This window comes from Halorubrum sp. SS7 (assembly GCF_005435055.1).
In the GTDB taxonomy this organism is placed as follows: domain Archaea; phylum Halobacteriota; class Halobacteria; order Halobacteriales; family Haloferacaceae; genus Halorubrum; species Halorubrum salinarum.
The window spans coordinates 1-108,202 of record NZ_SGXV01000006.1 but is presented as its reverse complement, the minus strand read 5'-3'; the positions used below and the strand labels follow the sequence as shown (position 1 = coordinate 108,202).

The window sequence follows — 108,202 nt, the reverse complement described above, 5'->3', positions numbered from 1 at the left end:
TCTGCGAGGGCGCGCTTGCGGTGCGACGGGTCGCGGGCGACGAGGTCGACCCGGGAGCGGGCCGGTCGTGAACCACGACCGCGTCCACGCGAGGGAGCCGTCGCACCACGTCGACCGGTGGTCCGTCGGCGTCGTCGAGTCGGTCGGGGAGCGCGACGGCCACTGCGTCGTGACGGTGCGACCGGTCGGGGAAGCCGAATCGGAGGGCGAGGCGGACGGCGACGACGGGCCGGTCGAGCTGGTGATCACGTTCGCCGTCAGGGACCTGTTCGTGAACCGGCTACCGACCGCGGAGGGGGAGTCGCCGGTCGGCGAGCGCGTCTGGTACCGGAAGCGGGGCGGGTGATCCGGAGCCTTCGACACCGCTACTCCAACTGGTGGTAGTCCAGCTCGTGCCCCTCGTCGAGCGCGGCCCGGACCGCCTCGCTCGGCTCGTCGACCGGCTCGCTCCTGAGCGCCATGCCGCCGACGTCGGGGGCGTCGAAGTAGAGGTTACGCCGCCAGTCGGGGTCGCGGTCGGGGAAGTCGGTCCGGTAGTGAGCGCCGCGGGACTCCTCGCGTTCGAGCGCGCCACGGAGCACCGCCTCGGCGGCGACGAGCATGAATCCGAGGTCGACCGCGAGCTCGAACGACTCGCTCGTCACCGGGCCGACGCGGAGGTCGGCCGCGCGGTCGCGGACGTCGGCGAGGCGGTCGAGTCCCTCGCGGAGCGACGACTCGTCGCGGAGGATCCCGGCGTGGTCCCACATCAGCTCGCGGAGGTCGGCGAGCACCGCGTCAACCTCGTTCTCGCCGTCGCTGTCGGCCATCGCCCGCAGGTCGGCGAGGTGCGGATCGACGAGCGTCTCGCGCAGGTCGGTCGGGACCTCGCCCGGTCCGTCGGCGCGGTCGGCGATCCGCTCGCCCGCGACCACGCCGTACGCGACGGTCTCGGCCAGCGAATTCCCGCCAAGGCGGTTGGCGCCGTGGACCCCCGCCATCGTCTCGCCGATGGCGAACAGCCCGTCCACGTCGGTCTCGCCGTCGTCGTCGACCGCGACGCCGCCCATCCCGTAGTGGGAGGTCGGCGCCACCTCGACCGGTTCCTCCGCCATGTCGACCCCGAGGTCGTCGAACCGCTCGTACATCCGCGGGAGGCGCTCGCGGACGAAGTCGGCGTCGCGGTGGGAGATGTCGAGGTAGACGCCGCCGTTCTCCGTGCCGCGCCCCTCGGCGATCTCCCGCGCGATCGCCCTGGCGACCACGTCGCGGGCGTCGAGTTCCATCTGGTCCGGCGAGTAGCGCTCCATGAAGCGTTCGCCCTCGGCGTTGAACAGGCGGCCCCCCTCGCCGCGGACGGCTTCGGTGACGAGCCGACCGCTCCACGGCGCCCACTCCGGGTCGGTCTCGTCGACCGCCATCCCGGTGGGATGGAACTGCATGAACTCCATGTCCATGAGCGACGCGCCGGCGTCGTACGCCAGCGCCGCGCCGTCGCCGTTGTTCTCGTCGTCGCGCGACGTGTGGCGGTCGTATATCGCCGCGTGGCCGCCGGCCGCGAGGACGACGATACCGGCGTTAAACAGGAGGAACTCGCCCGTGTCCATGTCGAAGCCGACGGCGCCGTGGACCGCGTCGCCGTCGGAGACGAGCTTCGTTATCATCACGTTCTCGCGGTACGGCACCGACAGCTCCTGTGCGCGTTCGACGAGCGTGTCCAACAGCGACTCGCCGGTGTGGTCGCCCGCGAAGGCGGTCCGGCGGAACGACTGCGCGCCGAAGAAGCGCTGGTCGATCTCGCCGCCGTCCGTGCGGGAGTACGCCATCCCCCACTCGTCGAGCTCGCGGAGGCGCTCTGGCATCTGTTCGGTTACCGTCTCCACCTTCGCCGGGTCGTTGACGAAGTGGCCCTCGTTGAGCGTGTCGGCGGCGTGGATCGCCGGCGAGTCCTCGGGGTCGTGGGTGCCGAGGGCGCCGTTGATCCCGCCCCGCGCCCAGGTGGTGTGCGCGTCGCCGTGTCCGCGCTTGCCGAGCACGAGCACGTCCTCGACCCCGCGTTCGGCCAGCTCGATGGCGGTGCGCGCGCCGGCCGCGCCGGCGCCGACGACGAGGACGGACACGTCCTCGCGCGCGTACTCGACCGGCTCGTCAGTCGATGTCAGTTCGGCCATGTGCGAAGGGAGGGGCCGCACACTGGTAAGCCTCACGCGCGTGTGCGCACGCGCAAACGAGGGTCCGGGCTCCGCCTACCGCTCGGCGTCCCATCCCGGGGTTCCGGGCGCGCCCGCGTCGTCCTCGACCTCGCGGACGAGCCGGTCGCGGGCGTCGCGGCCGAGGCCGACGCGCTCGCCGTCGCCGCCGGCGCGCTCGGTCCACGAGCGGATCGCCGCGCCGACCCACGAGTCGGCGTCGCGGGCGGCCTCCCGCGCGTCGCTCATGCGGTCGCGCGTCACCGACAGCGATCCCGGGCGAGAGCCGACGGCGGCGCCGACGAAGCGCGCGCGGTCGTCGGCGGTCGCCTCGCCGTCGCGGAGTCGGGCGACGACGCCGTCGAGGTCCGCGGGATCGGGGTACGCGAACACGGTCGCGCCGAGCGCCTGCGGGCCGAACGCGGGCGCCGGGAGGTCCTCGGGCGGCGCGTCGTCGAGGAGGCGCTCGCCGCCGCCGGCGGCCGCGACGCGCTCGCACTCCGTCTCGGCGCCGAGTTCGAGGTTGTGGCCCGGGTACGTCGAGCAGGTGCGCGGGTAGCGGTCGGCCCCGTGGATCCGGCACTGGAGCGTCGTCGGGTCGAGGAAGGCGCAGGCCCCGAGCCAGCGCGGCTCGTCCGTGCCGATCGGCGCGACCGGCTTCGGGGGCTTCCGGAGGCCGAGGACGAAGACCGGACGCCCGTCGACCGCGGCGAGGTCGGTCCCGTCGACGGTTACGGTCTCGTCCCGCTCGGCCGGCTCGAAGAGTCGGGGGGCCAGGGCGTCGCCGAGGCCGTCGTCGACGAACCGCGCGACCTCGTCGCGGGTGAGCGGCGCGAGGGCGTACACGTCGTCGAGCGGGGGGCGCGGGCCGGTGCGGTCGGAGCCCGCAGCGGCCGGGTCGAGCGGGCGCCAGTCGACGCAGCAGCCGGCGCACCCCTCGCAGTCGAGTTCCATGTGTCCGTGGTAACGGTTCGCGCGGTGATAAGCGATCGGCGGCCGGGAGGGGCGCGTCGAGGGGGGCCGGTCGCGGCGGCGGCCTACAGTTCGCCCTTCGTGCTCGGCGTGTCGCTGCGGCGCTCGTCGAGGCGGGTCGCGTCGTCGAGCGCGCGCGCCAGCGCCTTGAACAGCGCCTCGACCTCGTGGTGGGCGTTGTCGCCCTTCTCGACGGTCGCGTGGAGCGTTAGCCCGGCGTTGTGGGCCAACGACAGCGCGAAGTGGTCGGCCATGACGCTCGTGAACTCCCCGACCGACTCCTGTGAGAACTCGCCGTCGAACTCGTAGTACGGGCGCCCGGCCACGTCGACGACGACGCTCGCGACCGCCTCGTCGAGCGGGACGCGGCGGTCGGCGTAGCGCCGAATTCCCCGCTTGTCGCCGAGCGCCTCGTCGAACGCCTCGCCGAGGCAGATCGCCACGTCCTCGACGGTGTGGTGGTCGTCGATCTCTAAGTCGCCGTCACAGCGGACCGTGAGGTCGAAGAGGCCGTGCTTGGCGAACGACGCCAGCATGTGGTCGTAGAAGCCGATCCCCGTCGAGACCTCGCTGTCGCCGTCGCCGTCGATCGCGAGGGTGAGTTCGATCGTCGTCTCCGAGGTCTCGCGGGTGACGGCCGCGGTCCGGTCGTGCTCGCTCATACCGGCCCGTCGCGGGGGATTCGTAAGTCGGTTGCGGGTGAAATCGCGCCTCGCGGTGGCGCGTGCCTGCGAGCGGCCGAAGCGAAGCGGAGGCCGCGAGGAGCACGCGCGAGGGAGTCGGGCGCCGAGCGAAGCGACGGCGGCCGACGAGGCTGGGGAGGCGTGAGGCTGCGGTGCTGTCCGGTCGGGCGGGACTCAAAGGGGGCAGCCGGGAGGCGGGCGCAGGCGACGCAAGCACCGCAACGAGGGAGCGGTAGCGACCGAGTGAGGCGCGCAGCGAGCGTGCGCCCGCCTCTCGGCTGGGGCTTTGGTACCGTTCGCCGGCGATCCGCAAGGATGGGTGTGACAGAATGATCCCCAAGAGTTTGATCTTATTTGAGATACAACGAAACGGCCGACAGAGTGGACCTGTGCTTCGTTCTATAAGTGGATCCACTTCGGCGAAATACTATTGGATTTTATTAGATCTGAACGACCTTTTTCTGGTATTATCGACTACGAGACAGTATGCCAGAAGAGACAAAACAAACAGAACATACTACCTCAGAGGAGCAGTCTGAGAACGATCTCCGTGAAGAACTCTACGACCAATTTGGAATTTCTATGAAAGGTCGAGTCGGAATTAGATGGATCATTCCACACCTTGATCAAGGTGTACAAACAGAATCCCGTTACGACATCGACAAGCGCTCAAAAATTCTCGCTGAAATAGCTCTATTCCAAGCTTATGAACAGGAGCCAAAATTCAAGATATTTGTTTGGGCGGCTATGCTTGTAGGCGCGTTCGATCTTCTACATCAACTTGATCCTGGAGTTTACAGCATCCTATTCATCGCTCTTGCGACAATCAACGGCTTTGTGTCGTCACTACGGTCTCCGGCGATGATGGCTGCCGAATTGGAAGGAACACCCGATGAAAACGGAATGCCAGCTGACTACCGTGCTAAGGCACTCTCAAGTGTAAATACAAACATTACGCTAGTACTATTCGTGATTGCTGTGGGAGTTCAGTTGTTTGTGACAAGCGGGTACGCGCAACAGGAAATTATCTCGAGAAATCTGGCAACTGGTGTGGTAAACCCTGGTATTTCTGTGGCTGTACTACTAGCAATCCCGCTACTAGTTTCCCGAATACTAGGGGAGAGTGACGCCAACAAATAACTGCTAGCCAGACGAGTGAACTAGTGAATACACGCAGAAATTAGCGTATATTTGAATTGTTCCAGAACGGTCCAGTCCGCAGTAGATCAGCTATAAGTTGTCGACGACGAACCCGCGCTCCGATTCTTATATCTCGTCGGCCGCGTCCTGCGCCTCTCGGAGCGTGAACTCGCCCTCGTACAGCGCGGTACCGACGACGACCGCGGCCGCGCCCGCGTCCTTCAGCGCGACCACGTCGTCGACCGTCGCCACCCCGCCGGACGCGATCACCGGGATGTCGACGGCCTCGACGACGCTTTCGACCGCCTCGCGGTCGATCCCCCCCAGTTGGCCCTCCACGTCGACGTTGGTGAATAAGATCGCGCCGGCGCCCAGTTCCTCGTAGCGCGCCGCGGCCTCTGCGGGGTCTAACCCAGTCCCCTCGGTCCACCCCGACACCACGACCTCGCCGTCCTTCGCGTCGAGGCTGACGACGACGCTCCCCGGATGGGTCTCGTCGATCTCGGCGACGATCTCGGGCGTCTCGACCGCCGCGGTGCCGAGGATGACGCGATCGAGGCCCAGGTCAAGGAGGTCGCGCGCCCCCTCCGCGGTCCGGATGCCGCCGCCGAGTTGGAGGCCCACGTCGTCCGGGACGCTCTCGACGACCGCCTCGATCGCGGCGGCGTTGACGCGCTCGCCCTCGAAGGCGCCGTCGAGGTCGACGAGGTGGAGCGTCTCGGCGCCCGCCTCGATCCAGCGCTCGGCGGCCTCGACCGGGTCGCCGTAGCGCTTGCCCGTCCCGCGCTCGCCGCCGACCAGCTGGACGACCTCGCCGTCCTGGACGTCGACGGCGGGGATCACCTCGAACTCCGAGAAGTCGGTCATACCGGACGGAAGCCGGCGACGGCGATTAAACGGGTCGGTTCGAGACGAAACGAAGGGTTACGCGGTGAACGTCTCGGAAGTCACGGCTGCTTGTTAGGAGCGTCTGATTGTGGATCCACGATGGACACCGCCAAAGCCCCAAGCGCTCGCCGATACGTGAGTGACCGCGGAACGACCGACAACACCGCCAAAGCCCCAGGCGCGAGGGCTCGGTGCGCTCGCTGCGGTCCTCGTCACTCGCTTCGCTCGTTCCTGCGGTCCTTCCGTCGCGCGCCTTCGCCCTCGCGACTGCCCCTTTGAGTCCCGCCCCCGACCGCGACCGCAGCCTCACGCCTCCCCAGCCTCGCCGCTCGCTCGGGGCTCCCTGCGGTCGCCCACGTCGCTCGCGGCGTCCCTCGCGCGTGCTGTCTCGCGGCCTCCGCTTCGCTCCGGCCGCTCGCAGGCACGCGCCACCGCGTCTCTATTCATAAACAATAGCGCTTCAACGGAGCCGAAGATCCGCGCCTCTGCCGCTCACGCCACCGAGATGAGTAGCTGCGAGACCTCAACGTCGAACTCCTCGGGGTCGGTCGCGAGCGCTTCGGCGGTCTCCGCGCCCGCGATCCCCCGGATGGCGGTCTCGGCGTCCACGAAGTCGGGGAGCGCCGCGTCGAGGATCTCGATCAGCGACTCGGTCGGGTACGCGCCGCCGGCGACGAGCACGTCGGTCCCGTCGTGCCAGACGCCGAGCCGGGCCCCGATTTCCAGTCGCCGGTCTATCTCCGCCGTCGTGCCGTTCGGGAGGGGAATCGCGCCGTCGATCGCGTACGCGCCCGTCAGCCGCCACGCCGTCGCGGTGTGGCCGGACCGGACGGTGGTGATCCCCTCGTCGACGACCTGAACGTCCTCGATGCCGGCGTTCCGGAGCTGCGCGCGGAAGGCGTCGACGGCCGCCGTCTCGACCTCGCTCATCACCCGGTCGCGGCCGATCCCGGCCGGCAGCCCGTCGATCGCGGGCCGGAGGTCGATCCGCGTCGCGAAGAAGACGACGGGCGACCCCGACACGTCGACCGTCTCGGCGAGCGCGTCCGCGACGGGCGCGTACTCGAAGATCCGCGTGCGTTCGAGCGCCCGGACGGTGACCGGGCCGTACGACTGCTCGAAGGCCGTGCTCTCGGACTCGTCTATCTGCCGCCAGTCCTCGATGCGGTCGCTCGTCACCTCGGGGGCCGGGACCGGGCCGTCGCGGCCGCCGAGACAGCCGGCGAGGCCGGCGACGCCGACAGCCGCCCCGCCGGCGAGCAGCCGTCGGCGCGTGGTCGGCCCGAACCGCGCCGGGGCCTCTCCGGAGCCGTTCCTCGGTGCCTCATCCATACGAATTCGACGGGCGCGACGGGGAAATTCGTGTCGCCGCCGACACGGATCCCTTATGTAACCACCGAGTACAACAACCGAGTGATGACTACCGACGAGAGCGAGACGCGGCGGCGATCGGCCCGGTCACGCACCCGACGACGCTTCCTGACCGCGGCGGGGGCGGCGGGGGCCACCGCGCTCGCCGGCTGTACCGCCGAGCGCGTCGACGACGGCGGCGGCGACGGGTCCGGCGGCGACGGCGGCGGGAACGGGACGGACGAGGACGGTAGCGACGGCAGCGACGGCGGCGAGGAGGAGACGCCGACGCTGACGGTCGCCACGTACACGAACTTCATCGACGCGCCCTCGGTGAGCCCGGGCGAGTGGCTCAAAGAGGAGTTCGAGAGCCGGTACGACGCCGAGCTGGAGTGGGCGACACCCGACAACGAGGTGAACTACTACATCGAGCGCGCCGCGTCGGGCGCGGGGATCGACGCCGACCTCTACGTCGGCCTCACCACCGAGGACCTCGTGCGCGTCGACGGCGAGCTGGACGAGGACCTCTTCGCCGAGGCCGGCGACGTCGAGGGCCGCGACGCGGTCAAGGAGGGCCTCCGGTTCGACCCGTTCGACCGGGCGGTCCCGTTCGACACCGGGTACGTCAGCCTCGTGTACGACGGCACCGCGACCGAGGCCCCCGAGACGTTCGAGGGGCTGCTCGACGACGAGCACGCGGGCGCGCTCATCGCGCAGAACCCCGGCGGCTCCTCGACCGGGCGCGCGTTCCTCCTCCACACGATCAACCGCTTCGGCGACGGCGGCGTCGCGAGCGACGGCGACGGGGAGGCGATCGAGGGCGGCGACGGCGACCCCGACTACGACTACCTCGACTACTGGGCGGAGCTCCAGGCCAACGACGTGCGCGTGCTGGGAAGCTGGGACGACGCGTACTCGGCCTGGAGCGAGGGCGAGGCGCCGATCGTCGTCTCCTACTCCACCGACCAGGTGTTCGCCGACATGGAGGGCGCGGACCTCGAGGAACACCAGATCCGCTTCCTGAACGACCAGGCGTACGCGAACCCCGAGGGGATGGCCCTGTTCGCCGACGCCGACGAGCCCGACCTCGCGCGGCAGTTCATGTCGTTCATGCTGGAGCCCGAGGTCCAAGGGGAGATCGCGCAGCGCAACGTCGCGTTCCCCGCGACGGACGGCGCCGAGCTGCCGAGCGACTACGCCGAGCTGGCCAAGGAGCCGAGCGACCCGGTGACGTTCACCTACGACGAGCTCCAGGGCTCCGTCGACGCGTGGGTCGAGGCCTGGGAGCGGCAGTTCGCCGGGAACTAAGCGCGTGGCCGACGTGGGGCCGAGCGCGTGACGGGAGCTGACGGCGGCCGCGCGGGGCGGCTGACCCGCCTGCGCGAGGGCGTCGAGGCGAACGCGCTGACCGCGCTCGCGGTCCTCACCAGCGCCGCGCTCGTCGTCGCCTTCTACTACCCGGCCGCGACGGTCCTGATCGAGGCGGTCGTCGTCGACGGCGCCGTCACCCTCCGCGTCTTCGCTGACGTGCTCACCGACCCGTTCTACTTCGGCGAGCTGGCGCGGCTGCTGTCCGGCGAGTCGCCGGCCGCCGTCGCCCGGTCGCTGCTCTCGCCCGACCGCCGGCTCGGGGTCGTCGGCTTCACCGCGTACCAGGCGGTCCTCTCGACGCTCGCGAGCGTCGCCCTCGGGCTCCCGGCCGCGTACCTGCTCGCGTGCTACGAGTTCCCCGGCCGGCGGACGCTGCGCTCGCTCACCATCGTCCCGTTCGTCCTGCCGTCGATCATGGTCGCGGTCGGGTTCGTGGCGACGTTCGGCGAGAACGGCACGCTGAACGCCGCCCTGACCGCGCTCGGGCTCCCGCGGGTCGAGCTCATGTTCACCCTCGAAGCGGTGGTGATCGCGCACGCATTCTACAACGCCCCGCTCGTGGCGCGCGTGACGACCGCGGCGTGGGAGTCGGTCGACGCAAGCGCGGTCGAGACCGCCCGCAGCCTCGGGGCGGGACCGGTCCGGGCGTTCTACGACGTGGTCGCGCCGCAGGTGTACCCCGCGGTCCTCACGGGCGCGGCGCTGACGTTCGTGTTCACCTTCGGCACCTTCCCCATCGTCTTGGCGCTCGGCGGGTTCGAGCTCGTGACCGTCGAGGTCCTCGTCTACCGGCTGGTGCGCGACCTGAGCTACGCCGAGGCCGCGGTGCTCGCGATCGTCGAGCTCGCGGTGTCGCTCGCCGTCCTGCTGGCGTACCTCCGGTACGAGGCCCGGAACGCGACGAACGCGCGCGGCGCACGCCCGCTGCCCCGGCGCTCGCTGTTGCCGCCCGCGCCCACGCTCCGAGAACTGCTGCCGCGGGCGGGGCTGGCCGTCTACGCCGTCGTCGCCGGGGTCGTCTTCGTCGCGCCGATCGCGTCGATGGTCCTCGCGTCGCTGACGGGCGGCGACGGCGCGCTCACGCTGGAGCACTACCGGTTCCTGGTCGAGCGCCAGCGGACGGGGGCGGCGTTCCAGGTGCGGCCGCTGCCCGCGATCCGCAACTCGCTCGCGTTCGCGACGGCGGCGACCCTGCTCGCGCTCCCGATGGGCGTCGTCGTCGCGGTGCTGACGACGCGGCGCTACCGCGGGCGGACGCTGGTCGACGCGGCCGCGATGGCGCCGCTCGCGGTGTCGGGGATCATCGTCGGCCTCGGGCTCCTGCGGGGGCTCGTCTTCGGCGTCGAGGTCGCCGGGTGGCGGATCGCCGCCGGCGGCGCGGTCGCCATCGTGGTCGCGCACGCGGTCTCGGGGTACCCGTTCGTCGTGCGCACCGTCTCGCCCGGGCTCGCTGGGCTGGACCGCTCGCTCGTCGAGTCCGCGCGGGCGCTCGGCGCCTCGCGGGCGCGGGTGATCCGCGACGTCGAGATCCCCCTGGTCTGGCCGGCGGTCGTCGCGGGCGCGGCGTTCGCGTTCGCCATCTCGATCGGCGAGTTCACCTCGACGGTCGTGCTCTCGACCGGCGCCGACGCGTACACGATGCCCGTCGCGATCGAACGGTTCATCGGGCGGCGGCTCGGACCGGCGACCGCCATGGGCGTCGTCCTGCTGGTCGTCACCGGCCTCAGCTTCGTCGTCATCGAGCGGCTCGGGGGTGACCACCGTGGGCTCTGAGCCGTCGGCGGAGTCGGCGGGCGACGGCCGGACCGACGCGGTCGGCGACGGCGACGCGGCCGACCCGCCCGTCGCGGTCGAGCTCGACGGCGTGACGAAGCGCTACGGCGAGACGGCCGCCGTCGACGACGTGACGCTCCGGGTGCGCGAGGGGGAGTTCTTCACGCTCGTCGGGCCCTCCGGCTGCGGGAAGACGACCACGCTCCGCCTGATCGCGGGGTTCGAGGAGCCGACCTCGGGGACGGTTCGCTTCGCCGGCGCGTCGGTCGCGGGCGTGCCCCCCGAGGACCGCGACGTGGGCGTCGTCTTCCAGAGCTACGCGCTGTTCCCGCACATGACCGTCGGCGAGAACGTCGCGTACGGGCTCAACTTCGCCGAGCCGCCCGCGGGCGTCACGCGCGACGAGCGCGTCGCCGAGCTCCTCGACCTGGTCGACCTGCCCGACGCCGCCGACCGCGACCCCGAGAGCCTCTCGGGCGGGCAACAGCAGCGGGTCGCGATGGCGCGGGCGCTCGCGCCCGGCCCCGACGTGCTCCTGCTCGACGAGCCGATGAGCGCGCTCGACGCCCGCCTCCGCGAGCGGCTCCGCGCCCAAGTCAAGCGCATCCAGTCCGAGCTGGGGATCACCACGATATACGTCACCCACGACCAGGAGGAGGCGCTGGCGATCTCCGACCGCGTGGCGGTGATGAACGGCGGCGCCCCCGAGCAGGTGGCCGCGCCCCGCACGGTCTACCGCGAGCCCGCGACGCGGTTCGTCGCCGAGTTCGTCGGCGACAACAACGTGTTCGCCGGGACGGTGGTCGACGCGTCCGCCGGAGGCGAACTCGCGGTCGACGTCGACGGCGGCGACGAGACACTCCGCGTGCGGACCGGCGCCGACTCCGACGCAGCCCCGTCGGTCGGCGACCGGATCGCCTTCTGCGTCCGTCCGGAGAACCTCCGCGTCGCGGGCGCGGACAGAGATTCCGGAGACGACGCGGCCTCCGCGGGCGAGAACGCGCTGCGCGCGACCGTCGCCAGCGCGGAGTTCCTCGGCGAGACGACGCGCGTCACGCTCGACTGGGGCGACCGCGAGCTCGTCGTCCGCGTCGTGGACCCCATCGACGGCGCGGTCGCGGTCGGGTTCGACCCCGGAGACGCGCACGTGATCGACGTGGAGCAACGCTGATCCCGCGGTGGCGCGTGCCTGCGAGCGGCCGGAGCGAAGCGGAGGCCGCGAGTGAGCACGCGCGAGGGAGTCGGCCGGTCGGAGCGAAGCGGAGACCGGCCGACGAGGCTGGGGAGGTGTGAGGCGCTGTGCGGTTGCGGTCGGGCGGGACTCAAAGGGGGAGCCGGCGAGGCGGGCGCAGGCGTTCACGAGAGCAAAGCTCTCGTGAGCCAATCAGAACGCGGAGCGTTCTGATGACGACGCAAGCACTGGAAGGAGCGAACGGAGTGAGCGACTGAAGCGCGCAGCGAGCGTGCGCCCGCCTCGCTGGCTGGGGCTTTGGAGGTATTCGCTGTAGGCTTGGTCGCAGCCGTTTATAAGCAAACGACTAGATTTTAAAAAGCGCTCACCGATTAACTCACGACGACGAGCTATCTGACCACTCCGCTGAACTCGTCGACGACGTACACGTATTGAGGCGACACGCCTTACCCGGCGGCCCGCATAAGGCGAACATATGGCCTCCGAGGCGTGCGACGTCTGCGAGCGGTCCGTCCGGATCGCCGGCGGGATCGGCGACCTGTGGAACTTCGCGTTCGAGTCGACGCAGGGACTGACGCTCGAACTCACCGACGGCTCGGAGTTCTTCCTCTGTTTCGACTGCATGGAGCGGCTGCCGGACGACCACGAGCCGACCGCCGAGGACGTGGCCGCCCTCCGGGAGCGCACCGAGCCGGTCGAAGACGACGACAACCACTTCTGGCACTGGGGGTGACGCCGGCGCCCGGCGTTCGGCCGAGCGAGAGAGGAACCGCGGTCAGTCCGCGTTCGACTCCTCGCCCGCGCCCTCGTCGATCTCGGGCGTCGACGGCTCCGGTTCGACGCCGGTGTCCGCCGGCGGCTCCTGGACGTCTGCGACGTCCGGCGACCCCGTTCCGCTCCCGAACAGCCGGTCGAGGATGCCGCGGTCGCTGCGCTTCTCCGCGAGCAGCACGGAGCACTCCACCTCGTTGAGCACGTCTAACACCAGCGAGCCGCGGACCAGCCGCGAGAGCAGCCCCTTCTGCGTCGCGCCGATGATGAGCATCGTCGCGTCGCGGGCGGCCCGCTCGATGCTGTCCTCCACGTCGCCGGTCTCGATCCGCAGCGTGGCGTCCGAGAGGTCGTGCGCGTCGGCCCACTCGGCGAGGAACGCGCGGCCCTCCTCCTCCTCGCCGTCCTCGGCGACGTGGAGCAGGGTGACCTCGCCGTCGAACTCCGCCTGGAGCATCTTCGCGACCGCGCCGGAGAGGTCCGAGGCCGGGCCCCCCGCGGTCGGCACGAGGATGCGCGAGGCGTCGAACCCGCGGTCGCGGAACACGAGGAAGTCCGAGGGGAGCGAGTACGCCAGCTCGTCGACGGCGGACTCGGCGCGACCCGGCGCCCCGTGGGAGTCCTTCCCCCAGCCCATCACTGTCATGTCGGCGCCGTAGGTGCGCGCGGCGTCGAACACCTCCTCGAACACGCGGTGCGATAAGACGACGTGGGTCTCCACGTCGACGCCGAACGTCTCGGCGTCCTCGCGGGCCTGGTCGAGGAGGCCGTGGGCCGCCTCGTGGGCGCCGCGCTCGCGGGCCGCCTCCAGGGAGGTCTGGTCGGGGACGTTCGCGATGTTGACCGCGACGACGGTCCCGTTCCGCTGCTTGGCGATGGCCGAGGCAAGCGTGATCAGGTGCTCCTCGGTCGCGGGGTTCGCGAGCGGGACCATCACGCGGTAGTCGTCGCCGCTCGGCTGAACGGCGGTCGCCGCCGAGACGGCCGGCTCGGGCAGGTCCTCGGAGCGGTCGAGGATCCACGTCCCGAGCACGCCGCGCGACTCCACCTTCCCGCGGGCGTACAGTAGGTACCAGAGCAGCGCGAAGACGACGAGGCCGGCGGACAGCAGGATGATCGTCGGGTCGATGTAGTAGATCAGCGCGAACGACGACACGGCCCCGATGATCGGGACGACGGGGTAGAAGGGGACCTCGAAGTCGGGGTCGTAGCCCTCGACCTCCGACTCGCGCATCACGATGAGCGCGAGGTTGAGCAGGCCGTACACCACGAGGTGGAGCACGGAGCCCATCGTCGACAGCGACTCGACGCTCCCGGCGACGAGGAAGAGGACGATGAGCGCGCCGGTGAGCGCGATCGACTTGTACGGGGTCCCGAACCGCTCGTGGATCTGGTTGAGCTTCGGGGTGACGATCTTCTCGCGGCCCATCGCGAAGTTGATCCGGGACGACGAGAGGATCGACGCGTTCGCGGAGGAGGCGGTCGCGAGCAGCCCGCCGATCAGGAGCATCGCTGCGCCGACGGCGCCGAGCGAGAAGCCGAACAGCGAGTACTCGCCGAACAGCAGGCGTGCGGCGTCGACGACCGCGGTCTCGTTGTTCGCGACCAATTCGTTCGGCACCGCGGCGAGCAGCACGAGGAGGAACAGCGCGTAGACGACCGTGACGATGATCACCGAACCGAGGACCGCGAGCGGGAGATTCCGTCCGGGGTTTTTGATCTCCTCGGCGACCGAGGTGATCTGGACGAAGCCCAGGTACGAGACGAAGATGATCCCGGTGACCGGGAGCACCTCGCTCGTCGTGCCCGGCGGGGCGAGCGGGCGCAGCGACGACATCTCGGCGTTCAGCAGGCCGACGACGGTGAAGACGGCGAGGATGCCCAGAAGCGACATCACGATGACGATCTGGAGCCCGCCGGTCTCCTTCGCGCCGAAGTAGTTGACGGCGATGAAGAGCAGCGCGCCCGCGAGGCCGATCACCTGCGCCGCCTCCAGCGTCACCGGGCCGAGCCCGATCGGCCCGAGGCCGACCAAGGCGTTGACGTACTCGCCGAAGCCGTACATGTAGAACGCCGACGCGAACGCGAGCCCGAGCCAGTTCGCCCAGCCCGCGACGGAGCCGAACATGGGGCCGAGCGCGCGGTTGACGTAGAAGTACGCCCCGCCGGACTTCGGCATCGCGGTCCCGAGCTCGGAGGCGGACAGCGCGGTGAACAAGGCGATCACGCCGCCGAGGACGAAGGTGAACGCCGCGAGCGGGCCGGCGCGGGCGACCGCGGTGCCGGGCAGCACGAAGATCCCGGCGCCGATCATCGTCCCGATCCCGATGGTGAGCGCCGCGAGCGGGCCGAGGTCCTTCGCGAGCTCCTCGTCGCCGCTCACGGCGGCCCACCTCCGGCGGTTGCGACTCTCGGTGCGTGTATCATACCACATTTCTGTCGTCCGGTCGTATAAACCCGGTTGATCCGGGCGACGGCGCCGTTTCCGTGAGGCGACGGCGACCGCGCGTCGCGCCTTTTGAACGGAACACAAGGACCATACCCTCACGCGTCCCCGTACGATCTAACAGGTGGATCCCGTGACGAAGAAACGCGAATACCGCGACGACTACGACGACAAGACGCTGTTCATCCCCGGCCCGACGGAGGTCCGCGACGACGTCATCGAGGCGATGGCCGAGCCGATGTTCGGCCACCGGATGGACCGGATGACCGACCTCTACACCACCATCGTCGAGGACACGAAGGAATTCCTCGGCACCGACAACGAGGTCGTAATCCTCACCGGCTCCGGCACGGAGTTCTGGGAGGCGACGACGCTCAACCTCGTCGACGAGCACGTCCTCGTGCCGACCTGCGGTGCGTTCAGCGAGCGCTACGCCAACGTCGCCGAGCGCCTCGGGAAGACCGTCCACCGCCTGGAGTACGAGTGGGGCGAGGCGGTCAAGCCCGAGGACGTGCGCGACGCGATCGAGTCCGCAGACGTCCACTACGACATGGTCGCGGGCGTGATGAACGAGTCCTCCACGGGCGTCCGGAACCCGATCGAGGAGATCGGTGAGGTCCTCAAGGAGTACCCGGACACCTACTTCGCCGTCGACGCCGTCTCCTCGCTCGGCGGCGACTACGTCGACATCGACGAACACGGGATCGACGTGATCTTCGCGTCCACCCAGAAGGCGTTCGCGATGCCCCCGGGGCTCGCCGTCTGCGTCGTGAGCGACGCCGCCTACGACCGCGAGGTCGAGAAGGGCGACTCCTCGTGGTACGGCGGCTTCCGCCGCACCATCGACTACTACGACCGCAAGGGACAGACCCACTCGACGCCCGCGATCCCGATCATGTTGGCGTACCGCACGCAGATGAAGCGCATGCTCGACGAGGGGCACCGCGCCCGCGACGAGCGCCACCGCGAGATGATGGAGTACGTCCACGACTGGGCCGACGAGCACTTCGCGATGTTCCCCGAGGCGGGCTACGAGTCGCAGACGGTCGCGTGTATCGAGAACACGCGGGGGATCGACGTGGCCGCGACCATCGAGGAGGTGAACGAGGAGTACGACATGGCCTTCTCGAACGGCTACGGCGACCTCGGCGAGGAGACGTTCCGGATCGGGCACATGGGCGAGCACACGGTCGAGAGCGTGAAAGCGCTCACCGACGCCATCGAGGACGTGGCGGACCTGTAATCCGGCGCCCGCACCGACCGAAGTCGAGCCGCGTCAGTCCCCGTCGCGGTCGGCGACGAGCTCGATCCGGTAGATCCGGCCGCCCGCCGCCGTCCGCTCGGTGCCGACGACGACGAAGGCGTGGTCGCCGACGTCGACGATGTCGCCCGTGTCGAGCGGCTCCGTCGGCTCGTCGTCCGTTTCCTCCCCCGCCCCGCTCTCGACGGCGTCCGCGCCGACGCCGAGCGCCGCCGCTCCCCGGTCGATCGCGCGTCGCCAGAAGGCGTCCGAGGGCGGCCGCGGCCCCACCCGCGACGCCAGTTCGCTCCGCGTGAGTCGTCTCATCGGATCCGCCTCGTCGCGCGCGCCCTTAGCCGGTTCGGATCCCGGCGAGACGGCGCGGGGGCGGCCGTTACAGCCAGAGCAACTGCGCGTGCCGCGTCCCGTCGAACTCCAAGACGGTCTCCTCGTCGACGAGGCCGGCCTCGACGGCGACCTCGACCGCCTCGGTGCCGACGATGTTCGCGACCTGCGCGCGCCGGAGGCCCTCGACCACCTCGTCGGCGGTCGCCTCGACGGCGTCGTCGCCGCCGTAGAACTCCTCGCTCACGGTGAGCGTCGCGCGCCCGTTGTCGTACGTCTCGCCGAGGCAGTCCGGGTCGCAGACGGAGACGAGCCGTCCCTCGGCGGTCTCGCGCTCGCGGAGCAGCATTCAGAAGCCCTCGGGCCCCTCGCCCTGAAGCTCGCGCTCCGGGCCCTCGTCGCCGCCGCGACCGCCGGCACCGGGCTCGCCGCCCGGTCCGCCGCGACCGCCCCGCGGAGGCTGGCCGCCCGGCCCGGGCGCCTGCCCGGTCTGTTCCTCGACCATCTGCTCTTCCGCCTCGCGGCGGAGCTCCTCGGCGCGGTCCGCGACCTCCTCGGCCTGCTCGTGGTCGCCGGCCTCCTCGAGGGCGCGGGCCTTCTCCTCTAAGACGCCCGCGTCGCGGTAGCCGAGACGGATCGCGTTGTCGAAGCACTTGACGGCGTCCTCGGCGAGGCCGCGCTCGACCAGGAGGAACCCCCGGTTGTACCACGCCTCGGCGAAGCGGGGGTCGGTCTCGACGGCGCGCTCGGCGTGTTCGAGCGCCTGCTCGCCCCGGCCGGACTCCCAGAGCGCGTACGCGAGGTTGGTCTCGGCGGTCGCGGCGTGCTCGGACTCCTCGTCGATGCGCAGCGCCTCCTGGTAGGCGCCGATGGCCTGGTCGAACTCCTCCAACTGGGCGTGGGCGGCGCCCTTGTTCACCCAGGCCTCCTGGGCCTCCAGCGAGTCCTCCTCGGCGAAGTTGGCGGCGCGCTCGAACGTCTCCGTCGCCTCCTCGAAGCGGTTGATCCCCATGTAGGAGAGCCCCACGTCGATCAGCTGCTCGACGTCGACGTCCTCGCTGCCGATGTTCCGGCGGTCCAGTTCCTCCGTCAACACCCGGGAGTCGACGGGGTCGACGCGGCTCGGGTCCTCGCCCAGCTCGGGCGGGTCGAGCGTGAACGCGTCGTAGTCGGCGTCGACGCCCTGCCCCGAGGAGAACTCGTGGCCGTCGTCGTCGCGTTCGTCGGTCATACGCCCGGATTGGCGGTCGCGACGCGTAAGGGTTGCGTCGTGCCGGGCCCGCGGGGGCGACTCTCACGGGTGAAGCTTTTCATCGGTGGGGCCCGTCTCTCCGCGCGTATGCCCTCCGACTCCCGACTCTCCACGCGGCTCCGGTTCGGCGTCGCTGGCCTCCTCGTCGCGGTCGGCGCCGCCGCCAGCCTCGCGGTCGCACCGGACCTCCCCGAACAGATGGTGACGCAGTGGAACGGCGCCGGCGAGCCGACCGGAACCCTCCCGCGAACGCTCGGGATGTGGTTCGTGCCGGGGCTCGCGGCCGGACTGATCGGCCTGTTCGCGCTGCTCCCGCGGATCGACCCCCTCGGGGAGAACATCGCCGCGTTCCGCGTCCACTACGACCGGTTCGTCGTCGTGTTCACCGCGTTCCTCGTCGCCGTCCACCTCGCCGTGCTCGCCGTCAACCTCGGTTACGCGGTCGACGTGACGACGCTCGCCGTGGCCGGCGCGGCCGCGCTGTTCTACTACCTCGGGACGCTGCTCCCGCACGTCGAGCCGAACTGGTTCGTCGGGATCCGGACGCCGTGGACGCTCAGCGACGACGCGGTGTGGGACCGGACCCACGCGCTCGGCGCGCGGCTGTTCAAGCTCTCCGCCGCGATAGCGGTCGTCGGCCTCTTCGCCGGCGAGTACGCGGTGTACTTCCTCGTCGGGCCGGCGCTCGCGACCGCCGCGGTCACCGTCGCGTACTCGTACGTCCTGTACGCGAGAGGGCCGAACGAGGGTGACGACGGCGACGCCGCGGCCCGAACGGCGAAGTAGGGCCCGCGCCGAGGGGCGTCCCGCGTTCGGGCGAGTTCCGCCCCGGTGCCCGGCGTTTATACCTGCGGCCCCGAAGGGACGTGTATGACCGAGGAGTCACGCGCTGACCGACGGTCGCCCGTCGGCGAACCGGTGGTCCGGTCGGACCCGGCGGTGACGGGCGACCGGGCCGCGGACGCGGTGGGGTTCGACCCGAACGACCCCGACAGCGTCGCGGAGGCCGCGGAGACGGTGGCCCGCTTCGCGGCCGGCGACGTGAGCGACGACGACAACGTCCTGATGCTGCGCGGCGCCGCCGCCTGCGCGGCGCTCGTCCGCGGCGTGGGGTCGTACAAGGAGGCGGCCGAGCGCGCGGGCGAGGGCGTCTCCGTCGCGTTCATCCGCAAGTGGGCGCGGGTCCACGACCTCCCGCAGGCGATCCGGCGGCAGGTCGCCAACGGGCGGATCGCGCCAAGCGCCGCGAAACACGTCGCGCGGCTCGGCGGGCGGGACCGCTACCTGCTCGCGTGGGCGGCGATAGACGGGGACCTCACGGTCCGCGAGGTGCGCGCCGTCGCGTCGGCGGTCAGCGACGGGGCGGACGTCGAGGCCGCGGTCCGCGACGCCGGCGTCGAACTCGGCCGGCTTCAGCTCCGGCTCCCGGCGGACACCTACGTCGAACTGCGCCGCCGGGCCTCGATGGAGAACGTCGAGCCGGGCGCCATCGTCGCGTACGCGCTCGACGAGTACCTCGGTGACGACCGGTAAAACGACCCGACGACGACCGAGGGGACCGCGCGTCGCCGGCTACGCGGCGTAGTCGTTCGCGAACCGCTCGGCGGCGGCGGCGACGGCGTCCCGCGCCGCGACGACCTCCTCCCACGCGATCGTCTCGTCCGGGTAGTGCGCCTCGTCGATGGTGCCGGGACCGAACAGCACCGCCGGGATCCCGGCGGCGACGAAGTGCCGCGAGTCCGCGCCGTACGTCGCGCCCCGCGGCTCGACGTCCGGGAGGCCGGTCGCGGCGAGGCCGGCGCGAACCGCCTCCACGACCGGCTCGTCGACGGCGATCTCGGCCGGCTCGAACTGGACCGAGAACCGCTCGAACCGAGGCGGGTGCTCGCGCAGCCAGGGGTCGTCGGCCGCGACCCGGTCCAGCCGCTCGCGGAACGCCGCCTCCACCTCGGCGACGGTCTCGCCGGGCGCGACGCCGATCCGGAACTCCGCGTCGAGCGTCGCCGGGACCGTCGAGGCCCACGAGCCGGCCTCGACGCGGCCGCAGACGACCGGCCACGGGACCGGGAACGACTCGTACAGCGGGTGCGACACCGACTCGGCGCGCTCGGCCTCCAGCTCGGCGAACGCCTCCCGCACGGCCTCGAACCGCGGGAGCACGTCCTCGCCGCGCCACCGGGTGGCCGCGTGCGCGCTCCGCCCGTCGATCTCCAGCCGGGCCATGAGCGACCCCTCGCAGGCGACGACGGGGCGCAGCTCGGTCGGCTCCGCGACGATCGCCGCGTCGCGCTCGAAGGGGTACGGGCTCGCGAGCGCGGCGGTCGCGGCGCCGTAGCCGCCGTCCTCCTCGCCCGCGACGGCCTCGACGACGAGCCGGAGCCCGGACGGCGGCAGGTCGACCGAGCCGTCCGCGACCCCCTCGCGGACGGCCACCGCGGCGCCGACGCAGGCGGCCAGCCCCGACTTCATGTCGGCCGCGCCGCGGGCGGTGAGCGTCTCGCCGTCCGCGTCGCGACCGGGTGGCGCGTCTCGGGCCGCGGCGTCGCCCCAGACCGGCTCGAACGGGTCGCTCGACCACTCGGTCGGCTCGGCGGGGACGACGTCGAGGTGGCCGTTCAAGACGAGGGTGGGGACCAGGTCGTCGCCCGCGTCGCTCGCGCCGCCGAGTTCGAGGACGCCCGCGACGCTGCGCCGCCCCTCGACGGCCGCCGCGTCGAGGTCGTCGGGGAAGGAGGGGTGGTCCGCGAGGACGGCGGGGTCGGCGTCCCAGGCGTACGTCTCGAAGCCGAGGTCGGCGAGTCGCTCCGCGACGAACGCGGCCGCGGCCGCCTCCTCGCCGGCGGTCGAGCGGTGCCGACAGAGGTCGGCGGCGAACGCGCGCATGTCGAAGTCCATGGTCGCGGCGACGGCGGGGGCCGGGAAACCGTTTCGGGTGGCGACGCCGACCCCTACCGCGGTTCTAAACGTTTATCCGTCGGCTGACCCTACGGCAGTTCGTCTGGGCCGGTAGCTCAGTTAGGGAGAGCGTCCGGCTTTTAACCGGACGGTCGGGGGTTCGAATCCCTCCCGGCCCGTACAGCGAGACGGTGAGCAGCGCGAACCGTCGAGCGAACCGGTCGGGAGGGATTCGAAGAGACCGGTCGCGCGCAGCGAACGGAGTGAGCGAGCACGTCCGGGCGTAGTTCGAATCCCTCCCGGCCCGCTGTACCGCCGCGAGCGAAATCGCGAGCGGCGGTGCTGTGCTGAGGGGGGATTCGAATCAAGGAGCGGGAGGTGAGCGAGCGTAGCGAGCGAACGGGAGTGATCGTGGTTCGAATCCCTCCCGGCCCGTACAGCGAGACGGTGAGCAATTCTGCGAGTCGTGAGGCCGTCGAAAGGGGGAAGAAAGCGCGTGGAGCGTCGGCGCGGGCTCAGTACCCGAGCTGCTCGCGCACGAGGACGACCGTCGTGCGGCCCTCCTCGGCCTCGCGGCGGTAGATCAGCTGCTTCGCGATGGCGGACTCGACGCCGTACGCCTCCTGCGCGCGCTCGTTCTCCAGCGGGTACGCGACCGACTCGAGCCGGTCGAGGGCGTCGTCGAGCGTCGGAACGATCTTGTTGATCCCGGTGACGATGACGACGTTGCCCGCCGCGAACGGGTACGCGCCGATCCGGCTGCCGGAGAGGTCGGCGGCGACGAGCTCGCCCGTCTGCGCGACCGCGTTGATGCCGCCGAGGAAGTAGTCCGCGGTCTGCGACTCGCGCCGCGCGGCCTGTCGCTCCGCGTCGTCGTCGATGCCCCAGATCTGGTCGGGGAGGCTCTCCCACTCGTGGTCGCCCTCGCTCAGGAACTCGTCGAACCCGATCTCTTCGAGCGTCGTCGAGTGCCCGTTCATCACGGAGACTCCGGCGGGGATCCGCGACGTCACGGTCTCCAGCGCCTCGTCGGCGTCGTCGACGACGACCACGTCGAAGCCGCGCTCCTCTAAGTTCGCGACCGTCTCCTCGACCGTCTCGTCGTCGGGGAGTTCGTCCAGTTCCGCGTCGATATCGGCGTCGTCTGCGTAATCGGCCTTCTGCTGTGGCATGGTGAACGTGAAAACCTCGTCGGGCGAACGGAGGGCCGGGAGTCACTTAACCGCTCGCGGACACCGCCGTCCGGTGGTTACGCGGGTGTTACCCTCGTGTCGCGCAAGCCGAATGTGGGGGTCGGTAGCGCGGGACTCGGTTGGGAGAAGTAGGATCCGGACCGAGGAACGAGCGCGTCGCTACGCGGGTCCGGTCGTCGATAAAAGTCGCGTGTCGTCGGGCCCGAAGGGGCGCGCGACGGTCGGTCTGCGGACGGTTCGGCGAAGCGGCTACGGTCAGGCTGGGGGTGTGAAGGCGTTAACCGAACTTCACATCGCGCCGCCCATACCGCCCATGCCGCCCATGCCGCCGCCCATGCCGCCGGGCGCGCCGCCGGGGCCGCCGTCGTCGCCGCCGTCGTCGGTGCTGCCGCCCTTGAGGTCGCCCGCGGCGATGACGTCGTCGATGCGGAGGATCATGACGGCCGCCTCGGTGGCGGACTCGATGGCCTGGGTCTTGACGCGGAGCGGCTCCACGACGCCCTCGGCCTCCATGTCGATCACGTCGCCCGTGTAGGCGTCGAGACCGGCGCCGAACTCGCCGCCGTCGTGGCGGGAGCGGAGGTCGACCAGCGAGTCGATGGGGTCGAGGCCCGCGTTCTCGGCGAGGGTGCGCGGGACGACTTCTAAGGCGTCGGCGAACGCCTCGACGGCGAGCTGCTCGCGGCCGCCGACGGAGTCGGCGAAGTCGCGGAGCTGCAGCGCCAGCTCGGCCTCGGGGGCGCCGCCGCCGGGCAGCACCTTCCCGTCGAGCAGCGTCGTGCGGACGACGCCGAGCGAGTCGTCGATGGCGCGCTCGACCTCGTCGACGACGTGCTCGGTGCCGCCGCGGAGGATGAGGGTGACGGACTTCGCCTCCTCGACGTCCTCGACGAAGATGCGCTCGTCGCCGCCGATGTCCTTCTGGGCGACGGAGCCGGCGAAGCCGAGGTCGTCCGTCTCGATGTCGTCGAGGTTGGAGACGACGCGGCCGCCGGTCGCGCGGGCGAGGCGCTTGAGGTCGTCGGACTTCGCGCGGCGGACGGCGAGGATGCCCTCCTGCGCGAGGTAGTGCTGCGCCATGTCGTCGATGCCGTCACCGACGAAGACGACGTCGGCGCCGATCTCGGTCAGGTGGTCGACCATCTCGCGGAGCTGCTCCTCCTCCTGGTCGAGGAACTGCTGGAGCTGGTCGGGGTCCGTGACGTTGACCTCGGCGTCGATCTCCGTCTCCTTCACTTCGATGGCGCCGTCGAACAGCGCGACGTCGGCGTCCTCGACCGCGAAGGGCATGTTCTCGTCGACGCGCTCCTTGTCGACGATGACGCCCTCGACGAGCTCGGACTCGTCGATGGAGCTGCCGACGACCTTCTCGACGGAGACGTTCTCCGTGTCGATGCCGTCGTCGTCCTGGACCGCGAGGACGGCGTCGACGACGAGCTCGGCGAGGAGGTCCTTGGAGTTCTCCGCGCCCTTGCCCGTCATCGCCGTCTCGGCGATCTGGACGAGGGTGTCGCGGTCGTCGGCGGAGACGTCGATGGCCTCCTCGTCGAGGATCTCCTTGGCCTTCTCGGCGGCCTGACGGTACCCCTGCGCGAGGGTCGTCGCGTGGATGTCCTGGTCGAGGAGCTCCTCGGCCTGGTCGAGGAGCTCACCGGCGACCACGACCGCGGAGGTGGTGCCGTCGCCGACCTCCTCCTCCTGCGTCTCGGAGACCTCGACGATCATGTTGGCCGCCGGGTGGTCGATGTCCATCTCTTTCAGGATGGTGACGCCGTCGTTCGTGACGACGACGGACCCGCCGGAGTCGACGAGCATCTTGTCCATCCCTTTCGGGCCGAGTGTCGTGCGGACGGACTCCGCGACAGCCTTCCCGGCCGTGATGTTCATGTTCTGCGCGTCCTTGCCGGACGTGCGCTGCGACTCCTCGGAAAGTACGATCATGGGCTGGTTGCCCATCCGCTGTCGCTGAGACATAATCAACCTTTGATTGTTTGTGATTCTATATAAACCCTTCGCTCGTATCGTGCGAAACCGCAACACGGAGGGGGCGTATAGCCCGGTATGAGGTGCGTTCACACGCCCCTTTATATAGAACTCCAGATCGACTGCTGTCCGGTGGTCGTTTATAAACGAACGGCGGTGGCGCGTGCCGGTGAGCGGCCGGCAGGCCGCGAACCGCACGCGCGAGGGAGTCGCTGGCTCCGGAGCGAAGCGGAGGGTGCCAGCGACGAGGCTGGGGAGGCGTGAGGTGAGGTTGCGGTGGCGGTCGGATGGGACTCAAAGGGGCAGTCGCGAGGCCGGAGTAGGCGACGTAAGCACCGCAGCGAGCGAAGCGAGCGAGGAGCGCAACGAGCGTACTCCGGCCTCGCGACTGGGGCATTGGCGGTGATCGCCGCGTTGTCAGTAACGACGGTTTATAAACGAACAGCGACGGCGAAACCGACCGCAACGCCGGGAAGTCCGTTCGCTTACTGCGGCGCGTTGAAACTCACGTCGTCGTCGAGCTCGTTCGACATGCGCTCCAAGTACGAGTACACCGCGCCGTGCGGAGCGCCGTCGAGCAGCATCCCGACCGCCCGCCGGACCACTTCCAGTTCCTCGGGCTGGCCCACGGCGCCAACCGTCGAGCCGTAGACGACGACGTTCGCGCCCGACAGCTCCTCGATCAGTTCGCGCGTGCGACCGTTCTCGCCGATGATCCGGCCCTTCTTGCGCTGGAGATCGTTGTCGTTTCGGGTGTGTTCCGACAGGTCGATGAGATCGAGTGTCCGGAGGTCGTGGTCGAGGATCGACAGCGCCGTCTCCGGCTTGAAGCCGCGGCCGATCGCCTTGATCACGTCGGGGGCCACCATCGCCGCGACCGGGTCGTCGCGCTCCTCGATGGCGACGCTCCCGGACTCCGAGTCGATGTCGAGCCGCACGTTCGCCCGCTCTTCGATCTCCCGCATCGTCTCGCCGCCGGCGCCGATGACGACGCCGATACGGTCCTGCGGAACCGTCACGTGTTGCATGCCACGGGATACCCGGCGGAGCCTTTTAAGCGTGTTCCGCCGCGGCCGGTGTGTGGCCGCGTGACGGTGGTCTTCGGCCGCTTGCGGCGGAGCCGGCGTCGGTCTACTCGGTCGCCCCTTCGCCCGACTCCGGTTCGCCGTCCGACTCCGGTTCGCCGTCCGTTCCCGGATCACCCGTCGGGTCCGGCTCGGGCTCCGTCACGTACGCGCGGAGGTCGTCGGGGTCGACGTCGATCCCCTGTCGCGTGAAAAAGGTCGCCACGTTCTCGCAGTCCCGCGTCAGGAACTCGCCGGCGTTGGGGTGGTGGACCGTCACCGCCTGCCCGAGGTCGATGATCACCAGCTCGCCCTCGTGGATGATCATGTTGTACTCCGAGAGGTCGCCGTGGATCAGCCCGGCGCCGTACAGGCGGCGCATGTACTCGCGGACGACCTCGTAGGCGGTCTCGGGGTTCTCCACGTCGACCTCGCTCAGCCGCCGGGCGCGGTCCTCGGCGTGGCCGACCAGCTCCATCACGAGGACGTTCCGCTGGACCGCGATCGGTTCGGGGACCCGGACGCCCGCCTTGCGCGCGCGTTCGAGGTTCGCGAACTCCTTGCGGGTCCACGCGAGCACGACCGCCTTCTTGTCGCTCGCGATCCCCTCGAAGCGCGGGTCGCCCTCCAGGTACTCGCGCATCTGCCGGAAGTTCGAGGAGTTGATCCGGTACACCTTCACCGCGACCTCGCGCTCGGGCGTGACGCCCTCGGGGCCGCCGCCGGCCGCCTCGGACCCCGGCTCCGGTCGCTCACCGGCCTGCCCGCCGAGCGCCTCGAAGACGCTCGCCTCCTTCCCCGTAGACACCGGCCCGCCGAACGCGTCGACGTAGCCGTCCTGGACCAGCTTGTACACCGCCGCCAGCGTGGCGTCGTCGAACACCGACTCCTGGAGCTTGAACTGTTCGGTGTCTTTGATCCGCTTGCGGAACTCGTCGAACTCGCGGTCCTGCCGCCGGGCGATCCGGTCGGCCTCGGTGTCGGAGACGTCGAGCTGCTCCCACTCGTCGCCGGGCTGGTCCGCCGGTTCGAGCAGGCCGAAGTCCTCGCTCATTCGTCCCGGAGTTCGACGCGGCGAGGGATAAGCGAGGGGGTCGCGGGGCGCGGGAGGTCCGCCGCGCTACAGCACGTCGAGCGCGTCCTCGACCGGCATGTGGCCGTCGCGGACGGCCTCTAAGATCGTCCGCCGCTCCTCGGTCTCGGGATCGACCTCGTCCGCGTCGCCGTCGGCGTCCCCGCCGACCTCGCCGAGCGTCACCTTCTCGGTCTCGCCGACGAACTCGGGGAAGTCGGTGCCGTCGGCCAGGGCTTTCTCCTTCTTCACCCGGTAGGACCCGGCGTCGGTGGTGTAGAGGTCGCCCGGGTGGAAGAAGTACCAGTCCTCGCGGTCGAACCGGACCGCGATCCGGGCCTTCGCGCCGAAGTTCCGCGCGAAGAAGAGGAGCGCCTCCACCTCCTCGCCGGTGAGGTAGATGGGGTCGCCCGCGCTCGACTTCGCCTCGATGGCGTAGAACGTCTCGCCGTCGCCCGCGAGCACGTCGGGCAGTTCGCGCTCCGTGGCGGAGCCGCTGGCCGGCGCGCGCATCACGGCGAACCCCGCCTCGTCCAAGGCGTTCACCAGCTCGCGCTCGCGGCGGTCCCCCTTCCGGTTAGCGGACACGGTCGTCGTCACCCGGTTCGGTCATGGGCGCCGTAGGCGCGAGGCGGGCAAAAGGGCGGCGGGTTCCGGCGCCCGGGCGCCGCGACCGCGCGCCGTCACCCTCGCAGCCACCACCACAGCGACCGGAGCCTGTAGCCGAGCGACCCGCGCTGGTACCCGTTCCAGCCGCTCATGCCGCCGGCGAGCGTCGACGCCTCGTAGCCCGCCTCGTCGAGCACGCGAGTCGCGCGCTTGGCGACGATCCCCATCTTACAGACCGTGACGACCTCGCGGTCGTCGGGGACCTCGTCGAGCCGGCCGCGGAGCGCGTCGTCGTCGCCGCGCCGGAGGTCGTCGTACACGGGCACGTTCAGGCTCCCGTCGATCGCGCGGCGCCCGTAGTCCGACTCGGGTCGAATGTCCAGCAGGAACGGCTCGTCGTCGGTCCCGAGGCGTTCGGCCAGTTCGTCCGGGCGGATGCGGCTCATGGGCGGACGGTCGGCCCCGCGGGGGAAACGCCTGCCGACCGCGGCCGGCGCTCGGCGGCCGGCGCCGCTCTCACTCCCGCATGCGCTCGGCGTGTTCGACGACCACCCGCCCCAGCCGCTCGGTGCGGCGCCGGAGGTCCTCGTCGGTGATCCGCGGTCCGCGGTCGGGGGCGGCCGCCGCCGTCTCGACCTTCGAGGAGGCGCCCTGGATCCCGACCTCGTGGGGGACGGTCCACGCGTGGACGTTCCGGAACGTCGACCGGAGGTGTTCCAAGGTCCCGCCGTAGGAGCCGCCGCCGGCGGTCGCGAGCAGCCCCACGGCCGTGTCCGCGTACTCGTCGGAGCCGCAGAAGTCGTGGAAGTTCTTGAACGTCGACGAGTAGGAGCCGCGGTAGACGGGCGTGCCGGCGAGGACGCCGTCGGCCTCGCGGACGCGGCGCTTCAGGGCCTCGCTGTCGCCCTGCGCGCCCTCGTCGGGGTGGTACAGCGGGAGGTCGACGGCCGCGAGGTCGATCAGGTCGGTGTCCGCGCCGGCGTCGGCCGCGGCGTCGAGCGCGACGCGGAGCGCGGCCCGGGTGGTGCTGTCCGCGCTCCGGCTGCCGGAGACGGCGGCGATTCGGGTCATACAGCGGGTTCGAGGTCCGGCCACAAAAACGCGGTCGATCGACGGAGCCGCCGGGGCCTCACCGCGCTCCGCCGCTCGCCGGGCCCGTCGCAAGCCTCGCGACCGGCACGGGGCATTATTGCCCTCGCCGCCGACGTGGCCGGTATGGACGAGATTGCCTTCGGCACGGACGGCTGGCGCGCGACGCTCGACACCTTCACCGACGAGCGCGTGCGGATCGTCGGGCAGGCGGTCGCCGACCACCTCGAGGCCGCCGGTCACGACGAACCGGTCGCCGTGGGGTACGACGCCCGCGAGACCTCCGAGGGGTTCGCCGAGAGCCTCGCCGAGGTGCTCGCCGGCAACGGCTTCGACGTAATCCTACCCGAGCGCGACGCGCCGACGCCGGTCATCGCCCACGCCATCGTCTCCCGCGGGCTCGCCGGGGCGTGTATGGTCACCGCCTCGCACAACCCGCCCGAGTACAACGGCGTGAAGTTCATCCCGCACGACGGCGCGCCCGCGCTCCCCGACGTGACCGAGGACGTCGTCGACCGGCTCGCGGAGCCGGACCTGCTGCCCGAGTCCGAGCGCGGCGACGTCGAGCGCGTCGACCTCGTGAGCGACCACGCCGACGCGGCCCGCGAGGTGGTGGGCAACCTCGCCGGGGCGGGAGGCGGCGTCGACCTCTCCGGGCTCACGGTCGCGTACGACGCGATGCACGGGAGCGGGCGCGGCGTCACCGACGCGCTGCTCGAATCCGCGGGCGCGGAGGTCGTGCGCCTGCGCTGCGAGCGCGACGTGACGTTCGGCGGCGACTCCCCCGAGCCCTCGGCCGAGCACCTCGGGGCGCTGGCCGACCGCGTCACCGACCCCGACAGCGACGTGGACCTCGGGGTCGCCAACGACGGCGACGCCGACCGGATCGCGGTCGTCACGCCCGACCGCGGCGTCCTCGACGCGAACCTCTTCTACGCCGCCTGCTACGACCGCCTGCTGGAGGCCGACTCCGGGCCAGCGGTCCGCACCGTCTCGACGACGTTCCTCATCGACCGCATCGCGGAGGCGCACGGCGAGGAAGTGTACGAGACGCCGGTCGGCTTCAAGTGGGTCGCCGAGGCGATGGGCGAGCACGACGCGCTGTTCGGCGGCGAGGAGTCGGGCGGGTTCACCCTCCGCGGCCACGTCCGCGAGAAGGACGGCGTGCTGATGGCGCTGCTCGCGGCCGCAACCCACGCCGCAGAGCCGTTCGACGCGCGCGTCGACCGCCTGCTCGACGAGCACGGCCACATCGCGGCCGGCAAGGTGTCCCTCGACTGCCCGGACGACCGGAAGGAAGGCGTCCTCGACGAGCTGGAGGACCACATCCCGGAGTCCGTCTGCGGCTCGCCCGTCGCGAAGGTCGTCACCCTCGACGGGTTCAAGCTCCTCTTGGAGAGCGGCTCGTGGCTGCTCGTCCGCCCATCGGGCACGGAGCCGAAGCTGCGCGTGTACGCCGAGGCGGACTCCGAGGCCGCCGTCGACGAGCTCCTCGACGAGGGGCGGGACCTCGTCGAGCCGCTGGTCTGAGAACGGGGCGGGCCGACCGATCGGAGCCCCGGCCGCCCGGACGAGTTTTAGTTCCGCCTTGCGTTCGGCTCGTTTATTTATAAATTAACCCCGTATCGTCGCGTACGGCCCGACGCGGCCGAGAGACACCATGCCCGACGAGCCGCTGCCGGCGACCGAACGCACCGACGCCGAACCGAGCCCGACCGAGCGCGGCGAGCCGCCGAAGCGCGACTCGACCGATCGGAGCGCCCGAGCCGAGCCGGACCGAGCGACCGATCCGCCGCCCGACGACCCCGGCGGGGACGCCGGGCCCGAGTGCGACCGCGAAGCGGGCGGCGGGAGCGACGAGTCGGACGAGAGCGAACGGTACGAATACCGGCTCGAACGGCTCCGACTGTGGCGGACCGTCGTCACGCTCGCGGTCGTCGTCGCCCGCCTCATCAGGTCGCTCTGAGCCGGCGGTCGCCGCTCCGATCGGGTGCCTTTTTAGGTGATACCGCCCAAGCTGAACGTATATGTTCAAGGCCATCGTGGGCGCGTCGACGTTTCAGGACGCGCTCGATTCGGTGAGCGTGTTGGTCGACGAGTGTAAGATCCGCCTGAACGAGGAGGAGCTCTCCATCCGGGCCGTCGACCCCGCCAACGTCGGCATGGTCGACCTCACGCTGGAGGCGGCCGCGTTCGAGTCGTACGACGCGGACGGCGGCGTCATCGGCGTCAACCTCGCCCGCTTGGAAGACATCGCCGGCATGGCCAACTCCGGCGACTTGATCCACCTCGAACTCGACGAGGAGACCCGCAAGCTCCACATCGAGATCGACGGCCTCTCGTACACCCTCGCGCTCATCGACCCCGACTCGATCCGCCAGGAGCCGGACATCCCGGACCTCGATCTCGCCTCCGAGATCGTCGTCGAGGGCGCCCAGCTCGACCGCGGGATCAAGGCCGCCGACATGGTCTCCGACCACATCCGCCTCCGCGTCGACGAGACCGACGAGGCGTTCTTCATCGAGGCCGAGGGCGACACCGACGACGTGAACCTCGAGCTCGACCGCGAGGACCTCATCGCGCTCACCGCCGGCCCCGCCGACTCGCTGTTCAGCCTCGATTACCTCAAGGACATGAACAAGGCGATCCCCTCCGACGCCGAGGTCACCGTCGAGCTCGGCGAGGAGTTCCCCGTCAAGCTCCACTACGGCTTCGCGGAGGGGCTCGGGAACGTTACTTTCATGCTAGCGCCGAGGATTCAGAGCGACTAACGCGCCTGAAATCGGCCGTTTCTAGCAGATCAACCGCCTCGTTTTCCGTCCGGCTCACTCGCCGTCCACGACCGGGATCGACACCGTCACCCGCGTCCCCCGCGGCTCCCGCTCGGCGTACTCCACCTCGGCGCCGACCGCGGCGGCGCCCCACGCGACGACCCACAGCCCCAGCCCGGAGCCGTGTTCGAGGGCGGTCTCCCGCCCGGACTCGACCGCCTCGACCTCGTGGTCCGGGATGCCGGGCCCGTCGTCCGCGACGGTGAGGACGAAGCGGGGGTCGTCGCCCCCGGACTCGCCCGTCGCGCCGCCCGCTCGGCGGAGCGAGACGCGCACCCAGGCCCCGCCGTCCTCGCGCTCGGTCCCCTCGCCGTCGTGGTGGGCGAGGGCGTTCTCCACGGTGTTCTCGACGACCGCGCGGAGCGCGTCGGGCCGGACGTGCGTCGTCCACTCGTCGGCGTCGACGGAGTCGGCCTCCGGGTCGGGCTCGCCGTCGACGGCGAGTTCGACGACGGCGTTCGGGTCGCGCTCGCGGGCGTCGGCGACGGCCGCGCCGACGAGGTCGCGGACGTCCGTCGCCGCGGCGTCGCTGTCGGCGAGGAGCCGCTCGACGGTGCCCGCCTTCTCGCCGAGGGCGGCCAGCGCGCCGGCGCGGCGCTCGACGGCGTCCGCCATCCGGACCAGCTCCGGGTCGTCGAGGCTGTCGCGGAGGATCTCGCCGTAGCCGTGGACGACGCCGGCGTCGTTGCGGAGGTTGTGGCGGAGGATCCGGTTCAGCACCTCCAGCTGCTGCCGCCGGCGCTCGCGTTCGGTCACGTCCGAGAGGACGACCGTGTACCCGACGTGCGTCCCGTTCGGGTCCGTCAGCCGGGAGACCGACACCGCGTACGTGCGGCGGCCGGCGGCGCCGTCCGGGTCGACCTCGACGGTCTCGCGGGAGCCGTCGTCCGCCTCGGCGCCGTCCGCCCCGTCGCCGACCCCGACGGGCAGGTCGAGGAAGTCGGCGAGGGGGCGGTCTCGGGCGGTCTCGGCGTCGACGCCCAGCACCGCCTCGGCGGCGGGGTTGAGCCGGACGACGCGGCGGTCGAGCGCGAGCGCGACGATCGGGTCCCGGAGGTCGTCGATCGCCGTGCGCTCGGCGGCGCGGCTCGTCGTCGGGTTCCGGTCGAACATCTCCGCGCGGTCGAACGCGTACGCGTCGAGGACCATGTGCGGGACGAACATCACCGGCGCGAGCTGGAGCTGCGGGACCGGGCCGAGCTGGAGCGTCCACGCGACCAGCGCGAACCCGGGCGGCAGCGAGCTCAGGGCGACCGCGGCGCTCTCGCGGCGGTACAGCGGTCCGTAGCTGAGCAGCGTGTCGACGAGGAGGAAGACCGCGCTGGCGACGAGGACGGTCTCGACGGCGACGGTGAGGTACGCCCACGGACCGAACGCGTACGAGACGGTCTCGACGCCGAAGACGGGGGCGCGCGAGAGGTCGGTCCAGAAGGCGCCGTGGAGGGGGTTCGTGGCGACGAGCGCGGACGAGAGGAGGCCGAAGCCGGCGATCGCGCCGAACAGGCGGCTCCGGACCACGTCGCTCCGGCCGGTGTACTCCAGGGCGAAGCCGAGGAAGGCGATCCCGGTCCAGATCACGCCCAGCCACATCGTCGCCTCCAGCGCGGCGCGGACGGCCGGGTCGGCGACCAGCAGCCCGACGCCGTAGGAGACGCACCACGTCGCCTGCGCGGCGAAGACGCCGAGGAACCAGTCGACACCGGGGCGGCCGCGGTGTTCGCGGATCGCCCACGCGAGCGCGACCGCCCCCGCCCCGCCCGCGAGGGATCCGACGGCGGGCCAGGCGGGGACGAGGTCGAGGGCCATGTGCGAGGTACGACGGCGACGGTGGGCGTAAAACTGTCGTGCGGAGGCGGGACGGCCGCTCGCACCCGCCTCGACGGGCCCTCACCCGGTCCGTCGCCCGAACGCGACCGCCACGGGCGCGAGGAGCAGCGCGCCGATCAGGAACGGCGACGCGACGGCGACCGTGTACAGCACCGCCATCAGCGGCGGGCCGACGGTCCGCCCGAGGCTCGACGCGCCCTGCGTCACCCCGAAGGCGGCCCCCTGGTCGGCGTCGTCGGCCGACGCGGAGACGAGCGTCGCCAGCGAGACGTTCACGAGGGCGTTGCCGAGCGAGAGCGCCGCGAGCGCGGCGAGCAGCGCGAGCAGGGGGAGCGTGAGCCACCCCGGCCCGCCGAGGGCGACCCCGCCCGCGACCCGGTCGACGAGCCCGGTCGCGGGGATCGCGGCGAGCGCGCCGGCGAGGACGACGGACCCGGCGGCGACGAGCGTCCGCGAGGAGACGACCCGCGAGAGCCGACCGACGACGACGCCCTGGTTCACCGCGCCGAGGACGCCGACGTAGGTGAGCAGGAACGCCGCGGCCGTCGCGTCGTAGCCGAACGCGTCCGCGACGTACGGGATGAACATCACCTGGACGCCCGCGAACGCGACGGCGACGACGAAGTACGCGACCGTCAGCGGCCGGAGCGACGCGGACGCGAGCGCGTCGCGGAACTGGCCGACCGCGGTGGTGCGGGCGCTCGCCGCGTCACCCGCGGGTCGCGTCCGCGCCGGCTCTTCGAGGAGGAGGAACCCGACGGCGACCGCGAGGAGGCTCATCCCCGCCGCCGCGAAGCTCGGCAGGGAGTACGGCGTCGCCGGGACGAACGCGGGGAAGAGCGCGTCGGCGCGGGCCACCACGGCGTCGGCGGCGAGCAGGCCGCCGATCGCCGGCCCGAAGACGAACCCGAGCGCGAACGACGCGCCGACGAGGCCGAGCGCGCCCGCCCGCCGGTCGCGGGGCGTGATGTCGGCGACGTACGCCTGCGCGGCGGCGATGTTGCCGCCCATCGCGCCGGCGAGCGTGCGGGAGGCGAACAGCACCGCCAGCGCGGCGACGGGGCCGAAGCGCGCGCCCGCCGAGCCGGCGTAGCCGAACGTCACCCACGCGACGGCGGCGGCCGCGAGCGACGCGAGGAGGACGGGGCGGCGCCCGATCCGGTCGGAGAGCCGGCCGAGCGTGGGCGCCGCGACGAACTGCGCGAGGGAGTAGGAGGCCGCGAGCAGCCCGATGAAGGCGTCGCTGACGCCGAACGACCGGACGTAGAAGGGGAGGATGGGGATCACGATCCCGAAGCCGACGAGGTCGATGAACACGACGCCGATCACGACGGCGAGCGCGCGGCGGGGATTGGCGACGGCCGGGGGGCGGTCGGCGCCGTCGTCGACCTCCGGGTCGGCGGCGTCGGCGTCACTGACGGCGGCCGCGTCGGGGTCCGCGGTCGGCGCGGCGCCGGCTTCCGGGTGTGTCACGGTGGCGAGAGGTCGCGGGGCGACTTAAATCGGCGCTACAGGTGCCGCTCGATGACGCGCTTCGCGGCCTGGCCCTTCTCCTTCCAGCCGTACCCCTCGTCGTACACGTGGCGCTTGGCGTCGACGAGCTCCCCCGGCGTCGACTCCTCGAAGCCGCCGCGGTCCCACGCGCCCGACTCGCGGAGCCACTCGATCACGTTCTCGCGGGTCTCGGGCCACGAGAGGCCGACCATCTCGTACCACGCCACCATCGCGAAGACGGCGTTGTCGTGGCAGCCCGGCACGGAGCCGTGCTCGTAGACGGTGCGCATCGGCTCGCGGGTGGGCTCGGAGACGCGCTCCTTGAACTCCGCGGCCGTGAGCAGGCGGAGCCGGTCGCCGTCCTCGACGACGCGCTGGTCGCGGCGGAGCGCGCCGAGCGCGGCCTTGTGGAGCCCGCCCCAGTCGGCGGGGACCGCGTCCCGCAGCGCCGCCTCCGAGAGGCCGTCGGGCTCCGCGGACAGCACCGAGAGGAGGTCCGTGTAGGCCTTCTCGACGGTCGGCCAGCTCACGCCCTCGAACTCGCAGTCGGCGTCGTGGAGGCTGTTCGTCGTCCGACAGCCCGGACACGGGTAGCGGAACGTCGGCACGAGGCGACGGTTCGACGCCGCGGGAGTTAGGGGTTTCGCGACGGCGCTCGCGGACGTTGGGGGGTTCCGAAACGTTTACTCGCCGCCCGGTCGCGGATCAAGACGGTATGACAAAGGTCAGCGTTATCGGTGCGGCGGGGACCGTCGGAGCCGCGGCGGGCTACAACCTCGCGTTACGCGACGTGGTCGACGAGCTCGTCTTCGTCGACATTCCGGACCAGCGCGAGACGACGATCGGACAGGCCGCCGACGCGAACCACGGCGTCGCCTACGACTCGAACACGACCGTCCGGCAGGGGGAGTACGAGGACACCGCCGGCTCGGACGTCGTCGTCATCACGGCCGGCATCCCGCGGAAGGAGGGGCAGACCCGCATCGACCTGGCCGGCGACAACGCGCCGATCATGGAGGACATCGGGTCGTCGATCGCCGAGCACAACGACGACTTCGTCACCGTCACCACCTCAAACCCCGTCGACCTGCTCAACCGCCACCTCTACGAGGCGGGCGACCGCGACCGCCACAAGGTGGTCGGCTTCGGCGGCCGGCTCGACTCCGCGCGGTTCCGCTACGTCCTCTCCGAGCGCTTCGACGCGCCCGTCAAGAACGTCGAAGCGACGATCCTCGGCGAGCACGGCGACGCGCAGGCGCCGGTCTTCTCGAAGGTGCGCGTCGACGGCCGCGACCCGTCGTTCGACGCCGACGAGAAGGAGGAGATCCTCGCGGACCTCCAGGAGTCCGCGATGGACGTGATCAGCCGGAAGGGCGCCACGCAGTGGGGGCCCGCCACCGGCGTCGCCCACACGGTCGAGGCCATCCTCAACGACACCGGCGAGGTGCTCCCGTGCTCGGTCGTCCTCGACGGCGAGTACGGCTACGACGACACCGCGCTCGGCGTGCCCGCGAAGCTGGGCTCGAACGGCGTCGAGGAGGTCGTCGAGTGGGACCTCGACGAGTACGAGGCCGAGCTGCTCGACGAGGCCGCCGAGAAGCTCTCCGAGCAGTACGAGAAGATCGCGTAGGGCCGTTCGCGGCGATCGGCCGCCGACACCCACCGGATTTTTACCGCTGCCGCGTCGCTTCGGAGCATGAACCGCGCCGAGATCGACACCGACGACCTGCTGAAGGTCGTGTTACTGCTCGTCGTCGTGTGGCTTCTCCTGGAGATCGTCGGGACCGTCCTGGAGGTCGCCTTCTGGTTGCTCGACGCGCTCCCGCCGCTGATCGGGATCGCGCTCGTCGTCGTGATCGCCTTACACCTCACCGATCGGATCTGAGGCGCCCGCCGACGTGTTCAGCCTCAACGTCCCGCTGCCGCCCGGCGTCGACCGCCTCGCGGCCGATCTCCACCCGAAACTGAAGGGCTTCGACACGGTCCGGGAGCGCCGCACCCTCGTCTGTAAGCGGTTCGGCGTCGCGGACGTGCGGGACGGAGAACGCGACGGGGACCAAGAGGGTGGAGGAGAGCCCGCGCCGCCCCGCGAGGAGGCCCTCGACCGCCTGCGCGAGCGGCTTCGCCGGCCGCTCGCCGGCGTCGACCCCTTCGAGGTCGCCGCGACCGGGATCGACGTCTTCGACGCCCCGCGGTCGGGGTCGCGGCCGGTCGTCTACCTGACCGTCGAGAGCGACGGGCTGGATCGGCTCCACCGGCGGCTCTGCGCGGCGTTCGGGGCGGTGGAGGGAATCGAGGGCGACGACTACGTGCCGCACGTCACGCTGGCGCGGGGCGGGAACCCGGAGCCGGGCGCCGTCGCCGACCTCGTCGACGCCGCGTTCGACCCGGTCCGGTGGCGGGTCCACGCGCTCGACGTGTGGGACCCGGAGTTCCGGGAGGTCGCGGCGAGCGTGGAGCTGTAGCGTTACGCGGTCACGCGCGGTCGGTCGGCGTTACGTCGGCCTCGACCGTTCCGTCGTCGTTCGGCTCCTCGACCGCGTGGTGCGGTCCCACCGGACCGTGGGTGGGACAGACGCCGGCGATGGGGGTCGCGTTGAGACAGCAGGCGCGCCGTCCGCTCGCGACGAGGCCGCGCGAGAGCGGATCGCCGCAACGGGCGCAGTAGGCCTCGGGCTCGGGGGTCGCCTCGCCGTCGGGGGTCGCCTCGTCGGCGCCGGCCATCCCTCAGCGCTCGCGGATCCGCATCGGCACCGGGTGGTTCGGGTGCATCGTCAGCGACCCGCGTAAGGAGAGGTCCGGCCCCTCGTAGTCGAGGTCGAACCGCGAGCAGACCGTCGCGAGGATGATCTTCGCCTCCAGCAGCGAGAACGCCTTCCCGATACAGTGGCGGGGCCCGCCGCCGAACGGGAAGAAGGCGAACCGGGGGCGCTCGCTCCGGCGCTCCGGGGTCCAGCGGTCCGGGTCGAACGCCTCGGGGTCGTCGTACCAGCGCCCGGACCGGTGGATCGCCCACTGGGACACCATCAGCGCCGACCCCTCGGGGATGCGGTACCCCCCGAGCTTCACGTCGAGCTTCGGCTCGCGGAACAGCGTGTACACCGGCGGGTAGAGCCGCATCGACTCGTTGAGGGCGCGCTCGGTGTAGTCCATGTCGCGAACGGCGGCCGCGGTCAGGGGGCCGTCGGCCGTCGCCTCCCGGGCCTCGCTCGCGACGCGGTCGCGGGCCTCGGGGTGGTTCGAGAGGAGGTAGAACGCGTACGTCAACGCGAGCGCGGTGGTGTCGTGGCCGGCGAGCAGCATCGTCACCAGCTCGTCGCGGAGGTTCTCGTCGGTCTGCTCGCCGCGGTCGCGGGCGCGGAGCAGGACGGAGAGCAGGTCCATCGGGAGGTCGGCGTCGGGGTCGCCGGGCGGCCCGCGGACGCCGGTGCCGTCGGGGCCGGCGGGGTCGACGCTCGGGTCGCGCTCCGTGCCGCGGCGGCGGGCGACGATGTCGTCGATCACCGATTCGAGCGTGTCGATGGCGGCGTCGAACTCGCGGTTCTCCCGAGTCGGCAGCCAGTCCGGGATCAGGAACCGGCGGGGGTCCGGCTCGAACCGGGCGCCGAGCGGTTCGAGGTTCTCCTGAACCGTCTTCACCTCCTCGTCGGAGATGTCCGCGCCGAACATCGCCGTGACGATGATCTTCACGGTGAGCCGCGCCAGCTCCAGCTGGATGTCGACGACGTCGCCGTCCTCCCAGTCGGCGACGTGCGACGCGGCGTGGTCGGCCATCACGCCGGCGAGCGCGCCGATCCGGCGGTTGTGGAAGGCGGGGTTCGCGAGCTGACGCTGGCGCTTCCACGTGTCGCCCTCGCTCAGCAGGAGCCCGTCGCCGAGGAGCGTGTCCATCGCGTCGTCGAACTGCGGCTTGCGGTAGCGCTCGGCGTCCGCGACGAGCACGCGCTCGACGTCGGCGGGGTTCGTGAGCAGGTACGTCTCTCGCGGGCCGAGGTCGAGCCGCACCACGTCGCCGTAGCTGTCGGCGCAGGCGCGCAGGAAGCCGAACGGGTCGTCAGCGAACTGGCGACCGTTCCCGAAGAGGGGGTCACCGAGCGGTCCGGGCGGCGTAACGGACATACGATTTCTGGGGGTTGAGCGGGGTTAAACGTTCGGCGGCGGGGAGGGAACGCGGGAGAGAACGAGACGCGAAGAGAGCGGGCGGGGCGCGGCGTCGACGGGACGTTACCGCGCGTCGAGGCGCTCGACGCGGGCGATCAGCTCGTCGACGGCCGCCTCCTGCTCGTCGGTGGCGTCGACGATGCGGTCGGTCGCGTCCTCGGTGCGGTCGGAGCGCTCGCGGACCGCCTCCAGCGAGGAGGTGAGCTCCTCGACGGTCGCGGCCTGGTCGTCGGTGGTCCGCGCGACCTCCGCGACGCCCGCGGCCGCCTCGTCGACGGCGTCGGCGATCTCTTCGAGGGAGTCGAGCACCGTCTCGATCTCGGTGCCCGCGTCCTCGATGCGCTCGTGGGAGCGCTCGACGGCGGTCGTCGTCTCCGCGGACTGCGCCTGGAGCTTGTCGAGGCTCTCCGTGATCTCCTCGGTGTAGCCGCGGGTCTCGTCGGCGAGCTTCTTCACCTCCTCGGCGACGACCGCGAAGCCGTCGCCGCCCTCGCCGGCGCGGGCGGCCTCGATGTTGGCGTTCAGCGCGAGCAGGTTCGTCTGCTCGGCCACGTCGGAGATGACCTCGATGACCTCCTCGATGTCGTCCATGCGCTCGGAGAGCGCGCCGACGCTCTCGACCAACTCGTCGCCGATCTCGACGACGTCCTCGGTCGCCTCGCGGGCGTCCTCGCTGGCGTCGAGCCCCTCGTCGGCCGCCTCGCTCGCGGCGACGGCCGCGGAGTCGACCTGGTCGGCGGTGGCGGCGACCTCCTCCATCCCGGCGGAGAAGGACTGCATCTCCGAGACGCTCTCCTCTAGGAGCTCGTTCTGCTCGTCGACGTTCTCCGCGATGTCGGCGGCCGCGGCGCTCGCCTCCTCGACGGTCGCGTCGAGGTCGCGGGCCTGCTCGTGGACGCTGGAGGAGAGCTCGTCGAGGTTGTCGGCCATCCGGTTGACGACGTCGACGACGCGGACCAGGTCGTCGTCGAGGTGATCGAAGGAGTCGCGGTGGCCCGCGCGGGCGTCGAGGTTCCCCTCGCCGATCGCCTCGGCGGTCTCCCTGACCTCCGAGACCAGTTCGCTCGTCGCGTCGCGCTCGTTCACCGTCTCCGTCCGGTCGATGACGACCTCGGTCACGCCGACGAGCTCGCCGTCGTCGTACAGCGCGGTCGCCGTGAACTCGATGTGGCGCTCCTCGCCGTGCCGGTCGACCATCGTGCTGGTGTCGCGGTAGCGGTCGCGCGCGGAGTCACAGGGTTCGACGCCGTACACCTCGTCGGCGTTCGCCGGCGCGTCGAGGACCTTGTCCGCGAGCGTGTCGGCGCGGCGGCCGTCGGGGTAGAAGAGCTCGGAGACGTGGCCGTGCCCGACCGCCTTCTCGCGGTCGACGCCGGTGAGCGTCGCGATCGACTCGTTCCACTCGGCGACGTTCCCGTCGACGTCGAGGATGAACGTCGGGATGCTGGTGGCGTTGAACACCTGCTCGAAGCCGGCGCCGGCGAGCGTCGCCGCGCGGTCCACGCCGTCCTCGTCGGTGACCGAGTGGTCGGCGTCGCCCCCGTCGTCGGCGCTGATCTGACTCCCGTCGGCCCCCGTCTCGTCGGTCGGTCCGGCGGATTCGGGCTCGCCCTCGACGACGACCCCTCCGTCGGGAACCGACCGGGAATCGCTCCTCCACCCGAGTGCGGCCCGCAGGCGCTCGCGAAGTCTACTCATGTCTACGTCACCATCTCCCAAGCGCCATTATAAAGCGTCCGTCTCGATATTCGATTCTGATAACATCGGGCGACCGGCGGCGCGGCGGCGAGGACCGCGCCCCGCAGCGTTCAATGGCGTCGGGCGGCTACGTCGGTCCGAGACCGATGGACGCCGACGCGGTGCGCGAGCGGGCCCGAGACCTCCCGACGGAGCCGGGGGTCTACCAGTTCCGGGCGGGCGAGGCGACGCTGTACGTCGGGAAGGCGCTCGACCTCCGCGACCGGGTGCGGTCGTACGCGGACCCGCGCTCGGGGCGGATCCGCGGGATGGTCGAGCGCGCCGACCGGATCGAGTTCGCCGTCACCGACACCGAGACGCAGGCGCTGCTCTTGGAGGCGAACCTGATCAAGCGGCTCCGGCCGCGCTACAACGTCCGGCTGAAGGACGACAAGTCGTACCCCTTGGTCGCCTTCTCGGACCACGAGGTGCCCCGCATCGAGGTGACCCGCGACCCCGAGGCGGGCGCGGTCGCGTACGGCCCCTTCACCGACGTGGGGCGCGTCGAGACCGTCGTGAAGGCGGTCCGCGACGAGTACCGGCTGCGCGGCTGCTCGGACCACAAGTACGAGGGCCGCGACCGGCCCTGCCTCGACTACGAGATGGGCATCTGCTCGGCGCCGTGTACGGGCGAGATCGATCCCGAGGACTACGCCGAGGACGTGGCCGCCGCACGGCGCTTCTTCGAGGGCGAGACCGGCGTCCTCGCCGACCCCCTCCGCCGCCGGATGGAGGCGGCCGCCGAGGCGAACGAGTTCGAGCGCGCCGCGAACCTCCGCGACCGCCTCGAAGCGGTCGAGGCGTTCCACGGTGAGGGCGGCGAGGCCGTCAGCGACCGCAGCGACGACCGCACCGTCGACGTGCTGGCGGCCGCCGTCGAGGGCGACACGGCCCGGGTGGCCCGGCTCCACAGCGAGCGGGGCCAGCTCGTCGACCGGAGCCGCCACCGGCTGGACGCCGCGGCGGTCGAGGACGCGGACGGCGGCCCTTCGTCCGCTGACGCCAACACGCCGGCCGCCGTCCTCGCGGCGTTCCTCGCGCAGTACTACGCCGAGCGGGAGTTCCCGGACGCGGTCCTCCTCGCCGAGCGGCCCGCCGACCCGGACGTGGTCGACTGGCTGGAGGGCGAGGGGGTCGCGGTCCGCGTGCCGGGCGCCGGCCGCGAGGCGAAGCTGGTCGAGCTCGCGCTGAAGAACGCCCGGAAGCGCGGCGGCCGCGACGACCCCGTGGGCGCGCTCGGCGAGCGGCTCGGGATCGCCCGCCCCGAGCGGATCGAGGGCTTCGACGTGAGCCACGCGCAGGGGACCGCGGTGGTCGGCTCCGACGTGTGCTTCGTCGACGGGAGCGCGGAGACGGCCGACTACCGCCGGAAGAAGCTGACCGAGCGCAACGACGACTACGCGAACATGCGCGAGCTGGTCCGGTGGCGCGCCGAGCGCGCGCTCGACGGCTCGGACGACCGCCCCGACCCGGACCTGCTCCTCATCGACGGCGGCGACGGACAGCTGGGCGCCGCCCGCGACGCGCTCGCGGAGACGGGGTGGGACGTGCCCGTCGTCGCCCTCGCGAAGGCGGAGGAGCTGGTCGTCACCCCGACCGGCACCCGCCGCTGGGACGACGACGCCCCCGAGCTCCACCTGCTCCAGCGCGTGCGCGACGAGGCCCACCGCTTCGCCGTCTCCTACCACCAGACCGTCCGCGACGAGGTGGCCACCGTCCTCGACGACGTGCCCGGCGTCGGCCCCGAGACCCGCCGCCGGCTGCTCCGGCGGTTCGGGTCGGTTGAGAACGTCCGGGAGGCCTCCCGCGAGGACCTCACGGACGTCGACGGCGTCGGCGACGCGACCGCGGACACGCTCCGCGAGCGGCTGTAAACGCGGGTCTCTCCCTCGCGGCGGACCCGGTCACTCCGACGCGACGGCGCGCTCGACGACCGCCGCCTCCGCCTTGCGGAGCAGTTCCCCGGCCGTGCTCGTCGCGCAGTCGAGCGCGGCCGCGACGTCCGCGACGGTCCCCTCGCGGGGCACCTCGTAGTAGCCCGCCGAGACCGCCGCCTCCAGCGCCGCGCGCTGCCGGTCGGTCAGCCGGGAGGGGGTCCGCCGGCGTTCGAACTCCTGGACCCGCTCGATGGTGAGGTCGGCGAGGTCGGCGAGGTCGTCGTGGAAGCCGCTGAGCGCTTCGGTCGCGCCCGCCGCCTCGAACCGCACGTCGCCGTCCTCGCGGAAGACGACCGGCGGGAGGAAGATCACCCGGGACGACGCGACGGTGTCAAGGAGCGCCGCCGGGAACTCGTAGTCGTCCTGTCGGAGGAAGGCGTAGGTCCCGCCCGCGCCGCGCACGAGGCTGCGCGCGACCAGCGAGTCGAGCGCCTCGACGGCGGCGGTCGTCGCGTCGCGGTCGCCGTCGAACCAGAGCAGCGTCGTCGCGTCCGCCGTCGGACTCCACATCAGCAGCTCGGCGCGAGCGATCGGTGACTCGCCGACGATCGATCGGTGGAGGGGGTGGCGGAGCCGCTCCGGGTAGGCGGCCGAGAACCGGATCCGTTTCATTCGGCGATCGCTCGCCGTTCGGCGCTCCCACACATCAATCCGCATGGTTCGGGACGGGTTCTGGACGGGTTCGAGAGGCGGGGCCGGCCGAAGCGATCAGCGGGAACGCGGAGCGGACGAAAGCGATCAGCGGGAACACGGGACGGGTGGGAGGGGTCAGCGGGAACCTGGAGGGGCCGAAGCGGTCAGCGGGCGTTCGGAGGGATCGAAGCGGTCAGCGGGGACGCGCCAGCGCCTCGGGGGCGGCCCGGAGGAGCGTCCCGAGGTGGTCCGCGCCGTCGAGGGTGCGGAGGTCGGCGGTCGGGAGCGCCTCGGCCAGTCGCCGGGCTCCGGCTATCGGAACGTTGGCGTCGGCCGTCCCGTGCCACAGGCGCACCGGGACGTCGACCGCGCCGAGGTCGATCCCCCAGTCGTCCCCCGCGTCGCGGAACTCGGTGACCGCGCCGCTCCGGTGACGCTCGAACGCCGCAAGGAAGTCGGCCTTTACCGTCGCCGCGGCGTCGGCGGGGACGGCGTCCGCGTCCGCGGCGTACTGCCCGACCACGAACGACGGGTCGGCCCGGTCCGCGACCCACGCCTGTCCGCGGAACAGCGCCCGGAGGACCGAGGGCGTCGCGGACGCGAGACCGGTCAGCAACCGCTGTACCGCCGGCGCGTCGTCGGTGAGGGAGGGCGGCGTCGCCCCGGCGACGAGGTCGACGGCGGTGACCCGCTCACCCAGCGTCGCCGCCGTCGAGAGGGCGTATGGAGCCCCGCCGGAGAACGCGGCGAGGGGCGCGCGCTCGACGCCCGCGTCGTCCAGGACGGGCCGCACGGACGCCGCGGCGTCGGCGATCGTCCGGTCCGGCTTCGGCGATGACCGACCGTATCCGGGCCTGTCGGGCGCGATGACGCGGACGTCGTTCGCCCGCGCCGACGGTTCGAGGAGCGCCCCCAGTCGGCGTGACCCGGGCGTCCCGTGGAGGAAGACGAGCGGGTCGCCGGTCGGAGGGCCGTACGTCGCGTACGCGATCCGGCGGCCGTCGTCGGTCCGGACGACGCTCGGTGCCTGACGTTCCGGGACCCGCGGCTCCGGGGTCGATTCCGGCCGCGCGGAGTCGGTGGTGGCCATCGGTGTCGACTACGACCGCGCCGCTGGTGGGACTGGTGCCGGACTGATACGGGAGTATTTACGTGTCGCTCGACGGCCCGGCCCCAAGCCGTATCCGTCCCTCGGTCGATCCCTCGACCGAGATGCGCGCGTTCTTCGCCGTCGACCTCCCGGACGCCCTCGCGCCCGCCGTCGGGGACGCGCAGGCCCCGTTCGCCGACGCGCCCGGCGTCAACCCGGTCGACCCCGAGCAGGCGCACGTGACGCTGAAGTTCCTCGGCGAAATCGGCGGCCGCGACGGCGGGGGCGACCCCCCGCTCGACGACGTGATCGCGGCCGGCGAGCGCGCCGTCGACCGCGCGGGCGTCGCCCCGTTCGAGGTCGAGGTCGCGGGCCTCGGCGTCTTCCCGAACCGGGAGTACGTCTCCGTCGCCTGGGCCGGGGTCGAGCGCGGCGGCGGCGCCCTCGCCGCGCTCCACGAGGCGCTCGAAGCGGAGGCGACCGCGCTCGGGGTCGACCCGGCCGATCACGACTTCACGCCGCACGTCACGCTGGCGAGGGTGGAAAGCGCGGCCGGCGCCGACGCGGTCCGCGACGCGCTCGAAGCGGACGACCCGGCGATCGGGTCGTTCTCGGTCGGCGAGATCCGGCTGGTGGAGTCGAGGCTGACCGCGTCCGGCCCGGAGTACCGCGTCGTCCGGGAGTTCGAGCTCGGCTGACGCGGACTGCTCGCGGCCCGGCCGCGGATTCTCACTGGTGATAGCCGCGGGCGTACGTTTAACGTACCGGTTCGGGGAACTGTTCGTAGATGGACGACGCGTCGCGAACGGGGGAGCGCTCCGGGGCGGAGGACAGCGGCGGCGCCGACCGAGACCGCCGCGACGACGGCGGGCCGGCCGCGGTGACGCGGCTCAATCCGCGGCGGTTCGACGCGGCCGCGCGGCGCGAGGCGGCCGAGGCGCTCGGCAACCCCTCGGCGTCGATGAGCGCGGACGAGGGGCGGATCGTCGACGCCCTGTTCGAGACCGCCCTCGACGACCCCGACGACGCCGTCCGCGCCGCGGCGATCGAGTCGCTGTACTTCCACGGCGACGACCACGTCGACCGAGTGGCGAGGCGGATCGCCGAGCGCGGGGCCGCGGGCGACGCGGACGGCGAGGGGCGCGAGGCGGGCGCGGTCGCCGCGTTCTCCCGCTGGCTGGACCGCGACCGGGCCGCGTACCGCATGGTCGCCGCGACGGGGCTGGCCGCCGCGGGGGGCGAGGACGCCGCGCCGCGGCTCCGCGAGGCGTTCGACGACGACGACGCACGGGTCCGCGCCCGGGCCGTGAGCGGGTACGCCCGGGCGGGCGGCGAGGCGGTCGAGGCGGTCCGGCCGCTGGTGACCGAACCGAACGAGCTCGTGCGCGGCGCCGCGGTGGACGCCCTCGTCGCGATGGACACCGACGACGCAGTCGAGCTGCTGGCGCGCGCCGCGCGGCGCGGGAGCGAGCGGCTCCGGCTCGCCGTCGTCGACGGGTTGGCGGACCTCGACCGGCGCGACGCCGCCGGGGTGCTGCTCGGGTCGCTGCGGGACCCCTCGGAGCGGGTGCGCCGGGCGGCCGCGGCGTCGATCGCCGCCGTGATCGCCGAGGCGGGCGCCGTGCCCGCGGGCGACGTCCGCGACCGGCTCCTGAGCGAGCGCCCCTTCGAGGCCGACGGGCTCCTCGCGTCGTTTCGCGCGGTCGCCGCGGAGCGGACCGCGGCCGACCGAGCGGGAGGAGGCGGGCGGACGGGCGGAGGGCCGCCGGACCGCGTCGGGGCGGACGCGCGCCGGCACGCGGCGTGGCTGTACTGCGAACTCCTCGAGGCCGCGGACCCGGCCGCTGCCGACCGGTCGGCCGCGGTCGAGTGGCTGATCGACGCGCTCGACCACCGCGACCGCCTGGTGGCGGACCTCGCCGCCGCGTACCTGCCCCGGGTCGTCTCGGCGGACGCGGCCGACGCGGGGCGTCCCGAGGGCCCCGCCGAACCCCCGCTCGGCCTCGACGTGGAGCGCGAGCTCCGGGCGCTCGCGAGCGACGGGAGCGCCGCCGAGGCCGCCAGGGAACGCGCACGCGCCGTGCTGCGGCGGTTCAAGCGGTCGGTCGTCGAGACGGCGGCGGACCGCCACGTCGAGTACGTGTACGTCCGCTGGCCCGCGGACTACACGGAGCGCTACGAGGAGTAGAACCGCGGCGGACGGCGGTCGCCGTCGGCGGTCAGGGCCGCCGGACGAACCGCCCGTCGTCGACGGCGACGGTCAGGTCGATCGTCTCGTCGAGGAGGTTCAGGACGGTGGCGACGTTGCGGTCCGCGTCGGCGTCGACGTACAGCTGTAACACCCCGCCGGCGTCGGCGAGGCGCGCGGCGAGCATCCGGACGAACTCGACCGCGCGCTCGACGTCGAAGGCGGCGACGATCTGGTGGAAGACGCTCACTTCGAGCGACACACGCTCGCCGGGCTCGTGGTTGGCGTCGAGGATGCGCGAGACGGTCTCGCCGACCTCGTCGGGCGAGAGCCGCGGGTCGAGCTCGACGATCTCGATGTCGACGCCCTCGAAGTCGACGTCGGGCGTCGCCTCGAAGTCGTACTCGCCGGTCGAGACGATCACCGTCCGGCGGGGCCACGAGGCGAGCCGCTCGTCGAGCGCGCGGACCAGCCGCTCCGGCGTGGGAGTCACGGCCACCGCGATCCCGGCCGCGTCGTGGAAGTGCGCCCGGAGCGCGTCGGCCTCGTCGTCGGTCGCCGCCGCGTCGACCCGGACGACGCCGTCCCAGCCGATCCGGTCCGCCACGTGGACCCCGTCTTCGATCCGGTCGACCACGTGGTCGTGGAGGTGCGACTTGAACTCGGCGACGGCCCCGTCGGTGTCGTAGGCGGTCTTGGCCGTGGCGCAGTACGGGCAGTTCCAGCTCACGCGGAAGTCGGACTTCGAGAGCGCGTCGGAGTGGTGCGCGAGCAGGTGCGACCCCGTCACCTCGGCCATCGCCGACCGCTCCCGCGTCCACGCGACGAACCCGCATCGGCCACACGCCCAGCGGCTCACCATGATCGGAAACTACCACCCGAGACCCGTCGGAGACTCATGTATGTTGGGTTACGTGTGCGCGGTTGCCGCGTGGGCCGACTCGGCGACGGTCACGCCGTCTCGGCCGTCCGGCCGTCGGGCGCGTCCAGCGCGAACCCGTTCTCGTCCGCGTGTTCCACCCGGACGCGCGTGACCCGCGTCGCGGTCGCCCCGGTGACGGCGAGCGTGACGGCGCCGACGGCGACGCGGTCGCCCTCGCGTGGCAGCCGCCCGAGCTGTCGGGTGACGAGCCCCGCGACGGTCTTGGCGCCCGCGTCTGCGGGGAGCGCGAGCCCGAGCGCCTCGTTGAGGTGCGAGACGGTCGTCCAGCCGCGGACGACCGCCGCGTCGGGCGCGACGACGGCGACGGCGTCCGTCTCCCACCGCCCGACCAGCTCGCCGACGACCTCCTCGAAGAGGTCCTCCAGCGTCGCGATCCCGACGACCGCGCCGTGCTCGTCGACGACGATCACCATCCGCGCCTCGCTGGCGCGCATCTCGGCGAACAGCTCGTCGAGGGGCTTCGTCTCCGGGACGAACGTCGCCTCGCTCAGCGCGCTCGCGAGGTCGGCGCCCGTCTCGTCGGCGCGGATCGCGTCGCGCACGTCGACGATGCCGACCACGTCGTCGCGGTTCTCGCCGTAGACGGGCATCCGGGTGACGCCCTCGCTCGCGGCCGTCGAGAGCGCGTCCGACGGCGTCGCCGTCCGCGGGAGCGAGACCACGTCGGTCCGGGGGACCATCACCGCGGCGACGGTCGTGGACTCTAAATCGAGGACGCCGCGGATCATCGCGCCCTCGTCGGGGTCGAGCGCGCCCGCGGCCTCGCCGGAGCGCACGAGGGTCGCGATCTCCTCGCGGGTGAGGTACGACTCGATGTCCGACTCGCCGCCCGTGACCCGGTTGACGATCCCCGACAGCGCCTCGAACACGTACAGCACCGGCCGGAGCACGCGCTGGATCGCGACCACGATCCGCGAGACGCGGAGCGCGTGCCTCTCGGCGTTCGCGACCGCGTACGACTTCGGCGCGATCTCGCCGAAGACGATGACGAACACCGAGGTGACGAGCGTCGACCCCGTGGCGGCCTGACCGCCGGAGAAGCCGAACCGGACGAACACCGCGGTCGCGACCGACGCGGCCGCGATGTTGGCGACGTTGTTGCTCACGAGCGCCGTGACGAGGAAGCGGTGCGAGTCGTCGCGCAGCGCCGACAGCGCCCGGGCGCCCGGGGCGTCCGTCGCGACGAGCGATTCGATCCGGTGGGTGGGCACGGAGAACACCGCGAGCTCGGAACTGGAGAAGAAGGCGCTCACGGCGGTCAACGCGAGGATGGCGCCGACGCCGACGAACGCGATCGTGAGGTCCATACCGTCCCATGCGGGCGGGTATAAAAGGGAGTACCGACGCGAGAGGTACCCACGAACGCGCATTCTCCACCGGAAACGCAGGGGTCGATACCCACGTGCGCGGATCCGTCCGGGCGGCAAAACGGCGCGATGAGGAAAGCGTTAACCCCGCGCCGCGGGTGCGTTTCGGCATGAAGGTACTCGTGACCGACCCCATCGCGGACGCGGGGTTGGACCGACTCAGAGACGCCGGCCACGAGGTCGTCACCGACTACGAGGCCGAGGGGGAGGCGCTGCTCGACGCCGTCGCCGACGCCAACGCGCTGATCGTGCGGTCCGGGACCGACGTGAGCGAGGCCGTCTTCGAGGCCGCGAGCGACCTCGTCATCGTCGGCCGCGCCGGCATCGGCGTCGACAACATCGACATCGAGGCCGCCACCGACCACGGCGTCATCGTCGCGAACGCGCCCGAGGGGAACGTTCGCGCCGCCGCCGAGCACACCGTCGCGATGACGTTCGCCGTCGCGCGCTCGATCCCGCAGGCGCACGGGCGCCTCGTCGGCGGCGAGTGGGCGAAAGGCGAGTTCCTCGGCACCGAGGTGAACAACAAGACGCTCACCATCGTCGGCCTCGGTCGGGTCGGCCAAGAGGTCGCAAAGCGCCTCGACTCGCTCGGGATGGACCTCGTCGTCTACGACCCGTACATCTCCGAGGAGCGCGCCGACCGGATGGGCGCCGAGCTCGTCGAGGACCTCCACGACGCGCTCGCCGCGGGCGACTTCGCGACGATCCACACCCCGCTGCTCCCCGAGACCGAGGGGATGATCGGGGAGGCCGAGCTGGCCCAGCTGGAGGGCGGCTACCTGATCAACTGCGCGCGCGGCGGCATCGTCGACGAGGACGCGCTCGCCGCGGCGGTCGACGACGGCGTCCTCGCGGGCGCCGCGCTCGACTCCTTCGCGGAGGAGCCGCTGCCCGAGGACTCGCCGCTGCTCGACGTCGAGGAGATCGTCTTGACGCCCCACCTCGGCGCCTCGACGGAGGCCGCCCAGGAGAACGTCGCGGTCGACACCGCGGAGGCGGTGCTGGCGGCGTTCGACGACGAGCCCGTGCTGACCGCGCTCAACGCGCCCTCCGTCGACGAGAGCGCCTTCCCCCGGATCGAGCCGTACATCGACGTGGCCGAGACCGCCGGGAAGGTCGCCGCCCAGCTGCTCGACGGCCGGATCACCGAGGTCGAGGCCACCTACGAGGGCGACATCGCCGCGGAGGACGTGGACCTCGTCACCGCGAGCGCGCTGAAGGGCGTCTTCGAGCCGCTGGAGTGGCAGGTGAACGCGGTGAACGCGCCGCGGCTCGCCGAGGAGCGCGGCATCGAGGTGACGGAGTCGAAGACCCGACAGACCGACGACTTCCAGAGCCTCGTCCGCGTCACCGTGCGCAACGGCGACGACGAGATCGCGGTCGAGGGGACGCTGTTCGCCGGCGAGGACGCCCGCATCGTCCGGATCGACGGCTTCCGCGTCGACGCCGTCCCGTACGGCCACATGCTCGTCGCGCGCAACACCGACGAGCCCGGCGTCATCGGGCTCATCGGCACCGTCCTCGGCGACCACGGCGTGAACATCGCCGGGATGTTCAACGGCCGCGAGACGCAGGGCGGCGAGGCGCTCACCGTCTACAACCTCGACTCGGCGGTGCCCGACGCCGCGATCGAGGAACTGCTCGCGGACGACCGCGTCGTGGAGATCACCGAGATCACGCTGGACGGCGCCGCCGAACGCGGCGACGAGTAAAACCGGACCGACCGACGCGCCGGCGAGCGGGAACCGGCGCGGCCGAGCCGCTCACTCCTCCGCCGCGAGCGCCCCCGACGGCGCGACGAGGTCGTCCGGGTCGGCGACGACCGACGCCGCGACCTCCTCGACCGGCCGGGCGCCGAACCCGACGACGAACGCCGCGCCGTCGCCGAGGTCAGCCGTCTCCCCGTCGAGCGGGGCGTCCGTTTCCCCCCGGCCCCGCCCGGCGACGACGGTCCAGCCGTGCGACGCGGCGAGCGTCGCGACGGACGCGAGCCCGATCCCGGTGCCGTCGTCCGCCGTCGTGTAGCCGCGCTCGAAGACGCGGTCGCGCTCCGCCGGGGGGATCCCGGGGCCGTCGTCGACGACCGCGAAGCTCCCGTCGAGCGCGACGGCGGTCACGGTCGGGTCGGTGCCGGCGTGGACCGCCGCGTTCCGGAAGAGGTTCTCCAAGACGCTCCGGACCGCGGCCTCGTCCGCGGCGTACGACCCGTCGCCCGCGACCGTCAGCGTCGCGGTCCCCGTCTCCGCGGTCCGCCACGCGTCCTCGGCCAGCGCCGCGAACGAGAACGGCTCGGCGTCCGCGTCGGGGTCCGGGTGGTCGACCGCGGCGAGCGTCTCGTCGACGATCTCGAACATCCGGTCGTGGGCGCCCTCGACGCGCTCGATCGCCGCCTCGTCGCCCGCGGTCGCGAGGTCGGTGAACCCGTCCGCGACCGACAGCGGGTTCTTCAGGTCGTGCGCCAACGCGTGCGTCAGGGTCTGGAGCCGGTCGTTCGCCACTTCGAGGTCACGCCGGTTTCGCTCCGAGTCGGTCACGTCGCGCAACAGGAGCACCGTCCCCTGCGACCGGTTGCCGAGCGTCGGGAGCGGGACGGCCGACAGCGAGACGAACCGCGTCTCCCCGTCGACCTCGACGGAGAGCGGCTCGTCGGGGGCCTCTCCGCGGCGGTACGCGGCGCGGACCTCGGGGGCGCTCGCCAGCGCGTCCGCGACCGCGGCGCCGACCGCGACGTCGTCGCCGAGCCACGCGCGCGCCGCCGGGTTCGTGTCCGCGATCCGGCCGCTCCGGTCGACGACGACGATCGGGTCCGGGACGGCCTCCAGGGTCACCCGCCGGGCGACCGGCGTCACGCCGAGCGTCCGGCCCCGCCGGACCGCGACGGTGAACGCGACGCCCGTGAGCACGAAGAGGAGCTCGGGCCGGAACGCGGGGCCGCCGCCGAGGACGACGTACTGCGCGGCCCACGGCGCCCCGGCGCCGACGAGCAGCAGCCCCGCGGACGAGCGGAACGCGGGCGCCGAGTCGTACACGCCGTACGCCAGCGTGGCGAACGTCGCGACGAGCAGCACCTGCGAGTAGAGCCATCCCGCCCACCACGCCGGGCCGAGCTCCCGGACCAGCACCGTCTCGGAGCCGTACGCGGCGAGTTCGGTGCCGGTGCGGACCAGTCCGTGGTAGTCGTTCGTCCAGCTCAGCAGCGTCAGCGCGGCGAGCGGGGCGGCCAGCGCGAGGATCCGGCGCCGCGAGACCCACGCGTCGTACCCGAGGTAGGAGGCGACGAACGCGACGGCCGCGACCGGCGTGACGGCGGTCGCGGGGTACTGGACGTTGAGCCAGAACAGCCTCCCCGCCTCCGTCGACGCGACGGCCTCGCCGAACAGCGCCGCGGACCACCACGCGATGGCGCACATGAACGCGGTCGCCGCGAGGCCGCCGGGCTCGTCGCGGTGGTCGAACGCGACCGCGGTGGCGCCGGCGGCCACGGCCGCCGCGAGCGCGGCGACCGGCGCCGTCATCGAGAGGTCTATCAATGCGTTTGTTGTACCATATGCCGGTATTTAATACAAACCGTGACGGCCGTACGTTCGAGCGGCGGGCGCCGTGGGTTCGGCGACTGCGAGGGTCGTCGCGGGGCGTTCAGTCGCCGAGGTGCTCGACGACGGCGTCGACGTCGTTCGGGACCGGTTCGGGCTCGCCGCCGGCCTCGTAGGCGGCGTCGGGGTCCTTCAGGAGGTGTCCGGTGGTGAGGCAGACGACCCGCTCGTCGTCCCCGACGACGCCCGAGCGGCGGAGCTTCTTGAGGCCCGCGAGGCTCGCCGCGGAGGCCGGTTCGACGCCGACCCCCTCGGCGGCGAGGTGACGCTGGGCGGCGGTGATCTCCGGATCGCTGACGGCGACCGCGGTGCCGCCGGTGTTGCGGATCCCCGGGATCGCCTTCGGCGCGTTGACCGGGTTGCCGATGCGGATCGCGGTCGCGCGCGTCTCGACCTCCTCCCAGCGCCGGATCTCGTCGTTCCCCGCCTCGATCGCCTCGACCATCGGGGCGGCTCCCTCCGCCTGGACGCCGGTGAGCTTGGGGACCTCGTCGACGTCGAGCGCGCCCGCCTGGACGAGCTCGCGGAACCCCTTGTACAGCGCCGAGGTGTTGCCCGCGTTGCCGACGGGGAGGACGATCCGGTCCGGGAACGCGCCGTAGTCGGCGTAGAACTCCTCTAAGATCTCGAAGCCGATCGTCTTCTGTCCCTCCAGGCGGAACGGGTTCAGCGAGTTGAGCAGGTACGCCTCGCCGCGGGCGGCCAGCGCCTGGACGATGTCGAGGCAGGCGTCGAAGTTGCCGTCCACCTCCAGGATGCGCGCGCCGTGGAGGCTCGCCTGCGCCACCTTCCCGGCCGCGACCTTCCCCGCCGGGAGGAGGACGAGCGTCTGCATGTCGCCGCGACCGCCGTACGCGGCGAGCGCGGCCGAGGTGTTGCCGGTGGACGCGCACGCGAGCGCGCCGACGCCCAGCTCCTTCGCGACGCGGACGCCGACCGTCATCCCGCGGTCCTTGAACGAGCCGGTGGGGTTCATCCCCTCGTGTTTGATCCGGAGCGCGTCGACGCCCACCGCCTCCTCGATGCGCGGGACGCGGTGGAGGGGGGTGTCGCCCTCGGGGAGCGTGACGCCGAGGTCGAAGGGGAGCGCCTCGCGGTAGCGCCAGACGCCGCGCTCGGGGCCGTCGGTCGACGCGCCCGACCCGAACTCGTCGAACGTCGGCGGGTCGTCGTACCGCACTTCGAGCAGGCCGTCGCACTCGTCGCAGGTGTACCGGACGTCCTCGAAGGGGGCGAACGTCTCGTCGCAGTCGATACACGCGAGCCACGTCCCGTCGGCGGCGCAGTCGGGCGCCGCCGGGGCCGGGGCGTCGATGGCGAGGTCCATTACCACGGGGTCCGTCCCGCCGACGCTTAAGCCGGCCGGTCGGAACGGACGTTGCCGGCCGGAGCGAAGGTGTTCGGCCGTCCGGCTCGGGGCGACCGCCGCGGGGCTCAGTCGACGATGATCTCGGAGGTGTCGTCGCCCTCGTCGCCGCCGGAGCCGAGGCGGTCCTGGTAGCGCTGGATCCAGTCGGCGAAGCAGTCGGGGCAGAGCCGCTGGGTGTCGATGTTCGCCCGGTCGACGCTCAGCCGGACGGTGCGCGCGAGCGCGTCCGTGGTGGGGTCGCCGCAGGCGTCGCAGGGCTCGGTCGTCGGCGCGTCGCTCATGTCGTACCGGTCGCGGCGGCGGCTCTTAAAAGTACGTCGACGGGAGCGGGGCTCGGGGCGGCGACGCGCCCGCCGCGGGCCTCACACCGTGCGGAACGCCCGGTCGCCGGCGTCGCCGAGGCCGGGGACGATGAACCCGTCGTCGTCGAGGCGGTCGTCGATGGCGACCGTCAGGAGGTCCGCCTCGGGGACGGCCTCGCTCACGCGGACGAGGCCGGCGGGCGCGGAGACCGCCGACAGCACGAACAGGTCCTCGAAGTCCTCGGCCTCGTCGAGGACGTGGTCGAGGACGGCGACCATCGTCGAGCCCGTCGCGAGCATCGGGTCCGCGACGATGACGGTGTCGTCCGGTCGGATCTCGGGGAGCTTCACGTAGTCGACGGTGATCGGGAACTCGCCGTCCTCGGTCATCCCGGCCTCCTCGTCGCGGCCGGCGGAGATGACCCCCTGCTTGGCGCGGGGGAACGCCTTCAGGAGCCCCTCGACGAACGGGGTCGCGGCGCGGAGGACGTTGATGATCACCACGTCGTCGAGGCCCTTCACGCGCTCGCCGGTGGTCTCCTCTAAGGGGGTCTGAACGGGCACGTACTCGGTCTCCATCGCGCCGTCGATGATCTCGTAGCCGCAGATGCGGCCGAGCTTCACCAGCCCCTTGCGGAACGCGACCTGCTCCGTCTCCACGTCGCGCAGCCGCGAGAGGGTGTCCGTCGCCAGCGCGTGCGTGATGAGGTACGCGTCGTCGCGGTCTTCGATCGTCATTGGTCGGAACCGCGGCCGGAACGGTCTTAAAACGTGGCGTGTCGGCCGCTCGACGGGTGACGGTCGACGCCGAGAGCCGCCGGCCGAACCGGCCGACCGCTACCGGAGCACGGCGACGTACGTCACGGCGAAGAGGATCAGCGCCAGCGTCGCGACGTTGCGCGCCGACAGCGTCGCCGCGCCGAGGAGGTCGAGCCCCCAGACGACCATCCACGCGAACCACGCCGAGAGCACGGCGTTCATCGCGAGCAACACCTTCGGGTCCCCCGAGGAGCGCTCGACCCCCTCGCGGATCCCGGGGCCCTCCTCGTCGTCTCCCCCGTCGACGCTCTCCTCGGCGCTCATACGCCGACTGGCGGGTGTGCGCCACTTAGCTCTTGTCCGTCCGGGACGTACGGCGGCCATGGTCGCAGCGCCCCGCCCCCGCAACCGCCGCGGCGAGCCGATAGACCCGGTCCCGTTCCTCGTGACGACCGGGCTCGCGTTCACGCTCGTCTTCTCGTTCGGGCCGCTGTACGGGCTCGCCTACGGGCTGTCGCTCCCTCGCGCGCTCGCCGCCTCCGCGGTCGGGTTCGCCGGGGTCGCGCTGGTCGCGCACCGGCAGCTGGTCCGGTCGGCGCCGCCGGTCGACGCCGGACCGCTCCCCTCCGGACAGCGGTTCGAGCGGCTGCTGTACGCCGGGATCGGGCTGGGCGTCGCGTTCCTCGCGCTCACGCTGCCGCTTTTGTGACGGGGCGGCGGGGCCGATCGGGGCGGTTCAGGACCGCGAGGCGGCTGTGCGACCCGAACGCACGACACCGGGAGACTAAGACGATCGATGCGGATAGTTAGGGCATGGGGATCTTCGACACGGTGACCGACGCGCTCGCGGGCTCGACGCAGCGTGCGCCCAGCACCGCGGGCGACGACGGCTCCGAGGGGGCGTACTGGTGCGACGACTGCGGCGTCCGCGTCCGCGACGTCGACGTGGACGACGAGGGGCTCGACCGCGACGCCGAGGGGACGCCGACCTGTCCCGACTGCGGCGACGCGATGCGCTTCGAGCGCGCGACCGGGAGCGGCTGCGCCTGCTGAGCGGCGGGCCGACCTCGGTTCCGACCGATTCTACGGCTCCCGGAGGGCGACCTCGTCCCCCTGCTCGGCGGGGAACGGCGCGGGGTCGACCGCGGCCGGGTCGTCGCCGACGCCCGGGTCGCCGAGCTCCGCGAGTTCGGCGTCGGTCAGCAGCGCGTCGTCGAACCGGGAGATGAGGTCGTCCGCGTCGAACTCGGTGCCGATGACGACGTACTCCGTCCGGCGGTCGCCGCGCTCGTCGTCCCAGTCGAGGTCGGGGCGGTTCGCGCGGAGCATGTCCCGCTCGACCGCCGGGACGCTCGCGATCCACGGGCCGAGCGCGGTGACGCGGACCGAGCGCCCCGCCTGCCCGACCTGCTGGCGCTGGTCGGTGCCCGCGACCCACAGCGTTCCCTTCGAGCGGACCACGCCCGCCGGGAGGTCCCGGAGGACGGCGGCGATCCGGTCGGGGTGGAACGGGCGCCGGCGGCGGTAGGTGAAGGAGGTGACGCCGTACACCTCGTCGGGGTGGCGGTGGTCGTGGTCGCCGTCGTCGTGTTCGTCCTCGTGGTGATCGTCCGCGAGCGCGCGCTTCCAGCCGGGGAGGTCGCCGAGCGCGCGCTCGTCGAACAGCCCGACGTCGAGGATCCGGTCCGGGTCGACCGCGGAGAACTCCGTGACGACCGTCTCGGCGTCCGGCTGGAGCGCCCCGACGAGGTCGACCGCCTCGTCGAGCTCCGCCTCGGTACAGAGGTCCGCCTTGTTACACACCACGAGGTTCGACACCTCGACCTGCTCGACGAGGAGGTCGGAGAGCGGCCGGTCGGCGTCCTCGCCGCCGGAATCCGGGTCGACGCGGCGCTCGGGCGCCTCGTCGCCGGCGAACGCGTCGAGGAACTGGCGGGTGTCGATCACGGTCACCAGCGCGTCGACGCGGTACCGGGCCGCCGCGCGCGACTCGGTCGTGAACAGCCGCGCGACGGGCGCCGGCTCGGAGATGCCCGACGACTCCACGACGAGGGCGTCGAAGGAGCGCTCGTTGGCGAGCCGCACCACGGCGCTCTCGAGGTCGTCCTGGAGCTCGCAGCAGATACAGCCGTTCGACAGCTCCGTGACGCCCTCGACGCCGACCTCGGACTCCTCGGCGATCAGGTCCGCGTCGACGTTCACGTCGCCCATGTCGTTGACGAGGACCGCGACGTCGCGCTCGCCGGCGTTCCGGAGCAGGTGGTTCAACAGCGTCGTCTTGCCCGCGCCGAGTCCCCCCGAGAGCACGGTCACCGGAATGCGGTCGTCCATACGACCGGATCGGCCACGACGCTCTTCAAGCCCCCGGCGGCGTCCGCCGGATTGGGGGCGAGCCGAGCGCGTTCCGAGCCGATACGTTGATAGGCGGTGGTCGTCGAACTCGGGACATGGTCCTGTCCGCCGCTACCGTCTCGCTGGTCAGCATCACGATGACGGTGCTGATGGTCGCCGCGATGCTGTACCTCGTCTGGGGAGCGCTCGACAGCGACATCCACAGTCCGAGCCCCGGCGACGACGACCGACCGGAACTGGACGACGCCGAGGACGGCGAGTCCGACGAGGCGGCGAGCGAGCTCCCGGACGGAAACGCCGCCTGACGCCCGACGCGACGGGGGCCCGCTCCGGATCCGAGCCTCGCCGCCCCGACCGCGACAGCTTTTAGCACGCGAGGGGTGTCATGACAGACGATGACAGTAGCCGATCGGATCGAACGGTTCCGGGCGGTCCTCGAGGAGTGGGCCCGAGGCCTGTATCACGGGATGATCACGCACCCGGCCTACGAGAAGATCGAGAAGGAGGCCGAGGACACCGAAGACGAGTTCATGCTGGCGTGTTTCCCCGACGCCTTCGGGATCCCGTCGCCGGTGTCGTACTACACCGCCGAGCTGCTCCCGTACCTCGAAGACGAGTTCGAGGCGTGGGAGCGGCGGCTGTGGGACCGCGAGAGCCTCATCGAGCGCAAGGGCCAGCAGTACCACTTCTGATGACGGACCGACGCTCACTCCGCGACTGATGGAGCAGTTCGTCTTCTTCGGCGGCAAGGGCGGGGTCGGGAAGACCACCGTCTCGTGTGCGTACGCCCACCGCTGCGCGCGCGAGGGCCTCCGGACGCTCGTCGTCTCCACCGACCCGGCCCACTCGGTGTCGGACGTGTTCGACCAGCGGTTCGGCGACGAGCCGGAGTCGGTCGCGGGCGTCGACGGGCTCGACGCGATGGAGATAGACCCCGAAGACGAGATGCAGCGGCACTTAGACGAGATCCGCGAGTCGCTCTCGGAGCAGGTGTCGGCGGCGATGGTCTCGGAGATCAACCGCCAGCTGGAGATGTCTCACGGGACGCCCGGCGCGTACGAGTCGGCGCTGTTCGACGCGTTCGTCGACGTGATGCGCACGGAGAGCGAGCCGTACGACCGGGTCGTCTTCGACACCGCCCCGACCGGGTCGACGCTGCGGCTGCTCGGACTTCCCGACTTCCTCGGCGACTGGATCGACCGGCTGCTGTACAAGCGCAAGCAGTCGATCGACCTGTTCGAGAAGGCCGCGGTCGGCGACATGGAGCCGCGGCGCCTGCTGGAGGGCGACCCCGTGATCGAGCGGCTCCAACAGCGCAAGGAGTTCTTCGAGTACGCCGGCGAGACGATGCGTAACGAGGCCGCCTTCTTCCTCGTGTTCAACCCCGACCAGCTCTCGGTCAACGAGACGGCGCGGGCGATCGAGGGGTTCACCGACCGCGACCTGCGCGTCCGGGGCCTCGTAGCGAACAAGCTCACGCCGTCGCCCGAGGACGACGAGACGGGGCGGGGGGCACGCTACCTCCGCGAGAAGGTCGAGACCGAACGCGACCGCCTCGCGCAGGTTCGCGAGGGGTTCGACCCGCCGCTCGTCGCCGAGATCGAGTCGCGCACGACGGAGGTCCGCGGCGACGTGCTCGCCGACGTGGCCGCGTCGCTGGACGTGGAGCCCTGACTCGCGGCGCGGCGGCCGAGTTCCGCCGGACCGCACCGCCGCCCCGGATCGCGCGCGAGGTCGATCGGGGCGACGACTGGTCGGATTTTATCGATTAACTGGAGAAATAAATCGAATCCCCTACGACGACGGCGGTGCGACCGGCAGATATTGTCGCTGACCATCATGAACGAAAGTAACGTTTAAGTTTGACATAGTGAACCGATACCACGAGGCAGGGAACTTATGACAAGTGTAATTTGGATCGTCGTCGCCGTGCTCAGTACGTTCACCGTGGGATACATGGGGTACTCGCGGTACCTCTCTCGGTTCGTCGAACTCGACGACGACCGGGAGACGCCGGCACACAAGTACGAGGACGGCCAGGAGTACGTACCGGCGAAGAAGCCGGTGCTACTGGGGCATCACTTCTCAAGCATCGCGGGCGGTGCGCCGATCGTCGGCCCGATCACCGCCGGGGCCATCTGGGGATGGGTCCCGGCGCTTCTGTGGGTCGCCATCGGCAACCCGCTGATGGGCGCGGTCCACGACTTCATCTCGCTGTCGGGCTCGATGCGACACGAGGGGAAGTCGATCGGGTACATCATCGGGGAGTACGTCGGGGAGCGCGGCAAGAACATGCTGCTGTGGTTCGCGTTCCTCACCATCATCCTCGTGGTGGCGGTGTTCGCCTTAGTCGTCGGGATCGTGTTGAACGCGTTCCCGTCGGCCGCGACCGCGAGCCTCGTGTACATCGGGCTCGCGTTCGCGTTCGGCGTCTACCTCTACCAGCTCGACGGCCCGTTCCTGCCGGGGACGGTCGTGTTCGTCGCCGGCGTGTTCGCGGGCGTCTGGCTCGGGATCCAGTACCCGCTCGCGCTGTTCCCGGCGGTCGAGACCGGCGCCTACCCCGCGGGGACCATCGTGCTCTTCGAGTTCCTCGGGAACGGCGCCTGGCTGCCGGGCGCCGTGGTGAGCGCCGACGCCATCCTCCAGCCGAACGTCGCCGCGTGGGTGCCGGTCATCCTCATCTACGCGTCGCTCGCGAGCGCGCTCCCGGTGTGGGTGCTGCTCCAGCCGCGCGACTACCTGTCGTCGTTCCTGCTGTACTCGGGCGTCGGCGGGGCGCTCCTGGCGATCATCGTCGGCACGCTGCTCGGCACCTCCGCGCAGCCGCTGACGATCGACCCCTCGATCGGGGCGTACATGGGCTTCTTCGGCAGCGAACTCGCGATCGACACCAGAGGGATCACGCCGCTGTTCCCCCTGCTGTTCGTGACCATCGCCTGCGGGACGATCAGCGGGTTCCACTCGCTGGTGTCGTCGGGGACGACGGCCAAGCAGCTGAACAAGGAGAGCGACGCCCGCCTCATCGGCTACGGCGGCATGCTCGGTGAGGGGCTGCTCGCCTCCGTCGCCATCTCGACGCTCGCGGTGGCCGGCGCCACCTCGGCGGCCGCCGGCGGCGGCATCGGCGGCGCGCTGCCGAACTTCGCGACCGGCGGCGGGATCATCCTCACCAGCCTCGGGATCCCGCAGAGCTTCGGCGCGCCGTTCATGGCGCTCGTGCTGGTGAGCTTCCTCCTCACCTCGACCGACACCGCGGCGCGGCTCGGTCGGTACATGATGGAGGAGATCGTCGGAACCCGTGGGAGCGGGACGACCACGGGCTTCTCGACCGACCTCGGCAGCTTCGCGAAGGGGCGGTACACCAACCCCGTCGTCCAGTCGCTCGTCGCGTACCTGCTCGTCATCTCCGGCGAGTGGGTGACGCTGTGGGCGCTGTTCGGCGGCGCGAACCAGCTGCTCGCCGCGCTGGCGCTGCTCGCGGCGACCGTCTGGCTCGCCAACTGGGACGAGTCCAAGCAGCTCGCCTCCACCGGCGTTCCGATGACGATCATGGTGACGATCACCGTCCTCGGGCTGTCGTGGGTGGCGCTGTGGGACAACCTCTACCAGAAGCTCATCCTCGGGAACGTCACCGCGCTCAGCGGACAGATATCGGCGGTGGTCCAGATGGGCCTCGCGTTCGTGCTCATCTACCTCGCGCTGTCGCTCGTGCGCATCGGCTACGGCAACATCACGAGCGTGCGGGGCGGGAGCGAACCCGCGGCCGAACCGAGCGACGACTGACCGGCGGCGCGGTCCCTTTCGGCGCAGAACCGATTTTTTGCCGCACGACGACCCGAACGCGGAGCGGCGGCGTCGCTCGGCCGGCGCCTCAGCGCCAGAAGCGCTTGGCGAACCGCGAGAAGAACCCCTCGTCCGGCGAGTCGACCCGCTCCCACAGGCGGAACGCGGCGGCGGTGTCGGCGTTCTCGCTGGCGACGAGCGCCTCCCGGTCGGGCGCGACGACGACGAGGTTCACCTCGTAGTGGCCGTAGTACCCGAACTTCAGGAGGGTGCGGTCGCGGAACCCGTCGACGAACTCGGCGACGTCGTCGGGGATCCGGTCGGCGACGAGGACGACGGTGACGTCGGTGCCGTAGTGCTCCTCGTGGGCGTCGACCCGCTCGTCGGCGACGCCGTGAGCGAACTCGACGAGCCGCTCCGCCTCGTCGACGCTCGGCGTCGTCACCCGGCGGGCGAAGACGAACTCCCGCATGTCGTGGTCCGCGTAGCTCAGCGCGGGGTGGAGGAACTGCTTCTGGTTGCGCACCCGCATCTCCGCGGTCATGTCGAACCGCTCGCCGTCGACGACCACGTCGCGGTCGAGGTCGTAGCTGTACATCAGTCGGTCGGAGACGCGGTCGAGGTACTCGTCGTCGTAGTCGGGGACCGCCTCGCGGATCTCCGCCGGCAGCTCCTCGGGGTCGCGACGGGGTGCCTCGCCCGGCGCCGCGTTCTCACTCATCGTCGTCGGGGTCGTAGGCGACGGCGTCGCCCGACGCCGGCGGGGCGCCGATCGCCAGCACCGTCACCGGGTCGTCGGCGTCGGCCGGGTTGTACGCGCGCTGCGGGCTCTCGGGGTCGACGACGAACAGGTCGTCGGCCGGGACCTCGTAGGTCTCGTCCGGCGTCTCGACCGCGAGCGTCCCGTCGAGGACGTAGAACGCCTCCTGTTGGGTCTCGTGGTAGTGGTACGCGAGCGGCAGCTGCTCGCCGGGCGCCGCCCGGAACCGGTTGATCGCCGCGGCGTCGAGCTCTCCGGGGTCGGACAGCTTTCGGCACTCGCAGGGGCGGTCCGGCTCCGGTTCGACGGCGTCGACGTCCACGACGCGATATCCCATGCGAACGCATTCCACGGAGGGGGTGAAAAGGGCGTCGGCGGCGGTAGCGGACGAGGGGCGGTTCGGTCGGCGGGTTGCGGGCGGTGATCGGTCCGCGACGGTAGCGGGGGCGGCGGTCGGTCTACAGGGAATCGGCGGCGGGCGCGGACCCGCGTCGCTCGGCGGTGAGCCGCGGATTTAAGACCCGCGACACCGTATCCCACGGTGAACGACCATGACAGACGAGGCCGACCGGACCGACGCCGACGAGCCGATCGAGGCGGAGGCGTGCGGGCGCTGCTCGATGTCGACCGTCGTGGGGGCGGTCGCGAAGGACCAGTCGCCGGAGGAGCGGGCCGACCGCGACCCGTTCCGGGGCGACCGGATCGAGGTCGACGAGTCGGCGATCCGACGCGTCTCGCCCGCGGGGTACCTCGGTGACCTCAAGGAGCGGCTGGACGCGTTCGCGCGCCGGGTCGCGTACGGCGAGTAGCGTCGCCGCGCCCGGTCGCCGAGCCGGGAGCTGCGGGTCCCGTCAGTTCGGAGAGACTTATACGCGTCCGTTCCGTAACGGTGGCAACCGATGGAAGAGAGCATCTCCGGCTTCAAAGTGCGCGGCGACTGGGGCGACGTCGTCGAACACGGCGAGCGGATCGCCCTCGCGCTCCGAGAGGTCGGCGTCGACGGCGACGCCTACTACGAGTTCGACGAGTGGCGTCCCAAGACCCACGAGCGGATCGACGAGGACGTCTCGGAGAAGACGGCGGCGCAGGCGTCCGTCGACGAGGGCGAGGGCGAGCGCGCGGGGCAGTCGCCGGGCGACGACCTCCAGACGGCCGGCGAGAAGCTCACGGAGTCCTACGAGAAGGTCGAGGAGAACGACACGGAGAGCGCCCGCGAGAGCTGGGGCGAGTCGATTGAACACGTCGCCCGCGCGGCCGACTCCGCCAGCCGGAAGGCGCTCCGGAAGGTCGAGGACGCCGTCTACCGCAACGTGATGACCCAGATGGCGCCGTACTACTTCGACAACGAGCTCGTCAGCGCCAACATCCAGGAGGTCGCCCGCGCCGAGGACGGCGAGACGTTCGTCTTCGAGGTGAACGTCAACGACGACGAGCTGAAAGACGAGGTGTCCGCGGTCCTCGACGAGTACGAGGCCGAGATCGACCGCTGGCACGTCGAGGCGGAGAAGCGGACCGAGGACGTCGCGGCCGCCGAGGGCGTCGAGCCGCCCGCCGAGGAGGGCGGCCCGGACTCGACGACGACGTGATCGGTCGGCTTTAACTCGCCGACCGCCGAATCACGCCCATGAGCGAGGTACTCCGAGTCGAGGCGGGCGAGCTGTCCGCCGACGAACTCATCGACGCGCTCAACGACGGCCGGCGGATCCTCGTCGACGTGGAGGTCGCCGGCGCCAACCACGAGGTCGCGCTGCGGTACGACGGGGAGACGTACCACTGCGACACGCCGACGAACCTCCACCGGCACGCGGACGAGTCCGGGATGCGGGGCTGCATCGACCAGATGGGCTACGCGGCCGAGGAGTGACCGCGCCGCGCGGCGATGACGGAGCTTTAACACCGCCCCGCGCGGAACGAGTGACATGAGCGACCCCGAGATAGAGGACCTCGTCGGCGACACCTCTCCGTCGTTCGAACACGTCCTCTCCTGCGTCTTCGGCGTGCGCGACCACGAGAGCCGCGCGTACCTCGCGCTGTTGGAGTACCCGGGCAGCACCGTCTCGGAGCTCGCCGACGCGCTCGACCGCGACCGGTCGAACGTGAACCGGTCGCTGTCGACCTTACGCGAGAAGGGGCTCGTCGAGCGCCGCCGCCGGCTGCTCGACTCCGGCGGCTACGTCTACCAGTACACCGCGATCCCGGTCCCGGAGGCGAAGCGCCGCCTCCACGACGCGCTCGACGAGTGGGTCGCCGACGTTCACGACGCCATCGACGCGTTCGACCCCGACGAGCGCTGACCGGGCGCCGCGGGCGCGCCCCGGTTACGATTCGTCCCCGTTCTCCTCGCCGTCCCCGCCGGCGCTCAGCCCGTCGTCCTCGGGGCGGTCGAGGGCGCGCTCGGCGTCGTGGTGCTCGGAGTAGCCGTCGAACCAGCGGGCGATCCGCTCGATGCGGTCGACGACGTGCGCCGGCTCGCCCGACCGCGAGAGCTCGTGGCCCTCGCGGGGGTACCTGACGAACCGCGTGTCGACGCCGTTCTTGCGGAGGATCCGATGGTACAGCTCCGCCGTACAGATCGGGGTCCGCGTGTCGTCCTCGGAGTGGATCAGGAGCGTGGGCGTGTCGACCGCGTCGGCGTGGCCGGTCGGCGACTGCTCCCAGAGCCACTGCGGCTCCTCGGAGGGCACCGTGTCGAAGTCGCCCTCGACGAGCTTGTAGGCGGCGTCGGTCGAGCCGTAGAAGCCGGTGAGGTCGTAGACGCCGCGCTGGGCGACGGCCGCGCTGAAGTAGTCGGTCTGCCCGACCGCCCACGAGGCCATGAACCCGCCGAAGGAGCCGCCGGTGACGAAGGCGTTCGAGGCGTCGATCTCGGGGCGATCGGCGACCGTCTCGACGCCCGCCATCACGTCGTCGAGGGTGACCGCGCCCCAGTCGCGCTCGATCGCTTGCATGAATTCCTCGCCGTAGCCGGTCGAGCCGCGCGGGTTCGACCAGAAGACGGCGTAGCCGCGGGCGGCGAGCGTCTGGAACTCGTGCCACATCGTCCCCGAGGTCGACCACATCGCGTGCGGCCCGCCGTGGATCTCCACCGCGAGCGGGTACGGCTCGTCGGCGTCGGCGGGCTCGGGCGGCGTCAGCAGCCACCCCTGGATCTCGACGCCGTCGGACTCGAAGCGGACCTCCTCCGGCTCGCCGACCGCCCGCTCGGCGAGGTAGTCGGCGTTCAGCTCCGTCAGCCGCGTCGTCTCGTCCGCGGCGGCGTCGTACGCGAACGCGTCGCCGGGGTGGTCCCACTCGCTGGCGGCGTAGGCGACGGTCACCGACTCGGAGCCGGCGCCCGCGTCGCCGCCGACCGTCGCGCCCGACACGGTGCCGGGCCGGAGCAGGCGCTCGGGCTCGGCGCTCCCGTCGGCGGGGACGTGCCACAGCGCCGTCTTCCCCTCGTCGGGCGTAGCGAAGTACAGCGTCTCGTCGTCCGGGCCCCACTGCGGCGCCGCGTCGCGGGCGAGCCCGCGGTCGATGCCGCCGGTGAGGTCGGTGACGGCGCCCGACTCGGCGTCGAGGACGCGGAGGTCGGTCGGCTGCATCGAGACCTGCTCCGGCTCCGCGTGCGTGAAGGCGACGCGGCGGTCGGCGGTCGCCGCGAGGTCGGCGCCCCAGCCGGTCGTCGTGTGGACTACCTCGGACTCGCCGCTCTGGAGGTCGTGGGCGCGGATCGCGATCTCGACGGAGTCGTCGGGGTCGTCGCCGACCGCCTCGGTGTAGTACAGCGTGTCGGCGTCGCCCCACGACGGCGCCGCGAAGTCGGCGTCGCGGTCGGTGACGCGCTCGACGGCGCCCGAGTCGGCCGGGTCCGGGTCGGTGACGCCGCCCACCGAGGCGTCGGCGTCGACGACGTACACGCCGGGGCGTCGGCCGTCGAAGTAGCGCTCCGCGGCCCGGTACACCGTCCGGTCGATGACGCGCGGGTCGGGGTGTTCCTCGGGCTCGTAGTCGTCCGGCACCGCGAGGTCGCGGTCGGCCTCGCGGTCGTCGGCCGTCACGGACTGGACGAACGCGATCCGCTCGCCGTCCGGCGACCACGCGATCTGCGAGACGCCGCCGACCACGTCGGTGACGCGGCGGGCCTCGCCCCCGTCGAGCGGGAGGACCCACAGCTGCTGGCGGTCGTCGTCGGCGCCGCGGGTGGAGGTGAACGCGATCCGGTCGCCGGAGGGGCTCCAGCGCGGTTCGGCGTCCGAGCCCTCCGAGATGGTGAGGCGGCGCGGGTCGCCCTCGCCCGCGGCGTCGACGAGGTACACGGTCGTCTCGTAGCTGTCGTCGCCGTTCGGCTGTCGGCGCACGAAGGCGACGCGGTCGCCGTCCGGCGAGACGCGGGGGTCGGACGGGACCGCGAGGTCGTGGTAGTCGGCGGCGGTGATCGGCTCCATGCCCGTCACTCGGACGGGGGAGGCAAAAGGCGTCGGGAGGCGGAAAGGCGGTCGGCGGTCGATATTCTCGGGCGGGGACGATCAGTCGCCGTCGTTGTCGAACGCGAGCGAGACGCCGTCGCCGTCGACGGTCGCGCCCGCGGCGCAGACCGGGTGTTCGAGGTCGGCGCCGAGCAGTTCGGTCGCGACCGACGCCGCGTCGGTCGCCGTCAGGTCGTACGGCTCGGGGGCGTCCGTCTCGTAGGTCGCGACGACGGTCGGCTCCTCGACCGCCTCGACGAGCAGCGCGTCGCGGCGGACGGTGCCGATCGTCGCCGCGTCGGCGCCGACGACGCCGGCGACGCGGGGCGTGTCGTAGTCGTCCTTCTCGTAGTCGAGCGCGAGCAGCGCCGACGCGAGCGCGTCGCGGGCGGGGTAGCCGCGCGCCAGCTTCTCCGCGATCGGGTCGACGTGCGAGCCGTTGCCGAGGGCCGCGAGCGGCTCCCCGGTCGGGGCCTCGACCGCCCGCGCGCAGTTGTACGAGACGTACGGGTTGTCGGTCTCGGGCGCGTCCGGCGTCGGCCCGACGGTGAGCGTCCCGCCGCGGTCGCGGACGCGACGGTTCGGGAACGAGCGCGAGGAGACGCGGTAGCCGCCGATGCCGGGCGCGACGACGACGAATCGTCCGACGTACATACAGGGTCGTGCGGATTCGGCCCTGTAAAGCGCGTCGGTATGTCCACGAACGCGATCCGGCGGGAGGAGCTCGGTCCCGACGCGGCTTCTCGCTTCCCACCCGACCGCGCCCCGCCGGGAAGCCGTCCCGTCAACCGATCGCACGGCGGCCGCAACGCGCAACGCTTACAAAGACGTACTGGCTATCGGAGGGTACGGAGTCCATTGGGGTAGTGGCCAATCCTGTTGCCTTCTGGGGGCAACGACCCTGGTTCGAATCCAGGATGGACTACTTTTTCCGCGTCTCGCTTCGCCTAGAACCGAGCGGCGCCGCCGTCCCGCGGTCTCCAGTCGAAACGAAGGGGTGGCGGCGGAGCGTCCGCGGTCACTTCTCCACGTCCAGCAGCGCGACGCGCTCGCGGACGGCGTCGGCGAGGCCGCCGTTCGTCGCGGCGAGCTCGCGGTCGGTGACGCCGTAGAACTCGCGGACGCGGTCCTCGTCGAATCCGGTCGGAGGCGCGTCCCCCTCGGCGAGCTCGGCCGAGTCGAGCGCGAGTCCCCGGACCGCCTCCACCGCCCGGTCGAGGTCCGCCGGCGGACGGTCCGCGCCGGGCACGTCGCCGAAGTCCGCGACGAGGACGACGGCTCGGCGCTCGCCCTCCGCGACGCCGAGGTCGAGGGCGCGGTCGATCTGTCGGCGCCCCGCCGCGTACAGCAGGACCTCGACGCCGGGGTCGCGCGCGACCGCCTCGCCGCGGGCGATCGCCCGGGCGGCGAGCCGCGCCGCCTCGCGGAGCTGCGTCCCGGAGACGACCAGGTCGGCGTCGAATGCCTGGACGACCGCGCCGGTCTCCGCGGCGACCTCGTCGAGGTCGGCGAGGAACGCGTCGAGGTCGTCGACCGCGAACGTCCCGGCGACGAGGCGGACCGCGGGGGCCGGCGACGGCTCTCCGTCGGCGTCGACCGCGGGCGCCGTCATCCGAAGTCACCCAGGCTCGCCTGCCCGTCGCCGTCGCCGTCGGCGTCCGCGCCCGCGGTCGCCGCCGCGGAGGCCGAGCTGTCGGGGTCGACGCCGTCGAGCGAGGGGTCCTCGCGGCCGGCGTTCTCCAGGATGCGCTCGGCGGTGCGCTCGCGGCCGCGGAGCGCGCCGAGGACGACGGCCTTGTCCGCCTCGCGGAGGTCCGCGCGGCTCTCGATGCCGGCCTCGTAGAGGCGGCGGGCCCGCTTGCGGCCGACGTTGCGGACGCCGGCGAGGTCGAGCAGCTCCTCGCGGACGCCGTACTCCAGCCGCTTTCGGGCCTCGCGCACCTGAACGACCACGTCACCGTCGATGCCCTCCACGTCGCGCGCGAGCGTCTCGGCGGCGCGCAGGAGCCACTCCGCGGTGTCGACCTTCCCGCGGATGTCGCCCGGCCCGACGCCGTACCGCTCCGCGATCCGGTCCTCGTCGACCTCGTTCGCCCAGTCCTCCAGGAGGCGGCCCGTCTTCAGCGCGGCGAGCCAGTCCTCGAACCGCACGTCCTCGTACTCGGAGGGGGTGTCGCCGAGCAGCTCCGCCTCGCGCTCGTAACAGACCTCCGTGTACTCCTCGCGGTCGCCGGACTTGAGGTACAGCTGGTAGGTGTCCGGCGTCCGGCTGACGAGGTGATAGAGGCCGAGCGGGGTGACCTCGGGGGCGTCGTCGCCGTCCGACGCCGCCGCCGCGGCGTCGCGGTCGTCCCCGTCGCCGTTCGCCCGCGTGTAGGTCGTGAACCCGGCGTCGTCGGCGTCCGCGTCGGGCCCGGGGGCGGCGTCGTCGGCGTCCGCGTCGGGCCCGGGGCCGGCGCCGTCGGCGGGGACGAAGTCGCCGGCGGCCCCCTCGTCGTCGCCGTCCGCGACGGTGCGGAGCCCGTCGAGTATCTCGGCCGCGCTCATCGGGTCGAGGTAGAGCCGCGAGACCGTGTGGCCGATACCGGTCGCGGCGAGGCCCTCGCTCCCGCCGTCGCGGTCGCGCTCGACGAAGCCGTTCACTTCGAGGTAGTCGAGGACGGTGTCGGTGACCGCGGCGAGGCGCCCCTCGTCGTCGGTCTGGGTCGCGTAGAGGGTGTTATCGAGGAAGGAGAGCAGCCCGTCTCGGGTGGCGGCGAAGCCGGACGCGACCGTCGCGAGGACGTGCGTGCGGAGCGCGGGTTCGGCCGCCAGCTTCGAGCGGACCGGCTCGGCCTCGGCCCAGACGTACCGGTCGAACAGCTCCTCGCGGGTGTCGGCGCTGTTCGCGAGCAGCACCGCCTCGCCGTATGGGTCGAGGCCGGGGCGACCTGCCCGCCCGCACATCTGGTGGACTTCGAGGACGTCGAGGGGTTTCATGCCGCCGAACTCGCCGTCGTAGCGGCGCCAGTCGCGGACGATCACCCGGCGGGCGGGCGTGTTGACGCCGGCGGCGAGCGTCGGCGTCGCGGAGACGCACTTGATCAGGCGGTCGCGGAACGCGTCCTCGATCAGGCTCCGGTGCTCGCTCGCGAGGCCGGCGTGGTGGAACGCGGACCCCCGCTTGACCGCGTCGGCGAGGTCCTCGGAGGTGTCCGTGTCGGAGACCCCGCGGATCTCCTCGGCGAGTTCGCGGAGCCGGTCGCGCTCCTCGCCGGTGAGCCTGGAGCCGGTGACCTCGCCGAGCTTCCGGGCCGCCGACTCGGCGTTGCGCCGGGAGTTGACGAAGACGAGCGAGGAGCCGCCCTGCCCGTCCTCCTCGGTGTCTAAGGCGTCGGCGACGAGCCTCGCGGTCTGGTCCTCGCCGCGCTCGACGGGCACCTCGCGCTGGCTCCCGTCGTCGAAGTTGATCGCGTTACCGAAGTGGACGCCGGTGCGGAGCTCGATGGGCCGCCAGTCGGACTCGACCAGCTCGGCGTCGAGCCAGTCGGCGATGACGTCGGCGTTGCCGACGGTCGCGGAGAGCGCGACCGTCTGGAGGCCCGGGTTCACCTTGCGGAGCTTCGCGAGGGTGACTTCGAGCGTGGGGCCGCGGTGGGAGTCGTCGACGAGGTGGACCTCGTCGCTGACGACGCAGGTGAGGTCGTCGATCCACGGCGCGCCGTTGCGGATCAGCGAGTCCACCTTCTCCGAGGTGGCGACGATGACGTCCCGGCTCGCGAGCCACTCGCCGTCGGAGTCGTAGTTGCCCGTGGAGACGCCGACCGTGACGCCGTGGTCCTCCCAGCGCTCGAACTCCGCCTTCTTCTCGCTGGCGAGCGCGCGCAGCGGGACGATGTACAGCGCCTTCCCGCCGCGCTCGATGGAGGAGAGCATCGCGAGCTCGGCGATCAGGGTCTTCCCGGACGCGGTCGGGACCGCCGCGACGAGGCTCTCGCCGTCGGTGACGCCCGCGTCGACGGCCGCCTCCTGGGGCGGGTACAGCTCCGCGACGCCCTCCGCTTCGAGCGCCTCGCCGACGCCGGCGGGGAGCCCGGAGAGCGAACTCGGTTCCATTATCGGACTCTGGTCTCCGACGCGATTTAAACCGTCGGAAGAGTGCGATGCCGTGTGCCGAGAGCGTGCGTGTCGGGAGAAGACCGGAACCCCGACGACCGTTAGTCGCCCTCGGGAACGCCCGTGTTCCCGACGGAACGCTCATCGTCGAACGGGCCGCGCTCCTTCGCTGCGAGCAGTCCGCCCAGGTAAGCGGAGACCCCGACGAAGATGATCAGAAACGAGACCGCAGCGCCGTACCCGTTTGGGAGCGGAAGCCATCGGACGCCGACGAGCGCGGCGAAGTTGGTCACGGCCAACGAAAGGAGAGTCCACCGGTCGTTCCTCCATCCGCTTCCGGTCCACCTGTCGGGAAACTCGCGGTTGGTTCGAAACTGGAACGCGACGCTCACAGCGAGCGCGACCGCGACCGCGCTCGAAAGCAGGACGTCGATTCCGAGCCAGAGCAACGCTCCCCCCGTTCCGACACCGAGGCCGAACGCTGCGAACCGATGGTAGCGGGGCCTTAACATACGAGTCGCTGACGTGCGCTAGCAAAAAACTGTACTGGCCGCCCGGAGACACCGCCACCGTACTCAGCGGACGACGCCCGTCGGTCTCCCGGGGATCGACGCCTCCGAAGTCCGATTCAGGGAGCGACGCCGACCGTCAACAGCGTCCCCCACGTCCGATACCGATCGATCATCGCCTCGCGCGACTCGTACCCCTCCGTCGGGAACTCGGAGGCGTCGGGGATCTCGGTCTCGCGGTCGGGGATCGCGTCCTGCTCGGCGACGTACAGCCCGGCCTCGCGGAACGCCTCGCGGTACTCGTCGCGCGACCACAGCGTCATCTCGACCGAGATGTTCTCCTGCCACGCGTGGGTCGTCTCGCTCTCTTCGAAGTAGTTGACCGCGCAGTAGAAGGTGCCGCCCGGCCGGAGCACGCGCCGGACCTCTTCGAGGGTGTGGACCGGGTCGCTCGCGTAGTAGAACGCCTCCATCGAGAAGACGTGGTCCAGCGAGTCGTCGGCGAAGGGGAGCTCGTCGAAGTCGCCGACGAGGTAGCCGACCGCGCCGTCGTCCGTGTACCCGCGGGCGTTGTTCGCCATCTCGGGGGCGCCGTCGAGGCCGTACCCGCGGCCGATGCCCCGCTCGCGGAGCGCGCGGAGCGCGTAGCCGGAGCCGGTGCCCAGATCGAGGACCGCGTCGCCGTCCTCGACCGGCATCCGCGCCAGGACGTGTTTCGCGGTGTGCCAGTGCCGGTCCTCCATGCCGCGGTCCTTCCCCGCGGCCGCCCACTCGTCGAACTCCTCGCGAACGCTCATACCGGCCGGACGTGGAGAACGGTGAAAAACGGCGGTGTTTTACCGACTCCGGTCCCGGTCGTGGGTATGAAGCGACCGCGAGCGCTCCGCCGCCCGCACTTCCGGGTGGCCGACATGGCCCAGCAGTCGGTCGGTGGCTTCCTGCTCGCGGGGCCGTTCGTCGTCACCGCGGAGGTGTGGGAGCTCGCCGCGGGGATGAACTGGATCCAGGCCGCCGTGACCGCCGTGCTCGTGGGGCTGATCGGCTACGCCGCGCTGTACCGGGCCGACACCGGCCGCGACGTGGACGAGGAGCCGGACCTCGTCGGGATCCCGACGCGGTTCGTCTCGCTGATGACGGTCGCGTTCGGCTCCGTCCTCCTGCTCGCGCTGATCTTCGACGCGCCCGAAACGTTCCTCGTCGAGGGCGGGATCGGCGACGGCGCGGTGGTCGCGACGACCGCGAAGGCCGTCGCCGTCGGCGCCGTGTTCAGCGTCGTCGGCGCCGCGACCGCCGACAGCGTGTTCTGAGAGCGGTCGCCCCGCCGCGGTCCGGCGCGCCGCGACCGGTCCGCGACCGCCTCACAGCACGACCGAGACGACCGCGAAGAGGATCAACACGCCGGCGACGTCACAGAGGTTCGTCACCACCGGAATCGTCGTGTCGTCGGGGTTGAGTCCGATCCGGTAGGACGCCTCGACGGCGGCGACGCTGGCGGCGACGACGAGCGCGGCGAGCGCCATGCCGGAGACCAGCGAGATCAGTAGCACCCGGCCGAGCGCGAGCGACCCCCCGAGCGCGAGCCCGATGGCCCAGGCGGCGACGCCGACGGCGCCGAAGACGGTCGCCGCGAGCGCGAACACCGCGCCCGCGTTCGCCCGGAGCGCGGGGTTCGACGGGCTGGGCTCGTAGGTCCCGAGGTACAGCTGCGTCGTGAGCCGCGAGCAGGTGATCGACGCGAGGTTGCCGGCCGTCCCGATCTGGACGGGGACGAGGACGAGCAGGGCCGGGTACCGGAGGAGGACCGCCTCGTAGGTCTCCAGCACGGTGCCGGAGACGAGTTGGAGCACCGACAGCGCGGCCAAAAGCGGGATCATCGTCCGGACGATCCGCCGGACCGACCACTCGTCGACGACGGTCGACTGCGGCTCGGTCACGAGACGGCCCCCACGACGGCCACCCCGACGAGGAGGAAGAACACCCCGAACACGTCGCCGAGCGTCGTGACGACCGGCCCGATGACGTTGTCGGGGTCGAGCCCGCGGCGGTAGCCGACGAAGATGACCGCGATGAGCACGGTGATCATGAGGACGGCGGAGAGGAAGCCGGCGACGACCATCACGCCGAGCAACTGGAAGAGGCTCCCGCCGTCGCCGAACAGGACGAGCGTCGCGTAGGTGACGACCGCGATGAACACGGAGACGGTCATCCCGTTGAGGAAGGAGGCGACGACGGCGTTGGTGAGCCGGCGGTCCAGGCGGAACCGCGGCTCGATGATCCCCTGGTGGAGCCCGGTCGAGAGCCGAGCGCCGAGCGAGCCGTACACCCCGCCGCGGGTCGCGAGGAACGCCGGCAGAAGCAGGAGGAGTCCGGGCACCTCCGCAATGTTCGCGCGCATGGTCTCGGAGGCGAGTATCGTCCCCGCGAACAGCCCGGCGATCAGGCTGACGGCTATCACCGGGAGCGCCTGCCGGTAGACGTCGCGCGCGGAGTCGTGCCGGGGCATCGACCGCACCGACGGCGGGCGGGGCAAAAAAACCGACCGGCGAGACCGAGGGCGTCGGCTCGCGGGCAGGCAGCGGGCCGACCCGTGCCTATCAGAACCTCCAAACGAAACGAAGGGGGAGAGCGTGGGCGACCGCGACGTCCGTCAGACGCGGACCGAGCGACACGCCGGGGTCGGACGGTCTGAGATGCCCCGGCCCGCACCGTTAAGTCGGTCCGGCGAGTTCCGATCCCATGGACTACTCCCTCGCCATCGAGAACGGGCCGGAGGCGATACCGGGCGGGACCGGACTGCTCCTCGTCCACCCGAGCATCGGCGAGACGGACCGGATCGACACGGACTTCCTGAAGACCGACACCGACGCGTTCCTCGTCGTCTCGACGCGGACGACGGCGCGGGAGGTCGAACAGAAGCTGGAGTACTACGACGTCGACGAGACGAAGGCGACCATCCTCGACACCCTCTCCGTCGAGCGCGGGTACTCGCGCCGCACGTCCGACGACGTCTACTACGTCTCCGCGCCGGACGACCTCGACGGCGTCGTCGACCGCGTCGAGCGGTTCCTCACGGAGAACGAGGGGAAGCGGCGCGTCTCCGTCGACTCGCTCACCGAGATGGCCTACTACGCCGACGACGACGCAGTGTACGAGGCGGCCGCCGAGATCCTCGACCTGCTCGACGAACACGACGCGGTCGGCATCTTCCACCTCTCCGAGGAGGTCCACGAGGTCGCGACCCTCGACCGGTTCCGCGACCTGTTCGACGGCGTCATCGACCTCGACGGCGACGGCAACGTCGTCGTCGACGTCTGAACGGCGGTTTCGCCGCGAGCGGGCGCCCCGTTACTCCTCGTCGTCGACGAGCGCGGCGAACGTCTTCTCCGCCCACGCGACCGCGTAGGGCGCCCCGCGTTCCCGGTAGGCGGTCGTGTCGAGCGCGCCGTACGGCGCCGGCAGGTCGAGGTCGTGTTTGACCGCCGAGCAGGCGTACTCCGTCGCGGCCGGGAAGTCGGTGTCGCCGCGCGCCACCTCGCCGGAGAGGTCACCGAGCCGCCCGGAGAGCCGGTCGCCCGCGTCGACCCACGCGCCGAACAGCCGGGGATACTCGTCGGCCCACGACGCGAACGCGTCGCGGGTGTGGAGCCCGACCCACGCGTCGAACAGCGCGTTCGCGACCTGGAAGACGTCGGTCGGACCGAACCCGGTCGTCGACTCGCCGGTCTCCGGGTCCGGGCGGCGGATCGCGGCGTCGAGGTCGCGGTAGCGCTCGCCGAAGAAGGGCAGGAACGACTCGGGGAGGCCGGCCGGGTCGCCGCCGTTCGAGGCGTCGCCGCGGACCGCGCCCGGCGCCGGCTCGCGACCGATCTGAACCAGCCGCTCGGCGATCAGGAACGCGAGGAAGTCGTCCGGCGTCCCCTCCGCGCGGCGCTTGACGAGGACGGCCGGCGGGTCGGTCTGGGTCGTCCGGACGACCGTGCCGTCGCCGGGCAGTCCGACGGTGAACGCCGGCCCGGTGTGCTTCCGGAGCAGGTCCGGGACCGAGTCCGGGAGCCACTCGGTCGGGTAGGAGGCGGGGTCGAGGCCGTCGACGAAGAGCCCGAGGTCCTCCGCGGCCGCCGGCGGGAGCGTCTCGAAGTCGGCGTCGACGTCGAGGACGGGCGACCCGGGCGCGTACCGGTCGCGGACCGCCGCGAGGTCGTCGTCGAGCGACCGGGACGAGAACATCAGGCGAAGACGTACGAGAGGACGATGAGCACCGAGAGGACGGCCGAGACGCCGACCGTACCAACCACGATCTGGGTCGATTTGTTCATGCGTGCCACTGGGCGCGCCGGTCGTTAAAATCATCCGGTCCGCGGCGACCGGGCGGCGATTTTATGTCGCCGGGGGAGAGTGCGGAGGTATGCGAGTTCGCGACGGGGTCGAGGCCGACGCCGCGGCCCTCGCGTCGATGACGGGGCGCCCCGAGGGCGTCGTCCGCGACATGATCCACGACCGGTCGGTCCGCATCGGCGTGACCGACGGGGCCGACCCGGCCGCCGACGCGGACGCCGGCGACGACACCGCGGTCGACGCGGTCGCGGGGTTCGTCGCGTTCGACGTGCGGGACGGCGTCGTCCACGTGACGAACGTCGAGGGCGCCCCCGACCCGGTCGAGCGCCTGTTCGAGGAGCCGGTGGGGTTCGCGACCCGGGAGGGGATGACCGTCGAGGCCGTCCTGCCGGCCGACGGGACCGCGGCCGACGCGGCCGAGGCGCTCGGGTTCGAGGCGGTCGGCTCGGGACCGCGGATCGACGGCGCGACGACGACGCGGTACCGGTTCGATCCGGAGGAGAGCGGCTGAAGGCCGGGGAGGTCGGGCCGGATCGCTCCGGTCAGTCGAACCGCTGTTGGACGATTTCGAGCGCCTCCTCGCGGTCGTCCCAGTCGACGAACACCGCGACGGAGGTGGCGCTGGTGATCAGGTCGATGATGTTGATCCCGGCGTCCGCGATGGGCGCGATGATGTCCTGGATGACGCCGGATTGGTTGGGGAGCTCGCCGCCCGTGACGCGGATCACGGCGATGGGGTCGGCGACGGTGACCGAGGAGAGCGCCTCGTCGGTGACGACCGCCTCGTGGAGCAGCGCCTCGGCGGTCTCAGCGACCTCGACGTCGACGTAGAAGGTGACCGAGTCCATGCCGGAGGCGACCGCGTCGATGTTGATCTCCTCGGCGCGGAGCGCGTTCGCCAGCTCCGAGAGGATCCCGGGTCGGTTGCGGATCGCCCGTCCGGCGATGGTGAGACACGCGAGCGGCTCCTCGCGCATGTCGATCAGGCTCTCGAACTCGCCCTCGATCCGGGTGCCCCCGCGGAGGAGGTCGCCGTGCTGGTAGTGGACGACCCGGACGGCGAGGTCCTCGTCCTTGTACGAGAGCGCGGAGGGCGCGACGACCTCGGCCCCGCGGAACGAGAGGTTTCGCAGCTCGTCGACGGTGATCTGCCCGACGTTGCGCGCGCCCTCGACGACGCGCGGGTCGCCCGTCATCACGCCCTCCACGTCGGTGACGATCACGACCTCGTCGGCGTCCATGTAGTTGCCGAGCATCACCGCGGTCGTGTCCGACCCGCCGCGCCCGAGCGTGGTGACGTTGCCGTCGTGGTCCTCGGCGAGGAACCCGGTGATGATCGGGACGACGCCGTCCATGTCGGCGGCGACCTTCCGCGCGCGCTTCTTCGTCTCCGCCACGTCGACCTCGCCGAGCTCGTCCGTGATGACCGGCCAGTCAGGATGGCCGGGTTCGAGGAAGACGGCGTCGACGTCGCGGACCGACAGCGCCGCCTTCAGCATCCGGACGCTGGTGCGCTCGCCCATCGAGACGATCTCGGCGCGGTCGGCGTCGTCCGTCTCGAAGGTGATGTCGTCGAGGAGGTCGTCGGTGGTCGACCCCATCGCGCTCGCGACGACCGCGATCTCGTGGCCGGCGGCGACCGCGCTCGCGACCGAGTCGGCCGCGCGCTCGATCCGGTCGCCGCTCCCGAGGCTCGTGCCGCCGAACTTCGCGACTACGCGCATGCGGCTACCTCGTCGGGAGCGCGAGGCGCTCGGTGTCGGGGGTGCGGTCGGCGGCGGGCGAGCGGGACGGCGCGATCCGAACCGGAGCCGGAGTCCCGGCCCGGTCGGCGGCGATCGGTAAACATGCCACTGCGTAGCGGAGGAAGCCGGATAACAGTATCCTCTTCGACAAGGGTCGCCCGAATCGCAGAACCGCACGAAAGGACGGGAGAGACGCCGGGAAAGCGAAACGAACGATCACCGGAAATCCGGACGGCGTCGAGCGACTGGGGGAGCGGTCGCGGAACGCGGCGCGGGGACCGCGGAACCGAGGGACTGCGGAACCGAGGGACCGGGGAGTCGGAAGCGGGGAGTCGGGGGCCGTGGGGTCAGGGTCCGGGACTGCGGGGGCGGGGACTGCGGGGGCGGGGCGGGGAGGTCGCTACTCGTCCTGGATGCCCCACGCGTCGGGCATCTCGATGACGTACCGGCCGTCCTCCTGGAGGGAGATGATGTACTCCTGTCTGTCGTACAGCTCCATCAGGTTGAGCTCGTACTGTCCGGGGCTGACGATGCGGATGCTCTCGAACTGGTCGTTCAGTTCGTCGCGGAGGGCGTCGATGCCGGGCTGGGGCTCCTCCGCCGCCGGCGTCTCCGCGGGCTCGACGTCGCGGCTCGCGCGGTCGAGTTCGTCCGGCGACACCACCTCCGAGCGGGCGCTCGCCTGCGCGGTGTCCTCGTCGCTCCGGTCCGCGATCTGTTCGGTGCCGTCGGACTCGCCCGGGGCGTCAGCGCTCGCGGAGGCGTCGCTCGGCGCCGCGTCCGCGGGCTCGGTGGGACGGCGGTCGGCCGCGGGCTCGTCGGGCGTCGCCGCTGGCGAGTCGTCCGGGCTCGGAGCCGTCCGGTCGGACGGGTCGGGCGCGGACTCGGACGCCCGGCCGCCCTCGTCGGCGCCGGCGTCGGACGCGGCTCCGGCGGGCTTGAACTGGAACTTGTTCCCGCCGCAGTCGGGACAGCCCGACAGCATCTCCTTGGAACCGTCGGGGAACGTCCGCCCGCAGGAGGTACACTGATGTGGCATCTACTTGCGGGAGACGAGCGTGCTGATGAGGTTCTCGTCTTTGTGGAGGGTCTCGATGCGGTTCGCCGGGCCGATGACGGTGAGCTTCTGCGTGGACTCGCGGCCCATCAGCTTGTCGAGGAAGCTCTGGTCGCCCGCCTCGGCCTTCGGGTACGTCTCTATCTCGATGCCGGTGAAGTCGTCGGGGCTGATCTCGGTCATCGTCACCTCGATGAGCTTCGACTCCTCGTCCGGGGAGAGCCCCTCCTCGAGGATGACGATGTTGCCGTCGCGGACGCCGTCGAGGATGAGCCGGATCTTCTCCATCCCGGTGAGCCCCTCCATCCGCGCGCCGCTTATCATGTCGATCCGGACGCCGTCGTCGCCGTCGTCCGGGTCGTCCGCGGCGTCGACGTTAGCTTTCGGACCGGCCATTAGCCGAAGTACTCCGCGATCTTGGTGTACACTTCGTCCATGTTGTCGCCCTCCAGCGCGGACAGCGGAATCGTCTCGTGTTGCGGGAAGGCGTTCGCGATCTGCTGGACGTCCGACCCCTCCAGGTCCGTCTTGTTCGCGAGGATGAGCGCCGGCAGGTCCTGCGACTCGATGATCCCGATCAGCATCGTGTTCACCTGCGTGAACGGGTCGGTGGTGGAGTCGAGCACGTAGATGACGCCGTCGACGTCCTCGCGGAGCCAGTGCATCGCCTCCGCGACGCCCTCGGTCGCCTCGCGCGACCGGCGGACGGCGTCGTCCTTCTCCATGTCGTGGTCGAGGAACTCCTTGTAGTCGACCTTCGTCGTCACCCCGGGGGTGTCGACGATGTCGATGGTGACCTTGCGCCCGTTGCGCTCGATCTCCACGTTCTCCTTCCGGCGGGCCCGGCGAGTCTCGTGGGGGATGTGGCTCTCGGGCCCGACGGCGTCACCCGTCCAGTCGCGTGCGATCCGGTTTGCGAGGGTCGTTTTGCCGGCGTTCGGCGGTCCGTAGATCCCGATCCGCTTGGGCTCGTCGGCCGCGAACAGGCCGTCCGTGACCCGCGATATGCTGTCTCTGAGATTCGTGAGCAGTCCCATCCTGACCTCCAGTCCGTGTGTGGTTGACCCGAACACCGCGGTCGTTTCGCGACGCCGTTCGATCCGTGCGCTCGACGCCCGTTCGGGGAATTACGGTAGGGTCCTCGCCGCTCTCACTTAAGAACTGCGTCAGACATCCCCGATCCGGAGCGTCGACGCCGGACGGACCCGAAATTCGGGGCCGGTTACCCGAAATACGGGACCGGTCACGTCTCGTCGGACTCGGTCGAGGGGGCGCTCGCCTCGTCGCTCCCGCTCGCGGCGTCGAGGAAGACGAGGGCGCCGCCGAGCAGCGCGAGGTTCTTCAGGAAGTTGATCTTGTTGCCCTGCCGCTCTTTGCCCTCCATCGTCCAGAAGTCGTGGATGGCGGGCGTCGTCCCGAGGAAGAAGACGACGAGCGCGCCCGCGGCCGCCCGCGGGAGCCGCCAGAGGACGATGCCGAGGTTGGCGACCAGCAGCATCCCGGTGACGAACGGGACCAGCACGTCGGGCATCGGGACGCCCTTCTCCTCGGCGACGGCGACCCGCTTGTCGTTGTTCCTGAACCCGTCGACGGCCATGTACGCGAGGACGCCGCCGTACAGCGAGCGGCCGAGTAGCGACGGCGCGTCGCGGCCGGATCCGCCGTCGGCCTCGGACCGGGATTCAGATTCGTCCGCCATTCAGACCACCTCGATCCGGCTGACGTTCGCGTCGACGCGGCCGACCGTCTCGTAGGTCGGCCCCTCGTCGCCCTCGCCGTCGAGGCGCCGCATGATCCGGCCCTCCACGTCGTCGCGCTCGTCGGGCACGTCGAAGAGCCCGGAGCCGCAGACCACGTCGCCGTCGTGGACGGCCCACGTCTCGATGATCTCGTGGGGCTCGCCGGGGAAGTCGACGCGCTCGAAGTCGCGGCCGAAGTTGGTCGACTCGAACAGCGCGACCTCGTGGTCGTCGTTCACCCACGCGGGCGGCGCCTCCTCGCCGCCGCAGAAGATCACCCGGCCGTCGTGGACGAACACGCGGCGGATGTACGAGAAGTCGCTGCCGACGTCGAGGCGATCCCACGACTCGCCGGCGTCGGTCGTCCGCCACAGGCCGCCCTCCCCCACGGCGTGGCCGAGCCCGAGGTTCTCTAAGTCGTGGTCGAGGTAGCCGGTCGCGGCCAGCCACACGTCCTCGGAGATCGGGAGGACCTGGTGGACGTCGTCGACGATGGCGTCCCGGTGGTCCGTCCACGTCCGGCCGCCGTCGCGGCTGACGTGGATCCCGCCGGCCTCGACGCCCGCGATCAGGTGCTCGGGGCGCCCGGGCACCGCCTCCAGCGCGCGGAGGCGGGCGTAGTGCGGGTCGATCGGCGACTCCCAGTGCCCGCGGGAGGGCAGCTCGCGGAACCCCTTCTGCTCGGTCCACGTCTCCCCGCCGTCGACCGAGCGGAAGACGTACGGGTCGTTGGTGCCGGCGTACAGCGCGCCGTCCGCGGTCGCGAGGATCGACCACACCTCGCTGGTCCCGGCGTGCCAGAACCGGTCGCCGAGCGGCACTTCGAGGTCGGTCCACGTCTCCCCGCCGTCCAGCGAGCGGTACGCGCCCGTCGAGGAGGCGACGAACACGCCCTCGGTGTGGTCCCACGACTTCACCGCCGTGACGACCCCGCAGTCGAGGACGGGGTCGAGGTCGCCGCGCTCGAAGGGGACCTCGTCGGTCCGGTACAGGCCGGAGTCTGTCCCGATCAACAGTGTCATATCCGTGTGTCCGTCGGAGGGACAATAAAGTTTTACCAACCTGTAAAATGCTAAGTGGCCGGGGGACGACGGTGTGGGCATGACCGCGCCGCACGCCACCGTCCGCCCGACCGACGCCGACCACCTCGACGAGTCGGCGGCCGACCTCCCGACGGAACTGCTGAACCTTCCGTGGATCGACCCGCACAACCACGCGCACACGCTCTCGTGGGAGGACCGCGAGCGGTACGCGCTCGCCGGCTGTCGCTCGATGGTGATGGTGTCCTCGGGCTACCACTGGACGCCCTACAAGCCCGTGGAGGCGAGCGACATCCGGTTCCTCTGGGACGACGCGATCAACCGCCGCCGCGCCATCGAGCGCAACCACTTCTTCGAGGCGAAGCTGAGCCTCGGCGTCCACACCGGCGTCCGGATCGAGAACCCGGACGAGCTGCTCGACGCGATGGACGACTACTGCGCGCTCGACGAGGTCGTCGCCGTCGGTGAGACCGGCGTGACCCCGAGCCAGCACGTCGAGCGCTGGAACCTCGACGAACAGCAGGCGGTCGTCGAGGCGCAGATGGCGCTGGCCGCCGACCACGACCTGCCCGTGCTGCTCCACACGCCGAACACGACGCCCGACGCGAAACGGGAGTACCGCGACGACCTCGGCGTGACGCCCGGCTACGAGAAGAACGCCGGCCTCGGGACGGAGCCGGTCCTCGACGGCGAGAACCCGGCGCTGGAGGCGGTGAAGCGAGACGTCGCGGCCGCGCACGACGCCGGCCTCGCCGAGGAGCGCGTCGTCGCCTCGCACGCGGACGCGAACAACACGGAGTACCTGATGACCGAGACGGACTGCTACCTGAGCTACACCATCGGGCACTCGTGGCTCGTCGGCGTCGACGCCGCCGACGTGGCCAACGCCATCGACGAGTACGGGCCCGAGCGGATCATGATCGACACCGACACCGCGAACGTGCTGCGCACGGACCCGTACGCGGTGAAGCGCGCGATGTTCGAACTATACCGCTACGGGATCGACGTCGACGACATCCGGACCGTCGTGTACGAGAACCCGCGGGACGTGTTCGGGCTGGCGGAGTAAGCCGTTTAGTATGGGCAGTAGCGATTACTGATACGTAACGCACGAACCGCTCACTGGTCCGACCCGGTTCGGGAGCGGGCAGAGGATAACTTGCCGAGCAGAACGCTTCCGATCGTGACAGCCGCGCAGATAGATCCGGCGACGAGTACGGAACGGGAGATCAGAGGGGTCTCTTCCCGCGGAAAGAAATTGTAGAGGACGTCGGTGACGGGCGAGGCTAAAAACACGAAAGCCGCGCCGCTGACGGCGGCGACCTGGATCGTCCGATCGAACTCACGCAGCGATCTGGGGTCGCGAAAGACCCTCCAGAGGATACTGACGGTGAGGACCAATACCAGAACGTTCCTGCCACCACGTCCGAAGAATACGGCGAACAGCATTCCGATTCCGAGCGGCGCGTCTCCGGTAGCCGGTTCGAGCAGAGAGAACAGCCACACCGGGTCGACGATCCACAGCAGCCCAGCGAGTATTGCTATCGGGACCGCGCCGGTCGGAAACGAATCTGACACGGTTCAGAAATATATTTTACCAATAAATGTTTTCTCGTACCTCAAATGTTTCCAATGAATATGATTCTGGAACTAAGGCATCAACGGAGCCTCGACAGCAGGAACCGCTCTCAGATTCCGACGGCGCGACGGACCTACTCCGTCACGAACTCGGTCGTGAGCTCGCCGACGCCCTCGACGCCGATGGTGACCGAATCGCCGTCGCCGAGCAGCACCGGGGGCTCGCGGTAGACGCCGACGCCGGGCGGCGTGCCGGTGAAGACGAGGTCTCCCGGTTCGAGCGTGAACGCCTGACTACAGAACGAGATCAGCTCGTCGACGCCGAAGATCAGGTGGTCGGTCGAGGACTCCTGGAGGCGCTCGCCGTTGATCTCGGCGAAAATGTCGAGGTCGTGGGGGTCGCCCACCTCGTCGGTCGTGACGAGGTCGGGGCCGGTCGGCGCGAACGTGTCGAGGCTCTTGCCCCGGACCCACTGGCCGTCGCCGTGCTGGAGGTCGCGCGCGGACACGTCGTTGCCGACGGTGAAGCCGGCGACGTGGTCGAGGGCGTCCTCGGGGTCGACGCGGCGGGCGCGCTCGCCGATCACGGCGACCAGCTCGGCCTCGTAGTCGACCTTCTCGGTGTACTCGGGGTCCCAGCGGACCGGGTCGTCGGGGCCGACGACCGAGGTCGGGAACTTTGAGAAGAGGACGGGCTCGTCCGGGATCTCGTTGTCGCCCTCCTCGGCGTGGTCGCGGTAGTTCAGCCCGACGCAGACGACCTTCCGCGGGTCGTCGACGGGGGCGGCGCGGTCGAGGTCGGCCGGGTCGCGGACGCCGACGCCCGTCTCCGCGGCGTGTTCGACCGCGAGGTCGACCTTCCGGCGCCACTCCCAGTCGGCGAGGAGGTCGCTGGTCCGGCTCGGTACGTGGACGCCGGCGGCGGCGCCGGCCTCGGCGAGGTCGACGACGCCGTCGTCGGTGGCGACGCCGGCCCACGGTGTCTGTTCGTCCGTCGTGCGGTATTGTCCGATTCGCATGTGAAAGTGAGTGAAGTTGTAAGAGGGGTGAGTCGAGGCGTTACAGGTCGATGCCGGCCTCGTCGAGGAGGCGCTCGCCGGAGGCGACGAAGCGGTCGAACTCCTCGTGGACCTTCGGGTTCGTCAGTTCGCCGTCGCGCTTGACGACCTCGCCGTCGACGAGGACGGTGTCGATGTGCGAGGGGTCGGCCTGGAACACGACGGTCTCGATCGGCGAGTGCGACGGCGCGGTCATGAAGTCGTCGGCGTCGAACAGGACGAGGTCGGCGCGCTTGCCGGGCGTGATGGTCCCGATCTCGTCGTCCAGCCCGAGCGCCTTCGCGCCCTCGATCGTGGCCATCTCCAGGGTGTCGCGCGCGGAGATGCTGACCTCGGTGACCTCCTCGTCGCCTTCGAGGACCTTCTGGTTGTCGAACATGCGCTGGAGCTGCATCCCGATCCGCATCTGGCTCCCCATGTCGCCGCTGACGTTCGAGCAGACGTCGACGCCCCACGTCGGGCGGCCGCCGGCTTCGAGCACCTTCCCGGTGACGGGGATGCCGTGGCCCATCTGCATCTCGACCTCCGGCGTCGACGAGAAGGAGACGCCCTGTTCGACGGCGTGGTCGATGTCCTCCTGCGAGAAGTGGTTCCCGTGGGCGACGTTGACGTCGGGGCCGAGCATGTCCTCGATACAGCCGAAGCCCTGGTAGTCGCCGCCGTACTCCGAGGACGGCCACAGCGCCGCGCCCATGTGGATCGTCGAGAGGACGCCGAGGTCGCGGGCGAGTTCGAGGTCGCCGCGGGCGGTCTCGTCGGTACAGAAGTCGGGACCGCGGAGCCCGAGCGCGAGGCTGAGCAGGTCGTCGTCGCGGATCTTCTCCTCGTGGAGGGTGCGGATGTTCTCCTCGGGGAGGCCCACGTCGCTCTCGTACCACCACTTCGCCGAGTCGTCGCCCGGCGGGCCGTAGGTGTACACCGCGCGCAGGCCAGTGTCTTTGAGCGCGTCGACGGCGCGCTCGCCGTGTTCGAGCGTGTTCGGGTACGACCAGTCGAGGGCGGTCGTCGTGCCAGTGTGGAGCTTCTCGAAGGCGCCGAAGAGGCCGCCGAGGTACATGTCCTCGGGCCGGTAGAGCCCGGTGATGTTGCCGAGCATGTGGTCGAAGTACTCGTTCATCAGCGACCAGTCGCCGGCGATGCCGCGGACCTGCGTCTGCGCGAGGTGGATGTGCGAGTCGACGAAGCCGGGGACGACGATCTTCCCGGCGGCGTCGATCTCCTCCGCGTTCGACGCCGACAGCCCGGTGCCGACCTCGACTATCTCCCCGTCTTCGATCAGGACGTCGGCCTCGTCGAACTCCTCCACGTCCGGGTCCAGCGAGACCACGGTCCCGTTTCGCACGATCGTCTGTGTCATGTTCGATAATAGGGTTTGACCAAGAGGTTAAAACTTTACCGGACGGTAAACCAGCGAGAGGCAATCGTATTATGTACCTCACCCGTAGAGTGTGGGTATGAGCGAATCACAGGGCGGACCGGCGGGCGACTCCGTCGAGTCCCGGAACGACGCCGGCGCCGACGGGTCCGAGCGAGACCCTCCGGCGGACGATCCCTCGGACGAGTCCGGCGAGGAGACGGTCTCCTCGAAGGACACGAAAGAGGTGATCATGGAGGCGACGTTCCGCGCGCTGAGCAAGCACGGGTACAAGGACCTCCGGATGCGCGACATCGGCGAGGAGATGGACCTCACGCGGCAGGTCATCCACTACCACTTCGACGGGAAGTACGACCTGATGTCCTCGTTCCTCGAACACATCATCGACCAGTATGAGGGGAGCGTGGTCGTCGACGGGGATGCGGACCCGCGGACGGAGCTCCGCGCCCGCGTCGACCAGTGCCTGTTCGGCCCCGAGTTCGAGGAGTTCAGCCACTGGGACCGGATGAAGGTGTACCACGAGCTGTACACGTACGCGCAAAACGACGGCGAGCACCGCGAGGTGTTCAACGAGCACTACGATCGCATCCGCGGCAGCATCGTCGAGGTCGTCGAGGAGGGGATAGAGGAGGGCGTCTTCCGCGACGTCGACGCGGAGCGGATGGGCCAGCTGGTGACCGACGTCATCCACGCGGCCCGCGGGCGGCGGATCTCGCTCGGCCACGAGGACGCGCCCGAGGAGGCCCGGAAGGCGATGGACGAGTTCATCTTCGAGTCGCTCGAACGGACCGAGTAGGCGAAGAAACCGAGTAAGTAAAGAAACCGAGCGGCCGAGCAGGCGAACGCGTCAGAAGCGGGATTGGAATCTGTTTGCTTTCGTCAGGAATCGTCGACGGCGACGAGCCGCGGATCGGTCCGCTCGCGGTCCTCGCGGAGCCGGTGAGACCCCTCGAATCGGACGGCTTCGCCGGGGGCCAGGTCGCCGTCGACGGCCTGCGCGACCAGTCGGACGTCGTCGAACCGCGCCAGCGCGAGGTGGTTCGGCGCGCGGACGTCCGGGGGGGTAGTCTCAACCGTCGTCGTCGCGACGACCTCGCCCGTTTCGAGCGGAACCGTTCCGGCCGACTCGGCGCCGTGGCCGCACGCCGGACAGCGGCGGCGGTCGTAGTACCAGCGGTGGCCGCAGTCGTCACAGGCGAACGCGCGGTCCGCGGGGATGTCTCGATCGGCCGGCCGGTCGGTGACCGGATCCGCGGAGGCGCCGGTGTCCGGGCGGTCGGAGTCGGTGCCCGGGTGGTCGGAGTCGGTGTCCGGGGAGTCGGAGTCGGTCACGCGCGCAACACCGTACAGACGCTGTTGTTCCCGAACCCGGCGACGTTGATCGCGAACGCCGTCTCCGCGCCGTCGACGCGGCGGCCCGCGGGGAGGTCGCCGCGAAGCTGCCACACGAGTTCGACGATCTGCGAGAGCCCGGTCGCGCCGAGCGGGTGGCCGCGGGCCTTGAGCCCGCCGCCGGGGTTGACCGGGAGGTCGCCGTCGAGCGCGGTGTCGCCGTCGAGCGTCGCCTCCCACGCGGTCCCGGTCTCGTAGAAGCCCAGCTCCTCGAGTTCGATCAGTTCGAGGACGGTGAACGCGTCGTGGATACAGGCCACGTCGACGTCGTCGGGGGCGATCCCGGCGCGGTCGAAGACGCGCTCGCCCGCGGTCCGGACCGACTCGATCGAGAGGGGGTCCGGGCGCTCGGCGACCGCGTGGGTGCCCGTCGCGCTCGCGATGCCGGCGACGCGGGGGGCGACGCGGTCGGCGTCGCTCCCGTCGGTGCCGTTGGTGGCGTCCGTGGCGTCACTGGCGTTGGTGGCGTCGGTGGGCTCCGTAGCGTCCGTGGGGTCGGCGGCGGCCGCCCGGGTCAGGACGACTGCGGCGGCGCCGTCGGACATCGGACAGCAGTCGTACAGCCGGAGCGGCGCGGCGACGACCGGGGAGTCGAGCGCGTCGTCGACGTCGATCGACTTCCGGAACTGGGCGACGGGGTTGTCGACCGCGTTCCCGTGGTTTTTGGCCGCGACCGCGGCGAGCGCCTCGCGGGGCGCGTCGTGGCGGTCGAGGTAGGCGCCGGCGGCGAGGCCGCCGAACGAGGGGAGGGTGAGCCCCTGCGCGTACTCGCGGCGGTGGACGAGCCGGCTGATCGCCTCGGTGACGGTCCGCGTGTCGCCCGCGGACATCTTCTCGGCGCCGACGACGAGCGCGACGTCGGCGTCGCCGCTCCGGAGCGTCTCGACGCCGCGGTGAAACGCGCTCGCGCCGGTCGCGCTCGTGTTCTCGATCCGGTCCGCGGACGCGCCGTCGAGGCCGAGCGCGGCCGCGAGCGCGTTCGCGAGCCCCGCGCCCTCGTCGAGCGCCTCGGCGAGCGCGTTGCCGAGGTGGAGCGCGTCGACCGCCGCGGGGTCGACGCCCGCGTCCGTGAGGGCGCGCTCGGCGGCGGTGGCGGCGAGGTCGGTGAGCGAGCGCTCGGTCTCGCTCTCGAAGGGCGTCATGCCGACGCCGCCGACGCGGACCTCAGTCGTCATTCCCGTCGGTGTCCTCGTCATCGGAGTCCTCGGCGGCGTCGCCGAACACGCCCAGCTCCGCGAGGCGGTCGATCTCGGCCTCCGAGTAGCCGTGTTCGCGGAACACCTCGCGGTTGTGCTCGCCGAGCAACGGCGGCGGGAGCTCGAAGCCGCTCTCCGCGTTGCGGAACTTGAGCGGGTGCTCGATCACGGGCACCTCGCCGAGTTCGGGGTGTTCGATCTCGGTGATAGTGCCGCGGGCGTCGATCTGCGGGCTGTTGAGCGCTTCTTCGACGCTGTAGACGGGGCCGGCGGGGACGCCGGCGTCCTCGGCGATGACCTCGATCCACTCGTCGGTCGTCTTGTCGGCGAGGGTGGCCTCGATTTCGGCCTCGAGTTCGTCGAGGTGTTCCACGCGGTCCGCGTTCTGCTCGAAGCGGTCGTCCTCGGGGAGGTCCGGCCGGTCGAGCGCCTCGCAGAGCTCCCCCCAGAGCTTCTCGTTGAGGATACAGATGTTGATGAACCCGTCCTTCGTCTCGAACGTCTGGTACGGGGCGAGGACGGGGTCTTTCGTCCCCATGCGCTTCGTCTCCTCGCCCGCGAACACCATCCCGGCCTGCTTGGTGAGCCACGGGAGGGTGGCCTCCAACATTCCGAGGTCGATGTACTCGCCCTCGCCGGTCCGCTCGCGGCGGTAGAGAGCGGTCGTCGCGCCGAAGGCGGCCCACATCGCCGTGATGAGGTCGGTCATCGGGAGGCCGACTTTGACCGGCTGACGGTCCGCCTCGCCGGTGACGCTCATGATCCCGCTCATCCCCTGGATGAGGAGGTCGTAGCCGGAGCGCTCGCGCCACGGGCCGGTCTGCCCGAACGCGGAGATGGCGAGGTAGATCAGGTCCTCGTTGTGTTCGGTGAGCGTGTCGTAGTCGACGTCGAGCCGCTCGGCGGTGCCCGGGCGGAAGTTCTGGATGAAGATGTCCGCCTCCTCGACCAGCTCGTACAGCGCCTCCTTGGCGTCGTCGTTCTTTAAGTCGAGTTCGAGGCTCTTCTTCCCGTAGCTCAGCGTCCAGTAGTACGGGGACTCGCCCTTGATGAACGGCGGTCCGGAGTGGCGGACGGCGTCGCCGTAGCCGGGCTGTTCGATCTTGACGACCTCCGCGCCCTGGTTCGCCAGCATCGCCGAGCAGAAGCCGCCGGTGACGAACGTCGAGAGGTCGAGGACGGTGACGCCGTCCAAGGTCCTCCCGCCGCCGGCGGGGCCGCCGGCACCGACGCCGTCGGTGTCGGTGTTGTCGGCACCGGGGGTGTCGCCATCAGTCATCGGACCACCTCGTCCGACGTGCGGAATCGGGTCATGTGTGCGTGTACCGTTTGTTTACCATGTGGTAAAACTATCGCCGCCAACCGTGACGTTCGTCAGCGGCGCGCCGTGGGTGGTGAGCGTCGTCGAGGTGGAGCGTCGTTGAGGGGGTCGTTGTCGGGGAAGGACGTTGTTGGGGAAGGTCGTTGTCGAGGAAGGGTGTCGTCGAGGCGAAACGTTGCCGGTGAGAGGATGTCACCTGAGAGCAGGTGTCGACCGGTAGCCCCCCACCCCTTCGTTTCAGGTGGAACCCGGAGAGGTGTCGGGGTGGATGGTGGCTGCTCGGGGTCGGTTGGAGCTACACTAGATAAAATCAGCACGAAGATCAAATAAAACAACCACAATACTACAAATATAATCTAGAGAGGATTGTCGAGGGTACTGTTATATGGTTTGTGTATTAAAACCACCGCTATCTATAGCCACCCCAACACCCCCACCCCACCCATTCGGCGTTCCACCCGAAACAAAGGGGTGTGGGGGTAACCCCAACCGACGCGGCTCCCCGAGCATGGAACCGCGACCCGAAATCGCCGAGCGTGAGACGGAACGCCGATCCGACTGCGATCAGCTCCGAGACGATTGCCGGAGGGCGAGATGACCCCAACGGCTGTCGATGTCTGCTACACGCCTTGGTTCCGTCGAGTCGCCTCGCGATCCGACCGGCCGTCATTCGAATTGGCTCCGTCTCCCGACCGGTTCGACCGGCGCGTCGTTCGACCCGAACCGACCCCCTATCACCCCGATGCTCCAATCGAGGGGGACGTTTCAACTCCAGAGAGGAACACTTTTGTACCGTCTCTTCATCTGGTTCGACTGTATCAACTGGACGTGGTCGGTCTCGGTTCCGACCGCGAACGCGTATTTCCGACCGGAGACGGCGTCTGAAGGGACTTCCCTTGCCGTCTCCACCTGAAACGGAGGGGTTCACATGGACGAAGGCGATCACACACCGCGGGCCGACGGCGGCATCGACCCGGACGACGGCGACGAATCGGACCATAGCGGCGACTCCGATGACCCGCCGTCGAACCGCTCTTCGACGCCCGACCCCGACGACTTCGCGGCCTCGGGCTCTGGAACCGCCGGGTCCGAGGACGACGGGTCTGAGTCCCCCGATATCGACGACTTCGACCCCGACTCTCCGGCCGGGTCCGGTTCCGGCGCCGACGCGGGATCGGATTTCGGCGTCTCGGACGCCGAGTCGGACCCCGACGCGGCCTCCCTCTCGACCGACGCTCGACCCGAAACGGCGGGGCTCGACAACGGCGGCCGCGACCGGTCGTCGCCGGACGTCGACTTCGACGGAGTCGTCCTCGACGACGACGACGATAATCAGGGGCTGTTCGACGACCTCCTCTCCGGCGAACCGATATTCGAGAACAAAGAGGTCCTCCGCCCCTCGTACACGCCGCACGAGCTCCCCCACCGCAACGACCAGATCAACCGGATGGCGACCATCCTCGTCTCCGCGCTCCGCGGCGAGACCCCCTCGAACATCCTCATCTACGGGAAGACGGGGACCGGGAAGACCGCCTCGGCGAAGTTCGTCTCCCAGGAGCTCGAGTCCACCTCCCAGAAGTACGACGTGCCCTGCGAGGTCGAGTACATCAACTGCGAGGTGACCGACACGCAGTACCGCGTCCTCGCCCAGCTCGCGAACACGTTCATCGAGGAGAACCAGGCGGTGATCGCCGACCGGTTAGAGCGGCTGGAGGGGCTCCGCGCCGACGCGACGGACGCCGCGGAGACCGCGGGACGCGACCCGGCCGCCGCTCTCGCCGACACCGAGTTCGACTCCGTCGACGAGCTCGACGACCGCATCGACGAGCTCGAAGCTGACGCCGACGAGATGGAGGAAGTGCCGATGACGGGGTGGCCCACCGACCGCGTCTACTCGACGTTCTTCGAGGCGGTCGACTACCACGAGCGCGTGGTCGTGATCATGCTCGACGAGATCGACAAGCTCGTCGAGAAGAGCGGCGACGACACCCTCTATAACCTCTCCCGGATGAACTCCGAGCTCGACCGCTCGCGCATCTCGATCATGGGCATCTCGAACGACCTGAAGTTCACCGACTTCCTCGACCCCCGCGTCAAGTCGAGCCTCGGCGAGGAGGAGATCGTCTTCCCGCCGTACGACGCCAACCAGCTCCGCGACATCCTCCAGCACCGCGCCGACACCGCGTTCAAACCCGACGCGCTCACCGACGACGTGATCCCCCTCTGTGCCGCCTTCGCCGCACAGGAACACGGCGACGCCCGACGCGCTCTCGACCTCCTCCGGACCGCCGGCGAGCTCGCCGAGCGCTCGCAGGCCGAGATCGTCGCGGAGAAACACGTCCGACAGGCCCAGGACAAGATCGAGCTCGACCGCGTCGTCGAGGTCGTCCGCACCCTCCCGACGCAGAGCAAGATCGTCCTGTTCGCCGTTATACTCCTCGAAAAGAACGGCGTCCATAACATCAACACGGGCGAGGTGTTCAACATCTACAAGCGCCTCTGCGAGGAGATCGACGCCGACGTCTTAACCCAGCGCCGGGTCACCGACCTCATCAGCGAGCTCGACATGCTCGGGATCGTCAACGCCGTCGTCGTCTCGAAGGGCCGCTACGGCCGGACGAAGGAGATGGGCCTCTCCGTGCCCGTCGAGGAGACGGAGGCGGTGCTCCTGTCGGACTCGCGGCTCGGCGACATCGAGAACGCGCAGCCGTTCGTCCAGGCCCGGTTCGACAATTGACCTCGGTCCGTCGAGGTCCGCTTAATACCGAGTCCCCCAGAAGCTACGCCGTCAGCGCAGTCGAAGCGCTCCCCGGTCCGGTCGCCGGGAGGCCGCTTCCCACGGCCCCCGCTATCGCCTCGTTCAGCTCCACCTGTCCCGTCGCGATCAGCCGGATGTAGCCGAGATACGGGACTCGGAGGCGCGCCACCCCGTTCACCCACTCGGCCCTGACCGGCGGCGAGAGGCCGCTGGCCTGGTCGTAGGCGCCGTTGTTGTCGCCGAGGGTGATGTACCCGTCGTGCGGCGCCGGGCAGTTGGCGAGCGACCCGCAGTCGACGGCGTTGTGGTACTCCGCGTCGGCGCGGTCGTACCAGTTCTCGCCCTCGGTGACGTGGAACATCGCCCGGTGGATGATCGGCGCCCCGGTCCGGCCGGGCGGCGTGTATATCATCACCGATCCGTAGGACCCGAACGTCCGATAGTCGACCTCCTGACCCACCTCGTGGGTGACGACGCCGACCCCGTTTTCGGCCGCGTCCGGCGCGAGCCGGCCGGGTTCGGTGACGAACACCAGGTCGCCGACCTGCATGTTCGGCTCCATGCTCCCCGACTCGACGGCGACCATCGGCGGCCACACGCCGCTGACGCCGAACAGCAGCAGTCCGACCAGGAGGACGACGGCGACGCTCGACAGCATCTCTCGGATCCACATCAGCGCGCCCTCCCGGTCGTGCCGGAACCGGTGGACGAGCGACTCGTCCGCCGTCGCCTCTCCCGACTCGATTCCCGATTCCCCTCCTGCTCTCGACGCGCTCCGCTGCCCGGTCGCGGCGTCGCCCTGCCCGAGCGACCCGGGCTCGTCCCGAGGCTGAGCGTCGACCTTGGAATCGGGAGGCACATCGCCCTCGCCGAGGGAGGTCGGACCGGCGGATTCGTCGGGAAGCCGGTCTGCCGACTCGTCGGGAAGCCGGTCTGCCGACTCGTCGGGAAGCCGGTCTGCCGACTCGTCAGAAAACCGGTCGGCCGATTCGTCGGACGCTCCGTCGTCCGAGCCCTCGGACGCCGCCGCGGACTCCTCGTCCGTCCGCTCGTCTCGACCGGCCGACTCGTCGGTGTCCGTCGGCCGATCCCCTTCGTCCATTACGTCGGCTTTGGGGGGTTCCGTTCATAAGCTTCCGGGTCCCCGCGTTCCGGGGGCTCGGGCTCCCGCGCACCGACTTCCTTCGACGCCTCCGGAACGGTTTTGCCCGCGACCCCCCTTTCGGGTAGCGTGCCGCTGGAGTCGAACGCCCGGATCGCGAAAGCCCTCGCCGAGCGCGGCTACAACGCCGAGCGCGAGGCGGTGACCCTGCTCGCCGGCGCGACCGACCCGGCCGCCGCCGTCGCGGCCGCCGTCGACCGCGCCCCCGACGACGCCCTGCGGATCACCGCCGACCACGTCCGCGACGCGCTCGGGGAGACCGACGGATCTCCGGGTTCGCCCGGCGAAACGGGACAATCTCCAGTCGAAACGAAGGGGTCTACGGATCCGGACCAAACGGACGCCGGGAGGGCCTCGCGAGGGACCGCCGACGCACCGACCGCGACCGCGGACGCCGTCGAGCCGGACGCCCCCGTCGAGACCACCGAGGCTGCCGGGACGGGCAACACCGCCGAAGCCGCCGAGGCCGGCGCTCCCTCCGATCACTCGGAACGCCGGCGCGACCCCGACCTCCGCGACTTGGCGGTCGGCAATGACATGACCGGGCGCAGCACGGGGACCGGCGAGTACAAGGACTTCGTCACGACGTTCCGCGACCGCTACGAGCGGCTCTCGAAGATTCTCCGCGGCCGCGTCAACCACCGGCCCGCGGAGGCGATCGCGGACATGCCGGGCGGCAGCGACGCCGCGATGATCGGCCTCGTCAACGACGTGCGCTCCACCAAGTCCGGCCACTGGCTGATCGAGTTGGAGGACACCACCGGGACCTTCCCCGCCCTCGTGATGAAGGACAAGGGCCTCGCCGACGTGGTCGACGAGATCCTCTTAGACGAGTGCGTCGCCGTGGAGGGGACGCTCGCGGACGACGCCGGCATCCTCTTCGCCGACTCGCTCCACTTCCCGGACGTCCCTCGGACCCACCGCCCGGGCGGCGCGGACCGCCACGTCCAGGCCGCGCTGATCTCCGACGTCCACGTCGGCAGCGACGAGTTCATGGCCGACGCGTGGCACTCGTTCACCGACTGGCTCCACACCCACGAGGCCGACCCCGTGGAGTACCTCCTCCTCGCGGGCGACATGGTCGAGGGGGTCGGCGTCTACCCCGATCAGGACGAGGAGCTGGACATCGTCGACATCTACGAGCAGTACGAGGCCTTCTCGGAGCACCTCAAAGAGGTGCCCGCCGACACCGAGGTCGTGATGATCCCCGGCAACCACGACGCGGTCCGGCTCGCCGAGCCGCAGCCTGGCTTCGACGACGAGATCCGGGAGATTCTGGACGTCCACGACGCCCGGATCGTCTCGAACCCGGCCACCGTCTCGGTCGAGGGCGTGGAGGTCCTGATGTACCACGGCGTCTCGCTCGACGAGGTGATCGCGGAGCTGCCGGAGGAGAAGGCGAGCTACGACGAGCCCCACAAGGCGATGTACCACCTGCTGAAGAAGCGCCACGTCGCCCCGCAGTTCGGCGGCCACACCCGCGTCGCGCCCGAGGAGCGCGACTACCTCGTCATCGAGGACGTGCCCGACGTGTTCCACACCGGCCACGTCCACAAGCTCGGCTGGGGGAAGTACCACAACGTGCTCGCGGTCAACTCAGGCTGCTGGCAGGCCCAGACCGACTTCCAGAAGTCCGTCAACATCGACCCCGACGCCGGCTACGCCCCCATCCTCGACCTCGACACCCTCGACATGACGGTGCGGAAGTTCTCGTAGGTCGATCCCCCGGCCCGCGTTTCGGGTCTCCGGCGACCGCTACCGTTCGATCTCGACCCGTCCGCTCGTCGCGTCGTTGAGCCGCTCGCGGAGCGTCTCCACCTCGGCGACCGGCACCCGGAGGTCGAACCGGACGCGCTCGCCGTAGTCGGCGTCGAACTCGACGCCCGCCGACTCGATCACGCCCCGGACCGTCCCCGAGTCGTCGTACTCGGTCTCGACGACGAGGGCGCGGTGCGGCCGCTCCTCGACCACGCCGGCGGCGTCGATACCGTCCTTCATCGCGCGCGAGTAGGCGCGCGCGAGCCCCCCGACTCCGAGGTTCGTCCCGCCGTAGTACCGCGTCACCACCGCGGCGACGTTCCGGACCTCGCGCTGCTGGAGCACGTTCAGTGCGGGCTTGCCCGCGGAGCCGGTCGGCTCGCCGTCGTCCGACGAGTACTCCCTGAGCATCGGCTCCGACCCCGGCGTCCGCTCGGACGGCTCGCCCGCGGGCACCCGGTACGCTGGCACGTTGTGGGTCGCGTCCGCGTACTCCTCGCGGACCGCTGCGACGAACGACTCGGCGGCCTCGACCGTGTCGACGGGCGCGACGTGGCCGAGGAACTCCGACCCCTGGACCTCGAACCGCGCGGTCGCGCGCTCGGCGACCGTCAGGTACGTGTCGCTCACGGCGGCCCCTCCCCGCCGTCTTTCGACGCCTCGTCCGGTCCCTCGTCCCGTCGCCGTTCGAGGGCGACGCTCGTCGGCGGCGCGAGCCGGTACAGCGCGAGGAAGGCGCCGACCCCGACGACCTCCGCTATCGCCGCGACGACCGCCAGCGGCTCCGCCGCGAGCGCCGCGGGCGTCTCGGTCCCGTGCCACGCGATGAACCCGCCGAGGAACGTCCCGAGCGTTCCCGCCCCGAGCGCGTACAGCCGGCGGTACTCGCCGGCCCGGAGCGTCGCGACGGCGACCGCCACCGCGAGCGCGCTCCCGGCGAGGAAGAGGTACGGGCGCGCGTCCGGGGGCGAGCCGAGTCGGGGCCACGCCCACAGCAGGTGGACCGCCGCCGCGACCGCCGCAGCTTGGACGGCGACGCCGCGGAGCAGGCGCTTCTTCGGGGCGTTCCGCCCATTCGCGTCCGTCCCGCCGCCGAGTTCCCGCCTCCCGGTCGGATCGCGCCCGTCGCTCATCGGACCACCGTCGGCTCGGCGGTCACTCCCACGGGTGGCTCCCGGGCGCGTCGGGCCACAGCGGGTACCAGTACGACTCGTCGTCCTCCAAGCCGAGCTCGCCGTCCAGGACGGACTGGAGCTTGAACTCGACCCGCTGGTTCCGGTCGCTCGTCCCCCGCGGCGCGAACGGGTAGTACGCGCCCCGGCGGAACGAGTAGATCCAGTAGACGGGGCCGTCGTCGTTCTCGAAGCCGAAGACGGCCGCGAGCAGCCGCGACCCGAACCCCTCCTCGATGAACTGGTCGGCCGCGAAGTGGACGCTCGTCACCAGGTCCTCGGGGTCGTCGTCCTCCAGCACGAACCACTGGTAGCCGTGGTCGTCCTCGTACCGGTGGAAGCCGGTTCCGGTGTCGATCTCGCCGGCCTCCAGGATGGCCTCGACGGTCTCGACCGCCTCGTCGAAGCGCGTGCTGTCCATCCCGGAGAAGCACAGGGCGGCCTCGCCGCAGTGGTCGTACCGGAGGTCCGCCTCCATCGTCATGTACGCGGTCGACATCCCGAAGAGGTCCTCGGGGTCCGCTTCGCGGGTCGCGTCGGTCTCGGCGCTCGTCCCGAGCACGGCCCGGATCGTGTCGAAGATGCCCATCTGCCCCGGGCTACGGGCGGCGGGGTTTAGGGCGTTTCTCTCGCCGGGGCCGCGCCTCCGTCGCCGCTTCCCGCCGAGTCGCTCCCCTGCCCTTCGCCCCCCTCCGACGAGTCACGCCCCGTCGCCGGCGCGGTCGAGGTACGTCAACACGCCTCTTGCGTTCAGGCTCGCGTTCGCCCGTGCGCGTTCGCGGTTCCAGTAGTCGATGTCGCGGCTCGCCGATTCGAAGTGCTCCACGACCGCCTCGTCGTCGCCGAGTTCGGCGCGCTTCTCCCTGACGCGCTCGACCCACTCGACGTACGCCCGCTTCGCCTCGCCGATCAGGGCCTCGTCGCAGGTCCGCGGCCCGAAGTGCCCGAAGCAGATCGTGTCGGGGTCGAGCTCCTCGATCAGCCGGATGTCGTCGAGGCACTGCTCGAAGTCGAACTGCGGCGGCGGCGTCGTCGGGGTCACCGCGTCGACCGCGGGGACGTAGATGCCGGCGGCGTCGGCGGCGAACACCACGTCCGCGTCGGGGTCGTGGTAGACCGCGTGGTGGGGGGCGTGGCCGGGCGCCTCGCGGACGACGAGCTCCCGGTCGCCGAGGTCGATCCGGTCGCCCTCGGCGACCCCTGCGATCCGGTCGTCCGGGACCGGCCGCGGCTCGGCGTAGTACTCCCACTGCTCCTCGACCGCCGACTTGGTGCCGGCGACGAGCGCCTCCGGGTCGACGAGGTGGCGGACGCCCTTCTCGGGCACCCGGACCTCGGCGTTCGGGTAGCGCTCCGCGAGGTGGCCGGCGCCGCCCGCGTGGTCGAGGTGGGCGTGGGTCGGGAGGATCCACGCGAGCTCCTCGCGGGAGATTCCGATCGCCTCGACGGTCTCGAAGAGGGACTCCCGGTTCGCTCCCGTCCCCGTGTCTATCACGATCGGTCGCTCGGCGTCGTACACGTAGACGGCGCCGTACTCGTCGGTGTCGAACATCCCGGTGTCGTGGACGTACAGGTCCTCGACGCCGCGGACCGGTTCGAACTCGCCTGCGCGCATACCGGACGAGGAACCCGGGGGCACTTCTAGCGATCGGTCCGCGGGCCGAGGCTTATGGTCGTTCCGCCCCAGGAGACGGTATGCGAGTGCTCGTCACCGGCGCGACCGGATTCGTCGGGAGCCGGCTCGTCCCGACGCTCCTCTCGCGCGGCCACGACGTGGTCGCGCTCGTCCGCGACGCCGACGGCTACGACGCGCCCGAGGGCGTCTCGGTCGTCGAGAGCGACCTCCTGGAACCGGAGACGCTCCCCCCGGCGTTCGAACTCGACGGCGAGGCGGTCGACGCCGCGTACTACCTCGTCCACTCGATGGACGGCGGCCCGGGGTACGAGGAGCGCGACCGGAACTGCGCGAGGAACTTCGTTGCGGCCGCGTCGGCCGCCGGGATCGACCGGATCGTCTACCTCGGCGGGCTCGGCGAGGACCGCGAGGAGCTCTCCGAGCACCTCCGATCGCGCCGCGAGGTGGAGCGGATCCTCGCCGAGGGCGACCCGGCGCTCACGACGCTGCGCGCCGCGATCATCATCGGCGCCGGCAGCGCCAGCTTCGAGGTGGTGTCCGGGCTCGCCCGGCGGCTCCCGGTGATGGTCACGCCGAAGTGGGTCGACACGCTGTGCCAGCCGATCGCGATCGCCGACGTGGTCGCGTACCTCGCGGGCGTCCTCGACGCCCCCGAGACCGCCGGCGAGACGTTCGAGATCGGGGGTCCGGAGGTGCTGACCTACGCCGAGATCCTCCGCCGGACCAGGCGGCAGCTCGGCCACTCCCTCCGGATCGTGCGGGTCCCGGTGTTGAGCCCGGAGCTGTCGGCCCGGTGGCTCCGGCTCGTCACCGACGTGAACCCCTACCTCGCCCGGTCGCTGGTCGAGGGGCTCCGCAACACCGTGATCGTCGAGGACGACCGGATCCGGGAGCTGGTGCCCGTCGAGCGCACGCCCTTCGAGCTCGCGGTCGCCCGCGCGCTGACCGAGTCGCGGAACGCGGAAGCGTCGCCGCTGAGCGCGCTGCCCGGGGTCTCGCCGTGAGCCGCGAGTACGGCGAGACGTGGGTGTACGAGAGCCTCGTCGGCGGGATCCCGGGCCTCGACGTCTCGCGCACGCTGGCGGTCGCGCTCCAGTTCGCCGTCTTCGAGGTCGGCGTGGTGGCGCTCGGCTGGTACTACGGGACCTGGGATGCCGTCGTCGCCGGGACGGTCGCGGTCGTCGTCGCGGCCGTCGGCAGCGTCGAGATGCACCGCCTCGGGGCGAAGAACCGGCTGCTCGGCACGCCGCCCGAGCACAAGCGGCTGCTGTTCGGGTCGAGCATCGAGATCGTGTTGGGCGTGCTGGCGTTCATCGCGCTGCTCACCTACCTGTTCGCGTGGGACGCGACCGGCGGGCCGACTCTCATCGACCGGCTGTTCGGGGACGACCCCCCGCTCCCCGTCGTCTACCTCACGCTGCTCGTCCTCTGGGACCTGACCTACCGGATCGGAACCTCGTGGTGGAGCGCGGTCGTGGCGCTGTGGCGCGCGGTCCACGTCGACCTCCCGGACGAGGAGCGGGCGGTCGTCCGCCGGCTCGACGCCGAGAACATCGGCTTCTCGCTCGTCCAACTGGCGCTCGTCCCGTTCCTGCTCACCGAGCCCGTGCTGCTCGGCGCGGTGGTCGGCCACGTCATCGCCGTCGCCGTCGTCTGCTCGCTCGCGATCTGGCTCACCTGAGCCGTCGCTCACGGCGTTCGCACTCGGCGGACGTCTCGCTCGCGGCGTTCGCACTCGGCGGCTGAGAACGGAATCAGAAAACGCGGCGTCGCCGCGGCCGCGTCACTTGCCCTGAAGCTCTTCGAACTTGTCGAGGAGTGCCTCCGTCGAGTCGCCCGAGTCGTAGGTCAGGGAACCGGAGTACTCGGGCCGCTCCGCGTCGAAGTCGGCGTCGACTTCGCTGGTCTTCTTCTCGCGACGCTCGTGCTCGGCCTCGTCATAGGCACCCATTGACATGGTACGACTACACTTGGCCGTTTCCTGTAATATACCTGTCGGTAAACGTATCAAAGACCGTGAACGTTCGGGGGCCGGCCACCGGAATCGATTAACCGCGCGGCGTGATACCGGACGGGCGTGGCACAACCGCTCCGCTTCAGGCGCTCGCCCGGTCGGTGGACGGCGGGCCGCGTCCGGTCGCAGCTCGCTCGCCCCCTCGACGAGAACCTCGGAGCGACCGCCGGCGACCCGTGGTTCGCGCCGCCCCCGGACTACGAGGCGCGCCGGTTCGACATGGACGACGGGTCGTTCGCGCTGTTCTGCTGGACCGACGACGACGCGGACCCGCCGGCCGGCGCCGACGGCGGCCCGGTCGGGTACTGGCTGGGCAACACGGAGACGCCGAGCGAGCTCTGGCGGACGGACAAGTACGGGTTCGACGAGGCGCCCTACCCGGTCTCGCGGTGGGCGCAGCGGGAGCTCCTCGCCGGGCTCCACGACGACGAGCCCTGGCTGGCCGACTACCCGCACGTCTCGTGGTACTTCCTGCCGGTGTTCTGCTCGAAGGACGGCGCGGAGACGAGCCGGGCGTTCTTCCGCGACCACGCCGCCGGGTTCCCGGACGCGACCCGCGAGGCGGGCACCGGCTTCGTCGAGGAGACGCTCCGGCCGGGCACGCTGGACGACTACCGCGAGGTGATGGCCGGGAAGCTCGGCACCTCCGCGTCGCGGGACCTCGTCCGCATGAGCGCGGCGATAGCCGAGTTCGCCGCGGCCCGGATCCTCACCGACGCGGGGTACGAGATCACGCCGGAGATCGAGGTGACGACCGGGCACTCGCTCGACTTCCGCGCGACCGATCCCGAGACCGGCGCCGGTCACCTCGTGGAGGTGACGCGCCCGCAGCCGACCGCCGGCCGCTCCGCGAACGACCCCGTCGCGGCCGTCCGCGACACCGCCGAGACGAAGACCAGCGGCCAGCTCGCGGCCCACGCGGGCGGCGTCACGCTGTTCGTCGACTGCTCGTCGTTCCCCGCCGACGAGTGGGAAGCGGTGCGCGCGGCCGAGCCCGCGGTCCGTCACAAGCCCGCGGTCGTGTACCGCGCCGAGCCCGACGGGTCGATCGAGGGGTACCGGAAGGGCTCGGTCCCGCTCGACCTCTCCGGCGTCGTCGACGGCGTGTCGTAGCCGCGTCGCAGTCGCGTCGCTCGTCGTTAACGGCACGTCGTAGCTGCGTCGCGGGTCGCGGCGTTCGGAATCTGCGGATCGGCGACGCTCCCCGGTCGGGCTTCGAAAGGAAGGGTATGGACTTCGCGCGGTTCGCCGCGTCAGAACGAGACTGGCGCGGGCCCGTCCTCCGCGTCGGTGGTCGGGTCGCGGTCCGAGTAGAACCGGCGACCGACGCCGCGGTGACAGACGCCGGCCCGGAGCGTGGTGAACACGTCCTCCGCGTCCTCGAACGTCTGGTCGCCGAACCGCTCCAAGACGTCGCCGAGCCGCTCGGACCCGTTCGCGAGCTCTACGGTCGCGTTGCCGTGAGCCGCGATGATCTCCTCAGAGGTGGTCGGGTACTGGTGCCGTTCGAGTCGGTGGTCGACGCCGTTCAAGCGCATCAACAGATGAAAACTGCCGATGGTTCTTAATGATTGTCCATGTACAACCTTAGTCGGAGGGGATACCTTATACCGCCTTATATTCGGATTCCGCGGCCCCGTGCCGGACCGCCGCCGCTTAGTGTCGGGCGGGGCTATTCGCCGCCATGCCCCCCGAATCCGCCGATTCCGTCGATTCCGCGGGATCGGCCGACACCGCCGAACCGATCGTCGCCGACCTCCACGCGCACACGACCGTCTCGGACGGGACCCTGACGCTCGACGAGGTGCCCGCGGCCGCCCGCGAGGCCGGCGTCGACTGGGTCGCCGTCACCGACCACGACCGGATCCACCCCGGGCTCGACGCGCCGGTCGTCGAGCGCGACGGCGTCCGGGTCGTCAGGGGGATCGAGCTCCGAGTCGACGCCGGCTTCGAGCGCCTGGACCTCCTCGGGTACGGCGTCGAACACACCGACGCGCTCGACGCGGAGGTCGAGCGCCTCCAGCGCGACCGCCGCGAGCGCGGCGCCGCCATCCTCGACGCGGTCGAGGACCGGCTCGGCGTCGACCTCGACGTGGAGCCCCGCGAGGGACTGGGGCGCCCGCACATCGCGCGGGCGATAGACGAGTCCGACGCGCCCTACGACTACGCCGGCGCGTTCGACGAGCTGATCGGGAACGACGGGCCGTGTTACGTCGCGCGCGAGGTGACCACGCTCGACGAGGGACTGGACCTGCTCGCCGACGCCTGCGCGCTCGTCGGGCTCGCGCACCCGTTCCGGTACGAGCGCGTCGACGAGGCGCTCGGGGTCGCCCGCGAGCGCGACGCGATCGGCGCGGTCGAGCGCTTCTACCCGTACGGCCGCGCCGTCGACGACGAGCGGATCGACCGCGTCGCCGCCGAGGCCGACCTGCTCAGAACCGGCGGGACGGACGCGCACGAGCGCACCCTCGGCGTCGCCGGGCTGACGGAACCGGCGTTCGAGCCCGTCCGCGAACGCCTGCCCGAACCGGTCTCCGTCCAGTCGTTCGCGACCGGATCGTCCCCCGCCGCCGCGCCCGACGAACAGGATTAAGCCCGCGCCCGACGGAGAGACGCGTATGCGGTGTCACTACTGCGACCGAGAGGCCACGTACGAGGCGGAGCAGCGCGGCGTGGTCGTCGGCCTCTGCGAGTCCCACTTCAAACAGCGCGTCGAGGAGCTCGCCGAGTCGGACGAGCTCGCCGAGCTCCGCGACCGGATCGACATCGAGTCCTCGGAGTAGCCGGACCGAGACGAACGGTAAAAGGCGGCGCGGGACCAACCGGTCGGCATGGACCTCACGGACCGGCCGCGGCGCCTCCGGACCGACGGCGTTCGCCCGCTCGTCGCCGAGACCGACCTCTCGGCGTCGGACCTCGTCGCGCCCGTCTTCGTCGACGCCACGACCGACGAGCGCGTGCCAATCGAGACGATGCCCGGCCACGAGCGCGTGCCCGTCGACGAGGCCGTCGACCGCGTCGCCGAGGTACGCGAGACGGGCGTCGAGGCCGTCATCCTCTTCGGCGTCCCCGAGTCGAAGGACGCGTCCGGGAGCCGCGCGTACGCCGACGACGGCGTCGTCCAGCGCGCGATCCGCCGGATCTCGGCCGAGACCGACGCCACCGTGATCGGCGACGTCTGCCTCTGTGAGTACACCGACCACGGCCACTGCGGGGTCATCGAGGAGACCGCCGAGTCGGACCCGACGCTCACCGTCAAGAACGACGAGACGCTCGACCTGCTCGCGCGCACTGCGGTCTCGCAGGCCGACGCGGGCGCGGACGTGGTCGCCCCCTCCGCGATGACCGACGGCCAGGTGGGGGCGATCCGCGAGGCGCTCGACGAGGCGGGGCACGAGGACGTGGCCATCCTGAGCTACGCCGCGAAGTACGAGTCCGCCTTCTACGGCCCCTTCCGCGACGCGGCCGACGGCGCGCCCGCGTTCGGCGACCGCCGGCACTACCAGATGGACCCCGCGAACCGCCGCGAGGCGCTCCGGGAGGCCCGCCTCGACGCCGAGCAGGGCGCCGACGTGCTGATGGTGAAGCCCGGCCTGCCGTACCTCGACATCGTCGGGGACCTCCGGCGGGAGTTCGACCGCCCCATCGCCGCGTACAACGTCTCCGGCGAGTACGCGATGCTCCACGCCGCCGCGGAGAAAGGGTGGCTCGACCTGGAGGCCACCGCGCTGGAGTCGCTCACGGCGCTCAAGCGCGCGGGCGCGGACCTGATCATCACGTACTTCGCCGAGGACGTGGCCGACCATTTATAAATAGAAACGGGCAGGGAACCGACGTGCTTTCTCAAGCATACCACCCCGGCGCGCGCCTGCGAGCGGCCGCCCCCGGCGGCCGCGAGGAGCGCGTGCGAGGGACGCGGTGAGTGAGAGGCGACCGGAGGGAGCCCCGAGCGAACCGCGAGGCTGGGGAGGGTGAGGCTGTGGTAGCTGTGCTGTGCGGGGCGGGACTCAAAGGGGCAGCCGCGAGGGCGAAGCACGGCGACGGAAGCACCGCAGACCGCGAACGGAGTGAGCGGTCGAGGAGCGCACCGAGCCGCGCGGGCCGTCGCGGCTGGGGCTTTGGAGGTGTTCTCCCTCGGCACACAGCAACTTCTCGGATCTCGAACCGGCTACACCACCTGTTCGCCGTCGTCGTCGTACACTTCGATTGCGTCGACCGGGCAGACGCGCGCCGCGAACTTCGCGTCAAACTCCTCCCCGTCGGGCACCTCGACGACGAACAGGTCGTCTTCCTCCTCCTCGCTCCCTTCTAAATCGGCCTTCCCGTCGTTCAGGTTCTTTTCGAAGGCGTCCCACTCGGCGACGCACTGGTACATCCCGACGCAGGTGTCGCGGTCGAACTCGACGTACATGACCACTGGTTCGGCGAGCCGATACAAAGCCGTGGCGACGAGACGAGTGAGAGTCCGGTCGATTCGGGCTCGCCGACAGGTCACCGGAGAACCGCCCCAAAGCCCCGACCGCCCCTTCGGATCCCACCCCGCACCGCGACCGCACCTCACCCCTCCCCAGCCTCGTCGCTGGCACCCTCCGCTACGCTCCGGGAGCCAGCGACTCCCTCGCGCGTGCGACTCACGCCCGGAGGGCGTTCGTCGGCACGCGCCGATCGGATTCGGTCGGTCGATCAAAAGAGGGTACTACCGATCTCGCCGCGCGCCGACCGTCCTTCTTAAGCCTCGCAGGGACGGATCCCCGCGCATGCCCACCGTCTGGCTCGTCGACCGGCAGTTCGACTCGAAGGGACTCGTCCGACTCACGTACGCCACCGAGGACGGCGAGCGCGTCCACACGAAGGAGCTGGCCGAACAGCGGCTCGTCACGGGCGACGGGATCACCGCCGGCCGCGAGGTCGACGAGAGCGCGCTGGGCGAGACGCCCGAAGAGGAGGTCGAGCGGTTCGCGACCGAGGCGTCCAAGATGGCGGCCGAACACGACCTCGACGACCGGGTCTGACCCCGCTCTCCGCACCTCGCCGCGTCCGGCCGCGCGACGCCGCCCCACACAACCGAGTCCGTTAAGGGGGAACCGGCGGAACGTGTGACCGAAATGCCCAGTGGTGAGTACGACCCCGACGCCGTCGAGCCGCGCTGGCAGCGGCGCTGGGTCGACGAGGAGACGTACGCCTACTCCGACGACGACCCGGTCGATCCGAACACCGTCTTCTCCATCGACACGCCCCCGCCGACGGTATCGGGGAGCCTCCACATGGGCCACCTCTACGGGTTCACCCTCCAGGACTTCGTCGCGCGCTTCGAGCGCATGAACGGCGGCGAGACGTTCTTCCCGTTCGGCTACGACGACAACGGGATCGCCTCCGAGCGGCTCACCGAGGACGAGCTCGACATCCGCCACCAGGAGTTCGAGCGGCGCGAGTTCCAGGCGAAGTGCCGGGAGGTCTGCGCGCAGTACGAGGAGCAGTTCACCGAGAACGTCCAGTCGCTCGGGGTGTCGGTCGACTGGAACCACACGTACCAGACCATCGAGCCGCGCGTCCAGCGCGTCTCCCAGCTCTCGTTCGTCGACCTCTACGAGCAGGGCCGCGAGTACCGCGAGAAGGCGCCCGCGATCTGGTGTCCCGAGTGCGAGACCGCTATCTCGCAGGTCGAGACCGAGGACGACGAGCAGGCCAGCCACTTCAACGACATCGCCTTCCCCGTCGCGGGCGGCGACGGCGAGACCTTCACCATCTCGACGACGCGCCCCGAGCTCCTCCCGGCCTGCGTCGCCGTCTTCGTCCACCCGGACGACGACGAGAACCAGCACCTCGTCGGCGAGTCCGCCGAGGTCCCGCTGTTCGGCCACGAGGTGCCGATCATCGCCGACGAGCGCGTCGACATGGAGACGGGCTCCGGCATCGTGATGTGCTGTACGTTCGGCGACCAGAACGACATCGAGTGGTACCAGGTCCACGACCTGGACCTGCGCGTCGCCATCGACGAGTCCGGGCACATGACGGACGTCGCGGAGGAGTACGAAGGGCTCCACGCCGACGAGGCCGGCGAGGCCATCGTCGAGGACCTCGACGAGGCGGGCGCGCTGCTCGACCGCCGCGACATCACCCACACGGTCAACGTCCACGAGCGCTGCGGGACGAGCGTCGAGTTCCTCGTCACCGAGCAGTGGTACATCGAGATGCTCGACAAGACCGACGAGTACCTCGAGGTCGGCCGGGAGATGGACTGGTCGCCCGAGAAGATGTTCACCCGGTACGAACACTGGGTCGAGGGGCTCCAGTGGGACTGGCTCATCTCCCGCCAGCGCTCGTCGGGCATCCCCTTCCCGGTGTGGTACTGCGCCGACTGCGGCGAGGCAGTCATCGCCGAGAAGGCCGACCTCCCGGTCGACCCGCTCTCCGACGACCCGCCCGTCGACGCCTGTCCCGAGTGCGGGCACGACGAGTTCGAACCCGAAGACGACGTGCTCGACACGTGGGCCACCTCCAGTCTGACCCCGCTCATCAACGCCGGCTGGGACTGGGACGAGGCGGCCGGGGAGTTCACGATGGAGCGCCCGGAGCTGTACCAGTTCGACCTCCGGCCGCAGGGCCACGACATCATCAGCTTCTGGCTGTTCCACACCCTCGTCAAGTGCTACGAGCACACCGGCGAGGTCCCGTTCGAGGAGACGATGATCAACGGGCACGTGCTCGACGAGAACCGCGAGAAGATGTCGAAGTCGGTCGGCAACGTCGTCGAGCCCGAGGCCGTGCTGGAGGAGTTCCCGGTCGACGCCACGCGCTACTGGGCGGCCGGCACCGCCGTCGGCGACGACTTCCCGTTCAAGGAGAAGGACCTCCGCGCGGGCGAGAAGCTGATCCGGAAGCTGTGGAACGCCTCGAAGCTCGTCGAGTCGCTCGCGCCGGAGCCGTTCCCGGCCGAGCCGAACGACGGGCTCCGCGAGCTCGACCGCTGGCTGCTCGCCGAGCTCGACGCCGAGGTCGAGCGGCTCACCGACCTCCTCGACGACCGCGCGTTCTCGAAGGCGCGCGACGAGCTCCGGAGCTTCTTCTGGAACACGTTCTGCGACGACTACCTCGAGATCGCGAAACAGCGCGAGGACGCCGCGGCCGCGTACACGCTCCGCACCGCGCACCGCCGGTTCCTGAAGCTGTTCGCGCCCCTCCTCGCGCACGTCACCGAGGAGCTGTGGCACGACATGTACGCCGGCGACGCGGCGGCGGCCGGGCTCGCGGACGGCGCGAGCGACTCGGTCCACCTCGCCGACTGGCCCGAGCCGCTGGGGATCGAGGCCGACCGCGACGCCGGGACCGCAGCGACCGCGGTCGTCGGCGCGCTCCGCAAGTACAAAAGCGAGAACCAGCTCCCCCTCACCGCCGCGCTCGACGCGGTGGAGGTGTACGCCGACGTGCGCGGGTTCGAGGACGACATCACCGGCGTGATGCACGTCGACGACCTCGCGGTCCACCCGGACGGCGACGCGCCCGTCGAGACGGTGATCACGGGGATCGACCTCGACTACGCCACCGTCGGCCCGAAGTACGGCGACCAGGTCGGCGACATCGAGGCCGCCCTGGCTCAGGAGGAGTACGAACTCGACGGCGACGAGCTTCACGTCGCGGGCGTCACGCTCGTCGGCGACGAGTTCGCGGTCGAGGAAGAGCGGCAGTATCAGGGGGAAGGCGAGCTGCTCCAGGCGGACGACGTGGTCGTCATCGTCCGCAACGACGCGTAAGTCGCCGCCCCGCCGTTTTTCGACTCGTTACAGGTCCGCGCCGACGGCGTCTCCGACCGAGTCGAACCCGTCCCGTTCGAGCAGTTCGAGCAGCCCCTCGTTGATCTCCCGCGCCAGCCCCGGCCCCTCGTAGACGAGCCCGGTGTACAGCTGGACGAGCGAGGCCCCCGCCCGTATCTTCTCGTAGGCGCCCGCGGCGTCCGAGACGCCGCCCACGCCGATCACGGGCACGTCGGTGCGCTCCGCGACGAACCGCACCCGCTCCGTCGCGAGCGACTCGATCGGCTTCCCCGAGAGGCCGCCCCGTTCGGCCCGGTTGTGGCTCCGCAGCGAGTCCGGCCGCGACGTCGTCGTGTTGGTCGCGATGACGCCGTCGAGGTCGAGGTCGTCGACGACGCCGAGCGCGTCTTCGACCGCCGGCTCCGGGAGGTCTGGTGAGAGCTTCACGAGGAGCGGGTCCGCGCCGGCGTCGTCGAGGGTCCCGAGGATGCGCTCTAAGGCCTCGCGGTTCTGGAGCTCACGGAGCCCCGGCGTGTTCGGGCTGGAGACGTTGACGACGAAGTAGTCGCCCGCGTCCGCGACGCGCTCGTACGTGTAGCGGTAGTCGTCGGGAGCCTCGGCCAGCGGCGTCGACTTCGACTTCCCGATGTTGATCCCGACCGGCACGTCCGGGAGCGGGTCGCGGTCGAGGCGCTCCCCGACGCGGTCGGCGCCCTCGTTGTTGAACCCCATCCGGTTGACGAGCGCCTCGTCCGCCTTCAGTCGGAACAGTCGCGGTCGCGGATTCCCGGGCTGTCGCTCGGCGGTCACGCCGCCGACCTCCACGTGGCCGAACCCGAGCGACGCCAGCGCTCGCGGGACGTGCGCGTTCTTGTCGAACCCGGCCGCGACGCCCACCGGGTTCGGGAACGACGACCCGAACGCGTCGACCGCGAGCCGCTCGTCGTCGACCGCGTACCGCTCGGCGAGCGCAGCGGCGACCGGCGTCCCCTGGACGCCGCCGAGCAGTCGATGTACCAGTCCGTGTGCGGTCTCGGGTGGAAGCCGGAACAGCGCCGGCTTCAACAGGTCGTACGCGCCCATCGTCTTGGCCTCGTCACGAGCGACAATCAATCCGCCGACCGCGCTCCGGGTCGCGGTCGCTCGCGAGCATCGATTCGGCGAAACCCCGCGGTCCGTCTCAGAAGTCGTGTTCCAGCTGTTCGGGGTTGGCGTCCGCCTTCTGGATGATTATCTTCCCGTCTCGGACCCGGACGAACACCTCGTCGCCGATCTCCATGCCGGCGACGGCGAGTTCGTCCTCGTGGAGGTTCACGTGGACGTTGTGGTACTCCCCCTCGTCGTCCTTGGCGCCACTGGGACTGAGCTTCTTTTTACGGACCATCGCGGGTGTGTTGTCGCATTTCGCCATAGCAGACACATAAGTGTTGTTTACCCGCAGTCGGCGGGAGTCCCCGACCGCGCGCGTGCGTCGAAGAACGCGGAACGGACATCGAGGCGCGGACGCTCGGCGAGCGGATCCGACCCGTCTCGCGGGCGGCGAACCGACGGCCGAACGCGGCGACTGCCTCGGTGCGAACCGATGTCAGATTCTCGCCTCGCGTCGCAGAGAGCGAAAACCGCAACCAGCGACCGGGATAGTATATAAAAATTGTGGCGTACAGCTTTCATTTCCCCGATATATTTATTACAGACTGTGTGCTGGTGTCACACGGAGGCAAAACCATGGTACGTGAAGACGGTAAGCGAAACTTTGCCCTTCGGGAAGAAGACGGATCGGAACCGAGCGAGTTCTCGGGCAACATGCCGCGTCAGGCGGCGCTCAAGGCAGCTCGGACGCTCGACCCGGCGCCCTCGGAGGAGGAGGCCGAGCGAACGACGCTCAGGCTTCGCGAGAAGGGGACGCAGAAAGTCCACGAGTACGAGGGCTGGGCGTGGAAGGACGGAGCCCCGGAGGTGGACGACGCCGACGACGACTTCTGGCTCAACGACCTCGACGACATCACCAAAGCCAACGTCTCGAAGCAGGGCATCGAGTACCTCGACGAAGAGTAGTTCCCCGGGCGCTCCGATCCCGATCTCTCGTTTTAGCCGCCGGTGGACCGGAACGCTTCGGGCATGATCACCGTTGCGCCGCAGAGTGACCGCCCCGAACAGTCACGTCGCCGGTTCGATCGGATCCGGTCAATTCCCGTCTCCCGGCATGAAACCGCATGACGTGGCGCCGATGGTTCGACGGGGTTAAGTACAACCCGGGCATTCGAAGAAATGCGAAGAACGCATCGCGGACTCGGGCCGTTCAACCCGGCCCGGTTTCGCTGGACCCGTACCGTTCCGATGGGTTTATGACCCGTCGTCCGGTACGTTCAGGTCCGCGAAGGATGAGGATCACGCCCCCTGCGCTCCGGCGTAAGCGGTGATCTGATGTGAGCCGT

The 108,202-nt window shown here is 71.0% G+C and carries 112 protein-coding genes and 1 tRNA gene (1 of these 113 cut by a window edge); 47 read left to right on the top strand and 66 right to left on the bottom strand.

The annotated features are described in order from the left end of the window. Together EXE44_RS08755 and EXE44_RS08750 are read left to right on the top strand one after the other, a co-directional pair. On the top strand, positions 1 to 71 hold the end of the coding sequence (locus EXE44_RS08755; protein WP_137716837.1) for a GNAT family N-acetyltransferase. It extends 586 nt beyond the left edge of the window; only the last 71 of its 657 coding nucleotides appear in the window; its start codon lies beyond the left edge, outside the window; the stop codon is at positions 69 to 71. Continuing rightward, positions 68 to 346 carry a hypothetical protein gene (locus EXE44_RS08750; protein WP_137716836.1) on the top strand — a complete coding sequence of 93 codons (279 nt, stop codon included), beginning with the start codon at positions 68 to 70 and terminating at the stop codon, positions 344 to 346. The genes EXE44_RS08755 and EXE44_RS08750 overlap by 4 nt, the downstream gene beginning before the upstream one ends. 19 nt (positions 347 to 365) lie before the next feature. On the opposite strand, the gene EXE44_RS08745 is transcribed toward EXE44_RS08750, so the two are convergent. The 3 genes from EXE44_RS08745 to hisB form a co-directional block, all read right to left on the bottom strand. Beyond that, a complete protein-coding gene (locus EXE44_RS08745) occupies positions 366 to 2,150 on the bottom strand; it encodes an L-aspartate oxidase (RefSeq protein WP_137716835.1) in 1,785 nt (594 codons plus the stop codon). A 75-nt stretch (positions 2,151 to 2,225) separates the two neighbouring features. Continuing rightward, positions 2,226 to 3,122: a YkgJ family cysteine cluster protein gene (locus tag EXE44_RS08740; RefSeq protein WP_137716834.1), complete on the bottom strand. Its 897-nt coding sequence runs from the start codon at positions 3,120 to 3,122 to the stop codon at positions 2,226 to 2,228. Between the two features lie 83 nt (positions 3,123 to 3,205). Further along, a complete protein-coding gene (gene hisB / locus EXE44_RS08735) occupies positions 3,206 to 3,802 on the bottom strand; it encodes an imidazoleglycerol-phosphate dehydratase HisB (RefSeq protein ID WP_121563306.1) in 597 nt (198 codons plus the stop codon). Positions 3,803 to 4,309: 507 nt separating this feature from the next. On the opposite strand from hisB, the gene EXE44_RS08725 reads away from it, so the two are divergent. Then, positions 4,310 to 4,963: a hypothetical protein gene (locus EXE44_RS08725; protein ID WP_137695015.1), complete on the top strand. Its 654-nt coding sequence runs from the start codon at positions 4,310 to 4,312 to the stop codon at positions 4,961 to 4,963. 126 nt (positions 4,964 to 5,089) lie between these two features. Here the strand turns inward: EXE44_RS08725 and hisA are convergent, their stop codons facing one another. Both hisA and EXE44_RS08715 read right to left on the bottom strand, forming a co-directional pair. Next, positions 5,090 to 5,830: a 1-(5-phosphoribosyl)-5-[(5-phosphoribosylamino)methylideneamino]imidazole-4-carboxamide isomerase gene (gene hisA, locus EXE44_RS08720; protein WP_137716832.1), complete on the bottom strand. Its 741-nt coding sequence runs from the start codon at positions 5,828 to 5,830 to the stop codon at positions 5,090 to 5,092. 513 nt (positions 5,831 to 6,343) lie between these two features. After that, the gene (locus EXE44_RS08715) at positions 6,344 to 7,183 is read right to left on the bottom strand and encodes a hypothetical protein (protein ID WP_137716831.1); all 840 of its coding nucleotides are present in this window, start codon (positions 7,181 to 7,183) and stop codon (positions 6,344 to 6,346) included. 84 nt (positions 7,184 to 7,267) lie between these two features. Here EXE44_RS08715 and EXE44_RS08710 point away from each other — a divergent pair, with 84 nt between their 5' ends. The 4 genes from EXE44_RS08710 to EXE44_RS08695 all read left to right on the top strand — a co-directional run bounded on the left by EXE44_RS08710 (position 7,268) and on the right by EXE44_RS08695 (position 12,270). Next, entirely contained in the window at positions 7,268 to 8,509 is a 1,242-nt protein-coding gene (locus tag EXE44_RS08710; RefSeq protein WP_137716830.1) for a thiamine ABC transporter substrate binding subunit, read from the top strand. A gap of 27 nt (positions 8,510 to 8,536) precedes the next feature. After that, positions 8,537 to 10,345: an iron ABC transporter permease gene (locus EXE44_RS08705; protein WP_137716829.1), complete on the top strand. Its 1,809-nt coding sequence runs from the start codon at positions 8,537 to 8,539 to the stop codon at positions 10,343 to 10,345. Continuing rightward, positions 10,335 to 11,516 carry an ABC transporter ATP-binding protein gene (locus EXE44_RS08700; protein ID WP_137716828.1) on the top strand — a complete coding sequence of 394 codons (1,182 nt, stop codon included), beginning with the start codon at positions 10,335 to 10,337 and terminating at the stop codon, positions 11,514 to 11,516. The genes EXE44_RS08705 and EXE44_RS08700 overlap by 11 nt, the downstream gene beginning before the upstream one ends. 496 nt (positions 11,517 to 12,012) lie before the next feature. Then, entirely contained in the window at positions 12,013 to 12,270 is a 258-nt protein-coding gene (locus EXE44_RS08695) for a hypothetical protein (RefSeq protein WP_121563312.1), read from the top strand. 42 nt (positions 12,271 to 12,312) lie between these two features. Here the strand turns inward: EXE44_RS08695 and EXE44_RS08690 are convergent, their stop codons facing one another. After that, positions 12,313 to 14,691: an amino acid permease gene (locus EXE44_RS08690; RefSeq protein WP_137716827.1), complete on the bottom strand. Its 2,379-nt coding sequence runs from the start codon at positions 14,689 to 14,691 to the stop codon at positions 12,313 to 12,315. 196 nt (positions 14,692 to 14,887) lie between these two features. Here EXE44_RS08690 and EXE44_RS08685 point away from each other — a divergent pair, with 196 nt between their 5' ends. Continuing rightward, positions 14,888 to 15,997 (top strand): alanine--glyoxylate aminotransferase family protein, encoded by a 1,110-nt coding sequence (locus tag EXE44_RS08685; protein ID WP_137716826.1) that lies wholly within the window; start codon positions 14,888 to 14,890, stop codon positions 15,995 to 15,997. A gap of 33 nt (positions 15,998 to 16,030) precedes the next feature. On the opposite strand, the gene EXE44_RS08680 is transcribed toward EXE44_RS08685, so the two are convergent. From EXE44_RS08680 to EXE44_RS08670, 3 genes are all read right to left on the bottom strand, one after another. Further along, positions 16,031 to 16,321, bottom strand: a complete 291-nt coding sequence (locus EXE44_RS08680; protein ID WP_137716825.1) for a hypothetical protein — start codon at positions 16,319 to 16,321, stop codon at positions 16,031 to 16,033. Between the two features lie 67 nt (positions 16,322 to 16,388). Continuing rightward, positions 16,389 to 16,688 carry a DUF424 domain-containing protein gene (locus tag EXE44_RS08675; RefSeq protein WP_137716824.1) on the bottom strand — a complete coding sequence of 100 codons (300 nt, stop codon included), beginning with the start codon at positions 16,686 to 16,688 and terminating at the stop codon, positions 16,389 to 16,391. Beyond that, positions 16,689 to 17,570 (bottom strand): tetratricopeptide repeat protein, encoded by an 882-nt coding sequence (locus EXE44_RS08670; protein WP_137716823.1) that lies wholly within the window; start codon positions 17,568 to 17,570, stop codon positions 16,689 to 16,691. A gap of 108 nt (positions 17,571 to 17,678) precedes the next feature. Between EXE44_RS08670 and EXE44_RS08665 the strand changes: the two genes are divergently transcribed. Beyond that, on the top strand, positions 17,679 to 18,377 hold the full coding sequence (locus EXE44_RS08665; protein WP_137716822.1) for an SdpI family protein: 699 nt from the start codon (positions 17,679 to 17,681) through the stop codon (positions 18,375 to 18,377). Positions 18,378 to 18,461: 84 nt separating this feature from the next. Then, positions 18,462 to 19,124: a hypothetical protein gene (locus tag EXE44_RS08660; RefSeq protein WP_137716821.1), complete on the top strand. Its 663-nt coding sequence runs from the start codon at positions 18,462 to 18,464 to the stop codon at positions 19,122 to 19,124. A gap of 39 nt (positions 19,125 to 19,163) precedes the next feature. Here EXE44_RS08660 and EXE44_RS08655 read toward each other — a convergent pair whose 3' ends face one another. Further along, a complete protein-coding gene (locus EXE44_RS08655) occupies positions 19,164 to 20,486 on the bottom strand; it encodes a M20/M25/M40 family metallo-hydrolase (RefSeq protein WP_137716820.1) in 1,323 nt (440 codons plus the stop codon). Between the two features lie 105 nt (positions 20,487 to 20,591). Here EXE44_RS08655 and EXE44_RS08650 point away from each other — a divergent pair. Continuing rightward, a tRNA-Lys gene (locus tag EXE44_RS08650) sits at positions 20,592 to 20,665 on the top strand. 336 nt (positions 20,666 to 21,001) lie between these two features. Here the strand turns inward: EXE44_RS08650 and EXE44_RS08645 are convergent. From EXE44_RS08645 to EXE44_RS08615, 7 genes are all read right to left on the bottom strand, one after another. After that, positions 21,002 to 21,658 (bottom strand): lactate utilization protein, encoded by a 657-nt coding sequence (locus tag EXE44_RS08645; RefSeq protein ID WP_137716819.1) that lies wholly within the window; start codon positions 21,656 to 21,658, stop codon positions 21,002 to 21,004. Positions 21,659 to 21,967: 309 nt separating this feature from the next. After that, complete coding sequence (gene thsA, locus EXE44_RS08640) at positions 21,968 to 23,620, bottom strand: thermosome subunit alpha (RefSeq protein ID WP_137716864.1); 1,653 nt, start codon at positions 23,618 to 23,620, stop codon at positions 21,968 to 21,970. A gap of 527 nt (positions 23,621 to 24,147) precedes the next feature. Continuing rightward, positions 24,148 to 24,690, bottom strand: coding sequence for a KH domain-containing protein (locus tag EXE44_RS08635; RefSeq protein ID WP_137716818.1), 543 nt, complete (start codon positions 24,688 to 24,690; stop codon positions 24,148 to 24,150). Positions 24,691 to 24,793: 103 nt separating this feature from the next. After that, positions 24,794 to 25,780 (bottom strand): serine/threonine-protein kinase Rio1, encoded by a 987-nt coding sequence (gene rio1 / locus EXE44_RS08630; protein ID WP_137716817.1) that lies wholly within the window; start codon positions 25,778 to 25,780, stop codon positions 24,794 to 24,796. Between the two features lie 66 nt (positions 25,781 to 25,846). Then, positions 25,847 to 26,398: a Holliday junction resolvase Hjc gene (hjc, locus tag EXE44_RS08625; protein WP_137716816.1), complete on the bottom strand. Its 552-nt coding sequence runs from the start codon at positions 26,396 to 26,398 to the stop codon at positions 25,847 to 25,849. An 83-nt stretch (positions 26,399 to 26,481) separates the two neighbouring features. After that, positions 26,482 to 26,853, bottom strand: a complete 372-nt coding sequence (locus EXE44_RS08620) for a rhodanese-like domain-containing protein (RefSeq protein WP_137716815.1) — start codon at positions 26,851 to 26,853, stop codon at positions 26,482 to 26,484. 70 nt (positions 26,854 to 26,923) lie between these two features. Then, complete coding sequence (locus EXE44_RS08615) at positions 26,924 to 27,478, bottom strand: NADPH-dependent FMN reductase (protein WP_137716814.1); 555 nt, start codon at positions 27,476 to 27,478, stop codon at positions 26,924 to 26,926. A 144-nt stretch (positions 27,479 to 27,622) separates the two neighbouring features. Between EXE44_RS08615 and EXE44_RS08610 the strand changes: the two genes are divergently transcribed. The 3 genes from EXE44_RS08610 to EXE44_RS08600 all read left to right on the top strand — a co-directional run bounded on the left by EXE44_RS08610 (position 27,623) and on the right by EXE44_RS08600 (position 30,267). Then, positions 27,623 to 29,026, top strand: a complete 1,404-nt coding sequence (locus EXE44_RS08610; protein WP_137716813.1) for a phosphoglucomutase/phosphomannomutase family protein — start codon at positions 27,623 to 27,625, stop codon at positions 29,024 to 29,026. 130 nt (positions 29,027 to 29,156) lie between these two features. Next, positions 29,157 to 29,462 (top strand): hypothetical protein, encoded by a 306-nt coding sequence (locus tag EXE44_RS08605; RefSeq protein WP_137716812.1) that lies wholly within the window; start codon positions 29,157 to 29,159, stop codon positions 29,460 to 29,462. Between the two features lie 61 nt (positions 29,463 to 29,523). Beyond that, on the top strand, positions 29,524 to 30,267 hold the full coding sequence (locus EXE44_RS08600; RefSeq protein ID WP_137716811.1) for a DNA polymerase sliding clamp: 744 nt from the start codon (positions 29,524 to 29,526) through the stop codon (positions 30,265 to 30,267). Positions 30,268 to 30,321: 54 nt separating this feature from the next. Here the strand turns inward: EXE44_RS08600 and EXE44_RS08595 are convergent, their stop codons facing one another. The 3 genes from EXE44_RS08595 to EXE44_RS08585 form a co-directional block, all read right to left on the bottom strand. Next, positions 30,322 to 32,133, bottom strand: a complete 1,812-nt coding sequence (locus EXE44_RS08595) for a histidine kinase N-terminal 7TM domain-containing protein (RefSeq protein ID WP_137716810.1) — start codon at positions 32,131 to 32,133, stop codon at positions 30,322 to 30,324. An 81-nt stretch (positions 32,134 to 32,214) separates the two neighbouring features. Beyond that, positions 32,215 to 33,627, bottom strand: a complete 1,413-nt coding sequence (locus EXE44_RS08590; RefSeq protein WP_137716809.1) for an MFS transporter — start codon at positions 33,625 to 33,627, stop codon at positions 32,215 to 32,217. Positions 33,628 to 33,662: 35 nt separating this feature from the next. Beyond that, positions 33,663 to 34,256 (bottom strand): hypothetical protein, encoded by a 594-nt coding sequence (locus EXE44_RS08585; RefSeq protein ID WP_137716808.1) that lies wholly within the window; start codon positions 34,254 to 34,256, stop codon positions 33,663 to 33,665. 107 nt (positions 34,257 to 34,363) lie between these two features. Here EXE44_RS08585 and mdh point away from each other — a divergent pair, with 107 nt between their 5' ends. The 3 genes from mdh to EXE44_RS08570 all read left to right on the top strand — a co-directional run bounded on the left by mdh (position 34,364) and on the right by EXE44_RS08570 (position 36,113). Beyond that, complete coding sequence (gene mdh / locus EXE44_RS08580; RefSeq protein ID WP_137716807.1) at positions 34,364 to 35,278, top strand: malate dehydrogenase; 915 nt, start codon at positions 34,364 to 34,366, stop codon at positions 35,276 to 35,278. A gap of 66 nt (positions 35,279 to 35,344) precedes the next feature. After that, positions 35,345 to 35,533: a hypothetical protein gene (locus EXE44_RS08575; protein WP_137716806.1), complete on the top strand. Its 189-nt coding sequence runs from the start codon at positions 35,345 to 35,347 to the stop codon at positions 35,531 to 35,533. A gap of 13 nt (positions 35,534 to 35,546) precedes the next feature. Continuing rightward, positions 35,547 to 36,113: a 2'-5' RNA ligase family protein gene (locus EXE44_RS08570; RefSeq protein ID WP_137716805.1), complete on the top strand. Its 567-nt coding sequence runs from the start codon at positions 35,547 to 35,549 to the stop codon at positions 36,111 to 36,113. 10 nt (positions 36,114 to 36,123) lie between these two features. Here EXE44_RS08570 and EXE44_RS08565 read toward each other — a convergent pair whose 3' ends face one another. The 3 genes from EXE44_RS08565 to EXE44_RS08555 form a co-directional block, all read right to left on the bottom strand. Continuing rightward, positions 36,124 to 36,372: a hypothetical protein gene (locus EXE44_RS08565; protein ID WP_137716804.1), complete on the bottom strand. Its 249-nt coding sequence runs from the start codon at positions 36,370 to 36,372 to the stop codon at positions 36,124 to 36,126. A gap of 3 nt (positions 36,373 to 36,375) precedes the next feature. Then, positions 36,376 to 37,767 carry a cytochrome P450 gene (locus EXE44_RS08560; RefSeq protein WP_137716803.1) on the bottom strand — a complete coding sequence of 464 codons (1,392 nt, stop codon included), beginning with the start codon at positions 37,765 to 37,767 and terminating at the stop codon, positions 36,376 to 36,378. Positions 37,768 to 37,872: 105 nt separating this feature from the next. Continuing rightward, complete coding sequence (locus tag EXE44_RS08555) at positions 37,873 to 39,507, bottom strand: methyl-accepting chemotaxis protein (protein WP_137716802.1); 1,635 nt, start codon at positions 39,505 to 39,507, stop codon at positions 37,873 to 37,875. A gap of 146 nt (positions 39,508 to 39,653) precedes the next feature. Between EXE44_RS08555 and EXE44_RS08550 the strand changes: the two genes are divergently transcribed. Beyond that, entirely contained in the window at positions 39,654 to 41,420 is a 1,767-nt protein-coding gene (locus EXE44_RS08550; protein ID WP_137716801.1) for an excinuclease ABC subunit C, read from the top strand. Between the two features lie 30 nt (positions 41,421 to 41,450). On the opposite strand, the gene EXE44_RS08545 is transcribed toward EXE44_RS08550, so the two are convergent. Together EXE44_RS08545 and EXE44_RS08540 are read right to left on the bottom strand one after the other, a co-directional pair. Beyond that, positions 41,451 to 42,095, bottom strand: a complete 645-nt coding sequence (locus tag EXE44_RS08545) for a helix-turn-helix domain-containing protein (protein ID WP_199241195.1) — start codon at positions 42,093 to 42,095, stop codon at positions 41,451 to 41,453. Between the two features lie 214 nt (positions 42,096 to 42,309). Next, positions 42,310 to 43,206: an alpha/beta fold hydrolase gene (locus EXE44_RS08540; protein ID WP_137716799.1), complete on the bottom strand. Its 897-nt coding sequence runs from the start codon at positions 43,204 to 43,206 to the stop codon at positions 42,310 to 42,312. Between the two features lie 122 nt (positions 43,207 to 43,328). Here EXE44_RS08540 and thpR point away from each other — a divergent pair, with 122 nt between their 5' ends. Both thpR and EXE44_RS08530 read left to right on the top strand, forming a co-directional pair. After that, positions 43,329 to 43,904 carry an RNA 2',3'-cyclic phosphodiesterase gene (thpR, locus tag EXE44_RS08535; RefSeq protein ID WP_137716798.1) on the top strand — a complete coding sequence of 192 codons (576 nt, stop codon included), beginning with the start codon at positions 43,329 to 43,331 and terminating at the stop codon, positions 43,902 to 43,904. A gap of 89 nt (positions 43,905 to 43,993) precedes the next feature. Next, complete coding sequence (locus tag EXE44_RS08530; RefSeq protein ID WP_137716797.1) at positions 43,994 to 45,394, top strand: HEAT repeat domain-containing protein; 1,401 nt, start codon at positions 43,994 to 43,996, stop codon at positions 45,392 to 45,394. 31 nt (positions 45,395 to 45,425) lie between these two features. Here EXE44_RS08530 and EXE44_RS08525 read toward each other — a convergent pair whose 3' ends face one another. After that, a complete protein-coding gene (locus tag EXE44_RS08525) occupies positions 45,426 to 46,256 on the bottom strand; it encodes a hypothetical protein (RefSeq protein ID WP_121563341.1) in 831 nt (276 codons plus the stop codon). Positions 46,257 to 46,345: 89 nt separating this feature from the next. After that, positions 46,346 to 47,644: a hemolysin family protein gene (locus EXE44_RS08520; RefSeq protein ID WP_137716796.1), complete on the bottom strand. Its 1,299-nt coding sequence runs from the start codon at positions 47,642 to 47,644 to the stop codon at positions 46,346 to 46,348. A gap of 170 nt (positions 47,645 to 47,814) precedes the next feature. Here EXE44_RS08520 and serA point away from each other — a divergent pair, with 170 nt between their 5' ends. Then, positions 47,815 to 49,419, top strand: a complete 1,605-nt coding sequence (serA, locus tag EXE44_RS08515) for a phosphoglycerate dehydrogenase (protein ID WP_137716795.1) — start codon at positions 47,815 to 47,817, stop codon at positions 49,417 to 49,419. Positions 49,420 to 49,470: 51 nt separating this feature from the next. Here serA and EXE44_RS08510 read toward each other — a convergent pair whose 3' ends face one another. The 5 genes from EXE44_RS08510 to EXE44_RS08490 all read right to left on the bottom strand — a co-directional run bounded on the left by EXE44_RS08510 (position 49,471) and on the right by EXE44_RS08490 (position 54,054). Then, on the bottom strand, positions 49,471 to 51,222 hold the full coding sequence (locus EXE44_RS08510) for a histidine kinase N-terminal 7TM domain-containing protein (RefSeq protein ID WP_241991808.1): 1,752 nt from the start codon (positions 51,220 to 51,222) through the stop codon (positions 49,471 to 49,473). 121 nt (positions 51,223 to 51,343) lie between these two features. Continuing rightward, on the bottom strand, positions 51,344 to 52,627 hold the full coding sequence (gene thrC / locus EXE44_RS08505) for a threonine synthase (RefSeq protein WP_137716793.1): 1,284 nt from the start codon (positions 52,625 to 52,627) through the stop codon (positions 51,344 to 51,346). 107 nt (positions 52,628 to 52,734) lie between these two features. Next, positions 52,735 to 52,950 (bottom strand): hypothetical protein, encoded by a 216-nt coding sequence (locus EXE44_RS08500; protein ID WP_121563346.1) that lies wholly within the window; start codon positions 52,948 to 52,950, stop codon positions 52,735 to 52,737. A gap of 81 nt (positions 52,951 to 53,031) precedes the next feature. Further along, positions 53,032 to 53,709, bottom strand: a complete 678-nt coding sequence (upp, locus tag EXE44_RS08495; RefSeq protein ID WP_137716792.1) for a uracil phosphoribosyltransferase — start codon at positions 53,707 to 53,709, stop codon at positions 53,032 to 53,034. Positions 53,710 to 53,808: 99 nt separating this feature from the next. Continuing rightward, positions 53,809 to 54,054, bottom strand: a complete 246-nt coding sequence (locus tag EXE44_RS08490) for a hypothetical protein (protein ID WP_137716791.1) — start codon at positions 54,052 to 54,054, stop codon at positions 53,809 to 53,811. A gap of 58 nt (positions 54,055 to 54,112) precedes the next feature. Here EXE44_RS08490 and EXE44_RS08485 point away from each other — a divergent pair, with 58 nt between their 5' ends. Beyond that, positions 54,113 to 54,439 carry a hypothetical protein gene (locus EXE44_RS08485; protein ID WP_137716790.1) on the top strand — a complete coding sequence of 109 codons (327 nt, stop codon included), beginning with the start codon at positions 54,113 to 54,115 and terminating at the stop codon, positions 54,437 to 54,439. Between the two features lie 104 nt (positions 54,440 to 54,543). Then, entirely contained in the window at positions 54,544 to 54,783 is a 240-nt protein-coding gene (locus EXE44_RS08480) for a hypothetical protein (RefSeq protein ID WP_121563350.1), read from the top strand. Positions 54,784 to 54,813: 30 nt separating this feature from the next. Here EXE44_RS08480 and EXE44_RS08475 read toward each other — a convergent pair whose 3' ends face one another. Continuing rightward, positions 54,814 to 56,061 carry a GTP-binding protein gene (locus EXE44_RS08475; protein ID WP_137716789.1) on the bottom strand — a complete coding sequence of 416 codons (1,248 nt, stop codon included), beginning with the start codon at positions 56,059 to 56,061 and terminating at the stop codon, positions 54,814 to 54,816. Positions 56,062 to 56,177: 116 nt separating this feature from the next. On the opposite strand from EXE44_RS08475, the gene EXE44_RS08470 reads away from it, so the two are divergent. The 4 genes from EXE44_RS08470 (at position 56,178) to EXE44_RS08455 (ending at position 59,868) form a co-directional block, all read left to right on the top strand. Continuing rightward, positions 56,178 to 56,387 carry a hypothetical protein gene (locus EXE44_RS08470; RefSeq protein ID WP_137716788.1) on the top strand — a complete coding sequence of 70 codons (210 nt, stop codon included), beginning with the start codon at positions 56,178 to 56,180 and terminating at the stop codon, positions 56,385 to 56,387. Between the two features lie 90 nt (positions 56,388 to 56,477). After that, positions 56,478 to 56,774, top strand: coding sequence for a hypothetical protein (locus EXE44_RS08465; protein WP_137716787.1), 297 nt, complete (start codon positions 56,478 to 56,480; stop codon positions 56,772 to 56,774). A 28-nt stretch (positions 56,775 to 56,802) separates the two neighbouring features. Then, on the top strand, positions 56,803 to 57,756 hold the full coding sequence (locus EXE44_RS08460; protein ID WP_137716786.1) for a TRC40/GET3/ArsA family transport-energizing ATPase: 954 nt from the start codon (positions 56,803 to 56,805) through the stop codon (positions 57,754 to 57,756). A 225-nt stretch (positions 57,757 to 57,981) separates the two neighbouring features. Further along, on the top strand, positions 57,982 to 59,868 hold the full coding sequence (locus EXE44_RS08455; RefSeq protein WP_137716785.1) for a carbon starvation protein A: 1,887 nt from the start codon (positions 57,982 to 57,984) through the stop codon (positions 59,866 to 59,868). 88 nt (positions 59,869 to 59,956) lie between these two features. Here EXE44_RS08455 and EXE44_RS08450 read toward each other — a convergent pair whose 3' ends face one another. Together EXE44_RS08450 and EXE44_RS08445 are read right to left on the bottom strand one after the other, a co-directional pair. Next, positions 59,957 to 60,589, bottom strand: a complete 633-nt coding sequence (locus EXE44_RS08450; protein WP_137716784.1) for a hypothetical protein — start codon at positions 60,587 to 60,589, stop codon at positions 59,957 to 59,959. After that, entirely contained in the window at positions 60,582 to 60,965 is a 384-nt protein-coding gene (locus tag EXE44_RS08445) for a cupin domain-containing protein (protein WP_121563355.1), read from the bottom strand. The genes EXE44_RS08450 and EXE44_RS08445 overlap by 8 nt, the downstream gene beginning before the upstream one ends. Before the next feature lie 214 nt (positions 60,966 to 61,179). Here EXE44_RS08445 and EXE44_RS08440 point away from each other — a divergent pair, with 214 nt between their 5' ends. From EXE44_RS08440 to EXE44_RS08425, 4 genes are all read left to right on the top strand, one after another. Next, complete coding sequence (locus EXE44_RS08440; protein WP_137716783.1) at positions 61,180 to 61,437, top strand: hypothetical protein; 258 nt, start codon at positions 61,180 to 61,182, stop codon at positions 61,435 to 61,437. 90 nt (positions 61,438 to 61,527) lie between these two features. Continuing rightward, positions 61,528 to 62,214, top strand: coding sequence for a DUF5828 family protein (locus EXE44_RS08435; protein WP_121563357.1), 687 nt, complete (start codon positions 61,528 to 61,530; stop codon positions 62,212 to 62,214). 38 nt (positions 62,215 to 62,252) lie between these two features. Further along, positions 62,253 to 62,492, top strand: a complete 240-nt coding sequence (locus EXE44_RS08430; RefSeq protein WP_121563358.1) for a hypothetical protein — start codon at positions 62,253 to 62,255, stop codon at positions 62,490 to 62,492. A 55-nt stretch (positions 62,493 to 62,547) separates the two neighbouring features. Then, positions 62,548 to 62,922, top strand: a complete 375-nt coding sequence (locus EXE44_RS08425) for a helix-turn-helix domain-containing protein (protein ID WP_121563359.1) — start codon at positions 62,548 to 62,550, stop codon at positions 62,920 to 62,922. Positions 62,923 to 62,946: 24 nt separating this feature from the next. On the opposite strand, the gene EXE44_RS08420 is transcribed toward EXE44_RS08425, so the two are convergent. The 6 genes from EXE44_RS08420 to EXE44_RS08390 all read right to left on the bottom strand — a co-directional run bounded on the left by EXE44_RS08420 (position 62,947) and on the right by EXE44_RS08390 (position 70,477). Continuing rightward, positions 62,947 to 65,055 carry a S9 family peptidase gene (locus tag EXE44_RS08420; RefSeq protein ID WP_137716782.1) on the bottom strand — a complete coding sequence of 703 codons (2,109 nt, stop codon included), beginning with the start codon at positions 65,053 to 65,055 and terminating at the stop codon, positions 62,947 to 62,949. 81 nt (positions 65,056 to 65,136) lie between these two features. Then, complete coding sequence (locus tag EXE44_RS08415) at positions 65,137 to 65,730, bottom strand: IMP cyclohydrolase (RefSeq protein ID WP_137716781.1); 594 nt, start codon at positions 65,728 to 65,730, stop codon at positions 65,137 to 65,139. 364 nt (positions 65,731 to 66,094) lie between these two features. Then, on the bottom strand, positions 66,095 to 66,688 hold the full coding sequence (gene cgi121, locus EXE44_RS08405; RefSeq protein WP_137716780.1) for a KEOPS complex subunit Cgi121: 594 nt from the start codon (positions 66,686 to 66,688) through the stop codon (positions 66,095 to 66,097). Then, complete coding sequence (locus EXE44_RS08400; RefSeq protein WP_137716779.1) at positions 66,685 to 69,171, bottom strand: ATP-dependent DNA helicase; 2,487 nt, start codon at positions 69,169 to 69,171, stop codon at positions 66,685 to 66,687. The genes cgi121 and EXE44_RS08400 overlap by 4 nt, the downstream gene beginning before the upstream one ends. Positions 69,172 to 69,272: 101 nt before the next feature. Then, positions 69,273 to 69,683, bottom strand: coding sequence for a hypothetical protein (locus EXE44_RS08395; RefSeq protein WP_137716778.1), 411 nt, complete (start codon positions 69,681 to 69,683; stop codon positions 69,273 to 69,275). 116 nt (positions 69,684 to 69,799) lie between these two features. Next, positions 69,800 to 70,477 carry a class I SAM-dependent methyltransferase gene (locus EXE44_RS08390; RefSeq protein ID WP_137716777.1) on the bottom strand — a complete coding sequence of 226 codons (678 nt, stop codon included), beginning with the start codon at positions 70,475 to 70,477 and terminating at the stop codon, positions 69,800 to 69,802. Positions 70,478 to 70,543: 66 nt separating this feature from the next. Here EXE44_RS08390 and EXE44_RS08385 point away from each other — a divergent pair, with 66 nt between their 5' ends. Further along, positions 70,544 to 70,987, top strand: a complete 444-nt coding sequence (locus EXE44_RS08385; protein WP_137716776.1) for a DUF2391 domain-containing protein — start codon at positions 70,544 to 70,546, stop codon at positions 70,985 to 70,987. Between the two features lie 51 nt (positions 70,988 to 71,038). On the opposite strand, the gene EXE44_RS08380 is transcribed toward EXE44_RS08385, so the two are convergent. Together EXE44_RS08380 and EXE44_RS08375 are read right to left on the bottom strand one after the other, a co-directional pair. Further along, on the bottom strand, positions 71,039 to 71,614 hold the full coding sequence (locus EXE44_RS08380) for a magnesium transporter (RefSeq protein WP_137716775.1): 576 nt from the start codon (positions 71,612 to 71,614) through the stop codon (positions 71,039 to 71,041). Then, complete coding sequence (locus EXE44_RS08375) at positions 71,611 to 72,183, bottom strand: magnesium transporter (RefSeq protein ID WP_137716774.1); 573 nt, start codon at positions 72,181 to 72,183, stop codon at positions 71,611 to 71,613. Before EXE44_RS08375 ends, EXE44_RS08380 begins: the two co-directional genes overlap by 4 nt. Positions 72,184 to 72,416: 233 nt before the next feature. Here EXE44_RS08375 and EXE44_RS08370 point away from each other — a divergent pair, with 233 nt between their 5' ends. Continuing rightward, positions 72,417 to 72,995, top strand: a complete 579-nt coding sequence (locus EXE44_RS08370; RefSeq protein ID WP_137716773.1) for a hypothetical protein — start codon at positions 72,417 to 72,419, stop codon at positions 72,993 to 72,995. 30 nt (positions 72,996 to 73,025) lie between these two features. Here EXE44_RS08370 and EXE44_RS08365 read toward each other — a convergent pair whose 3' ends face one another. Then, positions 73,026 to 73,907 carry a hypothetical protein gene (locus EXE44_RS08365; RefSeq protein WP_137716772.1) on the bottom strand — a complete coding sequence of 294 codons (882 nt, stop codon included), beginning with the start codon at positions 73,905 to 73,907 and terminating at the stop codon, positions 73,026 to 73,028. Positions 73,908 to 74,085: 178 nt separating this feature from the next. On the opposite strand from EXE44_RS08365, the gene EXE44_RS08360 reads away from it, so the two are divergent. Further along, positions 74,086 to 74,526, top strand: a complete 441-nt coding sequence (locus tag EXE44_RS08360) for a hypothetical protein (protein ID WP_137716771.1) — start codon at positions 74,086 to 74,088, stop codon at positions 74,524 to 74,526. Positions 74,527 to 74,557: 31 nt separating this feature from the next. On the opposite strand, the gene EXE44_RS08355 is transcribed toward EXE44_RS08360, so the two are convergent. The 6 genes from EXE44_RS08355 to EXE44_RS08330 all read right to left on the bottom strand — a co-directional run bounded on the left by EXE44_RS08355 (position 74,558) and on the right by EXE44_RS08330 (position 79,578). After that, positions 74,558 to 75,739: an aspartate kinase gene (locus EXE44_RS08355; RefSeq protein ID WP_137716770.1), complete on the bottom strand. Its 1,182-nt coding sequence runs from the start codon at positions 75,737 to 75,739 to the stop codon at positions 74,558 to 74,560. A 421-nt stretch (positions 75,740 to 76,160) separates the two neighbouring features. Further along, positions 76,161 to 76,799, bottom strand: coding sequence for a Zn-ribbon containing protein (locus tag EXE44_RS08350; RefSeq protein ID WP_137716769.1), 639 nt, complete (start codon positions 76,797 to 76,799; stop codon positions 76,161 to 76,163). Next, positions 76,800 to 77,213 carry a DUF2073 domain-containing protein gene (locus EXE44_RS08345; protein ID WP_121563371.1) on the bottom strand — a complete coding sequence of 138 codons (414 nt, stop codon included), beginning with the start codon at positions 77,211 to 77,213 and terminating at the stop codon, positions 76,800 to 76,802. It lies immediately after the preceding gene. After that, positions 77,213 to 77,854, bottom strand: a complete 642-nt coding sequence (locus tag EXE44_RS08340) for an Era-like GTP-binding protein (protein WP_006114713.1) — start codon at positions 77,852 to 77,854, stop codon at positions 77,213 to 77,215. Before EXE44_RS08340 ends, EXE44_RS08345 begins: the two co-directional genes overlap by 1 nt. A gap of 206 nt (positions 77,855 to 78,060) precedes the next feature. Then, positions 78,061 to 78,516, bottom strand: coding sequence for a DoxX family protein (locus EXE44_RS08335; protein WP_137716768.1), 456 nt, complete (start codon positions 78,514 to 78,516; stop codon positions 78,061 to 78,063). Next, the gene (locus tag EXE44_RS08330; RefSeq protein ID WP_137716767.1) at positions 78,517 to 79,578 is read right to left on the bottom strand and encodes a sialidase family protein; all 1,062 of its coding nucleotides are present in this window, start codon (positions 79,576 to 79,578) and stop codon (positions 78,517 to 78,519) included. It abuts the gene before it with no gap. Positions 79,579 to 79,657: 79 nt separating this feature from the next. Between EXE44_RS08330 and EXE44_RS08325 the strand changes: the two genes are divergently transcribed. Further along, a complete protein-coding gene (locus EXE44_RS08325) occupies positions 79,658 to 80,665 on the top strand; it encodes a TatD family hydrolase (RefSeq protein ID WP_137716766.1) in 1,008 nt (335 codons plus the stop codon). A gap of 50 nt (positions 80,666 to 80,715) precedes the next feature. Here the strand turns inward: EXE44_RS08325 and EXE44_RS08320 are convergent, their stop codons facing one another. The 3 genes from EXE44_RS08320 to EXE44_RS08310 all read right to left on the bottom strand — a co-directional run bounded on the left by EXE44_RS08320 (position 80,716) and on the right by EXE44_RS08310 (position 83,589). Further along, complete coding sequence (locus tag EXE44_RS08320) at positions 80,716 to 81,174, bottom strand: hypothetical protein (RefSeq protein WP_137716765.1); 459 nt, start codon at positions 81,172 to 81,174, stop codon at positions 80,716 to 80,718. Positions 81,175 to 81,308: 134 nt separating this feature from the next. Beyond that, complete coding sequence (locus tag EXE44_RS08315) at positions 81,309 to 82,193, bottom strand: fumarylacetoacetate hydrolase family protein (RefSeq protein ID WP_137716764.1); 885 nt, start codon at positions 82,191 to 82,193, stop codon at positions 81,309 to 81,311. 40 nt (positions 82,194 to 82,233) lie between these two features. Beyond that, positions 82,234 to 83,589 carry an amidohydrolase family protein gene (locus tag EXE44_RS08310; RefSeq protein WP_137716763.1) on the bottom strand — a complete coding sequence of 452 codons (1,356 nt, stop codon included), beginning with the start codon at positions 83,587 to 83,589 and terminating at the stop codon, positions 82,234 to 82,236. 97 nt (positions 83,590 to 83,686) lie between these two features. On the opposite strand from EXE44_RS08310, the gene EXE44_RS08305 reads away from it, so the two are divergent. Further along, positions 83,687 to 84,403 carry a TetR/AcrR family transcriptional regulator gene (locus EXE44_RS08305; protein WP_137716762.1) on the top strand — a complete coding sequence of 239 codons (717 nt, stop codon included), beginning with the start codon at positions 83,687 to 83,689 and terminating at the stop codon, positions 84,401 to 84,403. Between the two features lie 83 nt (positions 84,404 to 84,486). Here the strand turns inward: EXE44_RS08305 and EXE44_RS08300 are convergent, their stop codons facing one another. From EXE44_RS08300 to EXE44_RS08290, 3 genes are read right to left on the bottom strand one after another with little or no spacing between them, the layout of a single operon-like run. Continuing rightward, positions 84,487 to 84,939 (bottom strand): hypothetical protein, encoded by a 453-nt coding sequence (locus EXE44_RS08300; protein WP_394348227.1) that lies wholly within the window; start codon positions 84,937 to 84,939, stop codon positions 84,487 to 84,489. After that, positions 84,936 to 86,174: a beta-ketoacyl synthase N-terminal-like domain-containing protein gene (locus EXE44_RS08295; protein WP_137716761.1), complete on the bottom strand. Its 1,239-nt coding sequence runs from the start codon at positions 86,172 to 86,174 to the stop codon at positions 84,936 to 84,938. The genes EXE44_RS08300 and EXE44_RS08295 overlap by 4 nt, the downstream gene beginning before the upstream one ends. Beyond that, positions 86,164 to 87,474 carry a CaiB/BaiF CoA-transferase family protein gene (locus EXE44_RS08290; protein ID WP_199241194.1) on the bottom strand — a complete coding sequence of 437 codons (1,311 nt, stop codon included), beginning with the start codon at positions 87,472 to 87,474 and terminating at the stop codon, positions 86,164 to 86,166. The genes EXE44_RS08295 and EXE44_RS08290 overlap by 11 nt, the downstream gene beginning before the upstream one ends. A gap of 970 nt (positions 87,475 to 88,444) precedes the next feature. On the opposite strand from EXE44_RS08290, the gene EXE44_RS08285 reads away from it, so the two are divergent. Then, positions 88,445 to 90,253 carry a Cdc6/Cdc18 family protein gene (locus EXE44_RS08285; RefSeq protein ID WP_137716760.1) on the top strand — a complete coding sequence of 603 codons (1,809 nt, stop codon included), beginning with the start codon at positions 88,445 to 88,447 and terminating at the stop codon, positions 90,251 to 90,253. Positions 90,254 to 90,296: 43 nt separating this feature from the next. On the opposite strand, the gene EXE44_RS08280 is transcribed toward EXE44_RS08285, so the two are convergent. Continuing rightward, complete coding sequence (locus tag EXE44_RS08280) at positions 90,297 to 91,376, bottom strand: S26 family signal peptidase (RefSeq protein ID WP_137716759.1); 1,080 nt, start codon at positions 91,374 to 91,376, stop codon at positions 90,297 to 90,299. Positions 91,377 to 91,505: 129 nt separating this feature from the next. Here EXE44_RS08280 and EXE44_RS08275 point away from each other — a divergent pair, with 129 nt between their 5' ends. Further along, positions 91,506 to 93,152, top strand: coding sequence for a DNA-directed DNA polymerase II small subunit (locus EXE44_RS08275; RefSeq protein WP_137716758.1), 1,647 nt, complete (start codon positions 91,506 to 91,508; stop codon positions 93,150 to 93,152). A 39-nt stretch (positions 93,153 to 93,191) separates the two neighbouring features. Here EXE44_RS08275 and EXE44_RS08270 read toward each other — a convergent pair whose 3' ends face one another. The 4 genes from EXE44_RS08270 to EXE44_RS08255 all read right to left on the bottom strand — a co-directional run bounded on the left by EXE44_RS08270 (position 93,192) and on the right by EXE44_RS08255 (position 95,981). Then, complete coding sequence (locus tag EXE44_RS08270) at positions 93,192 to 93,824, bottom strand: YigZ family protein (RefSeq protein ID WP_137716757.1); 633 nt, start codon at positions 93,822 to 93,824, stop codon at positions 93,192 to 93,194. Then, complete coding sequence (locus EXE44_RS08265; RefSeq protein WP_137716756.1) at positions 93,821 to 94,327, bottom strand: hypothetical protein; 507 nt, start codon at positions 94,325 to 94,327, stop codon at positions 93,821 to 93,823. Before EXE44_RS08265 ends, EXE44_RS08270 begins: the two co-directional genes overlap by 4 nt. 22 nt (positions 94,328 to 94,349) lie before the next feature. Next, positions 94,350 to 94,955 carry a hypothetical protein gene (locus EXE44_RS08260; protein ID WP_137716755.1) on the bottom strand — a complete coding sequence of 202 codons (606 nt, stop codon included), beginning with the start codon at positions 94,953 to 94,955 and terminating at the stop codon, positions 94,350 to 94,352. A 111-nt stretch (positions 94,956 to 95,066) separates the two neighbouring features. After that, positions 95,067 to 95,981 carry an MBL fold metallo-hydrolase gene (locus tag EXE44_RS08255; RefSeq protein ID WP_137716754.1) on the bottom strand — a complete coding sequence of 305 codons (915 nt, stop codon included), beginning with the start codon at positions 95,979 to 95,981 and terminating at the stop codon, positions 95,067 to 95,069. 80 nt (positions 95,982 to 96,061) lie between these two features. Between EXE44_RS08255 and EXE44_RS08250 the strand changes: the two genes are divergently transcribed. Further along, positions 96,062 to 97,006 (top strand): NAD(P)H-binding protein, encoded by a 945-nt coding sequence (locus tag EXE44_RS08250; RefSeq protein ID WP_137716753.1) that lies wholly within the window; start codon positions 96,062 to 96,064, stop codon positions 97,004 to 97,006. After that, positions 97,003 to 97,683 (top strand): hypothetical protein, encoded by a 681-nt coding sequence (locus tag EXE44_RS08245; RefSeq protein ID WP_137716752.1) that lies wholly within the window; start codon positions 97,003 to 97,005, stop codon positions 97,681 to 97,683. Before EXE44_RS08250 ends, EXE44_RS08245 begins: the two co-directional genes overlap by 4 nt. Before the next feature lie 102 nt (positions 97,684 to 97,785). On the opposite strand, the gene EXE44_RS20205 is transcribed toward EXE44_RS08245, so the two are convergent. Next, complete coding sequence (locus EXE44_RS20205) at positions 97,786 to 97,953, bottom strand: DUF5786 family protein (RefSeq protein ID WP_004599209.1); 168 nt, start codon at positions 97,951 to 97,953, stop codon at positions 97,786 to 97,788. 126 nt (positions 97,954 to 98,079) lie between these two features. Between EXE44_RS20205 and EXE44_RS08240 the strand changes: the two genes are divergently transcribed. Next, positions 98,080 to 99,129: a DUF5784 family protein gene (locus EXE44_RS08240; RefSeq protein ID WP_137716751.1), complete on the top strand. Its 1,050-nt coding sequence runs from the start codon at positions 98,080 to 98,082 to the stop codon at positions 99,127 to 99,129. Positions 99,130 to 99,269: 140 nt separating this feature from the next. Here EXE44_RS08240 and EXE44_RS08235 read toward each other — a convergent pair whose 3' ends face one another. Beyond that, the gene (locus EXE44_RS08235) at positions 99,270 to 99,554 is read right to left on the bottom strand and encodes a DUF2795 domain-containing protein (RefSeq protein WP_137716750.1); all 285 of its coding nucleotides are present in this window, start codon (positions 99,552 to 99,554) and stop codon (positions 99,270 to 99,272) included. A gap of 146 nt (positions 99,555 to 99,700) precedes the next feature. Here EXE44_RS08235 and EXE44_RS08230 point away from each other — a divergent pair, with 146 nt between their 5' ends. The 3 genes from EXE44_RS08230 to hemB are packed head-to-tail and all read left to right on the top strand — an operon-like array spanning position 99,701 to position 101,828. Next, positions 99,701 to 100,609, top strand: coding sequence for a PHP domain-containing protein (locus tag EXE44_RS08230; RefSeq protein WP_137716749.1), 909 nt, complete (start codon positions 99,701 to 99,703; stop codon positions 100,607 to 100,609). 25 nt (positions 100,610 to 100,634) lie between these two features. Beyond that, complete coding sequence (locus EXE44_RS20725) at positions 100,635 to 100,799, top strand: DUF6757 family protein (RefSeq protein WP_006114727.1); 165 nt, start codon at positions 100,635 to 100,637, stop codon at positions 100,797 to 100,799. Positions 100,800 to 100,847: 48 nt separating this feature from the next. Further along, on the top strand, positions 100,848 to 101,828 hold the full coding sequence (hemB, locus tag EXE44_RS08225) for a porphobilinogen synthase (protein ID WP_137716748.1): 981 nt from the start codon (positions 100,848 to 100,850) through the stop codon (positions 101,826 to 101,828). Positions 101,829 to 102,184: 356 nt separating this feature from the next. Here hemB and EXE44_RS08220 read toward each other — a convergent pair whose 3' ends face one another. Further along, the gene (locus tag EXE44_RS08220) at positions 102,185 to 102,427 is read right to left on the bottom strand and encodes a ferredoxin (protein WP_137716747.1); all 243 of its coding nucleotides are present in this window, start codon (positions 102,425 to 102,427) and stop codon (positions 102,185 to 102,187) included. A 346-nt stretch (positions 102,428 to 102,773) separates the two neighbouring features. On the opposite strand from EXE44_RS08220, the gene EXE44_RS08215 reads away from it, so the two are divergent. Continuing rightward, positions 102,774 to 103,028 (top strand): hypothetical protein, encoded by a 255-nt coding sequence (locus tag EXE44_RS08215; protein ID WP_137716746.1) that lies wholly within the window; start codon positions 102,774 to 102,776, stop codon positions 103,026 to 103,028. Positions 103,029 to 103,121: 93 nt separating this feature from the next. Further along, complete coding sequence (locus tag EXE44_RS08210; protein ID WP_137716745.1) at positions 103,122 to 105,767, top strand: valine--tRNA ligase; 2,646 nt, start codon at positions 103,122 to 103,124, stop codon at positions 105,765 to 105,767. Positions 105,768 to 105,794: 27 nt separating this feature from the next. Here the strand turns inward: EXE44_RS08210 and EXE44_RS08205 are convergent, their stop codons facing one another. Together EXE44_RS08205 and EXE44_RS08200 are read right to left on the bottom strand one after the other, a co-directional pair. Beyond that, entirely contained in the window at positions 105,795 to 106,850 is a 1,056-nt protein-coding gene (locus tag EXE44_RS08205) for a quinone-dependent dihydroorotate dehydrogenase (RefSeq protein ID WP_137716744.1), read from the bottom strand. 97 nt (positions 106,851 to 106,947) lie between these two features. Beyond that, positions 106,948 to 107,151, bottom strand: coding sequence for a hypothetical protein (locus EXE44_RS08200; RefSeq protein ID WP_049931938.1), 204 nt, complete (start codon positions 107,149 to 107,151; stop codon positions 106,948 to 106,950). A 341-nt stretch (positions 107,152 to 107,492) separates the two neighbouring features. Here EXE44_RS08200 and EXE44_RS08195 point away from each other — a divergent pair, with 341 nt between their 5' ends. Next, positions 107,493 to 107,822: a non-histone chromosomal MC1 family protein gene (locus EXE44_RS08195; RefSeq protein ID WP_121564929.1), complete on the top strand. Its 330-nt coding sequence runs from the start codon at positions 107,493 to 107,495 to the stop codon at positions 107,820 to 107,822. Positions 107,823 to 108,202 lie beyond the last annotated feature (380 nt).

What these genes read in the sequence shown, in the direction of transcription:
- EXE44_RS08660 (WP_137716821.1), top strand. Translation starts at nt 18,462, where the DNA reads ATGACCGAGGAGTCACGCGCTGACCGACGGTCGCCCGTCGGCGAACCG.
- EXE44_RS08450 (WP_137716784.1), bottom strand. Translation starts at nt 60,589, where the DNA reads ATGAGTGAGAACGCGGCGCCGGGCGAGGCACCCCGTCGCGACCCCGAG.
- EXE44_RS08385 (WP_137716776.1), top strand. Translation starts at nt 70,544, where the DNA reads ATGAAGCGACCGCGAGCGCTCCGCCGCCCGCACTTCCGGGTGGCCGAC.
- EXE44_RS08355 (WP_137716770.1), bottom strand. Translation starts at nt 75,739, where the DNA reads ATGCGCGTAGTCGCGAAGTTCGGCGGCACGAGCCTCGGGAGCGGCGAC.
- EXE44_RS08620 (WP_137716815.1), bottom strand. Translation starts at nt 26,853, where the DNA reads ATGAGCCGCATCCGCCCGGACGAACTGGCCGAACGCCTCGGGACCGAC.
- EXE44_RS08315 (WP_137716764.1), bottom strand. Translation starts at nt 82,193, where the DNA reads ATGCGAATCGGACAATACCGCACGACGGACGAACAGACACCGTGGGCC.
- EXE44_RS08415 (WP_137716781.1), bottom strand. Translation starts at nt 65,730, where the DNA reads ATGTACGTCGGACGATTCGTCGTCGTCGCGCCCGGCATCGGCGGCTAC.
- EXE44_RS08310 (WP_137716763.1), bottom strand. Translation starts at nt 83,589, where the DNA reads ATGACACAGACGATCGTGCGAAACGGGACCGTGGTCTCGCTGGACCCG.
- EXE44_RS08715 (WP_137716831.1), bottom strand. Translation starts at nt 7,183, where the DNA reads ATGGATGAGGCACCGAGGAACGGCTCCGGAGAGGCCCCGGCGCGGTTC.
- thsA (WP_137716864.1), bottom strand. Translation starts at nt 23,620, where the DNA reads ATGATCGTACTTTCCGAGGAGTCGCAGCGCACGTCCGGCAAGGACGCG.
- EXE44_RS08400 (WP_137716779.1), bottom strand. Translation starts at nt 69,171, where the DNA reads ATGGAACCGAGTTCGCTCTCCGGGCTCCCCGCCGGCGTCGGCGAGGCG.
- EXE44_RS08430 (WP_121563358.1), top strand. Translation starts at nt 62,253, where the DNA reads ATGAGCGAGGTACTCCGAGTCGAGGCGGGCGAGCTGTCCGCCGACGAA.
- EXE44_RS08235 (WP_137716750.1), bottom strand. Translation starts at nt 99,554, where the DNA reads ATGCGCTTGAACGGCGTCGACCACCGACTCGAACGGCACCAGTACCCG.
- EXE44_RS08480 (WP_121563350.1), top strand. Translation starts at nt 54,544, where the DNA reads ATGGGGATCTTCGACACGGTGACCGACGCGCTCGCGGGCTCGACGCAG.
- serA (WP_137716795.1), top strand. Translation starts at nt 47,815, where the DNA reads ATGAAGGTACTCGTGACCGACCCCATCGCGGACGCGGGGTTGGACCGA.
- EXE44_RS08375 (WP_137716774.1), bottom strand. Translation starts at nt 72,183, where the DNA reads ATGCCCCGGCACGACTCCGCGCGCGACGTCTACCGGCAGGCGCTCCCG.
- EXE44_RS08370 (WP_137716773.1), top strand. Translation starts at nt 72,417, where the DNA reads ATGGACTACTCCCTCGCCATCGAGAACGGGCCGGAGGCGATACCGGGC.
- EXE44_RS08295 (WP_137716761.1), bottom strand. Translation starts at nt 86,174, where the DNA reads ATGACGACTGAGGTCCGCGTCGGCGGCGTCGGCATGACGCCCTTCGAG.
- EXE44_RS08455 (WP_137716785.1), top strand. Translation starts at nt 57,982, where the DNA reads ATGACAAGTGTAATTTGGATCGTCGTCGCCGTGCTCAGTACGTTCACC.
- EXE44_RS08205 (WP_137716744.1), bottom strand. Translation starts at nt 106,850, where the DNA reads ATGGGCGCGTACGACCTGTTGAAGCCGGCGCTGTTCCGGCTTCCACCC.
- EXE44_RS08745 (WP_137716835.1), bottom strand. Translation starts at nt 2,150, where the DNA reads ATGGCCGAACTGACATCGACTGACGAGCCGGTCGAGTACGCGCGCGAG.
- EXE44_RS08340 (WP_006114713.1), bottom strand. Translation starts at nt 77,854, where the DNA reads ATGGGACTGCTCACGAATCTCAGAGACAGCATATCGCGGGTCACGGAC.
- EXE44_RS20205 (WP_004599209.1), bottom strand. Translation starts at nt 97,953, where the DNA reads ATGGGTGCCTATGACGAGGCCGAGCACGAGCGTCGCGAGAAGAAGACC.
- EXE44_RS08575 (WP_137716806.1), top strand. Translation starts at nt 35,345, where the DNA reads ATGAACCGCGCCGAGATCGACACCGACGACCTGCTGAAGGTCGTGTTA.
- EXE44_RS08335 (WP_137716768.1), bottom strand. Translation starts at nt 78,516, where the DNA reads ATGGCGGACGAATCTGAATCCCGGTCCGAGGCCGACGGCGGATCCGGC.
- EXE44_RS08670 (WP_137716823.1), bottom strand. Translation starts at nt 17,570, where the DNA reads ATGACCGACGAACGCGACGACGACGGCCACGAGTTCTCCTCGGGGCAG.
- EXE44_RS08530 (WP_137716797.1), top strand. Translation starts at nt 43,994, where the DNA reads ATGGACGACGCGTCGCGAACGGGGGAGCGCTCCGGGGCGGAGGACAGC.
- EXE44_RS08470 (WP_137716788.1), top strand. Translation starts at nt 56,178, where the DNA reads ATGGTCCTGTCCGCCGCTACCGTCTCGCTGGTCAGCATCACGATGACG.
- EXE44_RS08250 (WP_137716753.1), top strand. Translation starts at nt 96,062, where the DNA reads ATGCGAGTGCTCGTCACCGGCGCGACCGGATTCGTCGGGAGCCGGCTC.
- EXE44_RS08280 (WP_137716759.1), bottom strand. Translation starts at nt 91,376, where the DNA reads ATGGACGAAGGGGATCGGCCGACGGACACCGACGAGTCGGCCGGTCGA.
- EXE44_RS08420 (WP_137716782.1), bottom strand. Translation starts at nt 65,055, where the DNA reads ATGGAGCCGATCACCGCCGCCGACTACCACGACCTCGCGGTCCCGTCC.
- EXE44_RS08560 (WP_137716803.1), bottom strand. Translation starts at nt 37,767, where the DNA reads ATGTCCGTTACGCCGCCCGGACCGCTCGGTGACCCCCTCTTCGGGAAC.
- EXE44_RS20725 (WP_006114727.1), top strand. Translation starts at nt 100,635, where the DNA reads ATGCGGTGTCACTACTGCGACCGAGAGGCCACGTACGAGGCGGAGCAG.
- EXE44_RS08490 (WP_137716791.1), bottom strand. Translation starts at nt 54,054, where the DNA reads ATGAGCGCCGAGGAGAGCGTCGACGGGGGAGACGACGAGGAGGGCCCC.
- EXE44_RS08325 (WP_137716766.1), top strand. Translation starts at nt 79,658, where the DNA reads ATGACCGCGCCGCACGCCACCGTCCGCCCGACCGACGCCGACCACCTC.
- EXE44_RS08550 (WP_137716801.1), top strand. Translation starts at nt 39,654, where the DNA reads ATGGACGCCGACGCGGTGCGCGAGCGGGCCCGAGACCTCCCGACGGAG.
- EXE44_RS08435 (WP_121563357.1), top strand. Translation starts at nt 61,528, where the DNA reads ATGGAAGAGAGCATCTCCGGCTTCAAAGTGCGCGGCGACTGGGGCGAC.
- EXE44_RS08695 (WP_121563312.1), top strand. Translation starts at nt 12,013, where the DNA reads ATGGCCTCCGAGGCGTGCGACGTCTGCGAGCGGTCCGTCCGGATCGCC.
- EXE44_RS08350 (WP_137716769.1), bottom strand. Translation starts at nt 76,799, where the DNA reads ATGCCACATCAGTGTACCTCCTGCGGGCGGACGTTCCCCGACGGTTCC.
- EXE44_RS08610 (WP_137716813.1), top strand. Translation starts at nt 27,623, where the DNA reads ATGGACGAGATTGCCTTCGGCACGGACGGCTGGCGCGCGACGCTCGAC.
- EXE44_RS08635 (WP_137716818.1), bottom strand. Translation starts at nt 24,690, where the DNA reads ATGCAACACGTGACGGTTCCGCAGGACCGTATCGGCGTCGTCATCGGC.
- EXE44_RS08305 (WP_137716762.1), top strand. Translation starts at nt 83,687, where the DNA reads ATGAGCGAATCACAGGGCGGACCGGCGGGCGACTCCGTCGAGTCCCGG.
- EXE44_RS08390 (WP_137716777.1), bottom strand. Translation starts at nt 70,477, where the DNA reads ATGAGCGTTCGCGAGGAGTTCGACGAGTGGGCGGCCGCGGGGAAGGAC.
- EXE44_RS08655 (WP_137716820.1), bottom strand. Translation starts at nt 20,486, where the DNA reads ATGGACTTCGACATGCGCGCGTTCGCCGCCGACCTCTGTCGGCACCGC.
- EXE44_RS08665 (WP_137716822.1), top strand. Translation starts at nt 17,679, where the DNA reads ATGCCCTCCGACTCCCGACTCTCCACGCGGCTCCGGTTCGGCGTCGCT.
- EXE44_RS08230 (WP_137716749.1), top strand. Translation starts at nt 99,701, where the DNA reads ATGCCCCCCGAATCCGCCGATTCCGTCGATTCCGCGGGATCGGCCGAC.
- EXE44_RS08425 (WP_121563359.1), top strand. Translation starts at nt 62,548, where the DNA reads ATGAGCGACCCCGAGATAGAGGACCTCGTCGGCGACACCTCTCCGTCG.
- EXE44_RS08500 (WP_121563346.1), bottom strand. Translation starts at nt 52,950, where the DNA reads ATGAGCGACGCGCCGACGACCGAGCCCTGCGACGCCTGCGGCGACCCC.
- hemB (WP_137716748.1), top strand. Translation starts at nt 100,848, where the DNA reads ATGGACCTCACGGACCGGCCGCGGCGCCTCCGGACCGACGGCGTTCGC.
- EXE44_RS08210 (WP_137716745.1), top strand. Translation starts at nt 103,122, where the DNA reads ATGCCCAGTGGTGAGTACGACCCCGACGCCGTCGAGCCGCGCTGGCAG.
- EXE44_RS08285 (WP_137716760.1), top strand. Translation starts at nt 88,445, where the DNA reads ATGGACGAAGGCGATCACACACCGCGGGCCGACGGCGGCATCGACCCG.
- EXE44_RS08445 (WP_121563355.1), bottom strand. Translation starts at nt 60,965, where the DNA reads ATGGGATATCGCGTCGTGGACGTCGACGCCGTCGAACCGGAGCCGGAC.
- thpR (WP_137716798.1), top strand. Translation starts at nt 43,329, where the DNA reads ATGCGCGCGTTCTTCGCCGTCGACCTCCCGGACGCCCTCGCGCCCGCC.
- EXE44_RS08605 (WP_137716812.1), top strand. Translation starts at nt 29,157, where the DNA reads ATGCCCGACGAGCCGCTGCCGGCGACCGAACGCACCGACGCCGAACCG.
- EXE44_RS08545 (WP_199241195.1), bottom strand. Translation starts at nt 42,095, where the DNA reads ATGAAACGGATCCGGTTCTCGGCCGCCTACCCGGAGCGGCTCCGCCAC.
- EXE44_RS08680 (WP_137716825.1), bottom strand. Translation starts at nt 16,321, where the DNA reads ATGAGACGACTCACGCGGAGCGAACTGGCGTCGCGGGTGGGGCCGCGG.
- EXE44_RS08520 (WP_137716796.1), bottom strand. Translation starts at nt 47,644, where the DNA reads ATGGACCTCACGATCGCGTTCGTCGGCGTCGGCGCCATCCTCGCGTTG.
- upp (WP_137716792.1), bottom strand. Translation starts at nt 53,709, where the DNA reads ATGACGATCGAAGACCGCGACGACGCGTACCTCATCACGCACGCGCTG.
- EXE44_RS08645 (WP_137716819.1), bottom strand. Translation starts at nt 21,658, where the DNA reads ATGCCACAGCAGAAGGCCGATTACGCAGACGACGCCGATATCGACGCG.
- thrC (WP_137716793.1), bottom strand. Translation starts at nt 52,627, where the DNA reads ATGGACCTCGCCATCGACGCCCCGGCCCCGGCGGCGCCCGACTGCGCC.
- EXE44_RS08540 (WP_137716799.1), bottom strand. Translation starts at nt 43,206, where the DNA reads ATGGCCACCACCGACTCCGCGCGGCCGGAATCGACCCCGGAGCCGCGG.
- EXE44_RS08675 (WP_137716824.1), bottom strand. Translation starts at nt 16,688, where the DNA reads ATGCTGCTCCGCGAGCGCGAGACCGCCGAGGGACGGCTCGTCTCCGTC.
- rio1 (WP_137716817.1), bottom strand. Translation starts at nt 25,780, where the DNA reads ATGAGCGAGGACTTCGGCCTGCTCGAACCGGCGGACCAGCCCGGCGAC.
- EXE44_RS08220 (WP_137716747.1), bottom strand. Translation starts at nt 102,427, where the DNA reads ATGTACGTCGAGTTCGACCGCGACACCTGCGTCGGGATGTACCAGTGC.
- hisB (WP_121563306.1), bottom strand. Translation starts at nt 3,802, where the DNA reads ATGAGCGAGCACGACCGGACCGCGGCCGTCACCCGCGAGACCTCGGAG.
- cgi121 (WP_137716780.1), bottom strand. Translation starts at nt 66,688, where the DNA reads ATGACGGCGCCCGCGGTCGACGCCGACGGAGAGCCGTCGCCGGCCCCC.
- EXE44_RS08485 (WP_137716790.1), top strand. Translation starts at nt 54,113, where the DNA reads ATGGTCGCAGCGCCCCGCCCCCGCAACCGCCGCGGCGAGCCGATAGAC.
- hisA (WP_137716832.1), bottom strand. Translation starts at nt 5,830, where the DNA reads ATGACCGACTTCTCGGAGTTCGAGGTGATCCCCGCCGTCGACGTCCAG.
- EXE44_RS08195 (WP_121564929.1), top strand. Translation starts at nt 107,493, where the DNA reads ATGGTACGTGAAGACGGTAAGCGAAACTTTGCCCTTCGGGAAGAAGAC.
- EXE44_RS08740 (WP_137716834.1), bottom strand. Translation starts at nt 3,122, where the DNA reads ATGGAACTCGACTGCGAGGGGTGCGCCGGCTGCTGCGTCGACTGGCGC.
- EXE44_RS08710 (WP_137716830.1), top strand. Translation starts at nt 7,268, where the DNA reads ATGACTACCGACGAGAGCGAGACGCGGCGGCGATCGGCCCGGTCACGC.
- EXE44_RS08330 (WP_137716767.1), bottom strand. Translation starts at nt 79,578, where the DNA reads ATGACACTGTTGATCGGGACAGACTCCGGCCTGTACCGGACCGACGAG.
- EXE44_RS08260 (WP_137716755.1), bottom strand. Translation starts at nt 94,955, where the DNA reads ATGGGCATCTTCGACACGATCCGGGCCGTGCTCGGGACGAGCGCCGAG.
- EXE44_RS08615 (WP_137716814.1), bottom strand. Translation starts at nt 27,478, where the DNA reads ATGACCCGAATCGCCGCCGTCTCCGGCAGCCGGAGCGCGGACAGCACC.
- EXE44_RS08255 (WP_137716754.1), bottom strand. Translation starts at nt 95,981, where the DNA reads ATGCGCGCAGGCGAGTTCGAACCGGTCCGCGGCGTCGAGGACCTGTAC.
- EXE44_RS08465 (WP_137716787.1), top strand. Translation starts at nt 56,478, where the DNA reads ATGACAGTAGCCGATCGGATCGAACGGTTCCGGGCGGTCCTCGAGGAG.
- EXE44_RS08525 (WP_121563341.1), bottom strand. Translation starts at nt 46,256, where the DNA reads ATGGTGAGCCGCTGGGCGTGTGGCCGATGCGGGTTCGTCGCGTGGACG.
- EXE44_RS08440 (WP_137716783.1), top strand. Translation starts at nt 61,180, where the DNA reads ATGACAGACGAGGCCGACCGGACCGACGCCGACGAGCCGATCGAGGCG.
- EXE44_RS08265 (WP_137716756.1), bottom strand. Translation starts at nt 94,327, where the DNA reads ATGAGCGACGGGCGCGATCCGACCGGGAGGCGGGAACTCGGCGGCGGG.
- EXE44_RS08345 (WP_121563371.1), bottom strand. Translation starts at nt 77,213, where the DNA reads ATGGCCGGTCCGAAAGCTAACGTCGACGCCGCGGACGACCCGGACGAC.
- mdh (WP_137716807.1), top strand. Translation starts at nt 34,364, where the DNA reads ATGACAAAGGTCAGCGTTATCGGTGCGGCGGGGACCGTCGGAGCCGCG.
- EXE44_RS08555 (WP_137716802.1), bottom strand. Translation starts at nt 39,507, where the DNA reads ATGAGTAGACTTCGCGAGCGCCTGCGGGCCGCACTCGGGTGGAGGAGC.
- EXE44_RS08475 (WP_137716789.1), bottom strand. Translation starts at nt 56,061, where the DNA reads ATGGACGACCGCATTCCGGTGACCGTGCTCTCGGGGGGACTCGGCGCG.
- EXE44_RS08460 (WP_137716786.1), top strand. Translation starts at nt 56,803, where the DNA reads ATGGAGCAGTTCGTCTTCTTCGGCGGCAAGGGCGGGGTCGGGAAGACC.
- EXE44_RS08510 (WP_241991808.1), bottom strand. Translation starts at nt 51,222, where the DNA reads ATGACGGCGCCGGTCGCCGCGCTCGCGGCGGCCGTGGCCGCCGGCGCC.
- EXE44_RS08200 (WP_049931938.1), bottom strand. Translation starts at nt 107,151, where the DNA reads ATGGTCCGTAAAAAGAAGCTCAGTCCCAGTGGCGCCAAGGACGACGAG.
- EXE44_RS08365 (WP_137716772.1), bottom strand. Translation starts at nt 73,907, where the DNA reads ATGTTCTCGTCCCGGTCGCTCGACGACGACCTCGCGGCGGTCCGCGAC.
- EXE44_RS08725 (WP_137695015.1), top strand. Translation starts at nt 4,310, where the DNA reads ATGCCAGAAGAGACAAAACAAACAGAACATACTACCTCAGAGGAGCAG.
- EXE44_RS08595 (WP_137716810.1), bottom strand. Translation starts at nt 32,133, where the DNA reads ATGGCCCTCGACCTCGTCCCCGCCTGGCCCGCCGTCGGATCCCTCGCG.
- EXE44_RS08360 (WP_137716771.1), top strand. Translation starts at nt 74,086, where the DNA reads ATGCGAGTTCGCGACGGGGTCGAGGCCGACGCCGCGGCCCTCGCGTCG.
- EXE44_RS08600 (WP_137716811.1), top strand. Translation starts at nt 29,524, where the DNA reads ATGTTCAAGGCCATCGTGGGCGCGTCGACGTTTCAGGACGCGCTCGAT.
- EXE44_RS08395 (WP_137716778.1), bottom strand. Translation starts at nt 69,683, where the DNA reads ATGTTAAGGCCCCGCTACCATCGGTTCGCAGCGTTCGGCCTCGGTGTC.
- EXE44_RS08215 (WP_137716746.1), top strand. Translation starts at nt 102,774, where the DNA reads ATGCCCACCGTCTGGCTCGTCGACCGGCAGTTCGACTCGAAGGGACTC.
- EXE44_RS08290 (WP_199241194.1), bottom strand. Translation starts at nt 87,474, where the DNA reads ATGACTGATGGCGACACCCCCGGTGCCGACAACACCGACACCGACGGC.
- EXE44_RS08565 (WP_137716804.1), bottom strand. Translation starts at nt 36,372, where the DNA reads ATGGCCGGCGCCGACGAGGCGACCCCCGACGGCGAGGCGACCCCCGAG.